This is a genomic window from Roseicella aerolata, assembly GCF_020523605.1.
In the GTDB taxonomy this organism is placed as follows: domain Bacteria; phylum Pseudomonadota; class Alphaproteobacteria; order Acetobacterales; family Acetobacteraceae; genus Paracraurococcus; species Paracraurococcus aerolatus.
Genome location: NZ_JAJAQI010000012.1, coordinates 1 through 114,279, shown reverse-complemented (window position 1 = coordinate 114,279; position 114,279 = coordinate 1). Strand labels below are relative to the sequence as shown.

Sequence of the window (114,279 nt, the reverse complement as noted above, 5' to 3'; positions counted from 1 at the left end):
CCACACTGCGGGCGCGGCGGCGGGAGAAATTCCTGGAGATGGGTCGCAACAGCGTGGTGTAGGCGGCGGGCGGCGCCCGCCCTGCCGCCCCGTTTCCCCGCTGCCCCGCCCGGGCCCGGCCGCCGCCCGGTGCCCCAGCCTTGGTCGGACGACTGGACAAAGCCATGCCGATGCCCTCCCGTGGGGCCAGCATGCCTGCTCCTTCCTCCCCGCCCGCCGCATGAGCCCGCGCGACGCCGGCGCCCCGCCGCCCGACCCCGCGCCGTCGATGACCCCCGCCGCGCTGCGCGCCGCCTTCTTCCGCAGCTTCCCCGGCGTGGCCCCCTCCATCATCATCGCCGCCATCGACCAGACCATCGTGGCGACGGCCCTGCCGGCCATCGCCGGCAGCCTCGGCGTGGTCGAGCGCATCTCCTGGGTGGTCGTCGCCTGGCTGATCGCGGCGACCATCGCGGCGCCGGTCTTCGGCCGCCTCGGCGATGCCTTCGGCCGGCGGCGGCTGCTGCTCGCGGCGCTCATCCTCCAGGCGCTGGGCGCCCTGATCTCGGCGACGGCAGCCGGCTTCCCCGCGCTGCTGGCAGGGCGGCTGCTGCAGGGCTTCGGGGGCGGCGGCCTCGCCACCCTCACCATGGCGCTGATCGCGGAAGCCGTCCCGCCGCGCGAGCGCGGCCGCTTCCAGGCCTGGATCGTCGCCTGCTTCACCACCGCCTCCTGCCTCGGCCCGCTGCTCGGCGGCTGGCTGACCGGTGCCTTCGGCTGGCGCGCGGTCTTCTGGGCCATGCTGCCGGCGAGCGCCCTCGCCTTCGGCCTGGCGCTGCGCATCCCGCCGCGGCCGGGCGGCGGCGGCGCCTTCCGCTTCGACCTGGCGGGCGTGCTGCTCTTCGCCGCCTTCGTCACCCCGGCGCTGCTGGCCTTGCAGGCGGCGCAGCGGCTCAACCTCGCGGCCGTGCCCGGGGCGATCGGCCTCGCCCTGCTGGCCGGCCTGGCCTTCCTCCTGCTGCTGCGGCAGGAGAAGCGGGCGCGCGACCCGCTGCTGCCGCTGCCCCTGCTGGCCGAGCCCTCCATCCTGCGCAGCAACCTGCTGACCGGCTGCGCCCATGGCGCGCTGGTGGCGCTGATCACCTTCCTGCCGATCTGGCTGCAGAGCGTGCGCGGCCTCTCCCCGGCGACGGCCGGGCTGATGCTGCTGCCGCTCTCGCTCGGCGGCGGCATCGGCGGGCTGACGGCGGGGCGGCTGATGACGCGGACCGGCATCGGCATGCCGATCGCGGGCATCGGCCTGGGCTTCGCCGCCGCCGGGCTGCTGGCGGTGGCCTGGCTGGCACCGGTGCTCTCGCCGGGCTGGCTGGCCCTGCTGTTCGGCCTGGTGGCGACGGGGATGGGAACCTCCTACCCCGTCTCGCAGATCACGGTGCAGGTGGCGGCGGGGCCGGCGCGGCTGGGGGCCGCGGCGGGGTCCGTGCAGTTCTCCCGGACGCTGGGGGCCGCCATGGCCACCACGCTGCTCGGTGCCCTGCTGTTCGGGACGCTGGCGGCGGGCGATGCCGGCACGGCCGATCTCTTCGCCCGGCTGGTGCGGGAAGGGCCGGCGCTGCTGCCGGGGCTGGCGGAGGCGGAGCGTTCGGCGCTGAAGGAAGGGCTGACGGGCGCCTTCCGTGCCGCCTATGGCGGCGCCGCCCTGCTGGCCGCGGCCGGAAGCTGGCTGGCCTGGCGGGTGCCGGTGCGGCGGATCTGATGCTGTCCCTGGGACTACAGCGGATTGCGTTCAGAACTGAACGCCAATCCACTGTAGATCATTAATTGTAGAGCAGATTCAGGCTCCCGGGCGTTCACGCCCCTCCGCGATCTGCTCTAGGCCGGCGCCGTGGCCACGCCCAGGCTCGGCGGCTCCGGCCTCGGCGCCGGCTCCGTCAGCACCTGCGGCGCCGCGCTGCCGGCCTGCTCGAGCGTCATGTCCAGCGCCTCGGCGAGGCTGCTCGCCAGCAGCAGCGGCGCCGCCTGGCCCTCCGCCTTCAGCGCCGTCGCCAGCGTCCCGGCCGAGTCCGGCGCCCAGGCGAGGGCAAGCGCGGGGGTGCCCGGCAGCCGTCGCCGCGCGCGGCGCAGCAGGTAGCGCGCCGTCGCCGCGCTGCTGCCGCCCTCGATCAGGCAGAGGCAGAGCAGCCTCGGCGGCGCCGCCGGGCCGGCCGCCATGCCGCCGATCTGCACGCCGAAGCCGCGCCGCCGCAGCGCCTGGCCCAGCATCACCGCGGCCAGCGCGTCGAAGGGCCCGCGGCCGGGCAGGCAGAGCACCGCCCCCGGCACCTGCCAGGGGCCGGGCACCGGGGCGGGTTCCTCGCCCGCCTCGGGCTTCGGGTCCTCCGCCTCCTCCAGGTCCTCGATCAGCATCTCGACGCTCCGCTGCAGCCCGTCCCGCCGCTCGGGCGAGAGGGCGCCGTGCACGGCGTCCGCCTGGGCGAGCCGCAGCGCCGGCAGCGCCACCGAATCCAGATACTCGGCCAGGGGCCTGTCCTTCAGGCAGCCCTCCGCCTGCTCTGCCAGCGCATCGGTGTCGCCGGCCAGCGCCCGCTGGTAGAAGGTCTCCTCCGGGTCAAGCGGCGGGCTGTCGCCCAGCATGACGTCGAGGAATTCCAGCCGGTCCACATGCCGCCCCAGCACCACCAGGCAGACCGTCAGCGGCACCGCCATCAGCAGCCCGATCGGGCCCCAGAGCCAGGTCCAGAAGGCCGCGGCGGCGATCACCGCGATGGGCGAGAGGCCCGTCGAGTGGCCGAAGACCAGCGGCTCGAAGACCTGGCCCATCGCCAGCTCGCCGATGACGAAAAGGATCAGTACCCAGACCAGCGTCGCCCAGCCCGGATCGACCGCCAGCGCCAGCAGCAGGGGGAAGCCGGCCGCGATGAAGCTGCCGATGAAGGGCACGAAGCGCATCAGCCCGGCGACGAAGCCCCAGAGCAGCGGGTTCGGGATGCCGATGAGCCAGAGCGCCGCCGCGATGAGCAGGCCATAGGCGGTGTTCATGGCGGTGAGCGCCAGGAAGTAGCGCGACAGGCGGTAGGCCGCGTCGTCCATCGCCGCCATGGTCCGGTGCAGGTCGCGCGCCCCGGCCAGGCGGATCAGCCGGTCCCGCAGGTCCTCCCGGTAGAGCAGGATGAAGATGACCAGGATGGCGACGATGCCGGTGATCGCCAGCGGGCCGATCAGCGGCTCCGCCACCCGCTGCATCATCTCGAAGGGGGTTGGGTCGGGGGCGCGGATCTCGACCGGCACCGCCTCGCTCGGCAGCCGGCTGGGGGCGGCGCGGGGCTGGGCGGGTGCCGCCGGCTCGTTCGCGCCGGCGGTCCGGCCGAGCTCCTGCATGGCGCTGGAGACGCGGTCCAGCAGCCCGCCCGAGGCCTGCAACCTCTCCAGCTTCTGCAGTACGGCGGTCCGGTAGCCCGGCAGGTTCTCGGCCAGGGAGGTCGCCTGCCGCCCGAGCAGCAGGCCGGTCGCGAGGATGACGGTGCCGGCGAGGGCGACGGCCACGAGCACGGCGGCGACGCGCGGCAGGTGGATGCGCCTGAGGCCGCGCACGACCGGCGCCAGCACGAAGGAGAGCAGCACCGCGAGCACCAGCGGCATCAGCAGCTCCCGCCCGAAATAGAGCACGGCGATGACCAGGAGCGCGCCCTGGAGGAGTTGCAGGCCGGAGCCGGGGACGCCGGCGGCGGCGATGCCGCGATTCTGGGTCGGTGGCGGCGAGTCGGGCATGCGGACCGAAGGGGCCTCCCGGCCGGGGATCGGCCGCGGCACCGGAACGCCCCGCCGGCCGGGCCGTTGCGCGGCAGGCCTGAGTTCGGCCTTCAGCGATAGCGGAGGGTGAGGGTGGTCTGCGCCTCGCCCCGCAGCGGGGTGTCGACCGAGGCCGCCTCGAAACCGGGCGGGCCCAGGCGGCCGATCGGCGCGTCATTGCCGAAGCCCACGCCCTCGGTCGGCCGGCCCAGCCAGTCCCGGCCGAGCTGGCCGTCGCCATCGGCATCGTGAAAGGCGGAAAGGCCCCAGCGCCCTTCCGGCAGGCCGGTGATCCGCAGCTGCACCGCGCCGGGCCGGGCCGGGGCGCGCGCGACATGGCGGCAGGCACCGCCCGGATAGGCCTCCGGCGGGCAGGCCGCGACCATCACCTGCCCCTCGGCCGAGGCGACGCCCCGCACCGTGACCAGCAGGTCACCCGCGGCGGCGGCCTGCGGGAGGAGGAGGGCAAGGAGGGCGAGCAGCCGGGAACGGGGCAAGGCGGTCTCCGGTCGGGCGGCGCCCGGCGCCGGGGACGGCGCAGGTCGCTGGCACGGATCCACGATCTACAGCAGATCGCGTGCCGGTCGTAGAGGCCGGCATGCCTGTGCGCCTGCGCCTGCGCCGGGCCGGCCGGGCATCAGCCGTCCCGCCGCTGCGGCCGCGATACCTGCGGCGGCAGCGGCGGCACCTCCGGGTCGCCCTCCCGCCGGTCGCGGTAGAGGGCGGCGCGGGCCAGCAGCATCAGCGTGACCGGCGTGGTGATCACCATGAGGACCGCGATCAGCACCTCATGCAGCACGGGGCGGCTCTGCAGCACGGAGAAGTGCAGCGCCGAGGCGAGCAGGATGAAGCCGATGCCGAGCGTCGTGGCGAGGGTGGGGGCGTGGATGCGCTCGTAGAAATTGCGCAGCCGCAGCAGCCCGACCGAGCCGATGAGCCCGAGCCCGGCGCCGGTCAGCAGCAGCAGCGCGACGGGCAGCGCGGCCCAGAGGGGGAGATTGGCCGCCTGCGTCATTCGATCACCTCGCCGCGCATCAGGAATTTCGACAGCGCCGCGGTCGCGACGAAGCCGAGCAGCGCGATGAGCAGCGCCGCCTCGAAGTAATGGGTGCTGCCGGTCCGGATGCCGAAGACCAGCAGCAGCATCGCGGCGTTGATGTAGAGCGTATCGAGCGCGAGGACGCGGTCCTGCGCCCGCGGCCCGCGCAGGACGCGGAAGGCCGCGCAGCCCATCGCGGCGGCGAGCAGGACCTGCGCGAGCAGGATGGACCAGCCGAGCAGCGCCACGCTCATTCGAAGATCTCCATCAGCCGCCGCTCCCACCGGTCCTTGATGATGCGGACCCAGGCTTCCTCATCGATCAGGTCGAGCACATGCAGCAGCATCGTCCCGTCGCTCGAATCGTATTCCACCCAGACCGTGCCCGGCGTGGCGGTGAGGATGCAGGCCAGCGCCGCCAGGCCATAGGGATTGCGCAGGTCGAGCGGGATGCGCACGAAGCCCGAGCGGGGGGGCCTCGCCCCGCCCGGCCGCAGGATGATCCGGGCGACGGCGTTGTTGGACCGCACGACCTCCACCAGGACCATGGCCAGCAGCCCCGGCACCGCGCCGAGCCGCCGCAGCCGCGCCTTCGGCGGCGCCAGCACCGCCAGTACCCAGGAGGCCAGGAGCGCGACCAGGGCGCCGAGCAGGAAGGCGCCGGGGGAGAGGCTTTCGGCCAGCAGCAGCCAGGCGGCGAGCAGCGCCAGCGTCAGCAGCGGGTAGGGCAGCCAGCGCGTCATCCGCCGCCCCCCGGCCGCGCGGCCGTCGCCGCGAGGACGCCCCGCAGGTAGTCCTGCGGCGCGTGCAGCGCCTGCGCCGCGGCCTGCATGTAGTCCATGGCCGGCCCCGCCCCGATGGTGAGCGCGCCGCAAAGGGCCAGCAGCAGCGCGACGGGCGCGATCTCGATGACCCCGACCCGCGGCACGCTGCCGGCCGGCGAGGCCCAGAAGGCGTCGATGCCGGCGCGCAGCATGGCGATGACCGTCGCCAGCCCGGACAGGATCAGGGCCGCCAGCAGCACCCAGGTGGTGACGGGCAGCCCGGCCTCGCCGGTGCCGAGCAGCGGGGCGAGGATGGCGAATTTCGCCAGGAAGCCGGAAAGCGGCGGCAGGCCCGCCAGCAGCAGCGCGCAGGCCATGAAGCTCATGCCGAGGATGGCGACGGTGCCCGGGATGGCGACGCCGACCGCCTCCTGCTCCTGCGTCTCCTCCTCCTCCTCGCCCGTGCCGAAGGCCTCGCGCGTCACCGCCAGCACGTCGGCGCCGACCTCGCGGCCGCGCTCCACCAGTTCGATCAGCAGGAAGAAGGCGCCGATCGCGAGCACCGAGCTGGCGAGGTAGAACAGCGCGCCGCCGGTCACCGCGACCTGGCCCGCGCCGATGGCGGCCAGCAGGGTGCCGGAGGAGACCAGCACGCTCGCCCCCGCGAGGCGCGACAGGTTCTGCGTGGCCAGCACGGCGATCGAGCCGAAGGCGATGGTCAGCACCCCGCCGGCCACCAGCCAGGGGCCGCCGAAGCCGGCGGACTCGCCGGCGGCCGCGCCGAACAGCAGCAGCCAGAGGCGCAGCACCGCATAGACCCCGACCTTGCTGAGGATGGAAAGGATCGCCGCCGCCGGCGCGCAGGCCGCGGCATAGGTGCCCGGCAGCCAGAAGCCCAGCGGCCACATCGCCGCCTTGACCAGGAAGGCGATGCCGAGCACCGCGAGGCCGGTCTCCAGCAAGGCCCGGTCCTCGGCCGCGACGTCGCGCATGCGCGCCGCGAGGTCGGCCATGTTGAGCGTGCCGCCGATGCCATAGACCACGCTGACCCCGATCAGGAACAGCAGCGAGGCCAGCAGGTTGATGGTGATGTAGTGCAGCCCCGCCCGGACCCGCGCCGTGCCGGAGCCGTGCAGCGCCATGCCGTAGGAGGCGGCGAGCATCACCTCGAAGAAGACGAAGAGGTTGAACAGGTCGCCGGTCAGGAAGGCGCCGTTCAGCCCCATGAGCTGGAATTGCAGGAGCGGGTGGAAATACGCCCCGGCGCGATGCCAGCGCGACAGCGAGAAGACGAAGACGGCGAGGCCGAGCGCCGCCGTCAGCACCAGCATCAGCGCCGAGAGTCGGTCCAGCACCAGCACGATGCCGAACAGCGAGGGCCAGTCGCCCAGCCGGTAGATGCGCACCACCGGCCCGTCCGCCAGCACGAGCAGCAGGGCGGAGAGCACCGCCAGCGCCAGGGTGGAGCCGAGGCCGAGCGATACCGTCGCCCCCCGCCAGCGATCGCCGGCGAGGATCATGACGATGCCGGCCAGCATCGGCACCAGGACCGGCGCGATCACCAGATGGTCCATCCAGCCGCTCACCGGTCGCGCTCCCGCCCGTCCACATGGTCGGTCCCGGTCAGGCCGCGCGCGGCCAGCAGCACCACCAGCAGCAGCGCCGTGGTCGCGAAGCTGATGACGATGGCGGTCAGCACCAGCGCCTGGGGCAGCGGGTCGGTGTACTGGGCGATGCTCCCCGCCTCGCCCGGCTCAAGGATGGCGGCCGCGCCGCTGCGCAGCCCCCCGGTCGAGAAGATGAACAGGTTCACGGCATAGGACAGCAGGGAGAGGCCGATGATGACCTGGAAGGTACGCGGCCGTAGCAGCAGCCAGACGCCCGAGCCGGCCAGCACGCCGATGCCGAGCGAGGCAACGAGTTCCATCAGTCCTCTCCCGCCGCGGTGACAGGGGTCCGCTCGCGCGCCACGGGCGCGGGCGGCGGCCGGGGCGTGGCGCGGTGGCCGCGCACGGACTGATGCGCCAGCGCGACCAGCATCAGCAGCGTGGCGCCGACCACCAGGATGAACACGCCGATGTCGAAGAGCAGCGCGCTGGCGGCCGGGACCTTCCCGATGAAGGGCAGGTCCAGATAGGCGAAGTAGGAGGTCAGGAAGGGGTGGCCGAAGGCCCAGGCGGCAAGCCCGGTGCCGGTGGCGAGCAGCAGCCCGGTGCCGATCCAGAGATGCGGCCGCAGCCGCAGCCGGTCCTCGGTCCAGTCCGTCCCGCCGATCATGTAGAGCATGATGATGGCGATCGCGACGACCATGCCCGCCGAGAAGCCGCCGCCGGGCAGGTCATGGCCGCGCAGCAGCAGGAAGACCGCCACCAGGAGCATGACCGGGAACACGAGCCGCGTCAGCACGAAGGGCACCATCAGCCAGTCGGCCACCCGGCCGCTCTCGCCCCGCTCCGGCTGCAGGGTGTCCGTCTCCTGCTGGTCGCGCTGCTGCTCCGGCAGTTCCACGCTGTCGGGCGCCGGGCGGAAGCGACGCAGCAGGGCATAGGTGGCCAGCGCCACCGCCGCCACCACGAAGATCTCGCCCAGCGTGTCGAAGCCGCGGAAATCCACCAGGATGACATTGACCACATTGGTGCCGCCGCCTTCGGTATAGGCACGCGCCAGGAAGTCGCGGGCCAGCAGGTCGGGCGGCGTGCGCGTCATCACGGCGTAGGACAGCGCTGCCAGGCCGCCGCCGGCGGCGACCGCCAGGGCCAGGTCGCGCAGCCGGCGCGTGCGCGTCAGCACCTCCGGCCCGCGCTCCCCGGGAGTCTGGAACCGCTTCGGCAGCCAGCGCAGGCCGAGCAGCAGGAGCACGGTGGTCACCACCTCCACCGTGAGCTGCGTCAGCGCCAGGTCGGGGGCGGAGAACCAGACGAAGGTGACGCAGACGATGAGCCCCACCCCGCCGACCAGGATGACCGCGGCGAGGCGATGGTACTTGGCCTGCCAGGCCGCGCCGATCGCACAGATGCCGCCCACCATCCACAGCAGCGCCAGGACGGGATCTACGGGTGAGGCCGGCAGGTTTCCCGGCCCGACACCGCGCAGCCAGGCCGCGCCGGCACCCGCCAAGATCGCGACGGCGACGATCAGGCGCAGCTGCGGCTGCAGCCGCCGCGTGCCGAGGAACCCTTCCAGCCGCCGGGCAAGCCGCCAGGAGAGGAAGACCATCGTCCGCTCGAAGATGCGCTGCCCCTGCAACCGCCGGAGCAGCGGCGGGCCCTCCGCCCCGCTGCGCAGCCGCCGCTGCAGCAGGCGGTAGAGGGCGACGCCGCCGGCCAGCGCGACCACGCTCATCAGCAGCGGCAGGTTGAAGCCGTGCCAGACGGTCAGGCTGTAATAGGGCACCTCCGGCCCCAGCACCGCGCGCACGGCCACGTCGAGGAAGGGCCCGACCGTCGCCGCCGGCAGCAGGCCCACCATGATGCAGGCCAGCACCAGGATCTCGACCGGGAAGCGCATCCAGGTGGCGGGCTCATGCGGCTGGCGTGGCAGGTCCACCGGGTCCGGCCCGAAGAAGGCGCCGTGGATGAAGCGAAGCGAGTAGGTGACGCTGAAGGCGCTGGCCAGCAGGGCGGCGAGCGGCAGCAGGTTCAGCAGCCCGGGCAACGGCGCCTCGGCCGACAGCGCCTCGGCGAAGAACATCTCCTTGGAGATGAAGCCGTTCAGCAGCGGCACGCCGGCCATGGCCGCGGCGGCGACCAGCGCCAGCCGCGCGGTGAAGGGCATGGGGCGGTTGAGGCCCGACAGGCGCCGGATGTCGCGCGTGCCCGTCTCATGGTCGATGATGCCGGCCGCCATGAAGAGGGAGGCCTTGAAGGCGGCGTGGTTCAGCACGTGGAAGACCGCCGCGACCAGCGCCAGCTTGCTGTTGAGGCCGAGCAGCAGGGTGATCAGCCCGAGATGGCTGATGGTGGAATAGGCCAGCAGCCCCTTCAGGTCGTGCTGGAAGATCGCGACATAGGCGCCGACCAGCAGCGTGACCAGCCCGGCCGTCCCGACGATCAGGAACCAGGCCTCGGTGCCCGCCATCGCCGGCCAGAGCCGCGCCATCAGGAAGATGCCGGCCTTCACCAGCGTGGCGGAATGGAGATAGGCCGAGACCGGGGTCGGCGCCGCCATGGCGTGCGGCAGCCAGAAATGGAAGGGGAACTGCGCGCTCTTGGTCAGGGCGCCGAGCAGGATGAGGACCAGGGCCGGCAGGTAGAGCGGGTGCGCCCGGATGCGGTCGCCGGCGGCGAGCACCACCTCGAGGTCGTAGCTGCCGGTGATGTGGCCGAGCACCAGCACGCCGGCGAAGAGGGCGAGCCCGCCCGAGGCCGTGATGGTCAGCGCCATGCGCGCGCCGTCGCGGGCGGCCGCGGTATGGTGCCAGTAGCCGATCAGCAGGAAGGAGAAGAGGCTCGTCAGCTCCCAGAAGAAGGCGAGCTGGAGCAGGTTGCCCGAGACCACCACCCCCATCATCGCGCCCATGAAGGCGAGCAGGAAGGCGAAGAAGCGCGGCACCGGGTCGTCGGAGGACATGTAGTAGCGCGCATAGAGCACCACGAGCGCGCCGATCCCCGTCACCACCCCGGCGAAGAGCCAGGCAAAGCCATCCAGCCGGAGCACGAAATGCAGCCCGAGCATCGGCATCCAGGCGAAATCGGCGCGGAGCACGCCGCCCGCCGAGACGATCGGGTAGGCGGCCCAGACCAGGCTGAGGCCGGCGAGCGCGACGGCGCCGGCCAGCGCGGAGGCGACGTTGCGCGCGCGCGTCGGCAGCAGGCCGGCCGCGATGGCGCCGGCGAAAGGCAGGCCGAGCAGGGCGAGCAGGAGCAGGGTGTCGTACATCGCGTCGCCTCAGCGCCCGGCAGGCGGCAGGGGCGGTGCCTCCGGCAGGGAAGGCCGCATCACCCCTCCCCCGGCACGTCGTCCGTCGCCCGGGCGTAGCGGTTCAGGATCGCGACGACCTCCTCGGCCGACCGCGCCGCCCGCAGCCGCCGCAGCGCCTGCGGCTCGCGCAACGCCCGGCAGGTCTCGGACAGGGCGGGCAGGAAGCCCTCCGGCGAGGCCGCGGGCCAGAGCACGAGGATGACGAGATCGACCGGCTCCTCGTCGCGCGCCTCGTAGTCGATGGGGTGATGGAGCCGCGCGAAGAGCATGACCGGCGGGTCGCCCCCGGCCAGGCGGGCATGGGGAAGCGCGACGCCCCGGCCGAGGGCCGTGGAGCCCAGCCCCTCACGGTCCTGCAGGGCGTCGAGGATCTCCTCCTCTGGCCGCCCGAGCCTCCGGGCGGCCTCGGCCGCGAGGGTCTGCAGCAGGTTGCGCTTGCTGCTGGCGCCCAGGTCGAGGACGACATCGGCGGCCGAGATTCGATCGGTGATCCCCATCCTTCTCTCCACGCTGGGCGGGCGGTTCGTTCGCCGGATATGGCGGGCTCAGCATCACGCTCCCAGCCTTCCGGCGATGTGCGACGAGAACTGCTCCCCTGCCCAGCGCAGGCCCTCGGCCTCGCATTCCGGAGCAGCCTGCGCCTACCAGATGGATTAAAAAAAAGCAATCTTCGGTGGCGCAGCCGGCGGGAAGCAATGCTGCTGCAGGCCCCCGGATGGAAAGCACCCTCGCGGCATTCTCGCGGTCTGGTGATCCAGCCCCCGGAACGTGCCGGCCGGGTCGCCGGCCAGCGCGGAGGCGACGTGGCGCGCGCGTGAACCGGCCCGCCCCTTCCGGTTCCGGCGCCGGCCGACCCCTTCAGGCCGGCGCAGCCGTGCCGAGAAGGTGCAGCACGAGTTCGCGCCGGTGCGGGCTGGTTCGGTGCTCGTAGAGATAGATGCCCTGCCAGGTCCCGAGCACGGGCCTGCCTTCGGCGACCGGGATGGAGAGCTGTGTCTGCGTCAGCGCCGCCCGGATATGGGCGGGCATGTCGTCCGGCCCCTCCTCCTCATGCCGGTACCGGCCATCGCCGCCATCCGGCACCAGGCGCGCGAGGAAGGCCTCCAGGTCGGTCCGGACATCCGGGGAGGCATTCTCCTGCACCAGCAGGGAGGCGGAGGTGTGCCGGCACCAGATGGTCAGCAGGCCGGTGGCGATCCCCTGGTCCCGGCACCAGCCGGTGACCTGGCCGGTGATGTCGATGAGGCCGCGCCGGCGCGTCGTGACCTCGATGCGATGCAGCCGCTGCTCCATGCCTCCTCCCCTCCCTGGCCTGATGCGGATCGCGGCAGGCCGCGAAGGACCGAAGGCGCGACTCCGCGCGGCAACAAGAGCCTGCAGGGGATTGGCGTTCCGGTGGGAACGCCACCCGCCACCCGCCATCGCGTCTCCCGGCCCAGCGGCCCCGGCCGGCGGGCCTGGCATGGGGCATGCAAGGATCGCATCCCGTCCGCGGCGCCATGCCTGCCCGCCATGGCGTCCCGACGGTGCAGCCCGCGCGGGAGAATGCCGCCATGCGACGCCCCGGAACGCCTTCCGGCGCGGCCCGGCATGGCGCCGGACCGCGATGCGGGCGCATCCGCCGCGTGGCGGGGGCTCGACCGGCGGCACAAGGCGGACATGATGCGGCGGCAGACAGGCGACGGAACCAGGTGATGTCCCAATCGGCAATCGTGCTCGGCGCAGGAATGGTCGGCGTATCGGTGGCGCTGCACCTGCGGCGCCGTGGCCACGACGTGGTGCTGGTGGATCGGCGAGGGCCCGGGGAGGGCGCGTCCTTCGGCAATGGCGGGCTCATCCAGCGGGAGGCGGTCTATCCGCATCCCTTCCCGCGCGCCCTGGCCGAGCTCCGGCGCATCGCGCGCAACCGCGCCGTCGATGTCGCCTACCACCCGCTCGCGCTGCCCGGCTTCGTCTCGCCGCTGCTGCGCTACTGGTGGCATTCCGAGCCCGGGCGGTACCTGCAGGCCGTGCAGGCCTATGCGCGGCTCATCACCACCTGCATCGACGAGCACCTCGCGCTCGCCGCCGGCACCGAGGCCATGGCGCTGCTGCGGCCGACCGGCTGGATGCGCCTCTATTCCCGGCCGCAGATGCTGGAGGACGCGCTGGCCCAGGCCGAGCAGGCGCGGCGGGACTACGGGGTCAATTTCGCGGCCCTGGACGGCAAGGCCCTGGCGGCGGCGGAGCCCCATTTGCTGGTGGAGCGGACCGGCGCCATCCACTGGACGGACCCGCTTGCGGTCAGCGATCCGCATGCCCTGACGCTCGCCTATGCCGGGCTGTTCACGCGGGACGGCGGGAGCATCGCGGTCGGCGACGCCATGACGCTCGAGCGCGCCGGCAAGGGCTGGCGGGTGCGGACCGCCGAGGGCGCGGTGGAGGCGGGGGAGGTTGTCATCGCCCTGGGCGCCGCCTCCGCGGAGGTGACGCGGCGCTTCGGCTACGCGCCGCCGCTCTTCGGCAAGCGCGGCTACCACATGCATTACCGGCTGCGCGGCAATGCCGTGCTGAACCACCCGGTGCTGGATACCGAGAGCGGCTTCCTGCTCGCCCCCATGCGGGCCGGAATCCGCCTGACGACCGGGGCCGAGTTCGCCCGCACCGGTGCGGCGCCCACCCCTGTCCAGCTCGAGCGGGCCGAGCCCGTCGCGCGCGGCCTGCTGCCGCTGGCGGACCGCGTGGACGCCGAACCCTGGATGGGCGTGCGCCCCTGCACGCCGGACATGCTGCCGATCATCGGCAGGCTGCCCGGCCAGCCGGGCGCCTGGTGCGCCTTCGGCCATGCGCATCAGGGCCTGACCCTGGGACCGACCACCGGACGGCTTCTCGCCGAGATGATGTCCGGGGCGGTGCCAGGCATCAGCCCCGAACCCTATCGCCCGGAGCGCTTCCAGGGCTGACGGAGAAGGAACCGGACCTCCCGGCGGCGTGGCGCCGGTCGGCCGGCCGTCACCCGGGGCGGATCGCGGATGGGCGTGAACGGGGCACCCCGCAGGCTTCGCGGTGCAATCCCAGCGGGGACCACCTTGCCCGCGCCCGTGAGGCGGCTCGACAGACAATGGCCTGCGGCTGACCGGTGTACGGTTCCGGACGCGGGCCGCTGTGGCGGTGAAGCTTCATCCGCCGCCGGCCGCGGCGCGGGTCGTCCCGGCCCGCTGCGGCGCCGGGTGCCGGACCTGCCCAGACGCCGGCCGGCACGGGCTTCGGCCAGCAACGGGGGGATGCGCCAGGCCGGCGCGGGCGGCACCATGCCGGCCCATCATCGCCGCAGTGGAGACCGCCGGATGCGACAGCCAGACTGGACCGCCGCCATGGCCGAGGCCGAGCCCACCACCGCCACGTGGCGTGCGACCGGCGAGCCGGGGCCGGGCGGCGCCATCCTCCTCCTCGACCGGGACGGCCTCCGCGGCGAGGCCTGCGCCGGCCTCGCCAGCCTTCCGCACCGCATTCCCTTCACCGTCGCGACGCCCAGCCGCTTCGCCTCCATCACCAAGCACCTGCTCTGCGCCTTCGCGCTGCATCATGGGCTGGAACTGGAGGCGCCGCTCGGCGCCCTCCTGCCGGGCCTGCCGGCGCCGATCGCGGCGGTGCCGGTCTTCCGTGCCCTCTCCATGACCGGCGGCATCCCGGACCTGCTGCCGAGCCATACCCTTTGTGGCGTGCCCCATACCGCCGCCATCGAACCTGCCGCGCTGGATGCCTTCACCGCCGCGCTGCCGGGCCTGGATTTTCCGCCGGGCAGCGAGATGTCCTACAGCAACACCGGCTACCGCCTGGTGGAGCAGGCGCTGGCGCGGCAGGGCCATGTCTTCGGCGCCTGGGTGGAGGGCGCGCTGAACGCCGCGCTCGGCACCGGCTTCCGCTTTCCCGCCGGCTGGGACCGGCCGCTCCCGGGCCTCGCCGACGGGTATTGGCGGGAGGGGCCGGGGAGCCCCTGGCGGATCGGCGCCTATGGCATGGCGCTCTCCGCCTCCGGCGGGATGGCCGGCAGCGCCCGCGACCTCGCCACCTGGCTGCGCGCCCTGCTGCGCGGCGACGGGCCGGCCGGCGATGTCCTGGCGCAGCTCGCCACCCCGGCCCGGCTGCAGGATGGGCGGGCCTCGCATTACGGCCTGGGCCTGGCGGTCACGGGGATCGGGGGCGAGCGCCTGGTCGGCCATGGCGGGCACCTGCCGGGCTTCAAGAACCATGTCCTGCTCGCCCCCGCGCGCGGCCTCGGCGTCGTCCTGCTCTCGAACCGGGAGGAGACGGAGCCCTACCTGCCCGCGCTCCGCATCATGGCGGCGCTGCTCGGCCTCGCGCCGCCGCGGCCGGCGGCGCCGCTGCTGCCGGAGGGGCTGTTCATCGAGGCGGACGGCCCGGCCTGGCTCGAGCACCGGGACGGGGCCGTGACCTTCCTCGGCGCGCGCGATCTGCTGATGGCGGGCGAGGCGCCGGGCGAGGTCGTCGCGCTCTCGCCCTACCTGCCGATGCGCCTCCGGCGGGAGGGCGCAGGCATTGCCGGCGAGATCGGCCATGCCGCCCGCCGCTTCCGCCCCGTCCCGCCCGATGCGCGGCTCTCCCCCGGCCTGGCCGGGTTCTGGCGCGCGCCGGCGCAGGGGGCTGAACTCGCCATCGAGATCGCGGCGGATGGCAGCGGCAGCGCCGCCTTCGGGGCCGGGCCGCTGCACCGCCGCGTGCCGCTGACGCCGCTGGGGGACGGGCGGGCGCTGCTGGCGGTCGGCGCGCCGCCCTGGACGAGCCGCGCCTGCGCCTGGCTGCGGGCGCCGGACCGGCTCCGCCTGCTCACCGCCCGCAGCCGCGTGCTGGAGTTCCAGCGCGCCTGACGGCGCCGGGGAGGCTGCCCCGCACCCGGCAGGCGGCTTCGGCGATGCGGCGTGCCTCGGCGATCTCCCCGGGCCCTGCCCAGCCCTTCGTCAACGGTCCCGCTGGCCGGGCAGGAAGGCGCCGCCATCCGTCGGGCGCAGGGCCTCGAACACCTCGGTGACGGTTGCGTAGTCCCGGTAGCCGCAACGGGCCAGGGGCTGCGCCGCCGCGGTATCGAAGCGGCCATCCCGGATGCAGGCATCGTCGATATGCACGCCGACAACCTGGCCGATGATGAGCCACCCCTCCAACTCCGCCCCATCCACGTCGTGCAGCCGCATCGAATGGACCACGCGGCATTCCAGCGCCGCCGGGGAGGCGGCGACACGCGGCACCTTCACGAGGCGGGACGGCGCCTTCGCCAGCCCCGCGGCCTCGAACTCGCTCTCGCCATCGGCCAGCGCGCCGGAGGAGATGTTCATCGCCTCGAACAGCGGGCGCGTGCAGAGGTTGAAGACGAACTCGCCGGTGGCGATCGCATTGGCCGCGCTGTGCTTCATGGTCTCGCTGGTGAAGGCGAGCATCGGCGGACGCGAGTGAACCGCGTTGAAGAAGCTGTAGGGGGCGAGGTTGGCGCGGCCCTCCGCGTCGAGCGTCGAGATCCAGCCGATGGGGCGCGGGGCGACGATCGCCTTGAAGGGATCATAGGGCAGGCCGTGGCCGAGCCGGGGTTCGTAGAACATGGGCGGTGTACGAGCCTTCCTGTCGGGGCCACCGCTCCGGCCTGGGCCTGGGTAGGGTGGGTGTCGCAGCGATGTGAGAGCCAAGCCTACAAGCATTGCTCCCATCCGGGATCAAGGTGGCGTCCCTGCATCCTCGCACCCGGGCGGACATGCCTGCCCGGAGACGCCCGGGCGCAACCGGCCTGCGCCCGGGGGTTCACGCCCTTTCGCCATGCGTCAGGCCACGCATCCGGTCCCGTTGCGATTGAACCCCTGCACCGTCCCGTCCCGCGTCTCGAACACCACGGAACAGGCCCGCGGCGGTGCCGCGCCGCCCAGGCCGAAGCCCAGCCCGGTGCCGACACCCACCCCGCTGCCGCCGCCCCGGCCGAAGCCGAAGCTGCCGAAGCCGAGCCCGAGGCTGGGATAGACCGCCGGCGCCGAGCTTTGCTGCACGAAATCCCATTGCAGCAGCCGGCGCCCATCGGCCTCGTAGGTCCGGCTCGGCACGCCGAGGCTGGCGACCAGCGCCGCCTCCGACTGGCCGACATAGCCCGCCATGCGCTGGTCGAAGGCCTCGGTGGTCTGGGGGGTGCCGCAGGCGCCGAGCAGCGCCAGCGCGCCCAGGACGGGGATGGAACGGAAGCGCAGCATGTCGCTCTCAATGCCGCGCCGGGCCGCGGGTTCCGCCCGGGCGGACGGCCGGGATGCGTGACCGCATCCGGGGCCATCCGACCCCTCCTTCAGCCCCGCGGCGGGGCCGCGTCGAAGCCGTTCTCCAGCACGCCGCGCGGCTGGACCATGGCATAGGGCCCGCGCGGCAGGAACCGCCCCGTCCCCGGCTCCGCCTGCACCACGCCGTCGCGCATCACCACCTCCCCGCGGCGGACCGTCGCCACCGGCCAGCCCGTGACCTCCAGCCCCTCATAGGGCGTGTAGTCGATGGCGTGCTGCATCAGCGCGTTGGTGATCGTCACCTTCTTCCGCGGGTCCCAGAGCACCAGGTCGGCATCCGCCCCGACCGCGATCATCCCCTTGCGCGGCGCCAGGCCCATCAGTCGCGCCGGGTTGGTCGCGGTCAGCCGCACGAAGTCGTCGAGGGTGATGCGCCCCTTCGACACGCCTTCCGAAAACAGGATCGGCAGCCGCGCGGCGAGGCCGGGGATGCCGTTCGGGATGGCATCGAAGCCCGCATCCCGGCCATTCACCGCCTTGCCCCGGTCGCCGCCCATCGAGAAGCCGCAATGGTCGGAGGAGACGACATCGAGCGTGCCGCGCCGGATCATCTCCCAGACCCGCCCCTGCTCCTCGGGGCTGCGGGGGCTGGGGCTGCACATGAAGGCGGCGCCGGCGAAGCCGGGCCGGTCCATGTCGCCCGCCGTCAGGGTCAGGTATTGCGGGCAGGTCTCGCCCCAGACCTTGAGGCCGCGCGCCTGGGCGCGGGCGATCTCCTCCGCCGCCTCGGCGCAACTCACATGGAAGACCTGGATCGGCTGGTCCACCAGCTCCGCCAGCGCGATGGCGCGGTGCGTCGCCTCCCGCTCGACCACCGGCGGGCGGGACCAGGCATGGTATTTCGGCGCGGTCAGGCCGGCGGCCAGCAGCGCCCCGGTCCGCCACTTGATGGCGGCGTAGTTCTCGCAGTGGACGGTGACCAGGCAGCCATTCCTCCGCGCCGTCACCAGGACCTTGATGTAGTCCTCGTCCGAGAGATGCAGCGGCTCGTAGGTCAGGAAGACCTTCAGGCTGCGGATGCCGCGGGCGACGATCTCGGGCACCTCCCGCTCCAGCACCGCTTCCGTCGGATCGGTGATGATCTGGTGGAAGCTGTAGTCCAGCATGCCCCTGGCGGCGCGCCGCTCGTAATCCGCAAGACGCGGCAGGATGCCCTCGCCCTTCCATTGCGGCACGAAGCAGACGACCGAGGTCGTGCCGCCCGCGAAGGCGGAGGTGCTGGCGGTGAGGAAGCTCTCCTCGCTGACCGTCACCGCCGGCTCGCCGGCGGTGCCGCCGCGCGCCGGCTCCTCGATATGGCAGTGGCTGTCCACGCCGCCCGGCAGCACCAGCAGCCCGCCGGCATCGAGCGCCGCGGCGGCGTCGGTGAGGCGCTCCGCGAGCGCCACGATGCGCCCGCGGCGGATGCCGATGTCGCAGCGCGCCGTGCCGAAGCCGGTCGCCACCTCGCCGCCGCGCACCACCAGGTCGTATTCCGCCACCGCAGGCTCTCCCTTGCCGTTCCGCTCGCAGGTTCGGACGTGCAAGAAGGATGCCGCGGGTCACGGCATGGCGCAAACCGGCACCGCTGATCCGAGCCGGGGGGATTCTGCCGGCCGGCCCGCGCTCAGGCGGTGCCGGCGATCGGCATCCGGTCCAGCGCCTCCGGCGCCAGGGCGCGCAGGAAATCCTGCCCCCAGCCCTCGGGCGAGGCGCCGGCGATCGCGGCCCAGGCGTCCTGCCAGCGTGCCTGGCGCTCGGCCAGCGGCATGTCGAGCGCGGCGCAGATCGCCTCCGCCATGCCTTCCGCGTCATGCGGGTTGACCAGCAGGGCGGAGGAGAGCTGGGCGGCGGCGCCGGCGAAGCGGGAGAGCACCAGCACGCCAGGGTCGGCCGGGTCCTGCGCGGCGATGTACTCCTTCGCCACCAAGTTCATGCCGTCCCTGATCGGCGTCACCAGCCCGACCCGGGCCAGCCGCATGAAGCCCGCCACCGTGTCGCGGTTCTGCGGCCGGGCCAGCAGGCGCAGCGGCAGCCAGTCGGGCTCCCCGAATTCGCTGTTGATGGCGCCGGCGGCCAAGTCGATCTCCTGCCGCAGGCGCTTGTAGGCCGCGACATCCTCGCGCGAGGGGGCGGCGATCTGCAGCATGGTCAGGCTGCGTGCCGGCCGGCGGGCGACGACGCGGCGGAAGGCCTCCAGCCGCTCCGGCAGGCCCTTGGTCGGGTCCAGCCGATCGATGCCGAGCAGCATCGCCTGGCCGCGGAGCGATTCGGCCAGCAGGCGGCTCGGCTCCGCCTCCATCTGCGCCGCGGCGGTCGCGGCGAATTCGGGGGCGGCGATCTCCGCCGGGAAGACGCCGAGCCGGACGGGCCGGCCGCCGAGTTCCAGCATGGCATCGCCGGTGCGCACCGCGCCGGCGAAGCCGACCGCGGTCGCGGCGAAATTGTCGCGGTCCGTCGCGGTCTGGAAGCCGAGCAGGTCGCAGGCCAGCACATCCTGCACCAGGCCGCGGATGCCGGGGGCGACAGCCGCCGCGTCCGGGGCCGGGAAGGGGACATGCAGGTAGAAGCCGGTCGGCCCGAAGACGCCGCGCTGGCGCAGCGCGCCGGGCAGCGACAGCAGGTGGTAGTCATGCACCCAGATGCGGTCGTCCCGCCGCAGCAGCGGCACCAGCGCATCGGCGAAGCGCCGGTTCACCTTGCGGTAGACGTCGAGGTCCTGGCGGCGGAAGCTCATCAGATGCGGCAGGCCGTGCAGCATGGGCCAGAGCACGCCGTTGCTGTAGCCGGTGTAGTAGCCGCGATGCTCCGCCTCGGTCAGGTCGATGGTGGCATAGCCGACCCCGCCGCGCTGGGTGAGGTTGGGCGGGGCATTGCCTTCGGCGACCGCGCCGCTCCAGCCGAACCAGAGACCACCGCGGCGCTGCATGAGGCCAAGGAGCGCGACCGCCAGCCCGCCGGCCTGCCCGGCATTGCCCTGCGGCACCGGCACGCGGTTGGAGACGACGACGATGCGGCTCATGACACGGCCCGATGCGATGGGCCGGGTCCTGCCGGCCTGCCGTCGCCGGGCGCCGGGCGCCGCCCTTCCAGGCCTGGCTCGCCACGCCGCGCCGCGCCGCGCGCCTTCCGGCGCGACCGGCGGGCTCCATCCGTGGCCTCGGCTCTTCTTGCGGGCCGCAGGTCACGCATTCTGGCCTTGCGCGTCATCCCACCTCCAGCAGCGCCACCGGAAGCCGGGCGAGCACCTGCCCGACGGGCAGGCGGTCGCCATGGGCGGCGTGACCCTCCCCGGTCAGCGCCTCCCGCCAGTGCCGTGCCTCCCATGAAGCCGGGAGGCGAAGATCGGTTCCGCCCCATTCCGCCGGCGACAGCAGCGGGAGCGGTGAATCGCCCAATGGCGCGGCCGGCAGGCGGGTGACGACGGTCAGCACGGCCTCTCCCCGCCGGGTGCGGAGGAAGGCGAGGACGTGCTGGGCCATCGGGCCTTCCACCGTCACCGGCTGGTAGTCGCCCTGGGCAAAGAGGGCAGGGCGCGCGGCGCGCAGGGCCAGGGCGCGGGCGATGATCGCCTGCTTCACCCGTCCGTCCTGCCAATGGGCGAGGAGCCCGGCCGGCGCGCCCGCGGCCTCCAGCGCCGTGCGGCGCGCATCCCAGTCCACCGGGCGCCGGTTGTCCGGGTCCACGAGGGAGAAGTCCCAGAACTCCGTGCCCTGGTAGAGATCCGGCACGCCCGGGGCGGTGCAGCGGAGCAGCGCCTGGGCGAGGCCGTTCACCGCCCCCGCCGGGGCGATGCGGGTGGCGAAGCCGGCGATCTCCTCCCGCAGATGGCTGGCGCGGTCCGGCGCCATGATGGCGAAGAGGAAGTCGCGGCAGGCCGCCTCGTACTCGGCATTGGGCACCGCCCATTCGGTGCGGCGCTTGGCCTCGCGCAGCGCCTTCTCCTGCCAGGCGGCGACCCGCTCGAGGAAGGCCGCGACGCCCGCCTCATCCCCCGGCGGGAGGCCGAGCGGCCAGGCGCCGACCAGGGTTTGGTAGAGCATGAGCTGCGCGCTCATCCCCGGCGCGGCGCCGTCCGGCAGGTCCTTCCTGAGCGGCGCGTTGAGGCGCGACCAGCGGCGGATGGCGGCGCCCCATTCCTCGTGCAGTTCGGACAGCACCGCGAGGCGGGCGCGCACATCCTCGCCGCGCTTGTGGTCATGCGTCGCGGTGGCCAGCAGGGCGCGGGGGAAGCTCTTCGCCCGGCCGCGCGCCGAGGCATGGAAGCCGGCCGGCGTGACGGCGAAGCGGGCGGGGTCGGAGCCGACCTCGTTGCGGGAGATCAGCCGTCCGTAGCGGTAGAAGGCGGTGTCCTCCACGCTCTTCGCCGCGACGGGGGCCGAGAGCTGCTGGAAGCGGACCGCGGCCGAGAGCCTTTCCCGCCGCTGCACGGGCGGCAGGCTGCGCGGCGGCTCCCCGCCCAGCCAGGAATCCAGCAGGTCGATCAGCGGGCGGTCGGTGGCGCGCACCGTCCGCCGCGCCCCGGCCAGCGCCCAGTCGAGGATGCGCTTGTCCTCCGCGTTGCGCCCGCCCTGGGTGATGTAGAGGCGGTAGACCGGGAAATGCACCAGCACCTCGGTCAGCGCCCGGCGCAGGCCGGTCAGGGTGAAGTCCCGCGTCACCAGGTCGCGCAGCGCCACGCGCTTCAGCGCCGCGGCGGTGCCGTTCAGCTCGGAGGCGAGGTTGTCCCGCAGGATCTGCCGCCGCGCCTGCCGCGCCTCCTCCTCGAAGGAAGGGCTGCGGTGGGTGTGCTCGGTCCAGAGCGTGGTCAGCGGCGCCTCGCCCGCCGGGTCGTGCAGGACGCCGCTGGCCTCGTCCATGAAGTCGTAGCCGGTGGTGCCGTCCACCATCCAGTCGGTCCGCAGCGTCTCGAAGGGGGCGAGGATCTTCTCGACCCAGATCATCGGCTGGCGGCCCGGCCGCACGGCCTGCATGCGGCGGTGGAGCTTGCGGCAATAGCCGCGCGGATCGGCCAGGCCGTCCACATGGTCGATGCGGACGCCGTCCACCGCGCCCTCGGCATAGAGGCGCAGGATCAGGTCATGCGTGGCGTCGAAGACCTCCGGCAGCTCGACCCTGAGGCCGGCCAGCGAGGTGATGTCGAAGAAGCGGCGCCAGTTGATCTCATCCGCCGCGGCGCGCCACCAGGCGAGGCGGTAGTGCTGCCGTTCCAGCAGCCGGTGCAGGGCCTGGCGCCCCTCCTCGGTTGTCGCGTCGAAGGCGGCGAGCGCGGCCTGGACCGCGGCGCCGCCCTCCGGCGTCTCCGCCTGCGCGCGCAGCGCGGCGCGCCAGCCCGCGGCCTGTTCCCGCGCCAGGGCGCGGTCGCGCTGGTGCAGGCCGACCCGGCCGAACTCCTGTGCCAGCCTCCCCAGGGCCGGGTCCTTCGCCGCCTGCAGGATGTGATGGTAGTGCTGCGGCGCGATGGGGAAGCGGTGTTCCCAGTACTGCGCGTGGAAGCGGCCATCCGCCGGATCGAAATGCAGCTTCAGGTCGCCGGAGGCCAGCACCTCCCCATAGGGCGCGCCCAGGAAGGGCGCGAGCAGGCGGTTGGAGAGCGAGCGGTCCGGCGGCTCCCAGTCGATGTCGAAATAGGGGGCGTAGGGGCTCTGCCGGCCCCATTCCAGCACGTCCAGCCACCAAGCGTTGTCGGAACCGCCGATACCCATATGGTTCGGCACGATATCGATGATGAGGCCGAGCCCGGCCTCCCGCAGCGCCGCCGACAGCCGGCGGAAGGCCGGCTCGCCGCCCAGCTCCGGGTTGATCTGGTTGTGGTCCACGATGTCGTAGCCATGCGTGGAGCCCGGCCGCGCCTTCAGGATGGGCGAGGCGTAGAGATGGCTGATGCCCAGTTGCGCGAGATAGGGCACCAGCGGCACCGCATCGTCCAGCGTGAAGCCGGCATGGAATTGCAGGCGCGCGGTGGCCCGCAGGCCCGCCGGGCCTGTCTCGCGCGGCGGGTTCGCCATGGGTCAGTCTCCATTGGCTGCAGGGCAGGTCGCCGGCGGGCGGGAATGCCCGGCGGCGCGAGGCTGCCCTGACAGGAAGCGAAAAAAGCGAATGCAGCCGGTGCGGTCAGGTTCCATCCGCCCGGGGCCGGGCGCGGGCGAAGAGGTCGAGCCGCCGCGCGACCGCCGGGTCGTCCAGCAGCGCGCCGGCCTCGCCGGGCAGGCGGCGGCGCCAGTTCGGGTGCTCCTCCACCGTGCCGGGCAGGTTGGGCTGCTCCGGCATGGCGAGCGCATCCTCCAGCGGCAGGATGGCAAGCGCGCAGGCCGCGCTGCCGACATGGGCGAGGGCGACATCCACCACCGCCGCGCCGTCCGCCGCCGGCGGCTGGTCGCCGGTGGCCGCGCCGCTTTCCAGGAAGGCGGTCCAGAGCGCGGCGCGGTCCGTCTCGCGCCGGTCCTCCTCCCGCCTCGCCGTCTCCGTATCGGGGAACAGGCCGAGCTGCTCGCGCCAGGCGATGTCGCGGCCCTGCCACCAGCCGACCACCGTCGGCAGGTCATGCGTGGTGGTCATCGCCGTCGCGTTGCGCGGCCAGTGGCGCGGGGCGCGGAAGCGGCCGTCCTGCTCCTGCTCGAACCACAGGACCTTCATCCCCAGGATGCCGGCCGTTTCCATGCGCGCATGGAAGCCCTCCGGCAGGGTGCCGAGATCCTCGCCGATGACGATGGCGCGGTGGCGGTGGGATTCGAGGGCCAGCAGGCGCACCAGGTCGTCGATGGGGTAGCGGAGATAGGCGCCCTCCGCCGGGCCGGCGCCGCGCGGCACCACCCAAAGGCGCTGCAGGCCCATCGCGTGGTCCACGCGCACGCCGCCCGAATGGCGGAAGGCGGCGCGGGCGAGTTCCAGGAAGGCGGCGAAGCCGCCGGCCTTCATCTCCAGCGGCGAGAAGGCGGTGAGGCCCCAGTCCTGGCCGAGCGGGGAGAAGACATCCGGCGGCGCGCCCACCGACAGGTTCGGCAGGATGGCGCGCTGGTGCGACCAGGCATGGCTGCCGCCACCATCCGTGCCCACGGCCAGGTCGGCGATCAGGCCGACCGGCATGCCCGCATCCCGCGCCGCCTGCTGCGCCGCGCCGCGGGAGGCGTCGGCCAGCCACTGGCAGAAGGCGTGGAAGGCGACCTCGGCCGGGTTGTCGCGGGCGAATTGCATGACGCCCGGGCTGTCGGGCGCCTGGAATTCGCGGGGCCAGTCCTGCCAGTGCCAGAGGCCGGGATCGCGCGCGAACAGATGGGCGTGCAGCGCCTCGAACCGCGCATGCGCCTCGAGCGCCGCGCCGGCCTCGTTGCGGTAATCGACGAAGCCGGGGTGGTCGGCCGCGGCCTCATACAGCCCGCGCAGGCGGTCGAGCTTGCGGCGCGCGGCCGCAGGCCAGTCGACGAGCTCGTCCTTCGGGCCGGGATCCTCCGGCACTTGGCCCAGCGCCGCGGCCGGATCGGCGTGCAGGACGTTCAGGAAGATGCGGGAGGAGGGCGAGTAGGGCCCGTACTTGTTCACATCCGCCGAGAAGAGCGCATGCGCCGGGCTGACCGCGATGGCGGCGCAGCCGCGCCGGCCGGCAGCCTGGGCCAGCGCCGCGACGCCGCCGAAATCGCCGATGCCCATGTCGCGCGGCGAGCGCAGGGCATAGATCTGTGCGGCCAGCGCCCAGGGCAGGCTGCCGCCATGCGCCTCCGCCCCCAGATCGGCCAGCGTCACGCAGCGCGGCGGCGCGGCGGCGACGATGCAATGCGCATCGTCCAGGTGCAGGCGATGGTAGCCGGGCGTCGAGATCGCCGGCAGCCGCGCCTCGCCGCCCCAGCCGTGCTCCAGATGCCCCTCGATCCGGTCGCCGCCTTCGATATCCAGCCGGAAACGCTGGCCGGCCACGGCGCCCGGGATGTGCACGCCATCCGGGCCGATGGTCATGGTGATGAGCGGCGGCAGCCGGTCCGCGAGGGCAGCGAGCATCGCCCGCGCCTCCCTGTTATCCGTGGGCAGCCCCTGCGCGGCCATCACGGCGCGCAGCGTGTCCGGCGCGACGCGCCGCTCCTCCCCATGCACGTCGCGCCAGGTGGTGGCGATCCCCGCCGCCTCCGCCATCGCCCGCAGGTCGTCGTCCGTGGTCATGCCGGCCCCTTCGTCATGCCCCATCATCCTGCCGCGGCGGGTCCATCAGGGCGACGGTGCAACGCGGCGGCAGCGTGCCGGTGCCGAGCGTGCCGGCGGCACCTGCCATGCTCTCGAACAGGGGGCTGCCGGGCGCATGGCAGGGCGCGGCCTCCCCGCCCAGATTGGTGGCGATCGTCAGCAGGCTGCCATCGCCGAGCCGCCAGCGGGCGAGCACCGCCTTTTCCCCGATTGCCTGGGCGCCGAGGGCCTTCGCGCCGGGCAGGCGGGGGATGATGTGCTCCCGCCGCAGGGCGAGCAGGCGCCTGTGCAGGGCCAGCACCGCGCCATGCGGCGGCCGCGTGGCTTCCGCCGGATCGGGGACCGAGGCGCGGAAGGTGCCCTCGGCATTCGGGTCCGGGATGCGCTCCCGCTTCGCCGGGTCCTGGAAGGCGGCGAATTTGGCGAACTCCTTGCGCCGGCCGGCGGTGACCAGCGGCGCCAGTTCCTCATTGTGGTCGGTGAAGAAGAGGAAGGGGGCGGTCGCGCCCCATTCCTCCCCCATGAACAGCATGGGGATCTGCGGCGAGAGCAGCAGCAGCGCCGCCGCCGCCGCCAGCGATGCGGGGTCGGCCAGCGCCGTCAGCCGCTCGCCGAAGGCGCGGTTGCCGACCTGGTCGTGATTCTGGAGGAACAGCACGAAGGCGGTCGGCGGCAGATGCGCGGAGGGCTCGCCACGCGCATGGCCGAGATGCCCGCTCTCCTGTCCCTGGAACAGGAAGCCCTCGGAGAGGACCTTCGCCAGCTTCTCCGCGCCGTTCTCGGAGAAGTCCTCGTAATAGCCCTCGCGCTCGCCGGCCAGCAGCGGGTGCAGGATGTTGTGGCCGTCATCGTTCCATTGCGCGTCGAAATCGCCGGCCGGCTTCAGGTGGCGGGCGCCGTTCCGCTCGTTCTCCAGCACCAGGTGGATGTGGCGATCGGGGATCTCCCGCCGGATGCGGGCGGCCATCACGTCCAGCCAGTCGGTCTCGGCGATGGCATGCACGGCATCGAAGCGCAGCCCGTCGAAACGGTACTCGTTCAGCCAGAAGAGGGCGTTCTCCTCGAAATAGTCCCGCACCGCGGGCTGGCGGAAATCGATGGCGGCGCCCCAGGGGGTGTGGATGCCCTCGTCGAAGAAGCGCTTCGCATAGGCATGCAGATAGGCGCCGTCCGGGCCGAAATGGTTGTAGACCACATCGAGGAAGACCATCAGGCCCAGGCCGTGCGCGGCATCGACCAGGGCCTTCAGCGCCTCCGGCGTGCCGAGCGCGGTATCCGGCGCATAGGGCAGCACGCCGTCATAGCCCCAGTTCCGCCGGCCGGGAAAATCGCCGATCGGCATCAGCTCGATGGCGGTGACGCCCAGCTCCTTCAAGCGCGGCAGGGCGGCCTGCACGCCGGCGAAGCCGCCCATGGCGCCGGCATGCAGCTCATAGAGCACCACCTCATGCCAGGGGCGGCCCTTCCAGTCCGCGTGCTGCCACCGGAAGGCACGGGGGTCCACCACCACCGAAGGGTCGTGCACATCGCCCGCCTGCAGGCGGGAGGCCGGATCGGGCACCGCCAGGTCCGGCGAGACGCGGAAGCGGTAGCATGCCCCGGCGCCGACCGGCGCCACCACCTCATGCCAGCCATCGCCGAGGGCGTTCATTTCCTGTGGCGCATGCCGCTCCACCTCCAGCATCACGCGCGGCGCATCCGGTGCCCAGAGGCGGAAATGCGTGCGGTCGGGCGCCAGCAGCGTCGCGCCCCAGCGGGTTTCCTGCGCGAAGCCGGTCATGGCAGCCGCGCCGCCAGCAGCACGGCGCTGCGCGGGCCGACCGGCACGGCCTCGTCCAGCACCGGTCGCTCCGCCGCCTCCGGGTGGTAGCTGTCCAGCACCAGGGTCCAGTCCAGCCGCGGCTTCGGCAGCGCGAAGGCGTGGCCGGCGCCATCGGCGTTCAGCAGCAGCAGCGTGATATCCACGCCGTCATCCTCGGCCGCGGTGGCCCGGCGCAATGCCAGGGTGCGTGCCTCCGCCTCGTTCCAGGCTTCCGGGGTCATCGGCTTTCCATGCTGGTCGAACCAGGCAATGTCGTTCAGGCCGGGCCGGAGTTCCGTCACGCCATGCAGGAATATGGCCGGGCGCAGCGGCGGCAGGCGCTGGCGCAGCGCGATCAGTCGGGCGGTGAAACGCTGCAGAGCCTGCGCCTCGGGCGCCGCCGCGCGCTCCCAGTCCACCCAGCTCGTATCGTTGTCCTGGTTGTAGGCGTTGTTGTTGCCGCCCTGGGTCCGCAGCATCTCATCGCCGGCCAGCAGCATCGGCGTGCCGGCCGAGGCGAAGACGGTCGTCAGCATGGCGCGCAGCACGGCCAGGCGGGTGGCGAGAATCTCGGGATCTTCCGTCTCCCCCTCCTCGCCCCAGTTGCTGCTGTAATTCTCGCCATGGCCGTCGCGGTTGTCCTCGCCATTCGCCTCGTTGTGCCGCTCCTCATAGGAAACGACGTCGTGCAGCGTGAAGCCGTCATGCGAGGCAACGAAATTCACGCCGGCCCAGGGACGGCGCCGGCGGCGGTCGAACAGCTCGGCCGAGCCGGTCAGGCGCGCGGCGAGCTCCGCCCGCATGCCGGCATCGCCGCGCCAGAAGCGGCGCACGCCATCGCGGAAACGGTCGTTCCATTCGGCGAAGCCGGGGGGGTGGTTGCCCACCTGGTAGCCGCCCGGGCCGATATCCCAGGGTTCCGAGATCAGCTTCACGCGCGACAGCACCGGGTCCTGCCGGATGGCATCGAAGAAGCCGCTGCCGGGATCGAAACCGTGTCCCTCCCGCCCCAGGATCGTGCCGAGGTCGAAGCGGAAGCCGTCGATCCGGTATTCGGTCACCCAGTAGCGCAGGCTGTCCATGACCATCTGCAGCACCCGCGGATGGCTCAGATTCACCGTGTTGCCGGTGCCGGTGTCGTTGATGTGGTGCCGCTCCTCGCCGGGGATGAGCCGGTAGTAGGAGGCGTTGTCGAGCCCGCGCCAGGAGAGGGTCGGGCCCAGCTCGCTGCCCTCGCAGGTGTGGTTGTAGACCACATCCATAATGACCTCGATGCCCGCACCGTGCAGGCGCCGGACCGCCACCTTCAGCTCGTTGCGCATCCACTGCTCGATCAGGTAGCGCGGCTCCGGCGCGAAGAAGGCGAGCGTGGAATAGCCCCAGTAGTTGCGGAGCCCCTTGGAGACGAGGAAGCGGTCCTGCAGGAAGGCCTGGATCGGCAGCAGCTCGATCGCGGTGACGCCGAGGCGATGCAGATGCTCGATGACGCGGGGATCGGCGAGGGCCCGGAAGGTGCCGCGCTCGCGCGGCTCGATATCCTCCCGCCGCATGGTCAGGCCGCGGACATGCGCCTCATAGATCACCGTGCGGTCCCAGGGCACGCAGGGGTTGCGGTCGTCGCCCCAGGCGAAGCTGTCATCCACCACCACGCCCTTCGGCATGGCGAGGGCGCTGTCGCGCCGGTCGAAGGAGAGATCGGCCCGGCCGGCCCCGAGGCGGTAGCCGAACAGCACGTCGGACCAGCGCACCTCCCCATGCAACTGCTTGGCGTAAGGGTCGAGCAGCAGCTTGTGCGGATTGAAGCGGTGGCCGCGCCGCGGCTCATAGGGCCCATAGGCACGATAGCCGTAGAGCTGGCCCGGCCGCGCCTCCGGCAGGTAGCCGTGCCAGACCTCGTCCGTGCATTCCGGCAGCGGCAGGCGCGCTATCTCCCGCCGTCCCGAGGGATCGAAGAGGCAGAGATCGATCCGCTCCGCATTCGCGGAGAAGACGGCGAAGTTGACCCCCAGCCCGTCCCAGCTTGCCCCCAGCGGATCAGGTCGGCCGGGCAGCAGGCGGGACGGGATTGGCGGCATGCTATCCTTCTGGGACGAGAATCAGCGCGGCAAGCGGCGGCAGGAAGAGGTTCAGGCTGTCGGCGAAGCCATGCGTCGATACCGGCTCCGCGGTGATCCAACCACCGTTGCCGCTGTTGGTCCCGCCATAGGCGCCGCCATCGGTGTTCAACACCTCGTGCCAGGTGCCGCCGCGCGGCACGCCGATGCGGTAGCCGTGCCGCGGCACGGGGGTGAGATTGCAGACGATCAGCGCGGGCGGATCTCCCCCCGTGCCGAGACGCAACCAGGCGAAGACGCTCTGGGCGCGGTCATCGCCGATCACCCAGCGGAAGCCTTCCGGCGAGTCGTCACGCCGGTGCAGCGCGGGGATGTTGCGATAGGCCGCGTTGAGGTCGTGCAGCAGGCGCTGGATGCCGCGATGGCGCGCATCGTCCAGCAGCGGCCAGTCCACGGTCGCGTCGTGGTTCCACTCCGATGGCTGGGCGATCTCGCCACCCATGAAGAGCAGCTTCTTGCCGGGATGCGTCCACATGAAGGCAAGATAGGCGCGCAGATTGGCGAATTTCTGCCAACTGTCGCCCGGCATCTTCCCGATCAGCGAGCCCTTGCCATAGACCACCTCGTCATGGCTGAGCGGCAGGATGAATTTCTCGCTCCAGGCATAGACCAGGCCGAAGGTCATGCTGTCATGGTGGTACTGGCGGTGGACTGGATCCTCCTCGATGTAATGGAGGGTGTCGTGCATCCAGCCCATGTTCCACTTGTAATTGAAGCCGAGGCCGTTCTCATGGGTCGGCTTCGTCACGCCGGGCCAGGCGGTGCTTTCCTCCGCGATCATCACCGCGCCCGGGCAGCGCTCGGCGACCACCGCGTTCAGCTCCTGCAGGAAGGCGACCGCTTCCAGGTTCTCCCGCCCGCCATGGCGGTTCGGGATCCATTCGCCCTGCGGCCTGGAGTAGTCGCGGTAGAGCATGGAGGCGACGGCATCCACCCGCAGCCCGTCCACATGGTAATGCTCCAGCCAGTGGAGCGCGCTGGCCAGCAGGAAGCCGCGCACCTCGTTGCGGCCGAAATTGTAGATCGCCGTGTTCCAGTCGCGGTGGAAGCCCTCGCGCGGATCGGCATGCTCGTACAGCGCGGTGCCGTCGAAGCGGTAGAGGCCATGCGCATCGGTCGGAAAATGCGCCGGCACCCAATCGAGGATCACGCCAATGCCGGCGGCATGCGCGCGGTCCACGAAATGCGCGAAGCCGGAGGGCGGGCCGAAGCGCGCGGAGGGCGCGAACATCGATAGCGGCTGATAGCCCCAGGAACCGCCGAAGGGATGCTCCATCACCGGCAGGAATTCGACATGGGTGAAGCCCATGCCCTGCACATAGGGAATGAGGCGGTCCGCCAGCCGGTCCCAGTCCGGTGACTGGCCTTCCGCGTCGCGCCACCAGGACCCCGGATGCACCTCATAGATCGAGATGGGCGCATCGGGCGCCTGCAGGGCGCCGCGGCGCGCCATCCAGTTGCCATCGGTCCAGGCGAAGGGCGCCGGGTCCATGACGCGGGAGGCGGTGGCGGGCGGATGCTCGGTCGCCGTCGCCAGCGGGTCCGCCTTCAGCGGCAGCAGCCTGCCATCCGCGCCGACCAGCTCGTATTTGTAGGTGGCGCCGGGTTGCAGGCGCGGGATGAACAGCTCCCAGACGCCGGCCTCGGCGCGCAACCGCATCGGGTGACGGCGGCCGTCCCAGCCATTGAAGTCGCCGACGACCGAGACGCGCCGCGCATTCGGCGCCCAGAGGGCGAAGCGCACGCCCGGCACGCCCTCCACCATCATCGCCTGCGCACCGAAGACCTTCGCCAGCTCGAAATGCCGGCCCTCGGCGAAGAGGTGCATGTCCCAGTCGCCGAGCAGCAGGCCGAAGCTGTAGGGGTCCTCCGTCTCCTGCGGCAGGCCGGGCCATTCCACCCGCAGCCGGTAGGGCACCTGGCGGGAGACGCGTCCCGCGAAGATGCCCGCGGGATGCACCCGCTCCAGCCGGCCCAGCTCCTCGCCGCCCTCGCGCGCCAGCACCACCACGCCGCGCGCGCCGGGCTGGAAGGTCCGCACCTCCTCGCCATGGGGCCCGAGCACCGCGAAGGGATCGCCGTGATGCCCGGTGGCCAGCGTCTCGTAAGCCTGCATCATGCCGTGATCCGCTCCGCCAGCGCCGCCAGGCCCCGGAGCGGGACTCCGATCCAGGCAGGTCGATTCGCCGCTTCATAGCGGATTTCGTAGGCCGCTTTCTCGATCAGGAAGAGATCGAGCAGCGCCGACGCCGCTTCCGCCGGCACCCAGGGATTCTCGGCCGAGGCCTCGACCTCCCGATAGGCGGCGAGGAAGGCCCGCTCCGCCTCCTGCTGCCAGCGGGCGATCAGCGCCGCGCGGCGTTCGGAGAGCGCCGCCGCGGCGGCGCCGGACGCCTCGGTCGCGGTCGCCACATGCGCCGCATAGTCGAAGCTGCGCAGCAGCCCCGCCACGTCGCGTAAGGGGCTGCCCTTGGCGCGCCGCTCCTCAAGCGGCCGGGCCGGCTCACCCTCGAAATCCACGATCACCGCATCGCCCTGCGCCACCAGCACCTGGCCCAGGTGGAAATCGCCATGTACCCGCGTCTTCAGCGCCCCGGCGGCGGATTGCGCCAGGCGCCAGGTCGCCTCCCGCAGCGCATCGGCCCTGGCGAGCAGCCGCTCCGCGAAGGGCGCCGCATCCGCCGGCAATGCCCGGCCCGACAGCAGGTCGAGCGCCGGGTCAAGCTGCGCGAGCGCGCCGGCGGCCCAAGCCGCGCGGTCATCCTCGCTCGCCATCTCCGGCGCGAAGTCCGGGTTCTCCGTCGGCCGCGCCAGCGCCGCATGCAACTCGCCCAGCCGCTGGCCGAGCGCGGTGGCGAAGGAGAGGTAGCCGGCGAAGGGGTCCTCCGGCGGCGTGTCGGTCAGCGCCGCCTCGTCCACCGCGCGGTGCAGCCAGTCCTGCGTCCAGCCCCAGCCATCGCCCTGGTTCCGGACGAAGCCCTGCGCCAGCATCAGCGTGTTGGGCGTGCCGTCCGGGGCGATGCGCACCACCTCGCCCAGCAGCGGCGCGGTGTTGGTGAAGCCCAGCTCGGTCAGGTAGCGCGTCACCTCGGCTTCCGGATGGATGCCCGGGGTGATGCGGCGGATGATCTTCAGCACCACCTGCTCGCCATAGATGAGCGAGGAGTTGGACTGCTCGGCCGAGAGCCGACGGATCTCGGCATCCGCCGGCAGGGTGACATCCGCGAGGCGCGAGGTGGCGCGGAACCGGATCTCACCCTCCTCCGTCGGCAGCACCGTGCCCTCGCGCAGCGCGGTCATCACCGCATGCGGCATGCGGTTGTCGGCGAAGGCATCGGTCAGGAAGCCGACGCGCCTGCCCTGCCGCAGGCGGGAGAGGGCGAGCTGCGCCGGCAGCGGGCCGACGCCTTCCAGTTCCTCCGTGCCGGCCAGCGGCAGGGCGTAGCGCTCCGTCCTGCCGGGAAGCTGCGCCTCCACCTCCGCCATGACCACCGCGCCCTTGGCCTCGGGCAGGGCAGCGATGGCGGTGATCCGCATGCGCTCCAGCCGCTCGCCCTTGGCGGCGAACCAGCGGCGTTTCGGCAGGTATTCCGGCAGGACGTTCTGTTCGAGATCGCCGCGCACGGCGGCGCCGAGGAGTTCCTTCACGTCAGCCCTCAGGACCAGGGTGCGGAGGTCCGGCAGCGGCTCGGGGCTCGGCGCGTGCCAGGGCGGCAGCGCCTTCTCCGTCGCCAGGACGAACCAGTAGAAGCCATAGGGCGGCAGGGTGAGCAGGTAGGGAAGCTGGCCGATCGGCGGGAAGGAGGTGCCGCCCAGCATCTCCACCGGCACGCGGCCGGAGCAGGAGGACAGGTCGAGTTCCACCGCCTGGGCCGAGCGGGAGAGGTTGAAGACGCAGAGGATCGTGTCCTCCTCATGCGCCCGGATATAGGCCAGCACCTTGCGGTTGGCCGGGTACAGCAGGCGCATGGAGCCGCGGCCGAAGGCCTTGGAGCGCTTGCGCACCGCCAGCATGCGGCGCATCCAGTTGAGCAGGGAATGCGGGTCGCGCGCCTGCGCCTCGACATTCACGGCCTGGTAGCCGTAGATCGGGTCCTGCAGCGGCGGCAGCACCAGCGCCGCCGGGTCGGCCTTGGAGAAGCCGCCATTGCGGTCCGGCGACCACTGCATCGGCGTGCGCACGCCGTCGCGGTCCTTGAGGAAGATGTTGTCCCCCATGCCGATCTCGTCGCCGTAGTAGATCACCGGCGTGCCGGGCATGGAGAGCAGCAGGCCGTTCATCAGCTCGATGCGGCGGCGGTCGCGCTCCAGCAGCGGCGCCAGGCGGCGGCGGATGCCGAGATTGATCCGCGCCCGCTTGTCGGCGGCATAGGTGGACCAGAGATAGTCCCGTTCTCGGTCGGTCACCATCTCGAGCGTCAGCTCGTCATGGTTGCGCAGGAAGACGGCCCATTGGCAGCCCTCCGGGATGTCCGGGGTCTGGCGCAGGATGTCGGTGATCGGGAAGCGGTCCTCCTGCGCGATGCCCATGTACATCCGGGGCATGAGCGGGAAGTGGAAGGCCATGTGGCATTCGTCGCCGCCGCCGAAATACTGCTGCGTGTCCTCCGGCCACTGGTTCGCCTCGGCCAGCAGCATGCGGCCCTGATAGCCCTGGTCGAGCTTGGCGCGGATGCGCTTCAGGACGTCGTGCGTCTCGGCCAGGTTCTCGTTGTTCGTCCCTTCGCGCTCGACCAGATAGGGCACGGCATCCAGGCGCAAGCCGTCGATGCCGATATCCAGCCAGAAGCGCATGACGTTCAGCACGTCCGACAGCACGCGCGGGTTGTCGAAATTGAGATCCGGCTGGTGGCTGTAGAAGCGGTGCCAGAAATAGGCCTTGGCCGTCTCGTCCCAGGTCCAGTTCGACTTCTCGGTATCCAGGAAGATGATGCGCGTGCCCTGATACTTCTGGTCGGTATCGGACCAGACATAGTAGTTGCGGGCGGCCGAGCCGGGCGGGGCGGTGCGCGCCTTCTGGAACCAGGGATGCTGGTCGCTGGTGTGGTTGATGACCAGCTCGGTGATCACCTTCAGGCCGCGCGCATGCGCCTCCCGCACGAAGCGGCGGGCGTCCTGCAGCGTGCCGTAGCTGGGATTGACGCCGCGGTAGTCCGCGATGTCATAGCCGTCGTCGCGCAGCGGGCTCGGGTAGAAGGGCAGCAGCCAGAGCGTGTCGACGCCGAGCTCGGCGATGTAGTCCAGCTTTTGCAGCAGGCCCGCGAAGTCGCCGATGCCGTCATCGTTGGAATCGAAGAAGCTCTTCACATGCAGCTGATAGATGACCGCGTCGCGGTACCAGAGCGGGTCGCGCTTCTCCTCCAGCGGCCGCGGCCGCGTCAGGGCGCGGCGCTGCGGGGCCACGGGGAAGGCGGCGCGCAGCTCCGCCGGGGTCGGGCTGATATCCTGGCCGTCATCGCTCCGGCGGGACATCACGCGCCCTCCGCCGGCCGCACGCGCCACAGGCCGAAGGGCAGCGCGCCCGGATCGAGCCGAAGCCGCTGCACCTTGCCGCGCCAGGTGAACCGTCGCCCGGTCATCAGATCCTCCGCTTCCAGCGCCGCGTGGTCGGGCAGCCCCCATTCCCACAATGGCAGCTCCACTGCCGTCTCCTGCACGTTATGCGGATCGAGCGACACGGCGCACAGCACCACGTTGCCGCGATCCGCGGTCGCCTTACGGTACCACAGCACGCGATCGTTGAAGGCATTGTGGAAGGCGACGCCCAGATGCGTCTGCAGGGCCGGATTGGCGCGGCGGATCATGTTCAGGCGGGTGATCTCCTCGACGATGTCGCCGGGCCGGCGGTCCGGCCAGGCGCGGATCTCGTACTTCTCCGAGTCCAGGTATTCCTCGCGGCCCGGCAGCGGGGTGGCCTCGCAGAGCTCGAACCCCTGGTACATGCCCCAGAGGCCCGACAGCGTGGTCGCCAGCGCGGCGCGAATCAGGTGCCCGGCGCGGCCGCCGGTCTGCAGGAAGGGCGGGTTGATGTCGGGCGTGTTGACAAAGAAATGCGGGCGGAAGAAGTCGCGCGGCGCCGTCGTCGTCAGCTCCTGCAGGTAGTCCGTCAGTTCCTGCTTCTCGTTCCGCCAGGTGAAGTAGGTGTAGGACTGGCTGAAGCCGATCTTCGCCAGGCGGTACATCACCTTCGGTCGGGTGAAGGCCTCGGCGAGGAAGACCGCGTCCGGATGCCGCGCGCGGATATCGGCGATCAGCCATTCCCAGAAGGGGAAGGGCTTGGTGTGCGGGTTGTCCACCCGGAACAGCCTCACGCCGTTCTCCACCCAGAAGCGCACCACGTCGCGCAGCGCGATCCAGAGCGAGGGCACCGCGCCCGGATTGTAGAAATCGACGTTGACGATGTCCTGGTACTTCTTCGGCGGGTTCTCCGCGTAGCGGAGCGAGCCGTCCGGCCGCCAGTCGAACCAGTCCTTGTGCTGCTTCAGCCAGGGATGGTCCGGGCTGCACTGGATGGCGAAGTCGAGCGCGAGCTCGAGCCCATGCTCCTTCGCCGCCGCGACCAGCCGGCGGAAATCCTCGAGCGTGCCGAGCTGCGGGTGCAGCGCGTCATGCCCGCCCTCCTCCGAGCCGATGGCGTAGGGGCTGCCGGGATCGTCCGGCCCCGGCGTCAGCGTGTTGTTGCGCCCCTTGCGGAAGGCGCGGCCGATCGGGTGGATCGGCGGGAAGTAGAGCACGTCGAAGCCCATCGCCCGGATATGCGGCAGGCGGCGGATGACGTCGTCGAAGGTGCCGTGCCGCGCCGGATCGCCGCTCTGGCTGCGCGGGAAGAGCTCGTACCAGCTGGCGAAGCCGGCGCCGGTGCGTTCGGCATCCAGCGGCATCTCGGCGCTGCGCACGCGGAAGGGGCGGTCGTCGGCGGCGGCCATCAGGCGCGCGGTGTCCGGCGCCATCAGGATGGTCAGGCGCTCCTGGTCGGGCGCCCCCTGCAGCCGTTCCGCCAGTTGGGAGAGCGCGCCGCCGACGCGCTTGCCGGCCTTCGTCACCAGGATGCGGCCTTCCTCCAGCTCCAGGCTGATCGGCACATTGGCCGCGTGCTTCTTCTCCAGCTCATCGCGGAAGGTGGCGAAGGCGTCGCGCCAAGCCTCCACCACGAAGACATGCCGCCCCATGCGCTCCAGCGGGAAGCGCGCCGCCCACCGGTCATTGCCGAGCGGGGTCAGGCGGCACTCGGTCCATTCGGCCTCGTCCGCCGCGCGCCACATCAGGGCGGCGCCCAGCTTCTCATGCCCGTCGCAGATCAGGTCGCAGGAGACCTCCACCACCTCGCCGACCGTGCGCTTCACGGGGAAGCGCCCCTCATCGACCGAGGGCGAAACATGTTCGATGCCGATGCGCAGATCTGGGGAGGCGGCGGCCAGGGCACCCGCCTCCGCAGCCTTGGCGCCGGCGGGGGCCGCGGTGGTCAGGATCGGCCGCGGCGCCTCCGCCTGGTAGAGCCGGACCTCCCCGGGGGCGAGCTGCACCGTCGCGGTCGGCGTCAGCGGCGCGCCCTCGGCGGGCGAGAGCGGGCGGAAGCGGGTGAAGATCCCGCCCGTGCCGGGCAGCAGGGCGGCCAGCGTCACGCTTGCCCCGGCGCGGAGGTCAGGGTTGACCAGGACCAGCGTCGCCTCCCGCGCCTCCCGGGCATCCGCCGCGGCGGCGCGCAGCAGCGCCGAGACCGGCGCGCCGAAGCCGGAGAGCGGGCGCAATTCTCCCTGCGCCAGCGGCCGGGCCGCCGCCACGGCATTGGCGGCGCGCAGCCCGGCCGAGAGGTCGAAGGGGGCATGCGCCTGCAGCCACTCCCAGTCGCCCGGCCGGTCGCGCGCCGGGTCCAGCGGCCGGCGGGCGCCGTACTCGAAGCCCATCGGCACCAGCAGCCCGGCGCCGATGCCGGCGCCGAGACGCAGGTGGCGGGCGGCCGCCCGCTCTGCCGTCCAGGCATCCGCGTCGCGCGCGGCGAGGCGCGGGCCGAAGGGGGCTTCCACCGTCGAGATGACCGGGGCGATGGCGGCAAGCCGCGCCGCTTCCTCCGCCAGCCAGGAGCCTTCCAGGTCCCACCAGCCCAGGCTGTCGAAGACCGCGGCGAAGCCGCAGCCGGCGAGCCGGGGCAGGTCGGGGGCCGGGATGCCGGCGGTCCAGGCGAGGAAGCGCGCCTGCGGCAGGGCAGAGGTGATGCGCCGCCAGACCGCGGGCGGCACGCGGTGCGGCGCGTCGCAGCGGAACCCGGCGATGCCGGCTTCGGCGAAGCGGCGCAGCCGCTCCTCCCACCAGGCGCCCAGGGCCTCGGCGACGGCCGGGTCCTCCCAGCGGGTGCGGGCGGTGCCGCGCTCGGGCAGTGGCAGGCGCGGATCGGGCGGGCCCTCCTGCCCATCCGTGCCGAACCAGTCGGGATGGCCGGCGCGCAGCGCGCCATCGGCCGCCACCCGGTCCAGCACGATGTCGAGGTAGAGGGCGAGGCCGGCCGCCCGCGCCTTCGCCGCCAGCGCCGCCAGGGCGGAACCGGCGTCGCCCGGCGCCTCCAGGATCGGGTGCGGCGCATCCGGATCGGCCAGGTGGAAGAGATTGCCGCTCGGCCCCGGCGCGAAGGGCGGGGCGATCAGGGCGGCATCGAAGCCCAGCCCAGCGATGCGCGCGAAGGCGGCATCCCAGGCGGGCAGCGGCCCGACCAGCAGGGGGTGCAGGAAATAGATCCGCGGGGCCGGGACCGCCGGCGCCGCCATCGGCGCCGCCCGCACCTCCTCCTGGGCGGACGGCTCGGTCACCGCGCGCGCCAGGGCCTTCGGCTTGCTGCCGCGTCGAGACGCCATCCGTACCCCCATATACATGCCCGGCGCGAAACGCCGGGGGGCGGGATCGGCGTCATCGCGTCCGATCACGCGTGCGAGAGATCGAGGGGCGCGGGCGCACGGCACGATTCCGGCATGGGAGGATGCGCCCCGCCGCAGGAGACCGCCATGCTCGACCCCGACCGCTTCGACCCCGCCGCCTATGTCGCGGCCACGGCCCCTGCCATGGGGCTGGCGCTGGATGCTGGGCGGCAGGCGCGGGTGGCAGCGGCGCTGGCGCTGGTGGCGCGGATCGCGACGCCGGCGCTCCGGCTGCCGCTGACGGAGACGGCCGAGCCGGCGCCGGTGTACCGGCCGTGAGCCTGGCCGAGGACCGCAGCGGCCCTGGCCAGGCAGGCCGCACGCCGCCAGGCCCCGATGCCGGGCCGGCGCTCGGCCTTGCCGCCCGCATCCGCGCCGGCGAGACCACGGCGCGGGCGGTGACGGAAGCGGCGCTGGCCCGCATCGCCGCGCGCAATGCCGAGGTGAACGCCTTCACCACCCTGCTTGCCGATCGGGCACTCGCCTCCGCCGCTGCCCTCGATGCGCGCATCGCGGCGGGGCAGCCGGTCGGGCCGCTCGCCGGCGTGCCCTTCGCGGCCAAGAACCTGTTTGATCTCGCCGGTATCCCGACCGTCGCCGGCAGCCGGATCCGGCGGGCCGCGCCGCCCGCCACGCGCGATGCCTGGGTGGTTCGGCGGCTGGAGGCCGCGGGGGCGATTTGCCTCGGCGCGCTCAACATGGACGAGTTCGCCTACGGCTTCACCACCGAGAACAGCCATGACGGGCCGGTGCGGAACCCGCACGACATGGACCATCCCGTGGGGCGCATCGCCGGCGGCTCCTCCGGCGGCTCGGCGGCGGCGGTCGCGGCCGGGCTGGTGCCGCTGAGCCTCGGGACCGACACCAATGGCTCCATCCGGGTGCCGGCCTCGCTCTGCGGCATCTGGGGGGTGAAGCCGAGTTATGGGCGGCTCTCCCGCCAGGGCACCTTCCCCTTCGTCCATGCCCTCGACCATGTCGGGCCCTTCGCCCGCAGCGTCGCCGACCTCGCCGCCGCCTATGACGCGCTGCTGGGGCCGGACCCCGAGGACCCGGCCCAGGCGCCGCAGCCGCCGGAAGCGGTGACGCCCGGCCTCGGCGCCGGGATCATGCCTGACAGCGCGATTCACGCCCTCGGTGCAGGAGCCTCGGGCGATCGCGCCGTCGGGCTGCGCGTCGCCGTGCTGGGCGGCTGGTTCGGCCGGCAGCAATCGGACGCCGCCCGCAACGCCGTTGCCGCGGTGGCGCGCGCGCTGGACGCCGTGGAAACGGTCGAGTGGGACATGGCGGAGGCCTGCCGCGCTAGCGCCTTCCTGATCACCAGCGCCGAGGGCGGGGCGCTGCACCTGCCGGACCTCCGCAGCCGGCTGGAGGAATTCGAGCCGCTGATCCAGGACCGGCTGCTGGCCGGCGCCCTGCTGCCGGCGGCCTGGATCAACCAGGCGCAGCGGGTGCGCGGCCTGGCGCGGGATTCCATGCGGGCGCTGATGGCGGAGTGGGACATCCTGCTGGCGCCCGCGACCCCGGTGCCGGCGACGCCGATCGGGCAGGAGGCGCTGGCGCTCGACGGCGTGGAGGTGCCGCTGCGGCCCTCCATGGGCCTCTTCACCCAGCCGATCAGCGGCATCGGCCTGCCGGTGGTGACCGCGCCGGTCCAGGCGGCGGAGGGCGCGCTCCCGATCGGCGTGCAACTGATCGGTAAGCCCTGGACCGAGGCGGTGCTGTTCCGCGCCGCGGCGGTGCTGGAGCGTGCCGGGGTCTGTGCCGCCCCGGTGGCGCCGGCCTTCGCCGAGGGGGCGTTCTGACCGCCCCGCGCTTCGGCCGGATCGGCGAGGGCCCACCTGCCCCCGCGGGCGGCGAGCGCTTCACCGAATTGCTCGCGGCCGGCGGCGCGCGGGTGGTGCGCATCGCCTCGCGCGGCCAGGCCGACCCGCCGGGGCAGTGGTACGACCAGGCGGAGGCGGAGTTCGTCCTGCTGCTGGCCGGCGCCGCCCGGCTCGGCTTCGTGGATGGGACGGAGCGTGACCTCGCCCCCGGCGACTGGGCCGTGATCCCCGCCCATTGCCGCCACCGCGTCGCCTGGACCGATCCGGCGCGGGAGACGCTGTGGCTGGCGGTGCACATGCCGCCCGCTTGATCCCGCGCAAGGCGCCCGGCGCCGCGACCGCCCAAGGATGCGGCATGAGCAGGCCCATCCCCATCGGCTACGCGCTGGCCAATCTTCCGCGCTACACCTCCTATCCCACCGCGCCGCATTTCGGCCCGCTGGGAGAGGCGGAGTATCGCGGCTGGCTGGCCGGCATCCGGCCGGAGGACCCTCTCAGCCTCTATCTCCACATCCCCTTCTGCCGCTCGCTCTGCTGGTATTGCGGCTGCCACACCGCCGTCACGCGCAGCGCGGAGCGGATCGCCCGCTATGGCGCCGCGCTGCGGAAGGAGGCCAGCCTGCTGGCCGAGGCGCTGCCGGAGCATGCCGGCATCGCTTCCGTGCATCTCGGTGGCGGCACGCCCAGCACCCTCGGCGCCGCCGGGCTCCGCGCCCTGTTCACCGAGCTGCGCGCCACCTTCGGCATCCGGCGCGATGCGGAACTCGCCATCGAGCTCGACCCGCGGGTGGTGGATGAGGAGATCGTGGCGGCGCTGGCCGATGCCGGCATCACCCGCGCCAGCTTCGGCGTGCAGGACATCGACCCCGCGGTGCAGCGCCGCATCGGCCGGGTCCAGCCGGAGGAGATGGTCGCGCGCGCGGCGGCCTGGCTGCGCGCCGCCGGCATCACCGCGATCAATTTCGACATGATGTACGGCCTGCCGGGCCAGAGCGCGGCGCAGGTCGCCGCCACCGCCCGCTTCGCGGTGGAGCAGGGGGCCGACCGCGTGGCGGTCTTCGGCTATGCCCATGTGCCCTGGATGAAGCCGCACCAGAACGCCATCCGCACGGAGGACCTGCCGGGCGCGCTGGAGCGGCTGCAGCAGGCCGAGACGGCGGAGCAGGTGCTGGTGGCGGCCGGCTATCAGGCGATCGGCCTCGACCATTTCGCGAAGCCCGGGGACCCGATGGCCATCGCCGCGCGCGACGGCACGCTCCGCCGCAATTTCCAGGGCTACACCACGGATGCCGCGCCGGTGCTGCTCGGCCTCGGCGCCTCCTCAATCGGCGGGATCGAGGCCGCCGGCTACGCCCAGAACGAGCCGAACGAGCGCCGCTGGGTGGCGGCGGTGGAGGCGGGCGAACTGCCGATCCGCCGCGGCCGCGCCGTGACGGCCGAGGACCGGCTGCGCCGGCACTGCATAGAGCGGGTGATGTGCGACTTCGCGCTCGACCTGGCGGCGCTGCCGCCGGCGCTGGTCGCCGGGGTGCGGCCGGCCCTCGCGCCGCTGGAGGCGGACGGCATCCTGGACCTGACGCCCGACCTCCTGCGGGTGACCGCGGCCGGGCGGCGGCATGTGCGGCATGTGGCGGCCTGCTTCGACGCCTATCTCGGCACCGGCGCGGGGCGGCACAGCGCGGCGGTCTAGAGCAGATCGCCGAAGGCCGTGAACGACCGGAGGCGTGAATCTGCTCGAAAAACAAAGGTCTACAGCGGATCGTGAAGGGGCGTGAACGCCCCGCGGCGTGACGCTGTTCTACAGACAACCGTCTACAGCGGATCGGCGTGCAGTTCTGGACGCGATCCGCTGCAGGGCAAACTCCGGCCGGGGAGACCCGCCTGGGCGGGACAATTCACCCGCTTGGCCAAAGGCCCGGGGGCTGCTGGCGTGATAAACCTCTGCGCTGATGGAATCTGCGGGCGCTTTCATCGCAACCTTAGGCGTGACGCCAGTCTGCCGCGCAACGAACACGGATTCCTGCCGGGAAAAGGTTTGCCAACCCGCATAAATGCTGACGCATATATGCGGCCTCAGTCGCCGGCGCCGCGCTGCGGCTTGGCTACGCGCTACCTGGCGCGGCGCCCCCGGTGCCCATGGAAGATGCCGGTGGCATCTTCCATGGGGGCCCGGCCGTTCGGGCGCTCAGCCGCCTGCGGCGGCTGCAGGTCAGGATTTATGCAGGCGGCTATGAGCGATTGCGGATGGAAGCCGCGCCGGGCGCACTGGCCGGTCGCCCCTTCCTGGCCGGGGAGCCTCACCCGGCGGGCGATCGCGGGCCCGCCCTTGCGGCAGCACTGCCGGCCTTGCTGCGAGGGAACAGCCCGGCTGTCCGCCGGCTGAACCAGGCATGATCGGCTTGCCCATATTTCTGACGGGTATGTGATCGCACGAGGAGGGGCCGGTGGTTACAAGCGGGCGGGTCATCCTACCAGCGCATGGTGCTGTCCCAGCCGCCCCTCAGGGTCATCCTGGCCGCCGTCTTCGGCGGTATCGCATTGCTCGCCGCCCTGGCCACCAGCTTGCTGGCCGGGAGCGATGCCGGCCGCCGGATCGCGGCCAACCAGCAGGCCCTGCTGGCCGGCACCGCCGCGCGCGTTGCCGACCGGCTGGACCGCGACATGGCGGCGCGCTGGCGCGACCTGCAGGTGGCCACCGGCCTGCCGCTGATGCGCGACCCCGGCACCGCGCCGGAGATGCGGCGCACCATCCTCCGGCAGCTTCATGACACCTATGCCGAATATGCGCTGCTCGCCTTCGTGGCGCCGGATGGGCGGGTGGTGGCGGACAGCCGGCAATTGCTGGAGGGCGCGGACGCTTCCGGCCGGCCCTTCGTGCAGGCGGCCATGCGCGGCCCGGTGGTCGAGGATGTGCACGACGCCATCATGATGGCGCGGGTGCTGGGGCAGGGGGGGACCTTGCGCCTCGTCGATCTCGCGGCACCGGTGCGGGCGGAGGACGGGCGGCTGGTCGGCGTCATCGCCGCCCATCTGGACTGGCGCTGGGCGACGGAGGTGGTTGGCCCGCCACGGCCGGGCGAGCCGGAGGTGCTGATCCTCTCCCGCGCCGGGGAGGTGCTGCTCGGCCCACCCGGCCTGCTGGGCCGGCGGCTGCCGGCGATCCTGCCCGGCCATGGCCGGGTGGAATTCCCGGACGGGGCGGGTTTCCTGGCGGCGATCCGGCCGACCCAGGGCTATCGCGACTATCCCGGCCTCGGCTGGCAGGTGGTGGCGCGCCGGCCGGCGGCGGAAGCCCTGGCGGGGGCCGCGGCGGTGCAGCGCGACATCATGCTCTACGGCCTCTGGGCCGCCGCGCTGGCCGCCCTGTTCGGTTGGTTCGCCGCCGCCTGGCTGGCCCGGCCGCTGCATCGCCTGGCGGAGGCCGCCGCCCGGCTGCAGCGGGAGGGCGGAAGGGATGCGCTGCCGGCCGGCACCGGCTATGCCGAGGCGGTGACCCTGGCCGCCGCCTTCGACGGGCTGCTCGGCGATTGCCGCCGCTCCGAAGCGGCGCTGCAGGAAAGCGAGCAGCGGCTGCGGCTTGCCCAGCGGGCGGGGCAGATCGGTGCCTATGACTGGGACATCGCAGCCGACCGCATCCGCGTCACCCGCGAATATGCGGTGCTGCACGGCCTGCCGGACCCGGCCGGCGACGCCGTCCGGGACGCCCCCTATCAGGACTGGCTGGCGCGGGTGCATCCGGAGGATCGGGCCCGCGTGGCGGAACGGGCGGCCCGCATCCTGGCCGAAGCCGGTCCCTACGCCTTCGAATACCGTCTGATGCTGCCCGATGGACGGACCCGCTGGATCGCCGACCGGGGCGAGGTGCTGGCCGGCCTGGACGGGCGCGCGGCGCGCGTGATCGGCGCCATCCGCGACGTGACCGGCCGCCGCGCCGCCGAAGATGCGCTGCGGGAGGGCGAGGCAAGGCTGCGGCTGGCGCAGGAGGCCGGCGGGATCGGCAGCTGGGACCTCGACCTGGCGACGGGCCGGCAGGTCTGGTCCGAGCGGCAATACGCGCTCTTCGGGCTAGACCCGGCCCTGCCGCCGCCGGACCTGGCCACCTGGCTCGGGATGGTGCATCCGGAGGACCGGCGGGCCCTGCTGGCCGACCGCGACGCCGCGCTGGCCTCCGAGGCCGGTGCCTTCTCCATCGAATTCCGCATCCGCCGCGCCCCCGACGGCGCCGAACGCTGGCTGGCCGCGACCGGGCGGGTGATGCGCGACGAGGCGGGCCGCCCGGCCCGCATGCTGGGCGTGAACCGCGATGTGACCGAGACGCGGGAGCGGGAGGAGCAACTGCGCGCGCGCGAGGCCGAGTTGCGCGCCATGCTCGAGGCAAACCCGATCGGCGTGCTGCGCGGGGACGTGCATGGCCGCATCCTGGACGCCAATGACGCGCTGCTGCGCCTGACAGGCCATGATCGGGCGGAGCTGGAAGCCGGCACCCTGCGCTGGGACGCGCTGACCCCGCCGGAATGGCTGCCGGCGGATGCCGCCGGCATCGCCGAGGCCCGCCAGCAGGGCGTCTGCACGCCCTATGAAAAGGAGTACTTGCGGCCGGATGGCAGCCGCGTGCCGATCCTGATCGGCTACGCCCTCGCCGGCGAGACGCTCGAGGAGACCATCGCCTTCATCCTCGACCTCACCGACCGCAAGCGGGCCGAAGCAGCGCTGCTGGCCGACAAGGCGGCGCTGGAGCAGGCGGTGGCCGAGCGCACCGCGGAACTGGCGGCGCGGGAGCGCGAGCTGCGGCGGATCTATGACCGCACCCCGGCCGCCTTCCATTCCGCCGATGCCGAGGGCCGCCTGATCCGGGTGAGCGACGAGTGGCTCGCCTGGCTCGGCTACCGGCGGGAGGATGTGCTGGGCCGTCGCACCGGCGAGTTCATGCTGCCCGAGAGCGCGGCGCGCTGGGAGGTGGCACGCACCGAGCTGCAGGCGAGCAGCGACGAGGTGCGGGAGATGGAATACCGCATGCTCCGCGCCGATGGCGAGGTGGTGGACGTGCTGCTGCGCGCCCGGGCGGAGCATGATCCGGACGGGCGCTTCGCCCACAGCTATGCCGTGCTGGTCGACGTGACCGAGCGGAACCGTGCCGAGGCGCGACTGCGCGAGGCGCAGAAGCTGGAGGCGCTGGGCCGAATCGCGGGCGGCGTGGCGCATGATTTCAACAACCTGTTGCAGGTGATGACCGGCGCGCTGCACATGCTCTCAGGCAGTGCCGGCGACCGGGCCCGCGTCGAGCGCTATGCCGGCGTCGCGCTGCAGGCGGCCGAGCGGGGCACCAGCCTGACCCGCCGCATGCTGGCCTTTGCCCGGCAGGACAGGCTGCAATCCGGCCCGGTGCACCTGCCAGAGGTGATGCAGGGCCTGGCGACGCTGCTGCACGGGCCGCTTGGCGCCGATATCCGGCTGGAGATCGCGGCCGCGCCCGACCTGCCGCCGGTGCAGGCGGACCGCATGCAACTCGAACTCGTGCTGTTCAACTTCGCGCTCAATGCCCGGGATGCCATGCCGCGCGGCGGCCGGCTGCGGCTGGAAGCGGCGGCCGAGGCGGTCGGGCTGGCCCATCCGCAGGGCCTGGCGCCAGGGCGCTATCTGCGCATCCGCGTCACCGATACGGGGGAGGGGATGGATGCGGCGACGCTGGCGCGCGCCATCGAGCCCTTCTTCACTACCAAGGAGGTCGGCAAGGGGACGGGCCTCGGCCTGGCCATGGCGCATGGCTTCGCGGTGCAGTCGGGTGGCGCCCTGCGGATCGAGAGCGAGCCGGGCAAGGGAACGGTGGTGACGCTGTGGCTGCCGGAGGCGGTGGCCATGCCGATACCGATGCCGATGGCCGCCGCTGCGGGCGGCTGAGATCGGCCAGGGCCGATGCCGGCGGCCTGATCTTCCGTTCTTGCGGAGTGCCCGGACGGGCGCCGCCGCGACGTCGGCCGAGCCAGGCTTTACGCAGCAAACCGCCCGGCGGTGGAGGGGGCGTTGATGAACCTATCAACGGCCCCGGTCATGGATCCCCGCAGCCTGGGCGCCAGCCTGCGCGGAAGCGCGTCTGCGGCCCGCCGCCAGTGCCGTGTTCTTGCCCGGATGCGGTCACGCATCCGGGCCGCTGCCGGATCACCATCAACGGCCATGAGGATGAGGAAACCCGCGATCCGCATCACCCGGTCGCGGACGGCCGCCCCATGCCATGCAGGCAGGACCTGCGCGGCAAGCCGCCAGGCGCCCGATACCGATCGCAGCCTGCTGCGATGAGGGCCGCGGGAGGGCGGGGTTGATGGGGCGCCACCAACCTCCGCGGGTCTCAGCCGCAGAGCCGGCCGAGCGCGGCGGTCAGGTCGTCCGGATCATAGGGCTTGGCAAGCACCGGCACATGGGAATGGGTCGGTGGCAACCCTTCCGCGCCATAGCCGGTGGCGACCACGAAGGGCACGCCACGCTGCGCCAGCACATCGGCGACCGGAGTCGACGTCTCCCCCGCCAGGTTCAGGTCCAGCACCGCGACATCCGGGGTTTCCTTGCCGAGCAGCGCCAATGCCTCGGACACGGTCGCCGCAGGCCCCACCACGGCCGCCCCGGCATCGAGGAGCGCGTCCTCGACCAGCATGGCGACCAGCGCCTCGTCCTCGACGACGAGCACCCGGCGTCCCGTGAGCCTAGTCATACCACCACTCCCCTGCTCGGCCACCGGGCCCCGATCGATGCCTGATGCGGCCAGGATACCATCTGAAGTTGTGACACCGGCTTCGATGGTCGCCCAACGGCCGGTCACGCCGCCATCCCTCGCCGCAACCGGCCAGCCCTGCAACCATGCTTCTAGGTCTGGAATAGTTGACACATCCGAATGGCAGCAGCGACTCACGCTTCAGCGAGATGTGGTGTCGGTGGCGGCCGGGGCCAAGGGCCAGCGGCCGCCACTGACATCAGGCGGCGGATTTTGCCTCCGCGATCGCGCGCCAGACGCGCTCCGGCGTCGCCGGCATATCGATATGGCCGATGCCGAATTCCGACAGCGCGTCCACCACCGCATTCATCACCGCGGGCAATGAGCCGGCGCAGCCTGCCTCCCCGCAGCCCTTGGCGCCCAGCGGATTGGTCTTGCAGGGCGCGGGGTGGCTGAGGAAGCCGAAGCTCGGTACGTCGGCGGCGCGCGGCAGGGCATAGTCCTGGTAGGAGCCGGAGAGGAGCTGGCCTTCCTCGGAATAGGCCACCTGTTCCATCAGCGCCTGGCCGATGCCCTGGACGATGCCGCCATGCGCCTGGCCCTCGACCAGCAGCGGGTTCACGATGACGCCGAAATCGTTCACCGAGACATAGCGGACGATCTCGGTGGTGCCGGTATCGGGGTCGATCTCCACCTCGCAGACATGGCAGCCATTGGGATAGGCCATCGGCGCCTCCCCGAAGACATGCCGGACATCCAGGCTCTCCGGCATGTCCGGGGCCGGGTTGTTGGCGGTCCGGATGCGCTCGGCCAGTTCCATGATGCCGATGCTGCGGTCCGTGCCGGCGATGGTGAAGCGGCCGAGGCCGTTCGCGTCGCGCTCGAACTCGATATCCGCCACCGCCGCTTCCAGCATGTGCGCCGCGGCCGTCCGGCCCTTCTCGATGACGAGCTGCGCGGCTTCCACAATGGCGGCGCCGGAGGCCATCAGCGACTTCGATCCGCCGGTGCCGCCGCCGGCGATCAGCAGGTCGGAATCGCCCTGGATCAGGCGGATGCTCTCGAAGGGCACGCCGAGCGTCTGGTGCAGCACCTGGGCGAAGGGCGTCCAGTGGCCCTGGCCATAATCCAGCGTGCCGGTGATGATGGTGACGGTGCCATCCGCCTCGAAGCGGATCTCGCCCTGCTCCTTCATCGGCGGGGCGGTGCATTCAAGGAAATTGCCGATCCCCCGGCCGCGCAGCCTGCCGCGGGCCTTGCTCTCGGCCTTCCGCGCCGCGAAGCCGTCCCAGTCCGCGGCCTCCAGCGCCTTCTCCAGGACCGCGGAGAACTCGCCGCTGTCATAGACCGCGCCGGAAGGGGCGCTGAAGGGGAAGGCCTCCGGCCGGATGTGGTTGATCCGGCGGAGCGCGATCGCGTCCTTGCCCGTCTCCTTCGCCGCCTGCTCCAGCAGCCGCTCGAAGAAGTAGTTGCCCTCCGGCCGTCCCGCACCGCGATAGGCGCTGACCGGCGTGGTGTTGGTGACGAGGCATTTCGTCGTCACCTCGATCAGCGGCGTCGCATAGTTGGACTGGATGTTCTTGACGAAATTGCCGGTGCCCATCAGCGGCGCGACGGTCTGCAGGAAGGCGCCCATATTGGCGTAGGAGGTCAGCCGGACCGCGAGCGCGCGGCCCTCGGCGTCCAGCGCCAGCTCCGCCTCCACCTCATGGTCGCGGCCATGGCTGTCCGAGAGGAAGGAGCCGGTGCGCTCATCCGTCCATTTCACCGGCTTGCCCAGCACCTTGGCCGCGTGCAGCAGGCAGAGATATTCCGGATAGGCGCTGGCCTTCATCCCGAATGACCCGCCGACATTGCCGGTCAGGATACGGACCTTGTCCACCGGCACCTTCAGGATGTCGTTCGCCATCTGGCCGCGCAGGCCGAAGACGCCCTGGCTGCCGACATGCAGGGTGTAGCGGCCGGTCTCCGGCTCGTACTCGCCGATGGCGCTGCGCGGCTCCATGGCGCAGACCACGACGCGGTTGTTGCGGATGGACAGCTTCGTCACATGCGCGGCCCTGGAGAAGGCATCGGCCACCTTCGCCGCGTCGCCGTAATGGAAGTCCAGCACGCGGTTGCCGGGCAGGTGGTCATAGAGCTGCGGCGCATCCGGCGCCGCGGCGGCCGAGGCCTCGGTCACCGCCGGCAGCACGTCGATATCGACGAAGACCGCCTCCGCCCCGTCCTTCGCCGCCGCCTTGCTCTCGGCCACCACGAAGGCGACGGGGTCGCCGACGAAGCGGACCTTGTCCATGGCGAGCGAGGGGCGGTCGATGTTGCGCAGCGGCGTGCCATCCGCGTTCTTCAGCGGCAGCGTGCAACGCATATGGCCGTAGCCATGGCCTTCCAGGTCGGCGCCGGTGAAGATGGCGACGACGCCGGGCACCTCCTTCGCCGCCGCGGTGTCGATCCCCCTGATGACGCCATGGGCATAGGGGCTGCGGACCATGACGGCATGGAGTTGGCCGGGCAGGCTGATGTCATCCGTGTAGCGGCCTCGGCCCTGCAGCAGGATCGGGTCCTCGTTGCGGGGGACCGGCTGGCCGACGCCGAATTTCAGGCGGGACAGGTCCGGCATGTTGCTGTCGGGCATCGCTCACTCTCGTGCGGATATTGCTGTTGATGTCGAGCCTAGGGCAGCTTTGTCCAGGGGGCGACCCCGCCGGCGTGAAGCGATCGGCCCGGCGCGGAGGCGGCTGGCAGGCCGTATCGGGGCCGGGTAGAGGAGGCGCATGCAGGCCTATTTCGCGGCGCTGATCGCGCTCTCCCTCGCCGGCGTCATCGAGGCGCGCAGCACCACGCCGGGGCTGCGGCCGGAGGCGCCGGCGGCCGACCGTGCCTTCCGCATCCTCGGCCGCACCGCCTTCGCCTTCTGGCTGGTGCTGCTGGCCTGGGGTTTCTGGGAACTGCACTGGACCCAGCCGGTCTCGGGGCTGATCCTGTCGCTGGGCGCCAATGCCCTGCTGGTCCAGGCGGGCGCCCGGCCCTCCTGGCCAGGCATCTCCATGGGCCTCTCGCTGCTCGGGCTGGTCCTGACCGTGGTGGTGCTGAGCTGGTAGGGGCCGGGCCGGCGGGGGCGGGGCCTGACCCTGCCCCCACCGGCCGGGCCGGAGCGTCACCCGAGCGGCGGCAGGTGCAGCGCCACGACATCGCCATTCTGCCCCGGCACCTGCGGGAAGCGCTCCCGCACCGCCGGGTCATGGCCCGGGATCACCCGCGTCTCGTCCCCGCCCGCGAGCTTCTTCGCGATCCGCCAGCCCTGGGTCATGGCGCCGAGGTCGAAGATGATCGGGAAGGGATTGCCCGTGCCGCTGTTGGCATAGAAATGCATGGCGTCGGAGGCAAGGACGACGGGGCCGCGCGCCGTCTCCACCCGCACCACCTGCAGCCCGTCCGAATGCCCGCCGACGCGGTGCACCGTGACGCCGGGTGCGACCTGCCCCTCGCCGTCATGGAACTGCACCTTGTCGGCAAACAGGGCGCGGACCATGGAGACGACATGATCCGCCTCGAAAGGCAGGCGGATGCAGGCGGTGCACATGTGCCGCCCCGTGGCGAAGGCCATCTCCCGGTCCTGGATATGGATCTTCGCGCCGGTGAAGATGTCGATGCTGCCGGCATGGTCGTAATGCAGATGCGTCACGATGACGTCCCGCACCTTCGCCGGGTCGCATTCCATGGCGCGCAGGCTGTCGGCGACGCTGCGGCTGATGGTGCGGCCGCGCTTCTCCGCGCAGGCATGGTCGAAGCCGGTATCGACCACGATCTCATGCCCCTGCCCGTCACGGACCAGCCAGACGAAGTAGTCGAGCGGCATGGCCTCATGCGGGTCCTGCACCGGCAGCAGGAAGTTGGATTGCGCCGGCCGGTCATGCCGGCCGTAGCGGATGGCGTAGACCTCCCAGTTCGTCATTCTATTTGTTTCCCCCGAGGATCTCGCCCGCCATCTTCTCCGAGAGCTGGGCGAGCGCGGTGTGGTTGTGCCCGGGGCCGAGCGAGGCCAGCGCCGCGGCCCACATCTCCTTGCAGAGGGCGGAGAAGGGCGTCGGCGTCTCCGTCTCCCGCCCCACCTCGAGCGCGATGCCGAGATCCTTGACCATCAGCTCCAGCGCGAAGCCGTCGTCGAAGCGGCGGTTCAGCACATACTGCTTGAACTTCCGCTGGCTGCTGTTGGACATGCCGGAGGAGGCGTTCAGCACATCGACCATGGTCGAGGGGTCGAGGCCGAAGCGCTGGCCGATCAGCAGCACCTCGATCCCCATCAGGAAGGTGCCGGCGGAGGAGAGGTTGTTCAGCGCCTTCATCGCCTGCCCGGCGCCGATGCTGCCGCAGCGATAGAGGCTGCTGCCCATCGCCTTCAGCACCGGCTCGGCGCGATCGAGCTCGGCCGTCTCCCCGCCCAGCATGATGGCGAGGTCGCCGGACTTCGCCCGCGGCACGCCGCCCGAGACCGGCGCGTCGATCATGGCGACGCCGCGCCCGGCGAGCTTCGCCGCGATCTCCCGCGTCTTCGCGGGCTGGCCGCTGGTCATGTCGATGACAAGGGCGCCCTTCGCCAGCGAAGGCGCCATCTGCTCGGCCACCTGCGCCACCTGCCTGCTGGTCGGCAGGATGGTGATCACGGCATCCGCGCCCTGGGCCGCCTCCGCGGCATCCGCCGCGGCGCGGCCGCCCACCTCCGAGGTGAACTGCGCGCTGCGGCCGGGCACCGCGTCGCAGGCCACGACCTCGAACCCCGCCTTCACCAGGTTGGCCGCCATGGGCCAGCCCATATTGCCGATGCCGACGAAGCCGATCGTCTTCAGCGCGGACATTACTTCTTCCCCGGCAGCGCGCCCTCGGCCACGAGCACCTCATGCGCCGCCTTGAAGGCATCGAGCCCGGCGGGGATGCCGCAATAGGCGGTGGCGTGCAGCAGCACCGCCTTGATCTCCTCGACCGTCAGGCCGTTGTTCAGCGCGCCCTTCACATGCAGCTTGATCTCGGGCGTCTTGCCGAGGGCGGTCAGCATGGCGAGGTTCAGCATGGAGCGCGTCTTCCGCTCCAGCGTCGGGTCGCCCCAGGCCCAGCCCCAGGCCCAGGCGGTGGTGGCGCGCTGGAAGGCCATCATGAAGTCGTCGGCCTTGGCCATGGAGCCGTCGACATACTCGGCGCCCAGCACCTCGCGCCGGATCGGCAGGCCCTTGTCGAACAGCGCGGAATCCTCGGACATGGCGTTCCTCCTCATGCACAGGGGCGGGAGGCTCGCGCGGGCGGGCCCGGCGGTCAACCGGGCCCGCCGCCCCTGCGCGCGCGCCGCGGCCGTCTCGTTCCGAATCCGGTCATTCCGAAGTGATCGTTGCTGGCGTGGATTCGCGCTGCGCCCCTCCGGCTTCCGTTCCACCATCCGAATGCAGCCGCGCCTCCGGACCGCGCGGGGCGGGGCTGGGGGAGCGCGGCGATGCCGGATGGGACGAGACCGGGTGCCGAGGGCCAGGCCGGCGCGGCGTCAGCCGCGCAGGCCTCGCCGCGCCTGCTCGACGGGCTGCGCGGACTGGCGGCGCTGGCCGTGGTCTTCACCCATATCCTCAGCATGGCCCCGCCGCTGCCCCCGGCGCTGCTCCCTATGCTGGAGGCGACGCCGCTCCGCCTCATCCATACCGGGCGGGCGCCGGTCATCTTCTTCTTCGTGCTCAGCGGCTATGTGCTGACCCTGTCCCTGCTAAAGGACCGGCGGCCGGGCCTCGCCACCTTCGCGCTGCGCCGGAGCTGCCGGCTGCTGCTGCCGGTCGCCGGCGCCGTGCTGGTCTCGGCGGCGCTCAGCCTTGCCCTGCGGCCGGGCCCGCTGCCGCAGGGCGGCTGGGACGCGCAGGTGCTGTGGTCGGAGCCGGTGGGGACGGGCATGGTCCTCCGCCAGGCGCTGCTGCTCGGCGCGGATGGCTGGTTCACCCTCGACATCCCGCTCTGGACCCTGGTGCATGAATGGCGGATCACGCTGCTCTTCCCGCTGGTCCTGCTCTTCCGCGGCCGCGTCGCCTGGCTGCTCGGCCTCGCCCTGCTGCTGCATGTCGCGGCGATCGCGCTCGGCGTGGCGCCGGACCGCCACCAGCTCGGCCCGCGGCTGCCGTCCACGCTGCTCTCGGATGCCTATTTCCTGCTGCCCTTCGCGGTGGGCGCGGCGCTCGCGCTCGAAGGGCAGGGCGGCCAGCTGCGCCCGGCCTGGGCGCGCCGCCTGGCCTGGGCGGGCATCCTGGTGGCCGTCAGCCTGCCGCATGACCTGATGGTCATCACCGCCTCGGCGGCGCTGATCCTCCTCGCGCGCGGGCCGGGGGCGCTGCCGCGGGTCCTGGCGCGGCCGGGCCTGCTCTGGCTCGGCCGCATCTCCTTCAGCCTCTACCTGATCCACATGCCGGTGCTCGGCGCCATGCTGCACGGGCTGGGCGGCGTGCTCCCGCCCTGGGGGGCGCTGCTGCTCGGCCTGCCGCTCGCCCTGCTGGCGGCGCAGGGCTTCCACGCCCTGGTCGATGCGCCGGCACAGCGGCTCAGCCGGCGGATCCGCCTCTCGGCCGCAGCGGCCATGCCGGCGCGGCAGGACAAGCCGCAGCCGGTATCGGCCTGACCACCGGCGGCGCTCAGCCCTCCGCCATCATCTCGCGCAGCCAGTCCTCGCCCTCGGGCGAGAGGGCATGCCAGGCGGTGTCGGGCGAGGTGCGGGTCACCAGCAGCCGGGTGCCGGCCCGCTGCGCCGGCGGCACCGCCTTCAGCAGGTGGTCGCGCAGATAGGCGGGGGAGACGCCGGTCTCCGCCAGGGTCGCCCCGGGCGCCACCTGCCAGTGCCCGGGCGCGATCTGGAAGATCGCCTCGAAGAAGCGCTTCTGGTCATCCGGCGTCAGGCCGGACAGGTCATGCAGGATGAGGCTGAGCGCCATGCAAGAGACCCTTCATCATCAGCCCGGCACGCTGCCGTCCGTATGCAGGTGGACAATGCCCGATCCGGTGGCGTCTGCAACAGCTTCTGCAACCAGGGTGCGGTGGCACTGCCGCGGATCGGCCTCGAGGCAGAGCAGACAGAGCCTTTCCTCGCGCGCCTGGCCGGCCAGGGTGGCGATGGCCGCCTGCGCCTCGGTGCCCGCCAGCCGGGCGCCGAAGATCCGCTTCATCTCCGCGCTGCGGCCGGCACGCGCCGCGGCGCGTCCTTCCGCCGGGGTACCGAGCGCCCGGAGATGGACGTAGCGGATGCCCGCCGCCTCCAGCGCCCCGGACAGGGCCCGCTTGGCGAAGCCGGGGCGGCGGCTGTTCGGCAATTCCCGCACATCCACCAGGGTGGTGACGCCGGCCGCCCGCAGCCTGGCGATCAGCGCCCCCGGCGTCGCCCCCTCATAGCCGATGGTGAAGAGGGGCGGCGCTGGCGGCCGGTCCGGGCCGTCCGGCCCGGCCGGGGCCTCGGCCGCCCCGGCGGCAATCCGGTCGCCGGCCCCGCTCACCGCGGGATGGCGGCATGCGCGGCGAGGCAGGCCATGTCCAGCAGCTGCGTCACGCTGGCATCGGTCGGCACGATCTGCACGGGGCGGGAGAGACCCATCAGCAGCGGCCCGATCGCCGTGCCGCTGGTCAGGCGCGGGACCGACTTGGTCAGGATATGCGCCGCGTGCAGCCCCGGCATCACCAGCACATTGGCCGCGCCGGTCAGCCGGCTGAAGGGGTAGAGATGGGCGCGCAGCGCCGGGTCCAGCGCCACATCGGCCGACATCTCGCCGTCATACTCGAAATCGACCCGGCGCTGGTCCAGCAGCTTCACCGCCTCCCGGATGCTGCCGGGGATGGAGCCCTTGGGGTCGCCGAAGGTGGAGAAGGAGAGGAAGGCGACCCGCGGCTCATGCCCCAGCCGCTGCGCCGCCCGGGCGGACTGGATCGCGATCTCGGCCAGGCATTGCGCGTCCGGCCGCTCATGGATCGCGGTGTCGGCGACGAAGACGGTGCCGGAGACGCGGGCGAGCAGCAGGGTCAGGCCGAACATCACCTCGCCCGGCGCCGGGTCGATGGCCGAGGTGATGCCCTCCAGCGCCACCGAGTAGCTGCGCGTCACGCCGGTGACGAGGGCATCGGCATCGCCCATCGCCACCATGCAGGCGGCGAAGACGTTGCGGTCCTGGTTGACCAGGCGCTGGCAGTCGCGGAACAGCATGCCCTGGCGCTGCTGCTTGGCATAGAGGAACTCGGCATAGCGCCGGTTGCTGTCGGAGAGGCGGGCGTTGCGGATGACGATGCCGGTGGGCAGCGGCACGCCGATCGCGCGCGCGGTGGCCTGGATCCGGTCCTCCCGCCCCACCAGCACCGGCGTGCCGTAGCCCGCCTGGTGGAAGGCGATGGCGGCGCGGATGACCTTCTCCTCCTCGCCCTCGGCGAAGACCACGCTGCGCGGATTGGCGCGCACGCGCTCGGTGATCAGTTCCAGCGCATTCGCCGTCGGGTCCAGCCGGCCCGCCAGGTTGCGGGCATAGCGTCCGAGATCGGTGATCGGCCGGCGGGCGACGCCGCTCTCGATCGCGGCCTTCGCCACCGCGACCGGGACGCGGGAGATCAGCCGCGGGTCGAAGGCGTTGGGGATGATGTATTCCGGCCCGAAGCGTAGCGACTTGCCGGCGCCGGCGGTGTTCACCTCCTCCGGCACGTCCTCCCGCGCCAGCAGCGCCAGCGACCGGGCGGCGGCGATCTTCATGGCGTCGTTGATGGTGCTGGCGCGCACGTCCAGCGCGCCGCGGAAGATGAAGGGGAAGCCGAGGACATTGTTGACCTGGTTCGGGTAGTCGGACCGGCCGGTCGCCACGATGCAGTCCGGCCGCGCCGCCTTGGCGTCCTCCGGCGTGATCTCGGGGTCCGGATTGGCCATGGCGAAGATGATCGGCTTGTCCGCCATGGCGCGGACCATGTCCTGCGTCACCGCGCCCTTCACGGACAGGCCGAAGAAGACATCGGCGCCCTCCAGCGCCTGGGACAGCGTCCTTGCCTTGGTCTCGACCGCATGGGCCGATTTCCACTGGTTCATGCCCTCGGTGCGGCCGCGGTAGAGCACGCCCTTGGTGTCGCACATGATGATGTTCTCGGGCCGCATGCCCATGGCCCTGAGCAGCTCGGCGCAGGCGATGGAGGCGGCACCGGCGCCGTTGATGACGAGCCGCGTCTGCGCCAGGTCCCGCCCGGTCAGGTGCGCGGCGTTGATGAGGCCGGCTGCGGCGACGATGGCGGTGCCGTGCTGGTCGTCGTGGAAGACCGGGATGTCCATCATCTCGCGCAGCCGCTGCTCGATGACGAAGCACTCCGGCGCCTTGATGTCCTCGAGGTTGATCCCGCCGAAGCTGGGGCCGAGGAAGCGGACGGCATTGACGAACTCGTCGGCATCCTCGGTATCGAGGCAGAGATCCATGCCGTCCACATCGGCGAAGCGCTTGAAGAGGGCGACCTTGCCCTCCATCACCGGCTTCGAGGCCAGCGCGCCGAGATTCCCGAGTCCGAGCACCGCCGTGCCGTTGGAGATGACGGCGACGAAATTGCCCTTAGCCGTGTAGTCATAGGCCAGCGTCGGGTCGCGGTGGATGTGGAGGCAGGGCTCGGCGACGCCGGGGCTGTAGGCCAGCGACAGGTCGCGCGCGGTGATCAGCGGCTTTGTCAGCCGGATCTCCAGCTTGCCCGGGCGGCCCTCGGCATGCAGCGCCAGCGCCTCCTCGGGCGTGACGCGGGCGGTGCGGCTGTCGGCGAGCGTGCCGGCAAGCCCGGCCTTCGGTACATCATCCATGCGACTTGGTCCTCTCGCTCGCCCTGGGGCCTGTGCCGGCCCCCGTTATTGCCGCCATTTAGGCAGTCGCCGGGCTTGCCGTGAAGGCCGGGGCTTCGCAGCCGCGAAGCCGGAAGCGCAGAAGGGCAGTGGTCGGACGATCGCCTGTCCCGGGCATCGGGCGATCCCGCAAGCGGCAGCGGCACGCCGGCCCGTGACGGGCGGGGGCGATGCGCGCGCTCGCGGCCCTGCCGGGACTGCGCCGGTCATCGGCCCGCATGGTGCAGCCTGGGCGCCAGCGCAGGCGGCTTGCGAAGGGCCGGATCGTGCGGCGCGGCACGGGGCTGCGCCGGGGACGCATTCCGGGTAGAGCGGAGGCCCGCAGGCGGAGGCGCCCGGAAGCGTGAAGCCACTCCGCCAGCCAGGGCAGGCGCGCTTTCGGGCTGCACAGCCCCCGTGGAAAGGCTCTAGGAACCGGCATGGACCAGGCCCTCGATTCCGCCGCCCGGCTGCCCAGCGCGGCGGGTGCCTCCCCCGCCATGGCGCAATGGTTCGCGCTGAAGGCCGCGCATCCCGACGCGCTGCTCTTCTTCCGCATGGGCGACTTCTACGAGCTGTTCTTCACCGATGCCGAAGCCGCTGCCGAGGCCCTGGACATCGCGCTGACCTATCGGGGCGAGCACCAGGGCACGAAGATCCCGATGTGCGGCGTGCCCGCGCACAGCCATGAGAGCTACCTGGCCCGGCTGATCCGCCGCGGCTTCCGGGTCGCCATCGCCGAGCAGATGGAGACCCCGGAGGAGGCGAAGCGCCGCAAGGCGAGCGCGGTGCGGCGCGAGGTGGTCCGCCTCGTCACCCCCGGCACGGTCACCGAGGAGACGCTGCTGGAGGCCTCGCGGCCGGCCTGGCTGCTGGCCCTCGTCCCGGAGGGCGAGCGGCTGGGCGCCGCCTGGCTGGACCTCTCGACCGGCGCCTTCGAGACCGAGGCACTGGCGGCCGGGGACCTGCCGGCGCTGCTGGCCCGGCTGGAGCCGGCCGAGGTGCTGGCCCCCCCCGGCCTCGCCTTGCCCGGCGCGGTGGAGGCGAGCCCGCCCCGCGACGGCGCCCGCCGCCTGGCGGAGGCCTATGGCGTCGCGACCCTGGAGGGCTTCGGCACCTTCTCGGCCGCCGAGGCGGCGGCGGCGGCCATGGCGCTCAACTATGTCCGCGCGACCCAGAAGGGCGAGGCCGGCCGGGCGCTGCCCCATCTCTCCCGGCCCGTGCCACGCGGCGGGCAGGGCGTGCTGCAGATGGATGCGGCGACGCGGCGGAGCCTCGAGATCCTGCGCGCCGAGCGGGGCGGGGCGCGGGACTGCCTGCTGGCCGCGGTGGACCGCACCGTGACCGCGGCCGGGGCGCGGCTGCTGGCCGACCGGCTCGGCTGCCCGCTGGCCGAGGCCGGGCCGATCGCCGCCCGCCATGATGCGGTCGCCGCGCTGCTGGCCGCGCCCGCGCTGCGCGCCAGGATCCGAGGCGCGCTGAAGGGGGCGCCGGACATGGCCCGCGCCCTCGGCCGCCTGGCCCTCGACCGCTTCGCGCCGCGCGACCTCGCCGCGATCCGGGACGGCCTCGCCCGCGCTCGCGTCATCGCCGCGGCGCTCGGGGGCGAGGCGGCCGCGCCGGGCGACCCCTCCGCCCTGCTCGGCGAGGCCGGCGGGGCCCTGCCGCCGCTGCTGGCCGAAGGCGCCCGCGCCCTCCGCCCGGCGCAGGACCCGGCGCCGGAACTGGCCCGCGCCCTGGCCGAGAGCCTGCCGGCGCGGCTGGATGACGCCGGTATCGTCGCGCCGGGCTATGACGGCCAGCTCGATGGCCTCCGGCGCCTCCGGGACGATGCGCGCGGCGCCATCGCCGCGCTGCAGCTCGACCTCGCCCAGGCCTGGGGCGTCGCGGCGCTGAAGGTCCGCCACCACCAGCAATTCGGCTATCTCGCCGAGCTGCCGGCGGCGGCCGGCGAGAAGCTGCTGCGCGACCCGCCGGCGCAGGCGGCCGGCGACTTCGCCCCCATCCACCGCCAGACCATGGCGAATGGTGTCCGCTTCACCTGCGCGGCGCTGGCCGGTCTCGACCGCCGCCTGTCCGAGGCGGCCGAGGAGGCGGCGCGGCGGGAGAAGGCGATCGCGCGGCACCTGCGCGAGCTGTGCCTCGCCGCCGCCCCCGGCATCGCGGCGGCGGCCGAGGCGCTGGCCGAGATCGACCTCCATGCCGCCGCCGCCGAGCTGGCGGCCGAAGGCGGCTGGTGCCGGCCGGAGATCACCGGGCGGCCGGATTTCCGCATCACCGCCGGCCGCCACCCGGTGGTCGCCGCCGCCCTCGCCCGCAACCGCGGCCCGGCCTTCGTGCCCAATGACTGCGACCTCTCGCCCGGCCAGCGCATCTGCCTCCTCACCGGGCCGAACATGGCGGGCAAGTCCACCTTCCTCCGGCAGAACGCGCTGATCGTCGTCCTCGCCCAGGCCGGGCTCTTCGTCCCGGCCGAGGCGGCGCGGCTCGGCCTGGTCGATCGCCTCTTCTCGCGCGTCGGCGCCTCGGACGACCTGGCGGGCGGGCGTTCGACCTTCATGGTGGAGATGGCCGAGACGGCGGCCATCCTGAACCTCGCCGGGCCGCGCAGCCTGGTGGTGCTGGACGAGGTCGGGCGCGGCACCGCCACCTGGGACGGGCTCGCCATCGCCTGGGCGGCGCTGGAGGCGCTGCACGACCGGACCCGCTGCCGCACCATCTTCGCCACCCATTTCCACGAGCTGACCGCGCTGACCGGCAAGCTGCCCGAGCTGATCCCGGCCACCATGCGCGTGCGGGAATGGAAGGGGGAGGTGGTCTTCCTCCATAGCGTCGCCCCCGGGACCGCCGAGCGGAGCTGGGGCCTGCATGTGGCCAAGCTTGCCGGCGTGCCGCGTGCCGTCCTCACCCGCGCCGCCCAGGTGCTGGCGGCGCTGGAAGCCCGGGCGAAGGGCCTCGACCCGCTCTCGGACGAGTTGCCGCTCTTCGCCAGGGCCCCGGCGGCGGCCAAGATTGCCCCCCCGCCCGGCGAACACCCGGCCCTCGCGGCGCTGGCGGCGCTTGATCCCGATGCCTTGTCGCCACGCGAGGCGCAGGAGGCGCTCTATCGGCTGAAAAGCCTGTTGGATGGTGCTGTCCCCGGCGGCTGAGTGCGGTTACTCTCAAGGGAATGACCGCAGCCTCCGCCCTTCCCGCCCGGGCCACCGCCCAGCGCCATCCGGTGCTGGCGGAGATGCCGACCGTGATTCCGGACCTGATCGCCGAACTGTGCGGGGAAGGCGGCCCGGTCCGGCGGGAGGAGGCACTGGACCTGCTGCGCCGGCATCTCGGCCGCATGCAGGGCACGGTGCAGGAGAGCTTCGAGGCGCATGAGCTGTCCGGCCTCGCCTCCGCCCGCTGGCTGGCGGCGCTGACCGATGGGCTGATGACCGCCATCCACCGCTACGCCCTGGCCATGGTCCCGGCCCGGGAGGCCGAGAAGGCGGAGCCGCCCTTCGCGCTGGTCGCGACCGGCGGCTATGGCCGCGGCGTGCTGGCCCCCTATTCGGATATCGACCTGCTCTTCCTGACCGACCAGCCGGCCGGGCCGCGGGCGCAGCGGGTGGTGGAGTTCGTCCTTTACCTGCTCTGGGACCTTGGCCTGAAGGTCGGACATGCCACGCGCTCCATCCGGGACTGCCTGGAGGAGTCCGGCAAGGATGCGACGGTGATGACCGCGCTGGTCGATGCCCGCTTCCTCGCCGGCGAGAAGCCGGTCTTCGACCGCTTCCTGGAGGCCTTCGGCCGCGCCAACCAGCAACGCGGCCTCGGCCCCTTCCTCGCCGCCAAGCGGGCGGAGCGCGCCGCCCGCCACGCCCGCTATGGCGACAGCCCCTATCTGGTCGAGCCCAACATCAAGGAGGGGCGCGGCGGCCTTCGGGATCTGCAGACCCTCTACTGGCTCTCCCGCTACGCCTTCGGCACCCAGCGCATGCCGGACCTGGTCGGGCCGGAGAGCCCGGGCGGCGGCCTGCTGACCGACCACGAGGCGAGGGCCATCCGCCGGGCCTGGGACTTCCTCTGGACCGTCCGCTTCCACCTCCACTACGTCGCCGGCCGGGCGGAGGAGCGCCTGACCTTCGACTTCCAGCCGGTGGTCGGCGCCCGCATGGGCTACACGCCGCGCGGCCGGCAGGACGGCGTCGAGCGCTTCATGAAGCACCTGTTCCTGACGGTGCGCGACGTGCTGCGGCTGACCCGGGTGCTGGAGCCGGCGATCGAGCGCGCGGCACTCGGCCCGCCCGCGACGCGGCGGCAGGGCGATGCGGCGCTGGCGGAAGCGGGCCTCGCCTTCGCCGACGGCAAGCTGGTGGCGGCGCCGCCGAACCGGGACTTCTCCCGCGAGCCGATCCTGATGCTGCGGATCCTGAAGGCCGCGCGGGACCGCAAGCTGGACATCCATCCCCTCGCCATCCGGGCGCTGATCCGCAACGCCCACCACGCCGTCCATCTCCGCGGCGATGCCGAGGCCAATACCCTCTTCCTCGATCTGCTGGCCGGCCGGGATGCCGCGACCTGGCTGCGGCTGATGAACGAGACGGGGTTCCTCCCCCGCTTCATCCCCGACTGGGCCCGCATCGTCGGGCTGATGCAGTTCGATACCTACCATGTCTATACGGTCGATGAGCACACCATCGAGGCGATCGGCGTGCTGCAGCAGATCGAGCGGGGCGAGCTGGCGGAGGCCGCGCCCGTTGCCTCCGAGCTGATCGGCCAGCTCCAGTCCCGCCGCGCCCTGTACATGGCGACGCTGCTGCATGACATCGCCAAGGGCCGCGGCGGCGACCATTCCGAGCTCGGCGCCCGGATCGCGACGGAGCTGGGGCCGAAGCTCGGCCTGACGCCGGAGGAGACCGAGACCGTCTCCTGGCTCGTCCTGCACCACCTGCTGATCAGCCAAACCGCCTTCAAGCGTGACATCGAGGACCCGAAGACCATCCTCGACATCGCCGACCTGGTGCAGTCGCCCGAGCGGCTGCGGCTGCTGCTGGTGCTGACGGTCTGCGACATGCGCGCGGTCGGGCCCAAGGTCTGGAACGGCTGGAAGGCGACCCTGCTGCGGGAGGTCTACTGGCGCGTGGCCGAGGTGCTGGCCGGCGGCCTTTCCGTGCCCGAGCGCGACGTGCGCGTGGCCCGCGCGCGGGAGGCCGCGGTGGCCATGCTGGCCGGCTGGCCGGCGGCGGATCGGGAGCGGTTCCTGGTCCTCGGCTATCCCGGCTACTGGCTCTCCTTCGATGCCGAGACGCATGCCCGCCATGCCGCCCTGATCCGGGAGGCGGAGGCGACCAAGGCGCCGCTCACGGTCCGGACGCGGGTGATGGAATCCCGCGCGGTGACCGAGATCACGGTCTATGCCGCCGACCACCCCGGCCTGTTCAGCCGCATCGCCGGCGCGCTGGCCGTGGCGGGTGCCAGCATCGTCGATGCGCGGATCCACACCCTGACCAACGGCATGGCACTGGATACCTTCTGGGTGCAGGACGCCGCCGGCGGCGCCTTCGACGCGCCGCACCGCCTGGCACGCCTTTCCGTGTTGATCGAGCAGGCGCTGTCGGGCCGCCTCCGCCTCAAGGACGAGATCTGCAAGGTCCGGCGGGAGCCGGCGCGGCTCAGGGCCGTGACCGTGCCGCCGCGGGTGGTCTTCGACAACCATGCCTCGAACACCCATACCGTGATCGAGGTGAACGGCCGCGACCGGCCCGGCCTGCTGCATGACGTGACGGCGGCGATCAGCGATCAGGGGCTGCAGATCGCCAGCGCGCATATCACCACCTATGGCGTGCGGGCGGTGGACGTCTTCTACGTGAAGGACGTGTTCGGCCTGAAGGTCGAGAACGACCGCAAGCTCGCCAGCCTGCGCATCGCCATGGAGGCGGCGCTGGCGCCGCCGGGCGAGGGCGGCGGGCCGGCGGCGGCGGCGGCGCGCGCGGTCGCGGACCGGGCCTGACCCGCCAGGGTACCGTCTCAGGGTCCCGTCTGCGGCCCGCCGCAAGTGCGGCCTTCTTGCCCGGATGCGGTCACGCCTGGGCCGTCGGTACCATGCAAGGCCGGACGGATGGATGCCTGCCGGGCGGCCGCGGCCTGCCGCGGAGCGCCCTATTCGACGGCACGCAGCAGGGGGGCGGCGAAGGCGGCCCGCCTCTCGGCCGCGCCGGGGGGCCGGTCGAGCGTGACCTCCTCGCCCGCGGCGCAGGCGCGCGCCACCTCCATGCCCTGGCTGGACGCCTCGTGATGGCTGCTCGCGAGGCCGGCCTCGGCCTTCGCTTCCCCGGGCGTCTCCGCCGCGGTGACGCGCAGCCCCGCGCGCCGGGCGGCCGCGGTCCAGGCTTCCCAGGTGGCGGCCGGGACCTTGCGGTCCCGCCGGTCGCCGAGCACGAAGATGGCGGCGCCGGACCGGATCGCCCGCAGGCTGCGCATGGGGTCCGCGAGCTCGCCGTGCTGCATCAGGTACTGGTCGGAGACCGTGCCGTCCTGCGTCCGGTAGAAGCCCGCGAGGTCGAGCGGCGCCGAGGCGAGCACCGCGCAGCGGATGTCGCCGCGCCGCGCCAGGAGGTTGGCGGCGACGACCCCGCCGGAGGAGAAGCCGGAGAGCACGAAGTCCCGGAAGCCGTGGCGTCGGCGCAGCTCGGTCAGCGCGGCATCGACCAGCTCGACCTCCGCCCGGCTGTGCCGGTCCTGCGCATGGTCGCCGGAGGAGCCATGCATGCCGGGGCGGCCGATCAGGACGACCGGCACCCCGCCCATGGCCCCGCTCAGCTTGCGGGCGGCCGCGCGGCGGGTCTCGGCCGAGGCCTCGTAGCGCTCGCTCGCGGCATCGATCTGCGGCCGGCCGCCGGCGAAGCGGTAGGCGACGCCGGTGGCATCGCCCGGGATGTAGACCAGCGCGGTGCGCCCCGCCGTCTGCTCCGCCCCCGCGGCATAGCGCAGGCATTCGTGGCGGCCATCGCGGGTGCCGACCCAGAGCCCGTCCGGCAGGGCGCGGCATCCCGCCTCGGTCGCGGTCGCGCCGCTGATGAGGCCGGCGCGGCTGAAGGTATCCGCGGTGAAGCCGGGCGGCGGCGCGCCGGTCCGGGCGGCCTGCGGCGCGTCACCGCCGCCGGTGCCGGCACAACCGGCAGCGGCGAGCAGGAGCATCATCGGGGCCAGCCGGCGGAGAGCGCGTCGGAGATGCGTCAATGATCACCTGCCTGGGACAGAGCGGGACGCCGGCCCGGCACCGCAGCCGGTGCCTCTCCGATGACTGAGTCATCGGGGTCGCTGATGGTTGCATTGTATGCAATTTTATGTGGGGTGGCTGCAAGCTTTGTGAGGGCGTCGCGGTGGACCCGCGCGTCCTGCCGGCGGGTGGCGTCGCGATGATCCTCGGGCCGCGCCGCGCGTTGCCCCTCGGATACCAGCGGGAAGAGATCGCCATGTCCGAGAGCAAAGACACCCATATCCGCCCCGAGGAGGACAGCGTCACCTCCCATGACGGCTGGGACGGGCCGCATGCGCCGCCGCGCGACAAGCGGCCGGAGGCCCAGTACCCGCGCGGCGACCTGGAGCAGGGCGTGAACCGCACCGATGCGGCCGCGCCTAAAGGGCCGGTGAATATCGGCGTGAAGGGCGGCGCCGAGGAGGCCGGGCCCGACCAGGCGGTGAAGGAGACGCCGAAGGCGACCGGCCGTGGCAGCCGGGACGCGCCCAGCCTGCCACAGGAGTGAGACCCGCCGCGGAACGTTCTGACTTTCCGCGACGCTTATCGCGCGCACGGTTGGTGTGGCGGCTGCGCGCTCAACTAGAAAGTCATACCGGCCGCACGACCGCCAACCATGGGTCAGGAATCCGTGCGGCCGGTTATTATCAGTCGTCCCGCATCGATGCTGACACAGTGATGCGGCCGCAGGCGCCGGCGCCGGAGTATGGGCCGCCGGCTGTATTCCAGGGTCCCAACGACCTTGCGCAGCAAGGCCGGTGGGAACCCGTTGCGGCCTCAGCCACCCATGGCGGCTGCAATCCAGCGCTTGCGCCGGCCGGTATGACATCTGCCGCATGGGATGTTGGCGCATGTCATCACGCGTCCGGTCGTGCACGGCCTTCCGCGATCTGCTCTACCTGCCGTGGAGGGCCATCAGCACCCGTTCCGGCGTCGCCGGCGCGTCCAGCCGGTCCGTGCCGATCGCGTCCTTCAGCGCGTTCCAGACCGCGGTCGCCAGCAGCAGCGGCGGCTCGCCCACCGCTTTCGAGCGGAAGATCGTCTCCGACCGCGCCGGCGCGCCTTCCAGCAGCCGCACCCGCAGCACCGGCGGCACGTCCCGGCTGCCGGGGATCTTGTAGGTGGAGGGGCCGAGGGTGCGTAGATGCCCCTCGGCGTCCCACCACAGCTCCTCGCAGGTGAGCCAGCCCATGCCCTGCACGAAGGCGCCCTCCACCTGGCCGAGATCCACCGCCGGGTTCAGGCTGCGGCCGCAATCCTGGACGAGATGCGCCGAGAGGCAGCGATGCTCGCCGGTGAGCGTATCGACCGCGACCTCCGCCACCGCGGCGCCGTAGGAGAAGTAGAAGAAGGGCTTCCCGCGCATGGTGGCGCGGTCCCAGTGGATGTCGGGCGTGCGGTAGAAGCCGGTGGCGGAGAGCGAAACGCGCTTCAGATAGGCGAGCCTCGCCAGTTCCCCGAATTCCATGGCGCGGTTGCCGCCGGCGGTGGCGAGGCCATCGGCGAACGCCACCTCGTCCGGTGCCACGCCCCATTCCTTCGCCGCCACCGCCGCCATGCGGCTGCGGATCGCGCTGGCCGCGGCATGCGCCGCCCAGCCATTCAGGTCGCTGCCCGTGCTGGCGGCGGTGGGGGAGGTGTTGGGGACCTCCGCCGTGCTGGTCGCGGTGATGCGGATGCGGTCGGTATCCACGCCGAAGACGCTGGCGACGACCTGGGCGACCTTGACGAAGAGCCCCTGGCCCATCTCCGTCCCGCCATGGTTCAGGCGGATCGAGCCATCGGTATAGACATGCACCAGCGCGCCGGCCTGGTTCATGTGCGTCTGGCCGAAGGAGATGCCGAAGGCCAGCACCATGCTGCCGAGGCCCCGGCGCAGGTATGGATGCTGCGCGTTGAAGGCGGCGATCTCCGCGCGCCGCGCATCCCAGCCGCTGTCGGTCTTCGCCTCCGCCCAGACGCGGCGGATCAGGTCGCCTTCCAGCGCCTGGCCATAGGGCGTCTCGGCCCCGTTCTCCCCGCCGGCGAAATTGCGCGCCCGCACCGCCTCCGGCGGCAGGCCGGCCGCCTTCGCCACGCGGTGCACCACATCCTCCATCAGCAGCGCGCCCTGCGGGCCGCCGAAGCCGCGGAAGGCGGTGTTGCTGACCGTGTTGGTCTTGCAGGCGAGCGCCCGGAGGGAGAGCGCCGGCACGTCGCAGCAGCCGAGCGCATGGGTGATGGCGCGGAAGACGACGCCACCCGTCATGTCCAGGCTATGGCCGGCATCGGCGGCGAGGGTGGCATCCAGCGCCAGGATGCGGCCGCCGGCATCGAAGCCCGCGGTCCAGCGATAGAGGAAGGGGTGGCGCTTGCCCGTCGCGGCGATATCCGCCTTGCGCGAGAGACGGAGCTTCACCGGCCGCCCGGTGCGGCGGGCCGCCAGCGCGGCGGCGGCGGCCACCCAACTTGCATTGCTCTCCTTGCCGCCGAAGCCACCGCCCATGCGGCGCACCGTCACCGTCACCTGGTTGTAGGCGCAGCCCAGCACCCGGGCGACGATGTGCTGCACCTCGGTCGGGTGCTGGGTCGAGGAATGGATGGCCACATCGCCATCCTCCCCCGGCACCGCCATGGCGATCTGGCCTTCCAGGTAGAAATGCTCCTGCCCGCCGGCCCGGAACTCCCCGAAGATCCGGCGCGGCGCGGCGGCCAGCGCCGCCGCCGCATCGCCGCGGCTGATGGCCTGGGGCGGCAGCACCCAGTTCTCGCGCGCGATCGCCTCCGCGATGGAGAGGACGGGCGGCAGCGGCGCGATCTCCGGCCGCAGCGCGGCGGCGCCGGCCAGCGCCGCGTCCCGCGTCTCCCCGACCACGACCGCGAGGGGCTGGCCGGCATACTCCACCAGGCCATCGGCCAGCATGACCTCCCCGCTGCCGGCCGGGGCGATGTCGTTCCGGCCTGGGATGTCGGCGGGGAGCAGCACCGCGACCACGCCGGGAAGCGCGCGCGCCGGCGCCGGGTCGATGGGGGAGAGCCGGCCATGCGCCACGGGGGACAGGGCGAGGGCCGCATGCAGCAGCCCTGGCGGCTCCGGCAGGTCATCGAGGAACCGCGCCTCGCCGGTCGTGTGCCGGAGGGCGCTGTCATGCCGCAGCGCGGCGCCCATGCCGCCCCGGGCGTTCGGCTGGAGCGGCCGGTCCGCGCCCTGAACCTCGGCGTCCTGCGCCTGCGGCGCTCCGCGATCGGGCGCGGCGGCGGGCGGCCGCTTCACACTCCGCGCCTCTGGCGCTCCGCGATCGGGCGTGGCCGTGGGCGACCGATTCACGCTCCGCGCCTCTGGCGCTCCGCGATCGGGCGCCGTCACAGCGCATGCACCTCCGCCGGAAGGTCGGGCCGCGCCACCCGCCAGTAGAGCCGCCGCAGCAGCCCCTGCGCCGCCGCCAGCCGGTAGGCGGCGCTGCCGCGCCAGTCCGAGAGCGGCGAGACGTCCTTCGCCAGCTCATCCGCCGCACCGGCGAAGCAGGCCGGCGCCAGCAGCGCGCCGGTCAGCATCGCCTCCGCGGCCGGGGCGCGCGCCGCCATCGGGCCCATGCCGCCGAAGGCGAGCCGCGCCCCGGCGATGCGCCCGCCTTCGATCCGCAGCAGGAAGCCGGCCGAGACCGCGGAGATGTCCTGGTCATGGCGCTTCGAGACCTTCTCGCAGGCCAACACCGCGCCCGCGGCCGGGCGGGGCAGGCGGATGGTGAGGATGACCTCATCCGGCGCCAGCGCGGTCCGGCGGTAGCCGAGCAGGAAATCCTCCAGGCGCTGCTCCCGCTCCCCCCGCACCGAGGCGATGCGCAGCACGGCGCCGAGGGCGAGCAGCGGCGGCAGCATGTCCCCGATGGGGGAGGCGGTGCCGAGATTGCCGCCGACCGTCCCCATGGCGCGGATCTGGCGGGAGCCGAGCCGCGCCAGCATGGCGCCGAGCGGGGCGAAGGGCCCCTCCAGCCGCGGCAGCAGCCGGGCATAGGGCAGGGCGGCACCGATGGTGAGGCCACCGGTATCGGCCGTGAGCGCCTGCAGCTCCGGCACGGCCGAGAGGTGGATGACCACGGGCGGGCGCTGCCGGTGCTCGCTGGCCAGCAGGCCGAGATCGGTGCCGCCGGCCAGCAGCCAGGCACCCCGGTGGGCGGCGCGCAGTTCCAGCAACTCGGCGAGGGTGGCCGGGCGGTGGAAGACCTGGCCCGGCGCCTCGAAGCGCGCGCCGCCGACCGCGGGCAGGGCGGGCGGCGCGGCGCCGTCATCCTCCAGCCGGGCGAAGGCGTCCACGATCGGGCGGTAGCCGGTGCAGCGGCAGAGATTGCCCGCCAGCGCCTCATGCACCGATCCGCCTTCCCGCGCATGGGCCCAGGCGGCCATGGCGATGCCCGGGGTGCAGAAGCCGCATTGCGTCGCGTCGCCTTCCGCCAGCAGGCGCTGCACCGGATGCGGTCCGCCTTCCGGCCCGCGCAGCCCTTCCACTGTCCGCACCGCGCAGCCATGCAACTGGCCGAGCAGGGCAAGGCAGGCATTCACCGGCGCGCGGGACCCGTCCGCCCCTTCCAGCACCACCGTGCAGGCGCCGCAATCGCCTTCCGCGCAGCCTTCCTTCGTGCCGGTCAGCCCGGCGGGGCCGCGCAGCCAGTCCAGCAGGGTCATGGTGGGGGAGGTGCCGGCGGGCAGCGCCACCGGCGAACCGTTGAGCACGAGCGTGATGCGATCGGCCATGGCCCGAGCCTAGAGCACATCGCGGGAGGGCGGGAACGACCGGACGCGTGAAGCAGCCCGGAAAACCAGGAGCCGCGGCGCACCGGCCTTCGGTCCCGAACGCAATCCGCCGTGACAGGCGGCACGCCAGGTGGCGCGCTTCGCCTGCCCCCCTTCCCGCCGCCCGGTCTCTGGCGGCCGGATGCCGGGATGCTTCCCTCCGGCCGGTTGCAGGCGCTACACCCGCCGCCCGGTGCCGCGGCGACCGCCGCCGGGACCGGGGCAGGCTTCAGGGAGGAATTCCGCGGTGCAGCTCGGCATGGTCGGCCTTGGCCGGATGGGCGGCAACATCGTGCGGCGGCTGCTGCGGGCGGGGCACCCCTGCATCGCCTTCGACCGCGACGCGGCGGCGCGGGAGGCGCTGGCGGCCGAGGGCGCGACCCCGGCCGCGGACCTGCCGGCCATGGTCGCGGCGCTGGCCGCCCCGCGCGCCATCTGGATCATGCTGCCCGCGGGCGCCGCAACCGAGGAGGCGCTGGCGACGCTCGCCGGCCTGCTCTCCCCCGGCGACGTGCTGATCGATGGCGGCAACAGCTTCTGGAAGGACAGCGTCCGGCGCGGCGCCATGCTGCGGGAGAAGGGGCTGCATTTCCTCGATATCGGCACCTCCGGCGGCGTCTGGGGCCTCGAGCGCGGCTACTGCCTGATGATCGGCGGGGAGGAGGCGGTGGTCCGCCGCCTGGACCCCATCTTCGCCGCGCTGGTCCCCGGGAAGGCGGCCGCGCCGCCGACGCCGGGCTTCGCCGGCGACCCGCGGGCGGAGCAGGGCTATGTCCATGCCGGGCCGAACGGCGCGGGCCACTTCACCAAGATGGTCCATAACGGCATCGAGTACGGGATGATGCAGGCCTTCGCCGAGGGCCTCGATATCCTGAAGCATGCCGATGCCGAGGCGCTGCCGCCGGAGCAGCGCCTGGCCCTGAACCTGCCCGACATCACCGAGGCCTGGCGGCGCGGCAGCGTCGTCGCCTCCTGGCTGCTGGACCTGACGGCGCAGGCGCTGCACCAGGACCCGGAGCTGGCGGGCTTTTCCGGCCATGTCTCGGACAGCGGGGAGGGGCGCTGGACGGTGCAGGCGGCGGTGGAGACGGCGGTATCCGCCCCCGTGCTGACCGCCGCGCTCTATGCCCGCTTCGCCAGCCGGGATGAGGCGCGGTTCGGGGCGAAGGTGCTGTCCGCCCAGCGCAAGGGCTTCGGCGGGCATCTGGAGCCGGCGAAGCCCGCGCCGGGCGGCGCCGTGGACGGCAAGCCGCATCCGGGCCGCCCGGCGTGAGCGGCACGCGGCCCCTGGTGCTGGTGATGGGTGTTTCCGGCGCCGGCAAGAGCACGGTGGGCAGCCTGCTGGCCCGGCGCCTGGCGGTGCCCTTCGCCGATGCGGATGCGTTCCACCCGCCGGCCAACATCGCCAAGATGAGCCGCGGCGAGCCGCTGACCGATGACGACCGCTGGCCCTGGCTGGATGCGATCGGCGCCTGGGTGGATGCGCGGGCGGCGGCGGGGGAGGGCGGCGTGGTCACCTGTTCCGCGCTGAAGCGGGTGTACCGGGACCGGCTGCGGCAGGGCCGGCCGGCGCTGCGGCTGCTGCACCTGGCGGGCGACCCGGCGCTGATCGGCGCGCGGCAGGCGGCGCGGCCGGGGCACTTCATGCCGGCGAGCCTGATGGAGAGCCAGTTCGCCACGCTGGAGGCGCCGGGGGCGGAGGAGGGGGCGATTGTGCTGTCGGTGGAGCCGCCGCCGGAGGTGGTGGTGGAGGAAGCGCTAAAGGCGATTAATATGCAGCATTGACAACCTGAAAGAGAGATATCTAAACTGATTGTGTGCTTGCGTATAGAAATCATTAATGACTGCGCTGTCGTTTGCAAAGACCAGTCCGCCCCCAAACTCAGACTTTGAGGGTGCGGGCCACAAGCCTACTGCATGGGTTCGATAAGTCGCTGTTGCTCTAGACAACAGCGTGAACGTCCTGGCAGTAATGCACGCTAAGAACGTTGAATCGGATCGGGCCTGACCAGGAGATGTCCATGCGCCCAGTAGATGTGGTTTTTACGTGGGTCGATGGTAGTACGGCCAAGTTTCGGGAGAACTTCACTAGGTTTGCTGTGGGGGCGCAAGATATGGCCCGACTGCCACAACGCTTTAGCGATAATGGCGAACTCCGCTACGCCGTGCGGTCCGTCAAGCGCAACATGCCTTGGGTCCGAGACGTCATCGTGGTTCACAACGGTGAGCCTCCCTCCTTGGGTGGTGTTCGTCTTGTTAGTCATTCAGATATTTTCCCTGATTCAGGCCATTTGCCGACGTTCTCTAGTACGGCCATCGAATGTCATCTTCACAGGATACCTAGTCTCAGTGAAGACTTCATCTATTTCAATGATGATTTCTTCGTTTGTCGGCCTGTATCCCCCGAAGATCTCCAAGGTCAGCATGGTCTTGGCCGAGTGATTTTAGACAATGGATTAATGAACTCACCACCGAATCGTGAGTGGGAACTTTTTCGCTGGCTTTTGTGGGTTACGAATGCGGCTCTGGATGCGCGCTTCGGGCCGGCCAAGCGGAACGCTCCGGCGCATACGCCGCAATGGTACAATCGAACACTCTGTTCCATTGTGGAAAACGAGTGGGAGCGACCATTGCGGCAGACCTCGGCGCACCGCTTCCGCACCCGGGGAGATCTTTGGTTCCGGGCGCTTTATTGCTACTACGTTGTGTATATGCGCCACGGGCTGATGGACTCTGATGCTTTATGTGAGAAGGCAGGTAATGACTTTCATAAAGCTAATGACAAAGACGCTGTGACTATTCTGTTTGGAGACAAAGACGCGAATTTCCGGGCGCAAGTTCGGCAGGTTCTTGAGGTGCCTCCAATGTTTTTATGTCTTAACGATCATATTTCGCATTCAGACCCAAATGAGGGTGCGAAGCTCCAGATGGAAATGGTCGATTTTTTGAATCGCATGTTTCCAAATTAATTAATTTATCGTTATGATATCTAGGTGGCAATAGTGGTGGGCAGCCTTATAATGTCAAAGTCTTTGCTGGTCGGGTTTGGGACAGGGGAAATGCAGCTCCAGCCCGGAGAAGTATCGTGACAAAGATCTTAGCCGAGCTGTTTCCGGACCATTCAGTATCTGAGAGGTTTTTTGGCGAAGAGACAAAGCGTGTCCCCCTTCATTGCGTGTCTTTTGCCGACCTGTCTGGCTGGGTCAGGTTTGAAGGTAGATTCGCAAATGATAACGTGTTCTGGTTGACAGACGAGATCCTTAGACAAGCGAAGTCCGGGACTGGGTTCGGGTTCGTCCTAAGTAATTGGTCCCCTGCCGGCGCGGTGAGTGGCACCGAAATCGTCCTGATGAGTCCGCGCCTCCGAGATTTAAAAATTAGGCTGGGTGGATCAAATTCCCGGCTATGTATTGGTTCCAATGTTTGGGGGTATTGGGAACTGCGAATGTACCGCAATCCCCTTGCTGTTATCGGAGATAGCACAACTGCCAACTCTTGTCGTATGTGGGTGAACAACACTGATGTGACCATTGGACGCGACTGCATGCTGTCCGAAGAAATCGTTCTTCAGGGAGCGGATATGCATGCTCTAGTTGATGTTCGAACCCGGGAAATTCTAGACGTTGGCCGAGGCGTCATTGATATCGGGCCGCATGTATGGCTGGGCCGGCGCTCCTCCATACTCGCGGGGGCGCAGATCGGTGCCGGAAGTATCGTCGGGCTTGGGTCGGTGGTGACGAAGGGCACAATTCCGCCGAACAGCCTTGCAGTCGGGGCGCCGGCTCGTGTCATTCGTGAGGGGATTACGTGGTCTCGCGCGGAAACGCATGTTGATGCCGACGCTACTCGGTATCTTGACGGCGGGTTGTGGTAAGCCAAGAAGGATTACTGCGAATTCCCAAAATCTTGCTACTTCGCACAGCGTGGAGCCTGCTCTTCAGCAGAGTTATTTTATCTTTCTTGCCAATCAGGGCGACGGTCCGTGGGCGTTCGTATCCACTGCGCAGCATCACACAGCAGAGGCAATCTTTTGAAGTGCCCCAAGACATACCCTAAGGTGGTTGAGGCAGCGACCACTACTAAGAGAAGAAACAAGGTCATGCGTCGCTCTATAGATGTATCGAAATACATTTCAGTGAAATGCGTGTGATATCTATGTGAAGTTCTCCCTGGTGCGACTCCCGGTTTGCTCTCCGGCCTCCGTTGGTAATCTTCGCAGCCAAAAAATTCTAGGCGCATCAGGGTCGCCTATCAGGCGCAGGTGCGAGACTGCTCTGCCAGCCGCCGCACATCAGTGTCTCAACCCGCCGAAAACGCCTCCGCCTAGCGGAAGATATATTAGCAGGCAATCAGTCCGCACCGTGGCGCCATTCGAACGGGCCAAATAGGAAAGTTCCTTTCTCATCGCTGGCCACGGCACAAGCTGCTTGGAAGTCGACCCAATAGTTTAAATTGTATCCTGCGGGGCATTATAGAGTGCAACCGTCGCACACGTGGGACACGGCACGCTACTGATCGCAGCTGGCAGATGGTCCACCTCTGTCCAAGGTTGCTCCGCCAGGATAAGCCGTTCGCCTCATATTTGCCGAGCCATTCGAAAGGAGCGTGGCATGCCCCTCGACCCCGCCGCCAAGGCAACGCTGGAGTCCATCTCCACCGCCACCATCACCACCCTCCTGCTGAAGAAGGGCCTGCGCAACATCTGGATGCGCGGCCCGCAGGCCTTCACCCCCGCCGCCAAGGGCAAGCGCCTGGTCGGCCCCGCCTTCACGCTCCGCTTCGTCCCGGCGCGAGAGGATCTGGCAACGCCGGAGTCCTGGTCCTCCCCCCGCTCCACCCGCGCCGCGATCGAGGACATGCCGGAAGGCGTCATCGCCGTCGCCGACGCCATGGGTGTCACCGATGCCGGCATCTTCGGCGATATCCTCTGCGCCCGGCTGATGAAGCGCGGCGTCACCGCCCTGGTGACGGATGGCTGCGTGCGGGACGTGGCGGGCGTGACCGGCACCAACATGCCGGTCTGGTGCCGCGGCGGCGCGGCCCCGCCCTCCGTCGCCGGCCTCACCTTCGTCGGCTGGCAGGAACCCATCGGCTGCGGCGGCGTCGCGGTCTTCCCGGGCGACATCATCGTGGTGGACGATGACGGCGCGGTCTGCATCCCCCAGGCCTTGCTGGAGGAGGTCGTGAAGGGCGGGCCGGAGCAGGAGCGGCTGGAAGCCTGGATCGTCTCCAAGGTGGAGCAGGGCGAGACGCTGCCCGGCCTGTATCCGCCGAATGCCGAGAACAAGGCGCGCTACGAGGCGGAGAAGCAGGGCTGACCGCCCGCGCTTGACGCCAGGCGGCGGCGACCGGACCCTGGGTTCCAACGATACAGGAGGACCCCCGAGGATGGCGCCACCGCCCCCCGCGCCCGCGCGCTTCCCCTTCTGGACGGAGGAGAAGCTGCGGGTCGCCGACACCGACCAGAACGGCCATGTCAACAACGGCGCCATCGGCGCTTTCTGCGAGGCCGGGCGGGCGGAGGTGATCCAGGCCGTTCTCGGCTCGCTCCGCGAAGGCCCGGTGGCGATGGTGGTCGCCCGGGTCGAAATCGACTACCTGCGGGAAGTCCACTACCCCGGCCGCGTGCGCATCGGCACCGCCGTCACCCGCATCGGCCGCAGCAGCGTGGCGCTGGACCAGGCGCTGTTCCTGGACGGGGCCTGCTTCGCCACCTCCGCCGCCGTGCTGGTCGCCATCGACCGGCAGTCCCGCCAGCCCGTTGCCCTCACGCCGGCGCTCCGCGCGGGCTTCGAGGCCCTGTCCCCGGCCGGGGAAATGGCCGCGTGATCCGCCGCCGCGCCCTCCTCGCCGCCCCGGCCCTGGCCGCGCTGGCCCGCCCCGCCGCCGCGCAGGATGCCTGGCCCGTCCGCCCCGTGCGCATCGTCGCGCCCTTCCCGCCGGGCGGCACGGTGGACATCCTCGCCCGCCTCACCGCCGCCTGGCTGCAGGAGGCGACGGGGCAGTCCTTCGTGGTGGAGAACCGCTCCGGCGCCGGCGGCAATATCGGCGCCGTGGCCGTCGCCCGTGCCCAGCCGGATGGCTACACGCTGCTGATGGGCTCGCCCGGCACCCAGGCGATCAACGCGCATCTCTATGCGAATCCCGGCTATGACGGCATCGCCGATTTCATGCCGATCTCCCTGGTGGCGGAGGTGCCGAACCTGCTGGCGGCGCATCCCTCGCTTGGCGTGAAGGACGTGCCGGGCCTGGTCGCGCTGGCGAGGCAGAAGCGCCTGGCCTATGGCGAGACCAGCATCGGCGGCAGCACGCATCTCTCGGCCGAGCTCTTCCGCATGCAGGCGGGGATCGAGGGCGAGCACGTGACCTATCGCGGCAGCGCGCCGATGCTGGCGGACCTGCTGGCGGGGCGCATCGCCTGGGGCGTGGACAACCTGCCCTCCATCCTGCCGCATATCCGCGCGGGGTCGCTGACCGCGCTCGGCGTCACCAGCCGGGGGCGCTGGTCCGGCGCGCCGGAGATCCCGGCGATTGCCGAGAGCCTGCCGGGCTATGAGGTGACGGCCTGGTTCGGCCTGCTGGCGCCGAAGGGCACGCCGGAGGCGGTGATCGCCACGGCCAATGCGGCGCTGGTGCGGATGCTGGGCACGGAGGCCGCGGCGCGGCGCCTGGCGGAACTGGGCGCGACGCCGCTGCCCGGCACGCCGCAGGCCTACCGCGCCCATATCCTGGCCGAGCACCGGAAATGGGGCGAGGTGATCCGCCAGGCGGGGATCAGGCTGGAATAGGGCAAGGGACGGCCGGGCGGGCCCGCCCATAACTGGCTCATGGCGTCCCGGCCCGCGGAGCGGGCCGGGCGAAGGCGCGCCGCGGCAGCTACCGCGAAGCCGAGGCCCGAAGGGGCGCCGGCCCTCAGGGCATGACATGCGCCGGCATGCCATGCCTCGATATCATTCTGTCCCGCATCAAGGCCGACAGCTTGATGCGGGCGCGCGATCCGCCCCGCTACTCGTTCAACCCCTTCCCGGGATAGGGATGCGTGGCGATCCAGTGCTTCGCGATATCGACACGCCGGGTGATCCACACATCCTTGCGCTGCATCATGTAATCGAGCAGCCGCTGCAGCCCGACCGCGCGCGCCGGGTGGCCGATCAGCCGCATATGCAGCCCGATGGACATCATTTTCGGCGCCTTCGCGCCCTCCGCATAGAGCATGTCGAAGGCGTCGCGGATGAAGCTGAACCACTGGTCGCTGGTGCCCATCCAGCCGGCATACTTCCCGTCATTGTTCACCAGCGAATAGGGCACGACGAGCTGCGCCTTGCCGTCCACCGTGACCCAGAAGGGCAGCTCCTCCCCGTAGTAGTCGCTGTCATAGAGGAAGCCGCCATGCTCCACGACCAGGCGGCGGGTGTTCACGCTGGGGCCGTAGCGGCAGTACCAGCCATCCGGCCGGTGGCCGACGGTCCTCTCCAGGCTCGTCACCGCGCGGGCGATGTGCTCGCGCTCCTCCGCCTCCGAGAGCTCGAAATGCTTCACCCAGCGCCAGCCGTGGGAGCAGACATCGTAGCCCGCGGCGCGGATGGCGGCGGCGGCCTCCGGATTCTGCTCCAGCGCCAGGGCGCAGCCGAAGACGGTCAGCGGCAGGCCGCGCTCCTGGAACAGCCGGTGCAGCCGCCAGAAGCCGACGCGGGAGCCGTATTCGAACATGCCCTCGGCGGCCAGGTCGCGGCCGGACTTCACCTGGTTCAGCCCATGCGCCTCGGTCAGCCCGTTCTCGGTGACGCCGTCGCCGAGCTGGTAGGAGGGCTCGGAGCCCTCCTCGTAGTTCATGACGAAATTGACGGCGAGCCGTGCGCCGCCCGGCCAGTGCGGGTCGGGCGGGTTGGCGCCGTAGCCGATGAAGTCGCGCTTTACCTCATATGCCATCCGCTACCTCCACGCTGAACTCGGGCACCTCGACGAATTCCTCGTCGCCCTTCGTGCCGTCGCGCCACATGACGATGACGAAACGTGCCTCCCGGTCCAGGACGGTGAAGGGGTGGTGCCAGACATTGGCGCCATAGGTGACGCCCTGGTCCGGCCGGGCGAGGAAGGCCCGCGCCCGCGCCATGTCCGGCCCGCCCCCCGCGGCATGCGGCGCGACGATCGCCAGCCAGCGACCGCCCTCCTGCGGAATGAAGCTCTGGGAGGAGAATTCATGCCGCTCCATGGTGGTGGAGCGGAGCGGCAGGGCCTCAAGCGGCTTCTTCACGGTGAGCGAGATGCTGGGCCGGGCCTTCGGGCGCAGATTGGCCAGCGCATCCTCGAAATAGGTGCGGCCCGGGATGGCCGGGCATTCGATGACCTCGCCATAGGGCAAGAAGGCGGCGGAGGTCAGGGGTTCGGCTTTCAGGTACATAGGATCAGCCCCGCATGCGGCGCGTGAGGCCGGTGAGCCGCTCCATCACCAGCATCAGGAGAAAGGCCGCCAGGATGAGCGTGCCGGAGACGGCGGCCACCCGGACATCGAGCGTGGATTCCATCATGCCCCACATCCGGATGGGCAACATGTCCGTCCGGGCCGAGGAAAGGAAGAGGGAGACCGGGACGTTATCGACCGAGGCCATGAAGGCGAGGAAGCCCCCGGCCGCGATCCCCGGGGCGATCAGCGGCAGGGTGACGCGGCGGAAGGTATGGACGGGGCCCGCGCCGAGGCTGCGCGAGGCATCGAGCAGCGAGGGGTCGAGCTGCGAGAGGGAGGCGCCGACCGTCCGCAGCACGAAGGGCGTCACCACCACCAGATGGCCGGCGATGATCAGCTCCAGCGAGGGGCGGAAGCCCAGCAGGGTGAAGTACATCAGCGCCGCGAGCCCGAAGGCGAGGCCGGGCAGGACCAGTGGCGACAGGAAGAAGGCATCCGCCAGCCGCCCGCCCCTGCCCGCGATCCGGGAGAGGCCGAGCGCCGCCGCCGTGCCGAGCAGCGTGGCGAGGCCGGCCGACATCACCGCGACATGCAGGGTGTTGCCGGCGGCCCGGTGGATCTGGCGGGATCGCACCTCATCCAGCAGCAGTTCATACCAGCGGAAGGAGAAACCCTGCGGCGGGAAGCGGATGGAGCGGCTGTCGGTGAAGGAGGTGGCGAGCACGATCAGGATCGGGCCCACCAGAATGATGAGGGCAAATACCGCCAGGGTGCCGATGACCAGCCCATAGGACAGTTCGCCGACCGTATGCCGCCTAGCCATGGACCCGGCCCCCCGCGACGCGCCCCGCATGGGCGATGACGGCCAGCACCGCCGAGACCGAGAGCAGCAGCGCGATGGCGATGGTGGCGGCGAAAGGCCAGTGCGCCGCCACCATGGCCTGCTGCCAGATCATGGCCGGCAGGTAGACCAGCCGCCCGCCGCCGATGACGGACTGGCTGATGAAGGCGGTGGTCGCCGAGGCGAAGACCAGCAGGCACCCCGCCGCCAGCCCGGGCGCGGCCAGCGGCAGGATCACCCGGAACAGCGTCCGCCAGGGGGAGGCGCCGAGCGAGGCGCTGGCATCCATCAGGTTCGGATCGATGCGCGACATGACGGAGAGCAGGGGCAGCAGCAGCAACGGCATCTCGATCTGCGTCAGGGAGATCACCAAGCCCAGTTCGGTCTGGAGAAGGCGCAGCGGCTCGGCGGCCAGGCCGAGGCCCAGCACGAGCTGGTTCACCACCCCCTCGCGGCCGAGGATGACGATCCAGGCGAAGGTGCGGACGACCACGCTGGTCAGCAGCGGCATGACCACGATGAAGAGCAGCACGCGCTGCCAGGCGGGCGAGGCGGCGCGGTAGACCAGGGCCAGCGGGAAGCCCAGCACCACCGTCGCCGCCACCGCCTTGAGGCCGAGCAGCAGCGTGTCGGCGATGACCTTCCAGTGGAAGGCGTCGAAGAGGAAGCGCTGCCACTGCTCCAGGCCGAAGCGCGTCATCCGCTCGTCGGCATAGAAGGAGACGGCGATCAGCATCAGCAGCGGCGCGACGAAGAAGGCCGCATAGGCGAGGCCGAGCGGGGCGGCCAGCGCCCAGGGGCTGCGGGGGGCGGACAGGCCCAGGGACGGGGCCGGTGCCGCGGCGATGGCCACCCCCACCCTAGCCCTCCCCCGCACCGCGGGGTGGATGCAGGCGCCCGGCCGGGGCGGGGGGACGGATCATTTCGCCATCTCGCGGTTGAAGCGCTCGATCCAGGCGCCGCGGAGCGGGTTGATCTTCGCCCAGTCATGCGTGACGAAGCGGGCCATCTCGTCCAGGCTCCTCATAGGCAGGCCGGCGCCGAGCGCGACCTCCTTGTTCACCGGCACGAAATTATAGGGCGGCTTCTGCAGCGCCTCCTGCACGCCCTTGCTCACCACCGTATCGATGTACTTGTAGGCGGCGTCGATGTTCTCGCTGCCCTTGGCGATGTGCAGCGTGGTGAAGAAGGCGGTCGCCCCCGTCTCCGGCACCGCGAATTCGATGTCCACGCCGCGGTCCCTCAGCGTCGTCACCGTCTGGGTGTTGGTGTACATCACGTCGCACTGGCCCTGCTGGAACAGGCCCGGCATGGCGGCCGGCGCGCCGACGGCGGCGATCCTCGGCAGCACCTTCTTCAGCTCGGCCAGCGCCGGTTCGATATTCGTCTCGCTGCCGCCGAAGACCTTGGCGATCTCGATCAGGCTGACCGTGCCGAAGGTGGTGCCGAAGCCGGTGATGCCGAGGCGGGAGACCCAGGGGTCCTTGAACAGGTCGGCATAGCCCGAGGGTTTCGGCACCTTCTTCGGGTTGTAGGCGATGCCGACCACCTGCGCGGCGCAGCCCACGCCCCATTCATCCGCCAGCAGGCCCGGCAGGGCGGTGCGGTTGGCGAGGCGGGTGGCGTCGAACCGCTCGTACATCCCCCGCTCGATGCCGGTGATGCGCGGGCCGGGGTCGAGGACGAAGCAGTCGAAGGGCGGGACGCCGCGGCTGGCAGCGAATTTGGCGATCTGGTCCACCGCGAAGAGCGGTTGCATCTCCAGCTCGACATTCTGCGCGCGCTTCAGCGCCGGCGCGACAGTCTCGCGGAAGGCTTCCTCCCAGGCGCCGGGATAGATGGCGGCGGTGACACTGGCGGCGCGGCCGCGCTGGGCGCGGGCGATGCCGGGCGCGGCCAGCGTCGCGGCGCCGGCCAGCAGGGCGCGGCGGGTGAGGGACAGGGACATGCTCAGTCCTCCTCGGACAGGGGGTTTGGGAAGAGCGCGGGGCGGGCGCCGGGGGCGAGCGCGCAGAAGGCCCGCGCGCCGAGGTCGCGGATGGGGCCGAGCCGAGGCTCGGTCAGGCGCAGCGTGGTGCCGTCGGGCAGCCGCGCCTCCCGGATCACCTGGCCGCCGAGGGGCAAAGCGAGGCCGAGTTCCACCGGGAAGGCGCCCGGCGCGCCCTCATCCCGCAGCACCAGCTGCTCCGGCCGCACCGTCAGCAGCGCCGGGCCGGGCGGGGGAGGGGCTTCCGCCGGCACGCGCAGCGCCGTGCCGTCCGGCAGGCGGATCGCGGCCATCCCCTCCGCTGCGCCCTCCATCAGGCAGGGCAGGCGGTTGGTGGTGCCGATGAAGCCGGCGACGAAGAGGGTCCGCGGCCGGTCATAGAGCTCGACCGGGGTGCCGAGCTGCTCGATCCGGCCGCGCCGCATGACGGCGATGCGGTCGGCGACGCTCATCGCCTCGTCCTGGTCGTGGGTGACCAGGATGGCGGTGAGTCCCAGTTGCCGCTGCAGCCGCTTGATCTCGATCTGCATGTCGAGGCGGAGCGAACGGTCGAGCGCCGCGAAGGGCTCGTCCAGCAGCAGGATGGAGGGCTCGATGGCCAGGGCGCGGGCCAATGCGACCCGCTGCTGCTGCCCGCCCGAGAGCTGCGCCGGCCGCCGGTCCCGCATGGGGCCGAGCTGCACCATCTCCAGCAACTCGGCGACGCGGGCGGCAATGCGGGGCTTCGCCTCGCCCCGCGCCTTCAGGCCATAGGCGACGTTCTCCGCCACCGACATATGGGGAAAGAGGGCGTAGTTCTGGAAGACGATGCCGACCCGGCGGCGGTTGGGCGGCAGGTCGTCGATGGCGGTGCCGTCGATCAGCACGCGCCCGGCATTCTGCCGCACGAAGCCGGCGACGGTGCGCAGCAGCGTCGTCTTGCCGCAGCCCGAGGGGCCGAGCAGGGCCAGCACCTCCCCCGCCCGGACCGAGAGGTCCACATCGTCCAGCGCGGTGAAGGCGCCGTAGCGCACGCCGAGGCCGAGCACGTCGAGCGTGTGGCCGCGCAGCGAGGCCTGCGCGGTTGGCGCTGGCGAGGTGGGGCGGAACAGCACTGGCATCTCCCGGCAATGCGCCGGCTGAGGCAACCGCCATGCCAGAGGAGGCGCGGACGGGCACGGGGACCGGCTTGCCGCGCTGGGCCCCGCAGCCTGTCCGATTCCGCGGCAACCTGCCCGATCCGGCGGCAGGCATGGGGGTGGTTCCGCCGCGGCGCGCCGCATGCCATGGTCCGGGCGATGCCGCGCGACACGCCGCCCCTGCCGAGCCGCCACCAGCGCGCCGACGGCGCCTTCGACCTCGTCTTCGGCACGGCCCCTCGGGGCACCGTGCTGCGGAACCTTTATCAGCAATCGCCGCTGCGCATCCTCTTCCCGACGCCGGAGCCGGGCGAGCCGCCGATGGCGGCGCTGCTGAACTGCGCCGGCGGCCTCGCGGGCGGCGACGTGCTGCGCCAGGCGGTGCGGCTGGAGGCCGGGGCGCGCGCCACGCTCAGCACCGCGGCGGCGGAGAAGCTCTACCGGAGCCTCGGGCCGGAGACGCGGATCGAGAGCCGCATCGTGCTGGAGGAGGGCGCGATGCTGGAATGGATCCCGCAGGAGACCATCCTGTTCGACGGCGCCCGGCTGGACCGCCGGATGCGGGCGGATCTCGCCCCCGGCGCGGTGCTGCTGGCGGCCGAGACGCTGGTCTTCGGCCGCGCCGCGCGCGGCGAGCGGATGACGCATGGGCTGGTGCGGGACCGCTGGCGGCTGCATGGGACAGCGGGGCTGCTCTGGGCCGATGCCCTGGCGCTGGAGGGCGACCTGGCGGCGGCGCTGGGGGCGCCCTTCGGCTTCGCCGGGGCCGAGGCGCTCGGCACCCTGCTGCTGGCGGGCGGCGAGGCGGAGGCGATGCGCGACCTGCTGCGCGCCCTGCCCGAGGCGGCGCCCGGTGCGACCACCATCCCCCGCCCCGGCCTGCTGCTGGCCCGCTGGCTTGGCCCCGCGACCGCGGTGCGGCAGGCGGTGGGAGAGGCGATCGTCGCGCTCCGCGCCGCCGCGCTTGGCCTGCCGGCGCGGCTGCCGCGGCTCTGGACGACCTGAGGCGGTCCACCCATGATCGCGCGACGGACCGGATCGCCGGAGTGCGGAATCGCCCGGAGGCGAGACTCCGATCCCATGACGTGTTCCCGAGGCCCCGCATGAACCTGACGCCCCGCGAGAAGGACAAGCTGCTGATCGCCATGGCCGCGCAGGTGGCGCGGCGAAGGCTGGAACGCGGCGTGAAGCTGAACCACCCGGAGGCGGTGGCCCTGATCACCGACTTCGTGGTGGAGGGCGCGCGGGACGGCCGCAGTGTCGCGGAGCTGATGCGCGACGGCGCCACGGTGCTGAGGCGGGACCAGGTGATGGAGGGCATCGCCGAGATGATTATCGAAGTTCAGGTGGAAGCGACCTTCCCTGATGGGACGAAGCTTGTGACCATCCACGAGCCGATCCGATGACATCCGATCGCGGAGCACCGCAGGGAACCGAGGAGCGCAGCGTGAAGCGGATGTCCAGTCCATGATCCCCGGCGAACTCCTCCCCGCCGCCGGCGAGATCGAGCTGAATGCCGGCCGCGACTCCGTTGAGCTCGAGGTGGCGAATACCGGCGACCGCCCGATCCAGGTCGGCAGCCACTACCATTTCGCCGAGACCAACCCGGCGCTCTCCTTCGACCGCGCGGTCGCGCGCGGAAGGCGCCTCGACATCGCCGCCGGCACCGCGGTGCGGTTCGAGCCGGGGCAGGTGCGCAAGGTGCGCCTCATCCCCTATGCCGGCAGCCGCATCGTGCACGGCTTCCGCGGCGAGACGGAAGGACAGGTCTGATGCCCAGCCGCATCTCCCGCGCCGCCTATGCCGGCATGTATGGCCCCACCGTGGGCGACCGCCTGCGCCTGGCCGATACCGACCTGATCATCGAGGTGGAGAAGGACTTCACCACCTATGGGGAGGAGGTGAAGTTCGGCGGCGGCAAGGTCATCCGCGACGGCATGGGCCAGTCCCAGGTGACGCGCGCCGAGGGCGCGATGGACACCGTCATCACCAATGCGCTTATCATCGACCACTGGGGCATCGTGAAGGCGGATGTCGGGCTGCGGGACGGCCGCATCGCCGCCATCGGCAAGGCCGGCAACCCGGACACCCAGCCGGGCGTCACCATCGTCATCGGCCCGGGCACCGAGATCATCGCCGGCGAGGGCCGCATCCTGACCGCGGGCGGCCTCGACGTGCATATCCACTTCATCTGCCCGCAGCAGGTGGAGGAGGCGCTGGCCTCCGGCATCACCACCATGTTCGGCGGCGGCACCGGCCCGGCGCATGGCACGCTGGCGACGACGGTCACGCCCGGGCCCTGGCACATGGCTCGGATGCTGCAGGCGGCCGAGGGCTTCCCGGTCAATCTCGGCTTCCTCGGCAAGGGCAATGTCGCGCTGCCCGCCGGCATCGAGGAGGTGATCCTGGCCGGCGCCTGCGGCCTGAAGCTGCATGAGGACTGGGGCACCACGCCGAAGGCGATCGACACCTGCCTGAGCGTGGCCGACGCGCTCGACGTGCAGGTGGCGATCCACACGGACACGCTGAACGAGTCCGGCTTCGTCGAGAGCACCATCGCCGCCATCGCCGGCCGCACCATCCAGGCCTTCCACACCGAAGGCGCCGGCGGCGGCCACGCGCCCGACATCATCCGCGTGGTGGGCGAGCCGAATTTCCTGCCGAGCAGCACCAACCCGACGATGCCCTACACGGTGAACACCGTGGACGAGCATCTCGACATGCTGATGGTCTGCCACCACCTCGACCCCCGCATCCCGGAGGACGTGGCCTTCGCCGAGAGCCGCATCCGCAAGGAGACGATCGCGGCCGAGGACATCCTGCATGATATCGGCGCCATCAGCATGATGTCCTCGGACAGCCAGGCCATGGGGCGGGTGGGGGAGGTCATCATCCGCACCTGGCAGACCGCGCACAAGATGAAGGTGCAGCGCGGCCGGCTGCCGGCCGAGGCGGGCGAGAACGACAACCTCCGTGTCCGCCGCTACATCGCCAAATACACCATCAATCCCGCGATCGCGCAGGGCATCAGCGCGCATGTCGGCAGCGTGGAGGTGGGCAAGCTCGCCGACCTCGTCCTCTGGTCCCCCGCCTTCTTCGGGGTGAAGCCGGACATGGTGCTGAAATGCGGCGCCATCGCCATGGCGCCGATGGGCGACCCCAACGCCTCCATCCCGACCCCGCAGCCGGTCCATTACCGGCCGATGTTCGCACAGTTCGGCCGGGCGATGCAGGCCAGCAGCGTCACCTTCGTCTCCAAGGCCGCGCTCGGCCATGGGATCGGGGAGCGGCTCGGCCTGCAGAAGCAGGTGCTGGCGGTGGAGAACACCCGCGGTGGCATCGGCAAGCGCGACATGGTGCTGAACGACGCCCTGCCGAAGATCGAGGTGGACCCCGAGACCTACGAGGTCCGCGCCGATGGCGAGTTGCTGGTCTGCGAGCCGGCGAAGGTGCTGCCCATGGCGCAGCGCTACTTCCTGTTCTGAGGATTCCGATGTCGGATGAACTCCCCCGCGCCACCCAGGTGCTGCCCAAGGGCGGCTGGGTGGAGCGTACCGCGAAGCACACCGTCACGCTCGACTTCGACGACCGCTTCCGCCGCCGCAAGCGCTATGTCGCGGAAAGCGGCTTCGCCTTCCTGCTGGACCTCGAGGAAGCGACGGCGCTGCGCGACGGCGACGGGCTGCTGCTGGAGCAGGGCGGCGTCATCCTGGTGCGCGCCGCGCCGGAGCCGCTGGTGGAGGTGAAGGCGGGAACGCCCGAGAAGCTGATGCGCCTCGCCTGGCATCTCGGCAACCGCCACCTGCCGACCGAGATCCAGGCCGACCGGCTGCTGATCCGCGACGACCATGTCATCGTCGCCATGCTGCAGGGACTCGGCGCCGAACTGTGCAAGGTCAACGCGCCCTTCAACCCGGAAGGCGGCGCCTATGGCGAGCACAACCGCCAGCCGGGGCACCATCATGGGCATGGTCACCACCATGACCACGACCATGCGCACGAGCACGGCTGCTGCGATGGCCACCACCATCACCACCACTGACGGGGCGGCGCTCTACCGGCTGCTGGCTTGGCTCTCCCCGGCCTATCCGGTCGGCGCCTATACCTACAGCCATGGGCTGGAGACGGCGGTCGAGGACGGCCGGGTGACGAACCGCGCCGCGCTGGTGGACTACATCGCGACCGTGCTGCGCGCCGGCGCCGGCCGGGTGGACGGCGCGCTGCTGGTCACCGCCTGGCGCGCTGCCGCGGGTGGGGACGACGCCACGCTGGACGAGGTGGCGGTGCTCGCCGCCGCCTGGCGCGGCACGGCGGAGACGGCGCTGGAGACCATGGCGCAGGGCACCGCCTTCACCAGCGTCACGCATGCCGCCTGGCCGGATGCGGCCTTCGCCGCCTTCGCCGCGCGGCACCCGCGGGCGCTCGCCCATCCCGTCGCCTTCGGCGCCGCGGCCGGCTTCCAGGGCGTGCCCCTGCGCCCGGCCACCGCCGGCTGGCTCGCCGCCTTCGCCGCCAACCTGGTCTCGGCCGGGGTGCGGCTGGTGCCGCTCGGCCAGACGGACGGCCAGATCGCGACCGCCGCGCTGCACCCGGTGGTGGAGGCGGCGGCCGATGCGGCGCTGGCCGCCGATCTCGACACCATCGGCACCGCCGCGCCGATGCTCGACCTGCTCTCGATGCGGCACGAGACGCAATACACGAGGCTCTTCAGATCATGAGCAATGGACCTTTCAGGGTGGGCATCGGCGGCCCCGTCGGCTCCGGCAAGACGGCGCTGACCGAGCGGCTCTGCCGCCACCTGCGCGACACGCACGACATCGCCGTCATCACCAACGACATCTACACCAAGGAGGACGCGGAATTCCTGACCCGCGCCGGCGCGCTCGACCCCTCCCGCATCGCCGGCGTGGAGACGGGCGGCTGCCCGCACACCGCGATCCGGGAGGACGCCTCCATCAACCTTGCCGCGGTGCATGACATGGTGCAGCGCTTCCCGAAGCTGGAAGTGCTGTTCATCGAGAGCGGCGGCGACAACCTGGCCGCCACCTTCAGCCCGGAACTCGCGGATCTCACGATCTACGTCATCGACGTCTCGGCCGGCGACAAGATCCCGCGCAAGGGCGGCCCCGGCATCACCCGCAGCGACCTGCTGGTGATCAACAAGATCGACCTGGCGCCGCTGGTCGGGGCCGACCTCTCGGTCATGGACCGCGACGCGCGCAAGATGCGCGGCGCGCGTCCCTTCCTCTTCACCAACCTGAAGGAGAACAAGGGCGTGGCCGAGATTGCCGACTTCATCCTGCAACAGGGCGGAATCGCCCCGAGGAGAGCTGCCTGATGACCCGCATCGCCCTGACCGCCGCCGCGCTGCTGCTGCCGGCCACCGCCTTCGCCCATCCGGGCCATGTGGAGACGGCGGGCTTCGCCGCCGGCTTCCTGCACCCCTTCAGCGGCGCCGACCACCTGCTGGCCATGGTGATGGTCGGGCTCTGGGCCGGGCTGCTCGGCGGCACGGCGCGGCTGGCCCTGCCCGGCGCCTTCCTCGGCGCCATGGCGCTCGGCGGCGCGCTGGGCATGGCGGGCCTCGCCCTGCCGGGGGTGGAGGCGGGCATCCTTGCCTCGGTCGTCGTGCTCGGCGCGCTCACCGGCCTGACGGTGCGGCTGCCGCTCCTGGCCGGCATGGGGCTGGCGGCGGTCTTCGGCCTGCTGCACGGCCATGCCCATGGCACGGAGATGCTGGCCGGCTCGGCGGCGGGCTATGCGGGCGGCTTCCTCGCCGGCACGGCGCTGCTGCATGGCGCCGGCCTCGCCCTGGCGCTGCCCTTCGCCCCCTGGGCGCGGCGCCTGGCCCGCGCCATGGGCGGCGCCACGACGGCGGCCGGGCTGGCGCTCGCGCTGGTCGGCTGACGCGAAGGGGGCTGCCGGCGGCCCGCGCAGCCGCCGCCCCCACCCGCCGCGCCCCGGGTCCGAGGATCCGCGCTCCCGGGCCGGCACCGGACCGGGCCGGCCGGGTCGGCCCGGCCAGCCCCGGAGCGGCAGGGCAGCCGCCATGACGGCGCCGCCGCCGCCTGCTACACACCACCCCGTGCCCGACCCGACCCGCCTCTTCCTCCTCCGCCACGCGCTCGTCGAGCCCTCGGCCCGCACCGTCTTCTACGGCAGCATGGATGTCGCCCTCTGCGGCCTCGCCCTGCAGGAGGAGGCGGCGCTCTATCGCTGGCTCGCCTTCCGCCTGCCGCGGCCGGCGCACTGGGTCATCACCAACCTGGCACGCACCCGCGCCACCGCCGCGGCGATCTTCGCCGCTGGCTACCCCGAACAACCCCTCAGCATCGAGCCGGATCTCGCGGAGCAGCATCTGGGCGAATGGCAGGGCATCGCGCATGAGGCGCTGGTCGAGCGCCTGCGCCACCCGCCCCATCCCTTCTGGCCGCATGCCGCCGAGGAGCAGCCGCCGGGCGGCGAGAGCTTCGCGCAGGTCCAGGCCCGCGTCGGCCCGGTGCTGGACCGCCTGGCCGAGGCCCATGCCGGCGGCGATGTGGTCATCGTCGCCCATGGCGGCTCCATCCGCGCCGCCCTGGCCCATGCCCTCGGCCTGACGGGCCACCAGGCGCTGGCCTTCTCCATCCGCAATCTCGGCCTGACCCGGCTGGAAAAGCACGGGGCCGACTGGCGCATTGCCGCGGTGAATGAGGAACCCTGGACCGCGCCGGACTGGGAGTGATGCCGCGGGATTGATCCCCGGCGCCCCCGCCCGGGGCGCGGCCCGCCAGGGTGGCGCCATCAGCGGCGCCACGCCGCCCTTGGATGGTCCCGGCAATGGCAGTAATCTCGCGCCAGTTCGGGGGTTTGGCAGGGGGCTTTCATGCTTCGTCTCATGAAGCGACGGCTGGCGGCGCTGGGCCTTGCCCTGGGTGTCCTGGCCGGCTGTGCCGGCGGCGCCCCCGGCACGGGGGAGGAACAGGCGCTGGTGGACCGCGCCACCCTCTCGGTGCAGGAGATCCTGGGCGAGGGCAATGACCGGGTGAATGCCCAGAGCCTGTTGCGCCGCGCCCGTGCCGCCATGGTCTGCCCGCGCATCTTCCGCGCCGGCTTCTTCTTCGGCGGGGAGGGCGGCGGCTGCGTGCTGCTCGGGCGCGATGCCGCCGGCTCCTGGTCCTCGCCCGCCTTCTACACCCTTGGCTCCGGCACCTTCGGGCTGCAGGCCGGCATCCAGGACATGCAGATCCTGATGCTCATCATGAACCAGAAGGCGCTGGACGCCGTGCTGGACAGCCAGGTGAAGCTGGGCGCCGATGCCTCGCTCGCGCTGGCGACCCTCGGCGGCTCGGTGGAGGGTGCGACCACCGCCGCGGTCGGCGGGGACATCGTCGCGGTCGCCCGGGCCCGCGGCCTCTATGCCGGGCTGACGCTGGAGGGCTCCCTGCTCACCGCCCGCAGCGAGTGGAACCGCAGCTATTACGGGCAGGATGTCGGGCCGCGGGAGATCGTGGTGGCGATGCGCGCGCACAATCCGGGCGCGGATCCGCTGCGCGCGGTGCTGATGCGCTTCGGCAGCGGCGGCGCGGCCGCTTCGGCACCGCCGGCCGACAATCCGTCCGGCTTCGTGCCGGGCCAGACGCTCGGCAGCGGCCCGGTGCAGCGCTCCACCCTGCCGCCGCTCCGCTGATGCGCGCGCTGCTCGCCGCCCTGCTGCTGCTGGCGGCCCTGCCGGCCCGGGCGGATGACCAGGGCGAGGCGCAGGGCCTGGTGGACCGCAGCACGCTCACGGTGCAGGAATTGCTGACCACCGGCGATGCCGGGGCCGTCGAGGATGCCCGCCGGTTCCTCCGCCGCGCCCGCGCCGCCCTGGTCTGCCCGCGAATCTTCCGCGCCGGCTTCATCCTGGGCGGCGAGGGGGGCGGCTGCGTGCTGGTGGCGCGCGACGCCGCCGGCTCCTGGTCCGCGCCGGCCTTCTACGGCATGGCCTCCGGCAGCCTCGGCCTGCAGATCGGCGTGCAGGACATGCAGGTGCTGATGCTGATCATGTCCGACCGTGCCCTCTCGGCGCTGATGGACAGCCAGTTCAAGCTCGGCGCCGATGCCTCGGTGGCCGTCGCCACCGTCGGTGCGGGGGTGGAGGGTGCGACCGCCGGCGCGGGCGCGGACATCATGGCCTTCGCCCGCTCCCGCGGCCTCTTCGCCGGCATCGCGCTGGAAGGCTCGCTGCTGACCGCGCGGAGCGAACTGAACCGGGCCTATTACGGCCAGGATATCGCGGCCCGGCAGATCGTGGTGGCGATGCAGGTGCACAATCCGGGCGCCGATCCGCTGCGGGCGGCGCTGATGCGGTATGGCGGGGCCGAGGCGGCGCCGGTGCCGCAGGCGGAACCCGCCGCGCCCGGCTATGCCCCGGACACCCGGGGGGCGCCCGCCGGCGGTCCGGTGCAGTCCACGCCGCTGCCGCCGATCGCCGGCCCGCGCCGATAGGGCGGATCGCGAGCCGGCCTGCCTGTCCGGAAGACATGCCCTGCCCGAAAGGAGGCCGACCCGCCTGTTCCAGCCGGGGCGCCCGCGGGCTAGGGTCCGCCCGTGTCCGACAAGCCGCCCTTCTGGAAGACCAAGCCGCTCGAGGCGATGAGCCGGGCGGAGTGGGAGAGTCTCTGCGACGGCTGCGGCCGCTGCTGCCTGCACAAGCTGCGCGATGACGAGACCGATGAACTCGCCTTCACCAATGTCGCCTGCCGGCTGCTGGACATCCCGAGCTGCCGCTGCGCCGATTACGAGAACCGGCGCAGATGGGTGCCGGACTGCGTCAAGCTGACGCCGAAGCGCCTGCGGAAGATCGACTGGCTGCCGCCGACCTGTGCCTATCGCCTGATCGAGGAGGGCAAGGACCTGGCCTGGTGGCACCCGCTGGTCTCGGGCGATCCGGAGACGGTGCACAAGGCCGGCATTTCCGTCCGCGGCAAGGCGGTGCGGGAGCGCGATGCGGGCCATTTCGAGGACCATATCGTCCGCTGGCCGGGGCAGGAGCCGCGCAGCAAGCGGTCCCGCCCGCCGGAGGAGGAGTGAGCCTCCGCCCATGACGTCCTGACCTGCGGCCGCGCCGTGCAGCCAAGGCCCGGAGGGCCGCCGGCGTTCGGGGCATGACATGCGTCGGCATGTCAGGGGCCGGCAGGACGGCGCCGCCCCCGGTTGACGCCGCCACACGGCCGCGCGACGAAGGCGCGGAGAGCGGATGCGAAGGAAACGATCATGCAGGGTGCCCTCTTCGGCGGCGTGAATGCGGCGGTGCTGACGGCCATGACGCCGGACCTCGCGCCCGATCCGGACCGGATGGCGGCGCATGCGAAGTGGCTGCTGGCCAATGGCTGCAACGGCCTCGGCGTGCTCGGCACCACCGGTGAGGCCAACAGCTTCGGCCTGCATGAGCGCAAGGCGATTCTGGAAGGGCTGATCGCCCGCGGCGTCCCGGCCGCCAGCATGATGCCCGGCACCGGCTGCGCCAGCCTGACGGATACGGTGGAACTGACCCTGCATGCCAAGGCCCAGGGCTGCCGCGGCGTCCTGGTCCTGCCGCCATTCTACTACAAGGCCCCCTCCGATGACGGGCTCTTCGCCTATTTCTCCGAGGTGGTGAACCGCACGGGCGGCGGCATCGCGCTCTATCTCTACCACTTCCCGCAGCAATCGGCGGTGCCCTTCAGCCTCTCCCTCATCGAGCGGCTGCTGAAGGCCTTCCCGGGCACCATCAAGGGCGTGAAGGACAGCAGCGGCGACTACGCCAACATGAAGGCGATGGTGGACGCCTTCGCCAGGGACGGGTTCGAGGTCTATTCCGGCTCGGACGAGTTCCTGCAGAAGATCCTGGCCGAGGGCGGCGCGGGCTGCATCACCGCGGCCTCCAACGGCAACAGCCATTGGGGCGGCATCGTCTATGCCAAGCGGACGGGGCCGGAGGCCGATGCGGCCCAGGCGACGCTCACCGCGACCCGCCGCGCCGCCACCTCCGTGCCGCTGATCCCGGGGCTGCGCGAGATCATCGCCCGCTCCACCGGCGATGATGGCTGGCGCACCATCCGCCCGCCGCATCTGAAGCTGACCCAGGCCCAGGCCGATGCCGTCTGGGCCGCCTGGCAGGCGGCCGGCGCGCTGCCGCTGCCGGGCCTGGCGCCGGCCAGGGCCGCGGAATGAGCACGACCTCCGGCCTGCCGCTGGATGGCGGCCCGCTTCGCTGCCGGGAGCCGGCCACGGCCACCGTCCAGGTGGACAACGAGCATGTCCGCGTCACGCGCTGGGACTTCAACCCCGGCGCCGAGACCGGCTGGCACCGCCATGGCTGGCTCTATGTGGTGGTGCCGGTGACGGACGGGACTCTGCTGCTCGAACTGCCGGGCGGTGAGACGATGACCGCCGATCTCAAGGCCGGCCTCGCCTATTCCCGCACGGCCGGGACGGAGCACAACGTGGTCAATGCCGGGACCGCGCCGCTCTCCTTCGTCGAGACCGAGGTGAAGGCCCTGCCGGGCTGAGCCTCGCCGCATCGCCGCGCGTAACCGATTCTTGGCGAAAGCCGCGCTAGCGGAAGCCGGAACGGAAACGGGGCGGTCGGCGTGGCAGGCAGGTGGTGCGGTTGGGTGGTGGGCGCGGCGATCGGCCTGCCCGGCATGCTGGCCGGGGCCTCGGCCGCGGGTCTGGATGGCTGCTATGTCGGCGCGCTGCCCTGCGGCAGCGAGGCCCGCATGGCCCATCTGGTGGCCCGGTGCCTGGCCGATCCGGCGGCCTGCGGCAGCCTGGGCGGCCAGCGCCCCGCCGTTGTTGAACCCGGCCGGCATTCCAGCCCGGCCCGGCCCCTGCCGGCGGATGCCGCCCCGCCCCGCCGCATGGCCGGGCAGGCCCGCCGCACCGGCGATTCCTTGCCGGCCGGCGATGCGGCGGAGGCGGCGCGGGCCGCGCGCACCATAGATCGGCTGGCGCGCGCCCTGCCGATCGAGCCCTGGCTCCATGATCTCGAGGACCGGCTGCCGCCCGACCCCCTGGCGGTCGAGCGGGCGCTCGGCCTGCGCCGGCCTGTGGGCGCGGCGACGGACCTCCGGGACGGCGTGCCGGATGTGGAGCGCCTCCTGCACGCGCTCGCCCCTGGCCGGGGGAACTGAGCCATGTGGCGCGCCACCTGCCTCCCCGTGATGCTCCTCCTCGCCGCTTGCGCGGCGCAGCCGCCGGCCACGACCATGCCCGTCGCTACCCTCATGCCCGCCCAGCCTGCCCCGGCGGAGCGGCGCGTCCTCCTCTCCCTTCCTTTCCGCCTCGACAGCTATGCCCTCGCGCCCTCGGCCGCGCCGCTGCTCGACAACCTGGCGGCTGCCTTGCGCGATGAACGGCTGCGCGGCGCACGGGTCGAGGTCAACGGCCATTCCGATGCCCGGGGCCGCTTCGCCTGGAACCTCGCGCTGTCCTTCCTGCGGGCGAGCGCGGTGGTGGAGGCGCTCGCCGCGCGCGGCGCCCCGACCGCGGGAATGCGGGCACAGGGATTCGGGCCGCTCCAGCCCCTCCGGCCGGAGGACCCCTTCAGCCCCGCGAACCGGCGCGTGGAGGTCGTGGTCACCGGTCCCTGACCGGCCCCGCTGCCGAGCCTACAGCGGATTGCGTTCATATCTGAACGCCTATCCGCTGTAGGTCTTTGTTCTTGGAGCAGATTCACGCTGCGGGGCGTTCACGCCCGTCTGCGATCTGCTCTAGCGGATCGCCACGGCAGCGACCGAGAGCGGCGCGGTGAGGGTGGCCGGTGCGATGCCGCTCATCGCCGGGGCCGCCGCGATGACAGGCGTGGAGGTGACCATGGGCGTCACGGCAATGGTGGCCGGCGTCACGCTGCTCATCATCGGGGCGGGCGCGGCGAGGACGGGCGTGGAGGCGACCACGGGCATGGCGGCCACCGCCGGCGCCGCCGCGACCAAGGGTGCGGCGGCAAAGGAGGTGAAGGCGACGGTGTTGACGACCGGGGTGGCAAGGATCGCGGCTTGGCTGGTGACACCGGCCTGCGGGGCGCAGGCGGAGGCGAGGCCGGCGGCCGCCAGCGCGAGCGCCGGCAGCAGGGAACGACGGAGAGGGCGGATGGCTGGCATCGAAAGCTCCCAGGTTTTGGACACGTCTCGTTTTACGAGATTGTGGTTGATGCCTGCCTAACATCCGGCAATCTCTGCCCATCCGGCGGCACATCCTGCCGGACCGGCGCGCCGTGCCTCTGCCGCCGCCGATCACGCCTGTGCTGACACGCCCCGGCCATTCCGCAACGAGACGTGTCAAGCCGTTGAACCGGACCCCCGGGCCGCCGCATGGTGGGGGCATGGACCAGACCGAAGCGGAGACCGTCGCCCTGCCCGGCAATTCGCCCGGCGGGGCGGCAGCCGAGACCATGGCCTGCCCGGTGCGCTGGCGCCGCTCCAGCCGGGCCCGCCGGGTCAGCCTGCGGATCGACCCCCGGGCCGGGGAGGTGGTGGTCACGCTGCCCCCGCGCGCCGGCCGCCGCGCCGGCATGGCGCTGCTGACCACCCATGCCGCCTGGGTGATGGAGCGGCTGGCCGCCCTCTCCCCCCATATCCCGCTCGCCCCGGGTTCCGAATTACCGCTGGGCGGCCTGCGCCATGTGGTCCGGCACGATCCCGCGGCGCCAGCGGGCGTGACGCTCGCCGCCGGCGCGATCCTGGTCGGCGGGCCGGAGGCAGCGCTGCCCGCCCGGCTGGCCGCCTTCCTGAAGGCCGAGGCGCAGCGCCGCATCCGGGTGCTGGCCGCCGGCCATGCCGCGCTGCTCGGCGTTTCGCCCCGCGCCATCCGGCTGAAGGACACCCGCAGCCGCTGGGGCTCCTGCGCGCCGGATGGCACCCTCGCCTTCTCCTGGCGCCTGGTGATGGCCCCGGACTGGGTGCTGGACTACGTGGTGGCGCATGAGGTGGCCCACCTGAAGGAGTTGAACCACAGCCCCCGCTTCTGGGCGCATGTCGAGCGCCTGACGCCGCACCGCGACGCCGCGGTGGAATGGCTGCGGGTGAACGGCCCGGCGCTGCTGCGGGTGGGCTGAAGGCCCGCCTTCGCAAGGGGCGGCGCGCCGCCAGGGGGCCAAGGGCCGGGGCCGCCGCATCCGTCGCGCCGACCGCCTCCCTTCCAGGCATCCCTGGCCTTTGCCATTGTGCGACGGCTCCGGCCGGGGCCGCTCTGCTGTGAATGCCCGCTGCCGCTGCCGCGGCCGCAGGCTTGCAGCATGGTGCCGGCCGGGCGCCCCGTGGAACGCGGCCGCTCCTGGCCGGTTGGGAGAGCAGGGTAGCGGAACCGGGAGGGCAGCTTGGCCACGGGCCTGATCGCATTGCTGGACGATGTCGCCGCCCTGGCGAAGGTCGCGGCCGCCTCGCTCGACGATGTCGCGGCCCAGGCGGGGCGGGCCGGGGTGAAGGCGGCGGGGGTGGTGGTGGACGATGCCGCCGTGACGCCGCGCTATGTCGTGGGCTTCGCCGCCGCCCGGGAATTGCCGATCATCTGGCGGATCGCCCTCGGTTCCCTGAAGAACAAGCTGCTCTTCCTGCTGCCGGCCGCCCTCCTCCTCAGCCTGCTGGCGCCCTGGGCGATCACCCCGCTGCTGATGCTGGGCGGCGCCTTCCTCTGCTACGAGGGGGCGGAGAAGCTTTACGAGGCGCTCTGGCCCCATGCCGCGCACGAGCATGAGGCGAAGACCGGCGCCGCCCCCGAGGACCCCGTGGCCTTCGAGGAGGCGCGGATCAGCTCGGCCATCAAGACCGATTTCATCCTCTCGGCCGAGATCATGGCGCTGACCCTGGCGACGGTGCCGGAGGCCTCGCTCTGGATGCAGGCGGCGGTGCTGGCGCTGGTGGGCTTGGGCATCACCATCGCGGTCTATGCCGCCGTCGCGCTGATCGTGAAGGCGGATGATGCCGGCGTGGCGCTGGTGGCGCGCGCCCGCACCGGGGCGGTACGCGGCCTCGGCCGGCTGCTGGTGGTGGGCATGCCGGTCTTCCTCAAGCTCCTCGGCATGGTCGGGACCGTCGCCATGCTCTGGGTCGGCGGCGGGATCCTGCTGCACGGGCTGGAGGAATACGGCATCACCGGCCCCGCCCACCTGCTGCATGACGCGGCCGAGGCGGCGGGCCATGCGGTGCCGACGCTGGGTGGCGTGGTCGCCTGGCTGGTCACCGCGGCGGGCTCGGCCGTCGTCGGGCTGGTGGTGGGCGCGGCGCTGATCCCGGTGGTGGAGCATGTCGTCGCGCCGCTGGCCCGGCGGCTCCGGCCGGGCGGCGGGGCGGCGCGGCACGCCTCCTGACGGCGCGCGCGCCGCCCTGTTTCAGCGCGGCAGGAAGCCGACGATGCGCTCGGCTTCCGTGACGATCGGCTCGGCGATCGCCGCCGCCCGCTGCGCGCCCTGGCGCAGCGCCGAATCCAGCGCCGCCTGGTCGGAGAGCAGCCGCTGCATCTCCCGCTGGATGGGCGAGAGGTGATCGACCAGCGCCTCCACCAGCACCTCCTTGAAGGCGCCGAAGCCCTTGCCGCCATGCTCGCGCAGCACGTTCTCCGGCAGGGTGCCGGTCACGGCCGCGAGGATGCCGACCAGGTTGCGCGCCTCCGGCCGGCCCTCCAGGCCCGAGACATGGTCGGGCAGCGGCTCCGGGTCCGTCTTGGCGCGGCGGATCTTGAGGGCGATGGCGTCGCGGTCGTCGGTCAGGTTGATGCGCGACTGGTCGGAGGGGTCCGACTTCGACATCTTCTTGGTGCCGTCGCGCAGGCTCATGACGCGGGCGGCGACGCCCTGGATCAGCGGCTCGATCCGCGGGAAGAAGCCCGCCACGCCGTAGTCGTGGTTGAACTTCTCGGCGATGTCATTGGCCAGTTCCAGGTGCTGCTTCTGGTCGTCCCCGACCGGCACCAGCACCGCCTTGTAGGCCAGGATGTCGGCGGCCATCAGGTTCGGATAGACATAGAGGCCGCTGGACGCCGCCTCCCGGTCCTTGCCGGCCTTGTCCTTGAACTGCGTCATCCGGTTCAGCCAGCCGAGCCGGGCGACGCAGTTGAAGATCCAGGCGAGCCGCGCATGGGCATGGACATGCGACTGGACGAAGAGGATGCACTTCGCGGGATCGAGGCCGCAGGCGATCAGCGCCGCCGCCATCTCCCGCGTCTGGGTCTGCAACTCCTTCGGGTCCTGCCAGACCGTGATGGCGTGCATGTCCACCACGCAATAGATCGCGTCATGCGTATTCTGCAGCGGCACCCAGTTGCGGATGGCGCCGAGATAGTTGCCGAGGGTCGGGATGCCGGAGGGCTGGATGCCCGAGAAGACGCGCTGCATGGGGGTGGAGACCATCGCCGTGTTGAGGAGGCGGCGTGATCCCCCGGGGAGGGCGGCAGGTCAAGCGGAAGGCGCGGCGGCGGGCTTCCGCCGCCGCCGCAGCAGGTTGCGCACCTCCCGCAGCTCGACCGCGCCCAGCAGCTGCGCCGCGGCGAAATAGACCACGCCGCCCGCCCCCACCAGCACGGCCAGCGCCGCGAAGCGCAGCGGCCCGGCCACCGGGAACAGCAGCCCCTCCAGCGTCCAGATCGCGGCCCCCATCAGCGCCGCGGCCAGCAGCAGGCGGGGGATGCGCCGGCGCAGCCGCCGGTCGAGGATCAGCTGCCCCCGCCGGTTCAGCAGCCAGCCCAGCATCAAGGCGTTGAACCAGGCCGAGAGCGCGGTCGCCAGCGCCACGCCGACATGCAGCAGCCAGTGCGTCAGCACCAGATTGAGCGCGAGGTTCAGCCCGACCGCGGCGAAGCCCACCTTCACCGGCGTCGCGGTGTCCCCGCGGGCGAAGAAGCCCGGGGCATAGATCTTCACCAGCACATAGGCCGGCAGGCCGATGGCATAGGCCGAGAGCGCCGCCGCGGTGGCGCTCGCCTCGGCCGCGCCGAAGGCGCCGCGCTGGAACAGCACGGAGACGATCGGCCAGGCCGCCGCCGCCTGCCCCGCCGCCGCCGGCAGGCAGAGCAGCAGGGACATCTCCATGGCGCGGTTCATGGTGCGGTGAGCGGACAGGTGCTCCCCCGCCCGCACCTGGCGCGAGAGCAGCGGCAGCATCGCCGTGCCGACCGCGGCGCCGATGACGCCGAGCGGAAGCTGCCCGACCCGGTCGGCATAGTAGAGGTAGGAGACGGCGCCGGCCGGCAGGAAGCTGGCGATGATGACGTCGATGGCGAGGTTGAGCTGGGTGACGCCGGCGCCGATGATGCCGGGCACCATGCGCCGCAGCACCTGCCGCACCTCCGGCGCCAGGGAAGGGGGCTTGAGGAATTGCAGCGCCATCCCCGCCCGCGCGCAGGCCCAGAGGACGAGGCCGAGCTGCACCGCGCCCGAGGCCGTCACGCCCCAGGCCAGGGCATGCGCCGGCGTCGCCACATAGGGCGTCAGCACCAGCAACGCCGCCATGGAGAGCAGGTTGAAGAAGACCGGCGCCGCCGCGGCAGCGGCAAATCTGTCGAGCCCGTTCAGCACGCCGGAGACGAGGGCGGTCAGGCAGATCAGCAGCAGGTAGGGGAAGGTGATGCGCGTCAGCTCGACGGCGAGGGCGAATTTGGCCGGATCATCCGTGAAGCCCGGCGCCAGCACCGTCATCAGATGCGGCATGGTGATGATGCCGATGACGACCAGCAGCGAAAGCCAGAGCGTCATGATCGAGGCCATGCGCTCGGCAAGCTGCTGCGCGACCTTCGGCCCCTGCACGGCCAGCGTCCCGGAGAAGGCCGGGACGAAGGCGGCGTTGAAGGCGCCCTCCCCGAACAGCCGCCGGAACAGGTTGGGCAGCTTGAGGGCGACGAAGAAGGCATCCGCCATCGGCCCCGCGCCGAGTTTGGCGGCGATCAGCATGTCGCGCGCGAAGCCGAGGACGCGGCTGGCCATGGTCCAGCCGCCGACGGTGAGGACACCCTTGAGCATGCGCGCCCTCTAGCCCGGAACCGGGGCGGGGGGCCATCATCGGTTTCGGAAAGGTTGAACTGGCGTGATGCAGGGCCGGAGGATGCGCCGCGCTTCGCCGCCGCGCGGAAGGAGGGGCCGCATGGCCGCAACGACCCGACCGCTGCCGCGTGACCTTGGCGCCCGGATGGCGGCGGAGTCGCGGCCATATCGGGAGGTGATGGAGGTCTGGCGCACCGACTGCCCGCGGCTGGCGATCCGGGAGGATGCGGTGGCGGGCGGCTTCGTCACCTTCGGGCCGGGGGCGGGCCGGGCGGGCTGCGGGTCGGCGCCACTCCGTGCGGCCGGGCCCTGTTGGCAGGGCGGTGCCGGGGCGTATGATGAATTATGAATTCTTATGAACGCATGAGGTCCTGAGATCGGGGAGCGGGGAGGCTGCCGGCATGGCCGGCCGTCGGACCGGGGTGCAATGGTGCGGGACCCGCCATGACGGGGTGGCGCTGACCGGCCTTCAGGCGATCGCACCGGGCGGCGTCCGCAATGCAGACGGCCATGGCGCCTGCCAGGGCGGCCAGGGATCCTGAGGCGGTCCGGGGGCGAGGGCTGACCAGGCCAGGGCGGGTGCCCATCTCCCGGCCGCAGGCGAGCGAAGGGGCTGATCCGCCCGCGCCGGCCGAGGGCCAGTGGCGAGGGCGGTGTCCCCGAGGGACCGGAGAGCGGAGGGCGGCGCATGACGGGGGCCCTTTCACGTCACCGGACGGCGGACGGCGCCGAGCGGCGTCTTCTCGCGCTGCGCGCGAGCGGGCTGCTCGGCGCGCCGGCCGAGGAGCGCTTTGATCGCCTGACCCGCCTTGCCTGCCACCTGCTGCGGGTGCCGGTGGCCCTCGTCTCGCTCCTGGATGCCGAGCGGCAGTTCTTCCTGAGCGCCCAGGGCCTGGCCGAGCCCTGGGCCGGCCGGCGCCAGACGCCGCTGGCCTATTCCTTCTGCCGCTGGGTCGTGGAGGCCGGTCTGCCGCTCGCCGTGGCCGATGTGCGCGAGGACCCGCGCCTGGGCGACAACCCCGCCATCGAGGAACTCGGCATCGCGGCCTATATCGCCATGCCGCTCGCGCTGCCGGATGGCTGCATCATCGGCGCGCTCTGCGGGATCGACCACCGGCCGCGCGCCTGGACGGCCGCGGAGCAGGCGGCGCTCCGGGATCTCGCGGGCGCCGTGGAGGCCGAGATGGCGGCGGGCCTGCGGCAGCACGAGGCGGAGACGGCCGGCGCGGCGCTGCGCGCGAGCGAGGCGCGCTACCGCGCGCTCTTCGAGGTCTCGCCGCAGATGGTCTGGTTCACCGATGCCCAGGGCCGCTGCAGCTATGTGAACCAGTACTACATCGACTTCACCGGGCTCCCGGCGGAACAGGCGATGGGCGAGGGCTGGCTCGCGGCGGTGCATGCGGCGGACCGCGCCTCCGTGCGCGCGGCCTGGGCCGGCGCGGTGGCGAGCGAGTCCGGCTATGAGATCGAGTACCGCATCCGCCGCGGCTCCGACGGTATCCACCGCTGGTTCTTCGTCCGGGGTACGCCGCAGCGCGACCCGGATGGCCGCGTCAGGCGCTGGATCGGGGTCGGGATCGACATCGATGACCGCAGGCGCGCCGAGGACAGGCTGCACCGGCACTCGCGCAGGCTCGAACTCCTGTCGGCGGCGGCGGCCGGCCTGCTCGCCGTCAGGGACCCGGACGAGGTGCTGCAGCCGCTCTTCCGGTCGCTGGCGGCGGAGTTCGGCATCGACGTCTCCTTCAGCTTCGTCCTCGACGAGACGGGCGAAGGGCTGCGGCTCGCCTCCTGCTTCGGGGTGCCCGAGGAGGCCAGGACCGGGCTCGCCCGGCTCGCCTTCGGCCAAGCCGTCTGCGGCACGGTCGCGCAGACGCGCCGGGCCATGTACCTCACCGATGTCCAGGCCTCCGGCGACCCGAAGCTACGGCTGATCAAAGGGCACGGCATCCGCGCCTATGCCTGCTTCCCCCTCCTCTCGGCCGGGGACCGGCTGCTCGGCACGCTCTCCTTCGGCACGCGCGGGCGCGACCGCCTGTCCGAGGGCGATCTCGCCTTCCTCGGCACCATCGCCAAATACGTGGCCGTGGTGCGGGAGCGCCAGAGCGCCGAGGCGGCGCTGCGCGTGAGCGAGTCCCGGCTGCACCTCGCCCTGGCGGCAGGCCGTCTCGCCTTCTGGGAAGTCGATCTCGACACCGGCGCGGTGCTGCGCGGGCCCTCCCACGACGCGATCTTCGGCTACAGGGCCACGCTGCCCGCCTGGAGCTACGGCGCCTTCCTGGCGCATGTGCTGCCGGAGGATCGCGGGGCCGTGGAGCGCGCCTACCGCGCCGCCCTCAACGGCGAGTCCGAGGCGACCGTGGAGTGCCGCATCCGCCGTGCCGGCGACGATGCCGTCCGCTGGCTCGAGGTGCATGGCCGGGCCCACCGGGACGCCGAGGGCCGGGCGGTTCGCCTGCACGGGGTCCTGCGCGACATCACCGAGCGCAAGGAGACCGAGGCGGCCCTGCGCGCGAGCGGGGCACGGCTGCGTGAGCTGCAGGCGGAGCTGCTGCATGTGTCGCGCCTCAGCGCGGCGGGGGAGATGGCCACGGCGCTGGCGCATGAGCTGCACCAGCCGCTCACTGCCGCCACCACTGCCCTCCAGGCGGCGCGGCGGATGCTGGCCGCCTCCGCGCCCCAGGGGCCCGGGGCGATGACGGAGGTGCGGGAGGCAATGGACCTCGCGGCGGGACAGGGGCTGCGGGCGGGGCAGATCGTCCGGAGGTTGCGTGACTTCGTCGCCCATGGCGAGACCGAGAAGAGGCCGGAGCATCTGCCCAGGCTTGTCGAGGAGGCGAGCGCGCTGGCGATGGTGGGCGCCAGGGAGCGCGGCATTGCCCTGGCGCTCCGCCTCGGCCCCCGGCTGCCGCCGGTGCAGGTCGACCGGGTGCAGATCCAGCAGGTGCTGTTCAACCTCATCCGCAACGCGTTCGAGGCGATGGTCAGCGAGGTCCCGGCGAGGGGCAGGCCGGCAACGCGGTACCGGGAGTTGGTGGTGAAGGCGGCACTGGCCGGCCCCGAGACGGTCGAGGTCGCGGTGGCGGACTCCGGCCCGGGCCTGGCGCCGGAGGTCGCCGGGCGGCTGTTCGAGCCCTTCGTCTCGACCAAGCCCGACGGCATGGGCGTGGGCCTGTCGATTAGCCGCACCATCATCGAGGCGCATGGGGGGCGGCTCTGGGTGGAGGCCAATCCCGGGGGCGGCGCCGTATTCCGCTTCACCCTGCCCGCGGCACCCCCGGATGCAGAGGCCCGATAGACCTTGCGAGAAGCCGGGCGTCCGTCGCCTTGGGATGGCGATCCCGGGCGAGGTGGGGGGCACGGCTGGACCGACGCTGGATGAGGCCCGGTCCGGGGCGGGCCGGCCACTGGCGGGGGCAGGGCGCCCCTGTTTCCTGTCCCGGGCTTTTCGGCATCGCGCTGGCCTGTGGCATGCTGCCCGGATGACCGAAGCCGAACCCTCCCGCTGCATCCGCGTCCGCGCCTACCGGGAGGGCGTCCGCGACGCGGGGCGAACCTTCCGCCTGCCCGCCGATGCGGATGTCCAGGCGGCACTGAAGCGCGCCGCGCTGGCGGCTGTGCCGAAGGCCGAGGGCTGGACGCTGCGCCTCTTCTCGGTCGAGCGGACGGAAGCCGGCGAGCGCGTCGCCGCGGTCCTGGATCGTCTTGCCCGGCGCGAGATGGGCGGCCCCGACTTCGCCGCCGCGCTGGCGGCGACCCTCGACGGAGCCAGGGCGGTCCTGGCGGTCGGGGCCAGGGACGCCAAGCGCGTCGAGCGGGTGCGCTCCGCGCTCGGCGGCGACAGGCGCTGAGCGCATGGCGTCTGCGCCGGGCTGACCGGTGCCGCGCCGCCTGGGCAGCCGATCCCGGAGAGGGCGCCAGGGCATGCGGCGCACCGCCTGCCGGTCGGGACGACCTCGTCCCTGGCTTCCCGAGGCAACACCCGATGGTCCGGGCGCGACCCGGTCATTGGCCCCTGCGGCGCGGGGGCCAGCCCGCGCCGCGGCCGATGCCGCGACGCCAAGGACCGGAGGGCCGCCGGCGTTTGAGGCAGGACATGCGTCGGCATGTCCTGAGCCAGGCATCATACCGCCCCGCATAAATGCTGACGCATTTATGCGGCCTCAGTCGCCGGCGCCGCTTCGCGGCTTGGCTACGCGCCACTTGGCGCGGCGCCCGTTAGGGCGCTCAGCCGCCTTCGGCGGCTGCAGGTCAGGACTTATGCAGGCCGGTATCAGTCGGCCACGGGCTTGCCGCGCATGCGCTTCACATCGCCCCGTTTCGCCTTGCCTTCCAGCCGCCGGACCTTGGAACCGAGCGTCGGCCTGGTTGGCCGCCGCGGCGGCGGGGGCGGGATCGCGGCCTCCCGGATCAGGGCGAGGAGCCGCTCCCGCGCATCCTCCCGGTTCCGCTCCTGCGTCCGGTGGCGCTGGGCGGTGATGACCAGCACACCCTCCTTCGTCACCCGCCGGCCGCCGAGGCGCAGCAGCCGCTCCCGCACCGGCTCGGGCAGGTTCGGGCTCTGCGCCACGTCGAAGCGGAGCTGCACGGCGGTCTCCACCTTCTGGATGTTCTGCCCGCCGGCACCGGAGGCGCGCAGGAATTCCTCCCGCAGCTCGCTCTCGTCCAGGCTGATCCGGCTGGTGACCTGGATCATGCCGGCGGCAACAGGAAGGCGGTGGGCTGCTCATCCTTCAGCGCCACGCCGGTCTCGCCCAGCTGCATCGCGGCATTGGTCAGCCAGGCCAGCTTCTCCGCCGCCTGCCCGGGGGAAAGCCCGCCCGGGCGGATGTTGGAGATGCAGTTGCGCTCGGCATCCGTCCGCCCGCGCCGCGGCGCATAGGTGAGATAGAGGCCGAGGCTGTCCAGCGCGGTCAGCCCCGGCCTTTCCCCGATCAGCATGGCGACGATGGCCGCGCCCATGGCGCCGCCGATATCGTCGCCGAGCGCCACCCGCGCCTGGTCGGCGATGATGATGGGCGCGACCTCCACACCGAGGCCGCGCAGCAGCGGCAGGGCGGCGGCGATCACCGCCGGTCCCTGTGCCTGCACGCCGGTGGCGCAGAGCCCGTCCGCGACGACGAAAAGGAAGGCGCCCGGCGCGGCCGGCAGGCGGGCGCGGTCCGCTTCCCGCAGCCTGCGGCCGAGATCAGGCCGCAGCAGATAGGCCCGGCGGTCCGGCGCCTGGCTGGCGACGCGCGCCAGCGGCAGGCCGAGCGGCGCCAAGTCCGCCTCCAGCGCCGCATGGTCCAGGCCGGAATGCACGGCGTCCCGCGCCCGCGCATGCGCTTCCTGGAAGTCGAGATGCGCCGCGGTCGGCAAGCCGTTGCCGACGCGCCCGAGCGCGACACGGGCGGCGGTGAAGCGTCGCAACTCGGTCCAGCGCGCCGGCGCGGCGGCAGGGGTGGGCGGCCCGGCCCCGTCTCCGCCCGGCGGCGCGGGTGGCACGGTCACGAGAGGCCCACCAGCGCCGGCGCCATCCGCCCCGGCAGCTCGCCCGCGCCGCTTGCCGCCTCGATGCCCATCCGCTCCATCCAGGCCTCGAATTCCGGCGCCGGCCGCTTGCCCAGCGCCGCCCGCAGATAGAGGCCATCATGGAAGCTGGTGGACTGGTAGGCCAGCATCACGTCATCCGCCCCCGGCACGCCCATGATGTAGGTGACGCCGGCGACGCCGAGCAGGGTCAGCAGCGCGTCCATGTCGTCCTGGTCGGCCTCGGCATGGTTGGTGTAGCAGACATCCACCCCCATCGGCAGGCCGAGCAGCTTGCCGCAGAAATGATCCTCGAGCCCCGCCCGGGTGATCTGCTTGCCGTCGAACAGGTATTCCGGCCCGATGAAGCCGACGACCGAATTCACCAGCAGGGGCTGGAATTCCCGCGCCACGGCATAGGCCCGCGCCTCGATGGTCTGCTGGTCGCAGCCGTGATGCGCCTCGGCCGAAAGGGCGCTGCCCTGGCCGGTCTCGAAATACATGACGTTGTCGCCGATGCTCCCGCGCCGGAGGGAGAGGGCGCCCTCCCGCGCCTCCCGCAACAGGGCGAGGCTGACGCCGAAGCTGCGGTTCACCCCCTCGGTCCCGCCGATCGACTGGAACACCAGATCGACCGGCGCGCCGCGCTCGATCGCCAGCAGGCTGGTGGTGACATGCGCCAGCACGCAGGACTGGGTCGGGATGGCGTAGCGGTCCCGCACGGCGTCCAGCAGCTCCAGCAGGCGGATGGTGTTGTCGATGTTGTCGGTCGCCGGGTTCACGCCGATCACGGCATCCCCCGCGCCCAGCAGCAGCCCGTCCAGGATCGCGGCGGCGACGCCGCGCGGGTCGTCCACCGGGTCGTTGGGCTGCAGCCGGATGGAGAGCCGCCCGGGCAGGCCGATGGTGTTGCGGAAGCGGGTGGTGACCCGGCACTTCGCGGCAATCGCCACCAGGTCCTGCAGCCGGCAGATCTTGCTGACCGCTGCCGCCATCTCCGGCGTCAGGCCGGGCGCCAGCGCCGCCAGCGCCTCGGAGGTCGCGGCGTCCCCTAGCAGCCAGTCGCGCAGGCCGCCCACGGTGAGGTGCGCGACAGGAGCGAAGGCGGCGGCATCATGCCGGTCCTGGATCAGCCGGGTGACCTCGTCCGCCTCATAGGGGACCACCGCTTCCGCCAGGAAATGCCGCAGCGGCAGCTCGGCCAGCGCCCGCTGCGCCGCCACCCGTTCCAGCGCCGTCTCCGCCGCCACCCCGGCCAGCACATCGCCCGAGCGCAAGGGCGTCGCCCGCGCCAGCAGGGTCCGGAGGTCCGGGAAGACGTAGCGCGTGCCGCCCACCGCCTGCACGAAGGCCATGGTCACAACCCCATATCCGGCGCGCCGGTGCGGCCGCCGCCCCGGGGCGGGGCGGCGGGATCGGGCCGCGCCCCTGGGGTCTAGCAAGCCCCGGGCCGGTCTTGCCAGCCGGCGCCTCCCGCGGGATGGTGCGGCCAGAGCGGATTGCGCCGGGGCGCCCAGGCCCCGGCAGAGTCCGCGCTGCGAAATGCCCGGCCGCGGCGCTGCCCTTCCTGCCTGGAGGACGGCGCCGCGCGCCGATGAGGGGAAACGCATGCAGAGCGCGACAGACGCGGCCACGGACTGGCCGGACCAGATCTATGCCCTGTTGAAGGAGCACGGCATCCGCCAGGTCGCCCTGGTGCCGGATGCCGGGCATTCCCGCCTGATCAAGCGGTGCCTGGCCGACAACGACATGAAGGTGGTGACGCTGACCACCGAGGAGGAGGGCATCGCCATGCTCTTCGGCGCCTGGCTGGGCGGCGAGAAGGGCGTGCTGCTGATGCAGTCCTCGGGCGTCGGCAACTGCATCAACATGCTCTCGGTGCCGATCGCGCATCGCACGCCCTGCCCGATGCTCGTGACCATGCGGGGCGACTATGGCGAGTTCAACCCCTTCCAGGTGCCGATGGGCAACGCCACCCAGGCGGTGCTGGAGGCGATGGGCACGCTGGTCAAGCGCGCCGACACGCCGGAGGACGTGGCCCCCACGGTCAACGCCACCCTGCGCCTCGCCTTCAACACCTACCGCCCGACCGCGACGCTGATCGGCCAGCGCGTGCTCGGCGCCAAGACGTTCGGAAAGTGAGGGGCGGGAAGTGATCGCCATGGCGAAGATCGAACGCGCCGCCAGCGGGCGGCTGGAGCGGCGGTCCGTGGTGCGGGCGCTGCTCGAGGACCGGGGCGAGATGCTGGTCATCGGCGGCCTCGGCGCCCCGGCCTGGGACATCACCGCGGCGGGGGACGACCCGCGCAACCTGCCGCTCTGGGGCGGCATGGGTGGCGCGGCCGTCATGGGCCTCGGCCTGGCGCTGGCGCAGCCTTCGCGCCCGGTGCTGGTCATCACCGGCGATGGCGAGATGCTGATGGGCATCGGCAGCTTGGCCACTATCGCCACCAAGCAGCCGCGCAACCTCTCCGTCGTCGTGCTGGACAACGAGCATTACGGCGAGACCGGCATGCAGGAGACGGCGACGCGCCACGGCGTGGACCTGGCCGGCATGGCCCGGGCCGCCGGCATCGCCGACAGCCGGCGGGTGGAGACCGAGGCGGAGGTGCTGGCGCTGCGCGAGGCCATCCGCGCCGGCCAGGGCCCGCTCTTCGCCCAGGTGAAGATCGACGCGGCGACCCTGCCGCTGGTGCTGCCGCCGCGCGAGGCCTCCATCCTGCAGGCCCGCATGCGCGAGGCCATCCTGGGCCCGGCGGCGCATCTGCAATAGGCCGCCCGCCTGGCCGGCGAACCCCCCGCGTCAGACAGGGGGGAGGGAAGGGAGGGGAAAGGATGCGGCGTCGCCTCGTGCTCGGCTCCATCGCAGGGCTCCTCCTGGCGCGCGCCGCCCGCGCCCAGGGCTGGGCGCCCGAACGGCCGCTCCGCCTTGTCGTCCCCTTCGCCGCCGGCGGCAGCACCGATGTCACGGCGCGGCTGGTGGCGCAGGCGCTGGGCGACCGGCTCGGCCAGCCGGTGGTGGTGGAGAACCGGCCGGGCGCCGGCGGCAATATCGGGGCCGAGGCGGTGGTGCGCGCCGCGCCGGACGGCCACACGCTGCTGATGGGCGTCAGCGGCATCCTCGCCGCCAACCGCGCGCTCTACCGCAGCCTGCCCTTCGACACGCTGCGCGACTTCGCGCCCATCTCCCAGGTCGCGGTCATCCCCAACCTGATCGTGGTGCACCCGGACCTGCCGGCGCGCGACATCGCGGGGCTGATCGACCATGCGAAGCGCAACCCGGGCAAGGTCTTCTACGGCAGCGCCGGCTCGGGCACCTCCCTGCACCTGGCCGCCGCGCTGTTCGCCGCGCGGGCGGGGGTGGAGATGGTGCATGTGCCCTACCGGGGCGGCGCGCCGGCGGCGACCGACCTGATCGCCGGCAAGATCCAGATGCTCGCCTCCCCCATGGTCGAGGTGATCGGCGCGGTGCGGGCCGGGCAGTTGCGGCCGCTGGCGGTGACGACCGCGAAGCGCTCCGCCCTGCTGCCGGAGGTGCCGACGGTCGGGGAGACGCTGCCGGGCTTCGAGATCCCGCTCTGGAACGGCATCCTCGCCCCGGCCGGCACGCCGCCGGAGGCCATCGCGCGGCTCTCCGCCGAGATCCGGGCGGCGCTGCAGAGCGAGGAATTGCGCCGGCGGCTGCTGGAGCAGGGGAGCGAGCCGCTGCCGAGCCGCCCCGAGGAATTCGCCGACTACCTCCGCGCCGAGATCCCGCGCTGGGCGGAGATCGTCCGCATCTCCGGCGCCACCGCCGACTAGCAAGGAACCAACCGAATGCCCCATGTCGTCTGCCTCCGCTCCGTCCATGAGGAGGCGCTGGAGAAGCTGCGGAGCGCGCCCGGCGTGACGGTGGAGGTGCTGGACCCGGTGAATGCCGAGACCATCGCCGCCGCCATGCCGAAGGCCGAGGCGGTGATCGTCCGCGCGACGCGGATCGACCGTGACTTCCTGAAGCATGCGCCGAACCTGCGCATCGTCGCCCGCCATGGCGTCGGCTACGACGCGGTGGACGTGCCGGCGCTGACCGAGCGCGGCATCCCGCTGACCGTGACGCCGGATGCGAACGCCGTCTCCGTCGCCGAGCATGCGATGATGCTGATGCTGAACATCGCCCGCGGAACGGCGCAGTACGACGCCAAGCTGCGCGCCCTGACCTGGATCACCCCGCCGGTGCCGCATACCTTCGACCTGGCGGGCAGCACCGTGATGGTGATGGGCTTCGGCCGCATTGGCGGGCGCGTCGCGCGGCTCTGCGCCGCCTTCGGGATGAACGTCCTGGTGCGCGACCCCTATGTGCCGCAGAACACCATCAAGGGCGCCGGCTTCACGCCCGTGAAGGACCTGCAGGCGGCGCTGGCCGAGGCCGATATCGTCACCATCCACCTGCCGAGCAGCGCCGAAACGCGCGGCATGATCAACGGAGAGTTCATCGCCGGCATGAAGCGTGGCGCGGTGCTGATCAACACCGCCCGCGGCACGCTGGTGGAGGAGAAGGCGCTGGCCGGCGCGCTGACCAGCGGACACCTGGCCGCGGCGGGCCTTGACGTGTTCTGGGAGGAGCCGGTGACGGCGGACAACCCGCTGCTCAGGCTGCCCAATGTGGTGCTGACGCCGCATTCCGCGGCCGCCACCGAGCAGTCCTTCCGGCGCATGGGCCTCTCCTGCGCCGACAGCATCCTGGCCTGTTTCGGGAACCGGCTGGACGAGGATGTGGTGATCAACAAGGAGGTGCTGCGCGGCAACGCGTAGCCCCATCCGGTCACGCAGGGGTTGGCGGCACTGCCGCCAACGGGCCCGGAGCGTGCACCGGATGGGCAGCAACAAGGGAGAGCCCGCATGGTGGACAACCCGCTTCCCACGCTTGCCGAGCATGCCGCCGCCTGGCGCTCGCGCCCGCTGCCGGCCGAGGTCGCCCACCATGCCCGGCGGGCGCTGATCGACTGGTTCGCGGCGCTGCTGCCCGGCCTCTCCAAGCCGCCCGCGACCCTGCTGGCCGCGGCCATGGCCGCCGAGCGGGGGCCGGGCCGGTCCATCTGCTACGTGGATGGCCAGCCGGGCCCGCTGCGGCATGCCGCGCTGCTGAACGCGACGGCCAGCCATACGGTGGAGTTCGACGACATCTTCCGCGATGCCGGCTACCACCCGGGCTGCCCGACCATCGCGCCGGCGCTGGCCGCCGTGCAGCAGCAGGGCGGGACGATGGAGGACCTGCTGCGCGCCATCACCGCGGGCTACGAGGTCTCCTGCCGCATCGGCATGGCGGTGCAGCCGAGCCACTACAGGAACTGGCACACCACCGGCACGGTCGGGACCTTCGGCGCCGCCGTCGCCACCGCGGTCGCGCTAGGCTGCGACGCGGAGAAGATCGGCCACGCCATCGCCACCGCCGCGACCTTCGCCGGCGGCTTGCAGCAGGCCTTCCTGTCGGATTCCATGTCGAAGCCCCTGCATCCCGGCCATGCCGCGGATGCCGGCGCACTGGCGGCGATCGGCGCCGCGGCCGGCGTCACCGGCGCGCTGGATGCGCTGCACGGGCCGAAGGGCTTCGCGGCGGCGACCAGCGAGGATACCGGCAAGTGGGACAAGGCGCTGGCCGATCTCGGCACGCGCGTCTGCATCACCGAGATGACCTTCAAGAACCACGGCTGCTGCGGCCATATCTTCGCTGCCCTCGATGCCGTGCGCGACCTGCAGCGGGAGCACGGCTTCACGGCCGAGGACGTGGCGAGGATCCATGTCGGCGGCTATGGCCCGACCAAGAGCATCTGCGACCGCCCCAGCATCACGACGGAGCAGGAGGCCCGCTTCTCCGTCCAGTTCACCATGGGCGCGCTGCTGGTCCTCGGCGGCGTGCGCATCGCCGCCTTCGCGCCGGAGAACCTGCAGAACCCCAACATCCGCGCCATCATGCCGAAGGTGACGGTGGAACTCGACCCGGAGCTGGCGGATGCCTATCCGGCGAAGCGCGCCGCCAAGGTCCGGGTGGCGCTGGCGGATGGGCGGGAGCTCTACCGCTTCCAGCCGACGCGCAAGGGCGACCCGGACGCGCCGCTCTCGGATGCCGAGCTGTCGGAGAAGTTCCGCGAGCTCTGCGCGCCCGTCATCGGCGCCGGCCCGGCGGAGGCGCTGCTGGAGAGCCTCTGGACCGGCGAGGCCGTGCCCGGCGCCCTGCCCGCTGCGGTGCGGCAGGCGGCGGAATAGGCGCCACGCCTCCGGGCCAGCCGCCCGGGGGCGCGATGCCGCCGGCTACCGCGCCAGCATCCCCCAGCCGGCCAGCAGATCCCGCAGCGCGGCGGCGGAGCCAGGCGGCAGCGGCCAGGCGGCCGGCGGGCGCGCCGCGCCGACATCCATGCCGGAGAGCGCCAGCGCCGCCTTCACCACGGCGACATTCGCGCCGTTCTGCTCCTCCGCCCGCAGCGCCTCGAAGGCGTGGATCGCGGCGATCCCGGCATTGGCCGCGGCGAAGTCGCCGGCCCGCAGCGCCCGCAGGATCGCCACCGACTTCTCCGGCACGACATTGATGACGCCGGAGGTGAAGCCCTGCGCGCCGAGCGCGGTCATCGGCGGCGCCCAGGGTTCGGCGAGGCCGCAGATGAAGGAGACGTCCGGCCCCGCGCGGCGGATCGCCTGGGCCAGCACCATGACGTTCGGCGTCGCCCATTTCACGCCGACCACACCGGGGATCCTCGTCAGCGCCTCGATCGCCGGCAGGCCGATGCCGTCATTGCGCAGGTACAGCACCACCGGCAGGCCCGCGGCCTCGGCGACCTTCGAGACATAGGCGACCACGCCGCGCGGCGCGACGAAGGGGTCGGGCGGCTGGTGCACCATGATGGCATCCGCCCCGTCCGCCCGGGCGCGGCGGGCCAGGGCGCAGGCCTCGGCCAGGCTGCGGCCGATGCCGGCCACCACCGCGGTGCGGCCGGCGATGAGCGCCGGCACCTCGGCCTGCATCCGCTCCGCCTCGGCGAAGGAGAGGCCATAGAACTCCCCGGTATTGCCGTTGACCGTCAGCGTATCCACCCCTGCCTCGGCGGCGCGGGCGATGATGGGCGAGAGCCGCTGCGGGACGATCCGGTCCTCGGCATCCATGGGCGTCACCAGGATGCCGGAAATGCCGGTCAGCGCCGCGCGCAGGCGGTCGGGGGGCAGGGTCATGGCGTGGGCGTCCTTTCCGGGGCAGGGGGAAGCAGGCCGCCGATCTCCAGCGAACGCAGCACATGCGCGCGCATCCGGGTCTCGGCCAGGTCGGGGTCGCGCGCCTCCAGGGCGGCGAGGATGCCGGCATGCTCCTCGAGCGCGCGCGGCAATTCCTGCGGCGTGCTGTTCAGGGCGCGGGCGCGCCCGAAATGGTCAAAGGCGCGCAGCGCGGCGAGGGAGCGGATCAGGAAGGCATTCTCCGTCGCCGCATGGATCAGGGCGTGGAAGCGCTCATTGGCCTCAGAGATCTGCTCGGGCCGGCCGGCCGCCGTGGCCTCCCGCATGGCCTGCAACTGGGCCGCCAGCGCCGCCAGCGCCTCCGCCGCGGCGCGCCGCGCCGCGATCCCGGCGGCGGCGCCTTCCAGCGCGGCGCGGATGCGGCCCATTTCGGCCTGCCGTTCCGGGCCGAATTCCGCCACCACCGTGCCGCGCCGCGGCAGGGTGATGACCATGCCGTCCTGCTCCAGCCGCCGCAGCGCCTCCCGCACCGGCTGGGCGGAGATGCCGAGGGAGGCAGCCAGGCTGCGTTCCGAGAGGCGGCTGCCGGCGGGCAGGACGCCCTGGACGATCGCATCGCGCAGCCGGCGGTAGGCCCGCTCGGCCAGCGACAGCATGTCCTCCTCGGCAAGCCTGGCGACCGGATGCAGTGCGGCGATGCTCATGAGGCTGCTATAGCAGATGGCAGAACGGATGAACACCGCGCTATCGGTGGAACAAGCCCGGCCGCCCCGCATTCGCCCGGTAGAACCACTGCGGGGGAACAGGCGCGATGAGCGACGAAGGGCCGGGCACGCCGCCCGAGACCGAGGAGGAGGAGGGCATCATGCTGCTGGAAGGCTGGATGTTCGGCGCGCTGATGTACCCGGCGGCGGTCGAGCGCATCCGGCAGTTCCCGCCCGCCAACGACGACGAGGCCGGCCAGTAATACCAGCGGCATGAATATCCCATTCATGCCGAGCGCCCGGACGGGCGCCGCCGCCTGCACGGCCTAGCCAAGGTTTGCGGAGCAAACCGCCCGGCGACGGGTTCCCATCGCAGCGTGCTGCGATGGGGCCCGGATGAGAGGCCGTTGATGGGTTACCATCAACGGCCGTCAGTATAAGCCGCAGGGCAGGGGCCAGGGCCTCCACCTGACCCGCCGGCGATCCCGCCCGCCATCCCTGCCAGGTCACGCCCGCCCGGACGACGGAGAGGCCGGCAGCTGCGGCACCCCCGACGAGAGGCCGGGCAGGCGGGTCTTCCGCGACGGCCCATGCGGGGCGGCAGCCGGGCGCCGCCCCTTGCCGAGGCCGCGCGTCCCGGCCAGCATCGGCGCATGCAGCACATTGCCGACGCCACCGCCGCCCTCGCCGCCGGCCGCATCTCCGCCGCCAGCCTGGTCGATGCCGCGCTGGACCGCATCGCCGATCCTGCCGGCGAGGGCGCCCGCGCCTTCATCGCGGTGCATGCCGAAGCCGCGCGCGCGCAAGCCCGCGCCATGGACGCGCTGCGCCATGCCGGCCGAGCCCCCAGCCCCTGGGCCGGCATCCCCGTCACGGTGAAGGACCTGTTCGACGAGCACGGCCATCCCACGCCGGCCGGCTCCGCCGTGCTGAAGGACTCCCCGCCGGCCAGGACCGACGCGCCGGTGGTGGCGCGGCTGAAGCGCATGGGCTTCGTCGTCATCGGCCGGACCAACATGACCGAATTCGCCTTCAGCGGCCTCGGCGTGAACCCGCATTACGGAACGCCGCGCAGCCCCTGGGACCGGAAGACCGGGCGGCTGCCGGGCGGCTCCTCCTCCGGCGCCGGGGTCGCGGCCGCCGACCATATGGGCTTCGGCGGCCTCGGGACGGATACCGGCGGCTCCTGCCGCGTGCCGGCGGCGCTGTGCGGCGTGGTCGGCTACAAGCCGACGGCGCGGCGCGTGCCCATCACCGGCGTGCTGCCGCTCGCCCCCTCGCTCGATTCGGTCGGCCCGCTGGCCCGCAGCACCGCCTGCTGCGCCCTGCTGGATGCGGTGATCAGCGGGGAGGAGGATCCGCAGCCCCTGCCGCAGCGCGGCGTCGCCGGCCTCCGCCTCGGCCTGCCGCGTGGCACCTTCCTGACGGACGACATGGACGCGACCGTCGCCAATGCCTTCCAGCGCGCCCTGGCGCGGCTTTCAGCGGCCGGCGCGCGGATCGAGCTCTTCGACATTCCGGAACTGGCCGAACTGCCGGCGGTGAACGCCATGGGCGGCTTCGCGGCCAGCGAGGCCTGGGCCTGGCACCGCGGCCTGATCGCGGAGAAAGCGGCGGGCTACGATCCGCGCATCCTGGCCCGCATCCGCCGCGGGGAGCGCATGTCGGCCGCCGACTATATCGACCTGGTCAATCACCGCGCCCGGCTGATCGCCGCCATCGCGCGGCGCACGGCGCCCTTCGACGCGGTGGTGACGCCGACCTGCCCCATCATCCCGCCGGCCCTGGCCGAGGTGGAGGAGGAGGCCGAGTACAACCGCATCAACCTGCTGCTTCTGCGCAACACCGCGGTCGGCAATTTCCTCGACCGCTGCAGCATCAGCCTGCCCATCCACCGCCCGGGCGAAGCGCCGGTCGGGATGATGCTGACCGGCGAGACCATGGCGGATGCCGCGCTGTTCTCCACGGCGGCGGCGGTGGAGGCGGCGCTCGCGGAGCGCTGAACCCGGGCCGGGTGCCTTCGCGGGGCGCCCCGGCCCCGATCCGGTCAGGGCCGGCGTCGTAACGGCCCTGCGGGCCCTGCCTGCGCCGCATGGGCCGTGGGCCGCCGCGCCCTCGGACGGCTGGCCCCGGCCGCAGGCCAGGGCTCAACAGCGGGGTATCACCCAGGGATCGGCCAGGCGGTGCCGCGGAAGCGGCGGCGGCTCAGCGCGGCACATCCCCCGCCAGCGTCACCCGGTGCATCACCCGGCGGTGGCCGTGATAGTCGTTCACCGGGTTGTGCAGCACGCAGCGATTATCCCAGAAGGCGAGCGCACCCGGCGTCCAGCTGAAGCGACAGGTGAATTCGGGCCGGACCTGGTGCTGGTACAGGTATTCCAGCAAGGGGGTGCTCTCCGCCACCGTCATCCCGGCGAAGCGCAGCGTGTGGCCGCCATTCACATAGAGCGCCTTGCGCCCGGTTTCCGGATGCGTCCGCACCACAGGGTGCTCGACCTCATAGACCTTCTTCGCGTCGTCGCGCGCATTGTCCTTCAGCCGGTCCTCGCGCGTCCTGGTCACGTCCGCCTTGGCGCTGCTGTTCACCGCCCGCAGCGGGTCCAGCAGGCGCTGCATGCCGGCCGACAAGGTCTCGTAAGCCATGGTGCCGCTGGCGAAGAGCGTGTCGCCGCCGAAGGGCGGCACCTCCCGCGCGATCAGCATGGTCGCCATGGGCGGGCGGTCCAGATAGGCGGTGTCACTGTGCCAGAGGCCGCCGAAATTCACGGTCTCATGCTCCAGCTTCACCACCGGGATCACCTCCGGCGCCTCCGGCAGGCCCTTCACGAAGGGGTACTCCACTACTTCCCCGAAGCGGCGGGCGAAGGCGGCCAGCGCCGGCGCGTCCAGGTGCTGCTGGTCGCGGAAGAAGACCACGCCATGCTCCAGCCAGATGGCGCGGAGCTGCGCGATCACCGCCTCCGGCAGATCGGGCGAGAGGGTGATGCCGCCGATCTCGGCGCCGATCGCGCCGGCCAGGCGCCTGACCGTCAGCGGCCGCGTGCTGCCGTCCATGTCCCGTTTCCTCCGGTATTCCATAGCCGTAATGAGAGCGGGCAGCGGCCGGAACCGGACGCCATCCCACCGCGGTTCTCCTGTGCGGAGCCGGATCACACTTCCGTGCGCCTGGCCCGGGGCTGCAACCCGCTCCAACGCCCGTCATCGGCGCAGATGCACGCCACTGGGCGTTTTCGCCCCACGACGATCTGCTCTAGCCGCCAGCTCCGTGGGCGACAACGGATGCCTGCGGGTCGCGTCCCTGGTGGTGGTGTAGGAGGGACAGAGCCCGGGGCGCGTAGCGAAGCCCCATGGCTGAGCGGAGCGGAGCGCCCCGGGCGGCCACCGCGGTGATCCTCGGTAGGGTTGGG

At 72.2% G+C, this 114,279-nt stretch carries 94 protein-coding genes (1 of these 94 only partly in view); 47 read left to right on the top strand and 47 right to left on the bottom strand.

Annotation, left to right across the window (positions count from 1 at the left end):
• Together LHA35_RS10175 and LHA35_RS10170 are read left to right on the top strand one after the other, a co-directional pair.
• Positions 1–62, top strand: the 3' portion of a protein-coding gene (locus tag LHA35_RS10175; RefSeq protein WP_226607863.1) for an acetyl-CoA carboxylase carboxyltransferase subunit alpha. It extends 895 nt beyond the left edge of the window; only the last 62 of its 957 coding nucleotides appear in the window; the start codon falls outside the window, past its left edge; its stop codon occupies positions 60–62.
• 158 nt (positions 63–220) lie between these two features.
• Entirely contained in the window at positions 221–1,735 is a 1,515-nt protein-coding gene (locus LHA35_RS10170) for an MFS transporter (RefSeq protein ID WP_226607860.1), read from the top strand.
• Between the two features lie 116 nt (positions 1,736–1,851).
• Here LHA35_RS10170 and LHA35_RS10165 read toward each other — a convergent pair whose 3' ends face one another.
• The 10 genes from LHA35_RS10165 to LHA35_RS10120 form a co-directional block, all read right to left on the bottom strand.
• The gene (locus LHA35_RS10165) at positions 1,852–3,747 is read right to left on the bottom strand and encodes an AI-2E family transporter (RefSeq protein WP_226607857.1); all 1,896 of its coding nucleotides are present in this window, start codon (positions 3,745–3,747) and stop codon (positions 1,852–1,854) included.
• 92 nt (positions 3,748–3,839) lie between these two features.
• Entirely contained in the window at positions 3,840–4,265 is a 426-nt protein-coding gene (locus LHA35_RS10160) for a DUF2141 domain-containing protein (protein WP_226607853.1), read from the bottom strand.
• Positions 4,266–4,405: 140 nt separating this feature from the next.
• Positions 4,406–4,783 (bottom strand): monovalent cation/H(+) antiporter subunit G, encoded by a 378-nt coding sequence (gene mnhG, locus LHA35_RS10155; RefSeq protein ID WP_226607849.1) that lies wholly within the window; start codon positions 4,781–4,783, stop codon positions 4,406–4,408.
• Positions 4,780–5,061: a K+/H+ antiporter subunit F gene (locus tag LHA35_RS10150; RefSeq protein ID WP_226607846.1), complete on the bottom strand. Its 282-nt coding sequence runs from the start codon at positions 5,059–5,061 to the stop codon at positions 4,780–4,782. Before LHA35_RS10150 ends, mnhG begins: the two co-directional genes overlap by 4 nt.
• Positions 5,058–5,549 carry a Na+/H+ antiporter subunit E gene (locus LHA35_RS10145; RefSeq protein WP_226607844.1) on the bottom strand — a complete coding sequence of 164 codons (492 nt, stop codon included), beginning with the start codon at positions 5,547–5,549 and terminating at the stop codon, positions 5,058–5,060. The genes LHA35_RS10150 and LHA35_RS10145 overlap by 4 nt, the downstream gene beginning before the upstream one ends.
• The gene (locus LHA35_RS10140) at positions 5,546–7,156 is read right to left on the bottom strand and encodes a monovalent cation/H+ antiporter subunit D (protein WP_226607842.1); all 1,611 of its coding nucleotides are present in this window, start codon (positions 7,154–7,156) and stop codon (positions 5,546–5,548) included. Before LHA35_RS10140 ends, LHA35_RS10145 begins: the two co-directional genes overlap by 4 nt.
• Positions 7,153–7,497, bottom strand: coding sequence for a Na+/H+ antiporter subunit C (locus LHA35_RS10135; protein ID WP_226607840.1), 345 nt, complete (start codon positions 7,495–7,497; stop codon positions 7,153–7,155). The genes LHA35_RS10140 and LHA35_RS10135 overlap by 4 nt, the downstream gene beginning before the upstream one ends.
• Complete coding sequence (locus LHA35_RS10130) at positions 7,497–10,448, bottom strand: monovalent cation/H+ antiporter subunit A (RefSeq protein WP_226607838.1); 2,952 nt, start codon at positions 10,446–10,448, stop codon at positions 7,497–7,499. Before LHA35_RS10130 ends, LHA35_RS10135 begins: the two co-directional genes overlap by 1 nt.
• Before the next feature lie 59 nt (positions 10,449–10,507).
• Positions 10,508–10,987 carry a PTS sugar transporter subunit IIA gene (locus LHA35_RS10125; protein ID WP_226607836.1) on the bottom strand — a complete coding sequence of 160 codons (480 nt, stop codon included), beginning with the start codon at positions 10,985–10,987 and terminating at the stop codon, positions 10,508–10,510.
• A 361-nt stretch (positions 10,988–11,348) separates the two neighbouring features.
• Positions 11,349–11,783, bottom strand: coding sequence for a secondary thiamine-phosphate synthase enzyme YjbQ (locus tag LHA35_RS10120; RefSeq protein WP_226607834.1), 435 nt, complete (start codon positions 11,781–11,783; stop codon positions 11,349–11,351).
• A 401-nt stretch (positions 11,784–12,184) separates the two neighbouring features.
• On the opposite strand from LHA35_RS10120, the gene LHA35_RS10115 reads away from it, so the two are divergent.
• Both LHA35_RS10115 and LHA35_RS10110 read left to right on the top strand, forming a co-directional pair.
• The gene (locus tag LHA35_RS10115; RefSeq protein WP_226607832.1) at positions 12,185–13,432 is read left to right on the top strand and encodes an NAD(P)/FAD-dependent oxidoreductase; all 1,248 of its coding nucleotides are present in this window, start codon (positions 12,185–12,187) and stop codon (positions 13,430–13,432) included.
• Between the two features lie 384 nt (positions 13,433–13,816).
• On the top strand, positions 13,817–15,358 hold the full coding sequence (locus tag LHA35_RS10110; RefSeq protein ID WP_226607830.1) for a serine hydrolase domain-containing protein: 1,542 nt from the start codon (positions 13,817–13,819) through the stop codon (positions 15,356–15,358).
• A 90-nt stretch (positions 15,359–15,448) separates the two neighbouring features.
• Here the strand turns inward: LHA35_RS10110 and LHA35_RS10105 are convergent, their stop codons facing one another.
• The 11 genes from LHA35_RS10105 to LHA35_RS10055 form a co-directional block, all read right to left on the bottom strand.
• Positions 15,449–16,081: a flavin reductase family protein gene (locus LHA35_RS10105; protein WP_226607827.1), complete on the bottom strand. Its 633-nt coding sequence runs from the start codon at positions 16,079–16,081 to the stop codon at positions 15,449–15,451.
• 216 nt (positions 16,082–16,297) lie between these two features.
• Positions 16,298–16,714 (bottom strand): hypothetical protein, encoded by a 417-nt coding sequence (locus tag LHA35_RS10100; protein WP_226607824.1) that lies wholly within the window; start codon positions 16,712–16,714, stop codon positions 16,298–16,300.
• A gap of 89 nt (positions 16,715–16,803) precedes the next feature.
• A complete protein-coding gene (gene hydA, locus LHA35_RS10095; protein WP_226607822.1) occupies positions 16,804–18,276 on the bottom strand; it encodes a dihydropyrimidinase in 1,473 nt (490 codons plus the stop codon).
• A gap of 125 nt (positions 18,277–18,401) precedes the next feature.
• Positions 18,402–19,796 carry an alpha,alpha-trehalose-phosphate synthase (UDP-forming) gene (locus LHA35_RS10090; RefSeq protein ID WP_226607818.1) on the bottom strand — a complete coding sequence of 465 codons (1,395 nt, stop codon included), beginning with the start codon at positions 19,794–19,796 and terminating at the stop codon, positions 18,402–18,404.
• A gap of 184 nt (positions 19,797–19,980) precedes the next feature.
• Complete coding sequence (treY, locus tag LHA35_RS10085; protein WP_226607815.1) at positions 19,981–22,782, bottom strand: malto-oligosyltrehalose synthase; 2,802 nt, start codon at positions 22,780–22,782, stop codon at positions 19,981–19,983.
• Positions 22,783–22,888: 106 nt separating this feature from the next.
• Positions 22,889–24,925: a 4-alpha-glucanotransferase gene (malQ, locus tag LHA35_RS10080; protein ID WP_226607812.1), complete on the bottom strand. Its 2,037-nt coding sequence runs from the start codon at positions 24,923–24,925 to the stop codon at positions 22,889–22,891.
• Between the two features lie 13 nt (positions 24,926–24,938).
• Positions 24,939–26,726 carry a malto-oligosyltrehalose trehalohydrolase gene (gene treZ, locus LHA35_RS10075; protein WP_226607811.1) on the bottom strand — a complete coding sequence of 596 codons (1,788 nt, stop codon included), beginning with the start codon at positions 26,724–26,726 and terminating at the stop codon, positions 24,939–24,941.
• A complete protein-coding gene (gene glgX / locus LHA35_RS10070; protein WP_226607809.1) occupies positions 26,723–28,822 on the bottom strand; it encodes a glycogen debranching protein GlgX in 2,100 nt (699 codons plus the stop codon). The genes treZ and glgX overlap by 4 nt, the downstream gene beginning before the upstream one ends.
• A 1-nt stretch (position 28,823) precedes the next feature.
• Positions 28,824–30,980 carry a 1,4-alpha-glucan branching protein GlgB gene (glgB, locus tag LHA35_RS10065; RefSeq protein ID WP_408902314.1) on the bottom strand — a complete coding sequence of 719 codons (2,157 nt, stop codon included), beginning with the start codon at positions 30,978–30,980 and terminating at the stop codon, positions 28,824–28,826.
• Positions 30,977–34,333 carry a maltose alpha-D-glucosyltransferase gene (gene treS, locus LHA35_RS10060; RefSeq protein WP_226607807.1) on the bottom strand — a complete coding sequence of 1,119 codons (3,357 nt, stop codon included), beginning with the start codon at positions 34,331–34,333 and terminating at the stop codon, positions 30,977–30,979. Before treS ends, glgB begins: the two co-directional genes overlap by 4 nt.
• Positions 34,333–37,707: an alpha-1,4-glucan--maltose-1-phosphate maltosyltransferase gene (locus LHA35_RS10055; protein WP_226607804.1), complete on the bottom strand. Its 3,375-nt coding sequence runs from the start codon at positions 37,705–37,707 to the stop codon at positions 34,333–34,335. The genes treS and LHA35_RS10055 overlap by 1 nt, the downstream gene beginning before the upstream one ends.
• A gap of 147 nt (positions 37,708–37,854) precedes the next feature.
• On the opposite strand from LHA35_RS10055, the gene LHA35_RS10050 reads away from it, so the two are divergent.
• The 5 genes from LHA35_RS10050 (at position 37,855) to LHA35_RS10030 (ending at position 45,491) form a co-directional block, all read left to right on the top strand.
• The gene (locus tag LHA35_RS10050) at positions 37,855–38,046 is read left to right on the top strand and encodes an AtzG-like protein (RefSeq protein ID WP_226607802.1); all 192 of its coding nucleotides are present in this window, start codon (positions 37,855–37,857) and stop codon (positions 38,044–38,046) included.
• Positions 38,043–39,572 (top strand): AtzE family amidohydrolase, encoded by a 1,530-nt coding sequence (locus tag LHA35_RS10045; RefSeq protein ID WP_338050855.1) that lies wholly within the window; start codon positions 38,043–38,045, stop codon positions 39,570–39,572. The genes LHA35_RS10050 and LHA35_RS10045 overlap by 4 nt, the downstream gene beginning before the upstream one ends.
• Positions 39,573–39,640: 68 nt before the next feature.
• On the top strand, positions 39,641–39,904 hold the full coding sequence (locus LHA35_RS10040) for a cupin domain-containing protein (RefSeq protein WP_226607799.1): 264 nt from the start codon (positions 39,641–39,643) through the stop codon (positions 39,902–39,904).
• A gap of 44 nt (positions 39,905–39,948) precedes the next feature.
• Complete coding sequence (hemN, locus tag LHA35_RS10035) at positions 39,949–41,283, top strand: oxygen-independent coproporphyrinogen III oxidase (RefSeq protein WP_226607796.1); 1,335 nt, start codon at positions 39,949–39,951, stop codon at positions 41,281–41,283.
• Positions 41,284–42,071: 788 nt separating this feature from the next.
• On the top strand, positions 42,072–45,491 hold the full coding sequence (locus LHA35_RS10030) for a PAS domain-containing protein (RefSeq protein ID WP_226607794.1): 3,420 nt from the start codon (positions 42,072–42,074) through the stop codon (positions 45,489–45,491).
• Between the two features lie 445 nt (positions 45,492–45,936).
• On the opposite strand, the gene LHA35_RS10025 is transcribed toward LHA35_RS10030, so the two are convergent.
• Positions 45,937–46,296, bottom strand: a complete 360-nt coding sequence (locus tag LHA35_RS10025) for a response regulator (RefSeq protein WP_226607791.1) — start codon at positions 46,294–46,296, stop codon at positions 45,937–45,939.
• A 259-nt stretch (positions 46,297–46,555) separates the two neighbouring features.
• Entirely contained in the window at positions 46,556–48,931 is a 2,376-nt protein-coding gene (locus LHA35_RS10020; protein ID WP_226607788.1) for a xanthine dehydrogenase family protein molybdopterin-binding subunit, read from the bottom strand.
• A 139-nt stretch (positions 48,932–49,070) separates the two neighbouring features.
• On the opposite strand from LHA35_RS10020, the gene LHA35_RS10015 reads away from it, so the two are divergent.
• The gene (locus tag LHA35_RS10015) at positions 49,071–49,397 is read left to right on the top strand and encodes a multidrug DMT transporter permease (protein WP_226607785.1); all 327 of its coding nucleotides are present in this window, start codon (positions 49,071–49,073) and stop codon (positions 49,395–49,397) included.
• Positions 49,398–49,453: 56 nt separating this feature from the next.
• Here the strand turns inward: LHA35_RS10015 and LHA35_RS10010 are convergent, their stop codons facing one another.
• From LHA35_RS10010 to LHA35_RS10000, 3 genes are read right to left on the bottom strand one after another with little or no spacing between them, the layout of a single operon-like run.
• A complete protein-coding gene (locus LHA35_RS10010) occupies positions 49,454–50,251 on the bottom strand; it encodes an N-acyl homoserine lactonase family protein (RefSeq protein ID WP_226607783.1) in 798 nt (265 codons plus the stop codon).
• Between the two features lies 1 nt (position 50,252).
• Positions 50,253–51,152, bottom strand: coding sequence for an NAD(P)-dependent oxidoreductase (locus tag LHA35_RS10005; protein WP_226607781.1), 900 nt, complete (start codon positions 51,150–51,152; stop codon positions 50,253–50,255).
• The gene (locus tag LHA35_RS10000; protein ID WP_226607779.1) at positions 51,152–51,550 is read right to left on the bottom strand and encodes a carboxymuconolactone decarboxylase family protein; all 399 of its coding nucleotides are present in this window, start codon (positions 51,548–51,550) and stop codon (positions 51,152–51,154) included. Before LHA35_RS10000 ends, LHA35_RS10005 begins: the two co-directional genes overlap by 1 nt.
• Before the next feature lie 228 nt (positions 51,551–51,778).
• Between LHA35_RS10000 and LHA35_RS09995 the strand changes: the two genes are divergently transcribed.
• Positions 51,779–52,936, top strand: a complete 1,158-nt coding sequence (locus tag LHA35_RS09995) for an acyltransferase family protein (RefSeq protein WP_226607776.1) — start codon at positions 51,779–51,781, stop codon at positions 52,934–52,936.
• Positions 52,937–52,949: 13 nt separating this feature from the next.
• Here the strand turns inward: LHA35_RS09995 and LHA35_RS09990 are convergent, their stop codons facing one another.
• Genes LHA35_RS09990 through LHA35_RS09980 form a run of 3 tightly spaced genes read right to left on the bottom strand, consistent with a single transcriptional unit; the run spans position 52,950 to position 56,110 of the window.
• A complete protein-coding gene (locus LHA35_RS09990; RefSeq protein ID WP_226607774.1) occupies positions 52,950–53,246 on the bottom strand; it encodes a hypothetical protein in 297 nt (98 codons plus the stop codon).
• A gap of 18 nt (positions 53,247–53,264) precedes the next feature.
• Positions 53,265–53,801: a DUF488 domain-containing protein gene (locus LHA35_RS09985; RefSeq protein WP_226607771.1), complete on the bottom strand. Its 537-nt coding sequence runs from the start codon at positions 53,799–53,801 to the stop codon at positions 53,265–53,267.
• Positions 53,798–56,110 carry an NADP-dependent malic enzyme gene (locus LHA35_RS09980; RefSeq protein ID WP_226607769.1) on the bottom strand — a complete coding sequence of 771 codons (2,313 nt, stop codon included), beginning with the start codon at positions 56,108–56,110 and terminating at the stop codon, positions 53,798–53,800. Before LHA35_RS09980 ends, LHA35_RS09985 begins: the two co-directional genes overlap by 4 nt.
• A gap of 458 nt (positions 56,111–56,568) precedes the next feature.
• Between LHA35_RS09980 and mutS the strand changes: the two genes are divergently transcribed.
• Together mutS and LHA35_RS09970 are read left to right on the top strand one after the other, a co-directional pair.
• A complete protein-coding gene (gene mutS, locus LHA35_RS09975) occupies positions 56,569–59,277 on the top strand; it encodes a DNA mismatch repair protein MutS (RefSeq protein ID WP_226607767.1) in 2,709 nt (902 codons plus the stop codon).
• Positions 59,278–59,360: 83 nt separating this feature from the next.
• Entirely contained in the window at positions 59,361–62,114 is a 2,754-nt protein-coding gene (locus LHA35_RS09970) for a [protein-PII] uridylyltransferase (protein WP_226607938.1), read from the top strand.
• A gap of 149 nt (positions 62,115–62,263) precedes the next feature.
• On the opposite strand, the gene LHA35_RS09965 is transcribed toward LHA35_RS09970, so the two are convergent.
• Entirely contained in the window at positions 62,264–63,301 is a 1,038-nt protein-coding gene (locus LHA35_RS09965; protein ID WP_226607764.1) for a hypothetical protein, read from the bottom strand.
• A 278-nt stretch (positions 63,302–63,579) separates the two neighbouring features.
• Between LHA35_RS09965 and LHA35_RS09960 the strand changes: the two genes are divergently transcribed.
• Positions 63,580–63,870 (top strand): hypothetical protein, encoded by a 291-nt coding sequence (locus tag LHA35_RS09960; RefSeq protein ID WP_226607762.1) that lies wholly within the window; start codon positions 63,580–63,582, stop codon positions 63,868–63,870.
• Between the two features lie 387 nt (positions 63,871–64,257).
• On the opposite strand, the gene xdhB is transcribed toward LHA35_RS09960, so the two are convergent.
• Both xdhB and LHA35_RS09950 read right to left on the bottom strand, forming a co-directional pair.
• Positions 64,258–66,615 (bottom strand): xanthine dehydrogenase molybdopterin binding subunit, encoded by a 2,358-nt coding sequence (gene xdhB, locus LHA35_RS09955; protein ID WP_226607759.1) that lies wholly within the window; start codon positions 66,613–66,615, stop codon positions 64,258–64,260.
• Positions 66,616–66,704: 89 nt separating this feature from the next.
• Complete coding sequence (locus tag LHA35_RS09950) at positions 66,705–68,093, bottom strand: xanthine dehydrogenase small subunit (protein ID WP_226607757.1); 1,389 nt, start codon at positions 68,091–68,093, stop codon at positions 66,705–66,707.
• 286 nt (positions 68,094–68,379) lie between these two features.
• Here LHA35_RS09950 and gnd point away from each other — a divergent pair, with 286 nt between their 5' ends.
• From gnd to LHA35_RS09915, 6 genes are all read left to right on the top strand, one after another.
• Positions 68,380–69,405 carry a phosphogluconate dehydrogenase (NAD(+)-dependent, decarboxylating) gene (gene gnd / locus LHA35_RS09945; RefSeq protein WP_226607754.1) on the top strand — a complete coding sequence of 342 codons (1,026 nt, stop codon included), beginning with the start codon at positions 68,380–68,382 and terminating at the stop codon, positions 69,403–69,405.
• Positions 69,402–69,917, top strand: coding sequence for a gluconokinase (locus tag LHA35_RS09940; protein WP_226607752.1), 516 nt, complete (start codon positions 69,402–69,404; stop codon positions 69,915–69,917). Before gnd ends, LHA35_RS09940 begins: the two co-directional genes overlap by 4 nt.
• Before the next feature lie 236 nt (positions 69,918–70,153).
• Entirely contained in the window at positions 70,154–71,101 is a 948-nt protein-coding gene (locus LHA35_RS09935) for a stealth conserved region 3 domain-containing protein (RefSeq protein WP_226607749.1), read from the top strand.
• 1,641 nt (positions 71,102–72,742) lie between these two features.
• Entirely contained in the window at positions 72,743–73,450 is a 708-nt protein-coding gene (locus tag LHA35_RS09925; RefSeq protein ID WP_226607746.1) for a ribonuclease activity regulator RraA, read from the top strand.
• A 70-nt stretch (positions 73,451–73,520) separates the two neighbouring features.
• Positions 73,521–73,961: an acyl-CoA thioesterase gene (locus LHA35_RS09920; protein WP_226607743.1), complete on the top strand. Its 441-nt coding sequence runs from the start codon at positions 73,521–73,523 to the stop codon at positions 73,959–73,961.
• Positions 73,958–74,920 carry a Bug family tripartite tricarboxylate transporter substrate binding protein gene (locus LHA35_RS09915; RefSeq protein ID WP_226607740.1) on the top strand — a complete coding sequence of 321 codons (963 nt, stop codon included), beginning with the start codon at positions 73,958–73,960 and terminating at the stop codon, positions 74,918–74,920. Before LHA35_RS09920 ends, LHA35_RS09915 begins: the two co-directional genes overlap by 4 nt.
• 217 nt (positions 74,921–75,137) lie before the next feature.
• Here LHA35_RS09915 and LHA35_RS09910 read toward each other — a convergent pair whose 3' ends face one another.
• From LHA35_RS09910 to LHA35_RS09885, 6 genes are all read right to left on the bottom strand, one after another.
• Positions 75,138–76,061 (bottom strand): allantoinase PuuE, encoded by a 924-nt coding sequence (locus LHA35_RS09910; RefSeq protein WP_226607738.1) that lies wholly within the window; start codon positions 76,059–76,061, stop codon positions 75,138–75,140.
• Positions 76,051–76,533 (bottom strand): ureidoglycolate lyase, encoded by a 483-nt coding sequence (locus LHA35_RS09905; protein ID WP_226607735.1) that lies wholly within the window; start codon positions 76,531–76,533, stop codon positions 76,051–76,053. The genes LHA35_RS09910 and LHA35_RS09905 overlap by 11 nt, the downstream gene beginning before the upstream one ends.
• 4 nt (positions 76,534–76,537) lie before the next feature.
• A complete protein-coding gene (locus tag LHA35_RS09900) occupies positions 76,538–77,359 on the bottom strand; it encodes an ABC transporter permease (protein ID WP_226607732.1) in 822 nt (273 codons plus the stop codon).
• Entirely contained in the window at positions 77,352–78,230 is an 879-nt protein-coding gene (locus tag LHA35_RS09895) for an ABC transporter permease (RefSeq protein WP_226607729.1), read from the bottom strand. Before LHA35_RS09895 ends, LHA35_RS09900 begins: the two co-directional genes overlap by 8 nt.
• Before the next feature lie 66 nt (positions 78,231–78,296).
• A complete protein-coding gene (locus LHA35_RS09890) occupies positions 78,297–79,325 on the bottom strand; it encodes an extracellular solute-binding protein (RefSeq protein WP_226607726.1) in 1,029 nt (342 codons plus the stop codon).
• A 2-nt stretch (positions 79,326–79,327) separates the two neighbouring features.
• Entirely contained in the window at positions 79,328–80,464 is a 1,137-nt protein-coding gene (locus tag LHA35_RS09885; RefSeq protein ID WP_226607724.1) for an ABC transporter ATP-binding protein, read from the bottom strand.
• 177 nt (positions 80,465–80,641) lie between these two features.
• Between LHA35_RS09885 and LHA35_RS09880 the strand changes: the two genes are divergently transcribed.
• The 16 genes from LHA35_RS09880 (at position 80,642) to LHA35_RS09805 (ending at position 92,079) form a co-directional block, all read left to right on the top strand.
• Positions 80,642–81,487 (top strand): urease accessory protein UreD, encoded by an 846-nt coding sequence (locus LHA35_RS09880; RefSeq protein ID WP_226607720.1) that lies wholly within the window; start codon positions 80,642–80,644, stop codon positions 81,485–81,487.
• Positions 81,488–81,585: 98 nt separating this feature from the next.
• The gene (locus tag LHA35_RS09875; protein WP_226607716.1) at positions 81,586–81,888 is read left to right on the top strand and encodes an urease subunit gamma; all 303 of its coding nucleotides are present in this window, start codon (positions 81,586–81,588) and stop codon (positions 81,886–81,888) included.
• A 61-nt stretch (positions 81,889–81,949) separates the two neighbouring features.
• The gene (locus tag LHA35_RS09870; RefSeq protein WP_226607712.1) at positions 81,950–82,255 is read left to right on the top strand and encodes an urease subunit beta; all 306 of its coding nucleotides are present in this window, start codon (positions 81,950–81,952) and stop codon (positions 82,253–82,255) included.
• Positions 82,255–83,967, top strand: a complete 1,713-nt coding sequence (ureC, locus tag LHA35_RS09865; RefSeq protein ID WP_226607709.1) for an urease subunit alpha — start codon at positions 82,255–82,257, stop codon at positions 83,965–83,967. Before LHA35_RS09870 ends, ureC begins: the two co-directional genes overlap by 1 nt.
• Positions 83,968–83,975: 8 nt before the next feature.
• On the top strand, positions 83,976–84,524 hold the full coding sequence (locus tag LHA35_RS09860) for an urease accessory protein UreE (protein ID WP_226607706.1): 549 nt from the start codon (positions 83,976–83,978) through the stop codon (positions 84,522–84,524).
• The gene (locus LHA35_RS09855) at positions 84,499–85,200 is read left to right on the top strand and encodes an urease accessory protein UreF (protein WP_226607704.1); all 702 of its coding nucleotides are present in this window, start codon (positions 84,499–84,501) and stop codon (positions 85,198–85,200) included. The genes LHA35_RS09860 and LHA35_RS09855 overlap by 26 nt, the downstream gene beginning before the upstream one ends.
• Positions 85,197–85,820: an urease accessory protein UreG gene (ureG, locus tag LHA35_RS09850; RefSeq protein WP_226607701.1), complete on the top strand. Its 624-nt coding sequence runs from the start codon at positions 85,197–85,199 to the stop codon at positions 85,818–85,820. Before LHA35_RS09855 ends, ureG begins: the two co-directional genes overlap by 4 nt.
• Positions 85,820–86,389 carry a HupE/UreJ family protein gene (locus LHA35_RS09845; protein WP_226607696.1) on the top strand — a complete coding sequence of 190 codons (570 nt, stop codon included), beginning with the start codon at positions 85,820–85,822 and terminating at the stop codon, positions 86,387–86,389. The genes ureG and LHA35_RS09845 overlap by 1 nt, the downstream gene beginning before the upstream one ends.
• Positions 86,390–86,567: 178 nt before the next feature.
• Positions 86,568–87,206, top strand: a complete 639-nt coding sequence (locus LHA35_RS09840; RefSeq protein WP_226607692.1) for a histidine phosphatase family protein — start codon at positions 86,568–86,570, stop codon at positions 87,204–87,206.
• A gap of 141 nt (positions 87,207–87,347) precedes the next feature.
• Positions 87,348–88,151 carry a lipid-binding SYLF domain-containing protein gene (locus LHA35_RS09835; RefSeq protein ID WP_226607689.1) on the top strand — a complete coding sequence of 268 codons (804 nt, stop codon included), beginning with the start codon at positions 87,348–87,350 and terminating at the stop codon, positions 88,149–88,151.
• Positions 88,151–88,951 (top strand): lipid-binding SYLF domain-containing protein, encoded by an 801-nt coding sequence (locus LHA35_RS09830; protein WP_226607686.1) that lies wholly within the window; start codon positions 88,151–88,153, stop codon positions 88,949–88,951. The genes LHA35_RS09835 and LHA35_RS09830 overlap by 1 nt, the downstream gene beginning before the upstream one ends.
• Before the next feature lie 102 nt (positions 88,952–89,053).
• Complete coding sequence (locus LHA35_RS09825) at positions 89,054–89,536, top strand: YcgN family cysteine cluster protein (protein WP_226607684.1); 483 nt, start codon at positions 89,054–89,056, stop codon at positions 89,534–89,536.
• Between the two features lie 183 nt (positions 89,537–89,719).
• Positions 89,720–90,658, top strand: a complete 939-nt coding sequence (locus tag LHA35_RS09820) for a dihydrodipicolinate synthase family protein (RefSeq protein WP_226607680.1) — start codon at positions 89,720–89,722, stop codon at positions 90,656–90,658.
• Positions 90,655–90,996 (top strand): cupin domain-containing protein, encoded by a 342-nt coding sequence (locus LHA35_RS09815; protein WP_226607678.1) that lies wholly within the window; start codon positions 90,655–90,657, stop codon positions 90,994–90,996. The genes LHA35_RS09820 and LHA35_RS09815 overlap by 4 nt, the downstream gene beginning before the upstream one ends.
• A gap of 81 nt (positions 90,997–91,077) precedes the next feature.
• On the top strand, positions 91,078–91,620 hold the full coding sequence (locus tag LHA35_RS09810) for a hypothetical protein (RefSeq protein WP_226607676.1): 543 nt from the start codon (positions 91,078–91,080) through the stop codon (positions 91,618–91,620).
• Positions 91,621–91,695: 75 nt separating this feature from the next.
• The gene (locus LHA35_RS09805; protein WP_226607674.1) at positions 91,696–92,079 is read left to right on the top strand and encodes an OmpA family protein; all 384 of its coding nucleotides are present in this window, start codon (positions 91,696–91,698) and stop codon (positions 92,077–92,079) included.
• A 120-nt stretch (positions 92,080–92,199) separates the two neighbouring features.
• On the opposite strand, the gene LHA35_RS09800 is transcribed toward LHA35_RS09805, so the two are convergent.
• Positions 92,200–92,589, bottom strand: coding sequence for a hypothetical protein (locus LHA35_RS09800; protein WP_226607672.1), 390 nt, complete (start codon positions 92,587–92,589; stop codon positions 92,200–92,202).
• Between the two features lie 221 nt (positions 92,590–92,810).
• On the opposite strand from LHA35_RS09800, the gene LHA35_RS09795 reads away from it, so the two are divergent.
• Positions 92,811–93,542 carry a M48 family metallopeptidase gene (locus LHA35_RS09795; protein WP_226607669.1) on the top strand — a complete coding sequence of 244 codons (732 nt, stop codon included), beginning with the start codon at positions 92,811–92,813 and terminating at the stop codon, positions 93,540–93,542.
• Between the two features lie 261 nt (positions 93,543–93,803).
• A complete protein-coding gene (locus LHA35_RS09790) occupies positions 93,804–94,793 on the top strand; it encodes a DUF808 domain-containing protein (protein WP_226607666.1) in 990 nt (329 codons plus the stop codon).
• Positions 94,794–94,814: 21 nt separating this feature from the next.
• Here the strand turns inward: LHA35_RS09790 and trpS are convergent, their stop codons facing one another.
• A complete protein-coding gene (trpS, locus tag LHA35_RS09785) occupies positions 94,815–95,816 on the bottom strand; it encodes a tryptophan--tRNA ligase (protein ID WP_226607934.1) in 1,002 nt (333 codons plus the stop codon).
• Positions 95,817–95,876: 60 nt separating this feature from the next.
• Entirely contained in the window at positions 95,877–97,436 is a 1,560-nt protein-coding gene (gene murJ / locus LHA35_RS09780; protein ID WP_226607662.1) for a murein biosynthesis integral membrane protein MurJ, read from the bottom strand.
• A 709-nt stretch (positions 97,437–98,145) separates the two neighbouring features.
• On the opposite strand from murJ, the gene LHA35_RS09775 reads away from it, so the two are divergent.
• Positions 98,146–100,755, top strand: coding sequence for a PAS domain S-box protein (locus LHA35_RS09775; protein ID WP_226607659.1), 2,610 nt, complete (start codon positions 98,146–98,148; stop codon positions 100,753–100,755).
• A 184-nt stretch (positions 100,756–100,939) separates the two neighbouring features.
• A complete protein-coding gene (locus LHA35_RS09770; RefSeq protein WP_226607656.1) occupies positions 100,940–101,308 on the top strand; it encodes a hypothetical protein in 369 nt (122 codons plus the stop codon).
• 422 nt (positions 101,309–101,730) lie between these two features.
• Here the strand turns inward: LHA35_RS09770 and arfB are convergent, their stop codons facing one another.
• The 3 genes from arfB to LHA35_RS09755 are packed head-to-tail and all read right to left on the bottom strand — an operon-like array spanning position 101,731 to position 104,323.
• Complete coding sequence (gene arfB / locus LHA35_RS09765) at positions 101,731–102,153, bottom strand: alternative ribosome rescue aminoacyl-tRNA hydrolase ArfB (protein ID WP_226607654.1); 423 nt, start codon at positions 102,151–102,153, stop codon at positions 101,731–101,733.
• Positions 102,150–102,950, bottom strand: a complete 801-nt coding sequence (eutC, locus tag LHA35_RS09760; RefSeq protein WP_226607651.1) for an ethanolamine ammonia-lyase subunit EutC — start codon at positions 102,948–102,950, stop codon at positions 102,150–102,152. Before eutC ends, arfB begins: the two co-directional genes overlap by 4 nt.
• A complete protein-coding gene (locus LHA35_RS09755; RefSeq protein ID WP_226607923.1) occupies positions 102,947–104,323 on the bottom strand; it encodes an ethanolamine ammonia-lyase subunit EutB in 1,377 nt (458 codons plus the stop codon). The genes eutC and LHA35_RS09755 overlap by 4 nt, the downstream gene beginning before the upstream one ends.
• Positions 104,324–104,576: 253 nt before the next feature.
• Between LHA35_RS09755 and LHA35_RS09750 the strand changes: the two genes are divergently transcribed.
• From LHA35_RS09750 to LHA35_RS09730, 5 genes are all read left to right on the top strand, one after another.
• Positions 104,577–105,110: a thiamine pyrophosphate-binding protein gene (locus tag LHA35_RS09750; protein ID WP_226607648.1), complete on the top strand. Its 534-nt coding sequence runs from the start codon at positions 104,577–104,579 to the stop codon at positions 105,108–105,110.
• A gap of 19 nt (positions 105,111–105,129) precedes the next feature.
• A complete protein-coding gene (locus LHA35_RS09745) occupies positions 105,130–105,741 on the top strand; it encodes a thiamine pyrophosphate-dependent enzyme (RefSeq protein WP_226607645.1) in 612 nt (203 codons plus the stop codon).
• A gap of 62 nt (positions 105,742–105,803) precedes the next feature.
• Positions 105,804–106,769 (top strand): Bug family tripartite tricarboxylate transporter substrate binding protein, encoded by a 966-nt coding sequence (locus LHA35_RS09740; RefSeq protein ID WP_226607642.1) that lies wholly within the window; start codon positions 105,804–105,806, stop codon positions 106,767–106,769.
• A gap of 15 nt (positions 106,770–106,784) precedes the next feature.
• Complete coding sequence (locus LHA35_RS09735; protein ID WP_226607639.1) at positions 106,785–107,759, top strand: hydroxyacid dehydrogenase; 975 nt, start codon at positions 106,785–106,787, stop codon at positions 107,757–107,759.
• Positions 107,760–107,846: 87 nt separating this feature from the next.
• A complete protein-coding gene (locus LHA35_RS09730; protein ID WP_226607636.1) occupies positions 107,847–109,211 on the top strand; it encodes an MmgE/PrpD family protein in 1,365 nt (454 codons plus the stop codon).
• Positions 109,212–109,256: 45 nt separating this feature from the next.
• Here LHA35_RS09730 and LHA35_RS09725 read toward each other — a convergent pair whose 3' ends face one another.
• Together LHA35_RS09725 and LHA35_RS09720 are read right to left on the bottom strand one after the other, a co-directional pair.
• The gene (locus LHA35_RS09725) at positions 109,257–110,168 is read right to left on the bottom strand and encodes a dihydrodipicolinate synthase family protein (RefSeq protein WP_226607633.1); all 912 of its coding nucleotides are present in this window, start codon (positions 110,166–110,168) and stop codon (positions 109,257–109,259) included.
• Positions 110,165–110,872, bottom strand: a complete 708-nt coding sequence (locus LHA35_RS09720) for a GntR family transcriptional regulator (RefSeq protein WP_226607631.1) — start codon at positions 110,870–110,872, stop codon at positions 110,165–110,167. Before LHA35_RS09720 ends, LHA35_RS09725 begins: the two co-directional genes overlap by 4 nt.
• A 107-nt stretch (positions 110,873–110,979) precedes the next feature.
• On the opposite strand from LHA35_RS09720, the gene LHA35_RS09715 reads away from it, so the two are divergent.
• The gene (locus LHA35_RS09715) at positions 110,980–111,135 is read left to right on the top strand and encodes a hypothetical protein (RefSeq protein ID WP_226607628.1); all 156 of its coding nucleotides are present in this window, start codon (positions 110,980–110,982) and stop codon (positions 111,133–111,135) included.
• 390 nt (positions 111,136–111,525) lie between these two features.
• Positions 111,526–112,875 carry an amidase gene (locus LHA35_RS09710; protein WP_264185453.1) on the top strand — a complete coding sequence of 450 codons (1,350 nt, stop codon included), beginning with the start codon at positions 111,526–111,528 and terminating at the stop codon, positions 112,873–112,875.
• A gap of 202 nt (positions 112,876–113,077) precedes the next feature.
• On the opposite strand, the gene LHA35_RS09705 is transcribed toward LHA35_RS09710, so the two are convergent.
• Complete coding sequence (locus tag LHA35_RS09705; protein ID WP_226607623.1) at positions 113,078–113,926, bottom strand: TauD/TfdA dioxygenase family protein; 849 nt, start codon at positions 113,924–113,926, stop codon at positions 113,078–113,080.
• Between the last annotated feature and the right edge of the window lie 353 nt (positions 113,927–114,279).

What these genes read in the sequence shown, in the direction of transcription:
- LHA35_RS09910 (WP_226607738.1), bottom strand. Translation starts at nt 76,061, where the DNA reads ATGGCATATGAGGTAAAGCGCGACTTCATCGGCTACGGCGCCAACCCG.
- ureC (WP_226607709.1), top strand. Translation starts at nt 82,255, where the DNA reads ATGCCCAGCCGCATCTCCCGCGCCGCCTATGCCGGCATGTATGGCCCC.
- LHA35_RS10165 (WP_226607857.1), bottom strand. Translation starts at nt 3,747, where the DNA reads ATGCCCGACTCGCCGCCACCGACCCAGAATCGCGGCATCGCCGCCGCC.
- LHA35_RS10105 (WP_226607827.1), bottom strand. Translation starts at nt 16,081, where the DNA reads ATGTTCTACGAACCCCGGCTCGGCCACGGCCTGCCCTATGATCCCTTC.
- LHA35_RS09750 (WP_226607648.1), top strand. Translation starts at nt 104,577, where the DNA reads ATGCAGAGCGCGACAGACGCGGCCACGGACTGGCCGGACCAGATCTAT.
- LHA35_RS09990 (WP_226607774.1), bottom strand. Translation starts at nt 53,246, where the DNA reads ATGGCGCTCAGCCTCATCCTGCATGACCTGTCCGGCCTGACGCCGGAT.
- LHA35_RS09845 (WP_226607696.1), top strand. Translation starts at nt 85,820, where the DNA reads ATGACCCGCATCGCCCTGACCGCCGCCGCGCTGCTGCTGCCGGCCACC.
- trpS (WP_226607934.1), bottom strand. Translation starts at nt 95,816, where the DNA reads ATGCAGCGCGTCTTCTCGGGCATCCAGCCCTCCGGCATCCCGACCCTC.
- LHA35_RS09965 (WP_226607764.1), bottom strand. Translation starts at nt 63,301, where the DNA reads ATGCTCCTGCTCGCCGCTGCCGGTTGTGCCGGCACCGGCGGCGGTGAC.
- LHA35_RS09935 (WP_226607749.1), top strand. Translation starts at nt 70,154, where the DNA reads ATGCGCCCAGTAGATGTGGTTTTTACGTGGGTCGATGGTAGTACGGCC.
- LHA35_RS09795 (WP_226607669.1), top strand. Translation starts at nt 92,811, where the DNA reads ATGGACCAGACCGAAGCGGAGACCGTCGCCCTGCCCGGCAATTCGCCC.
- LHA35_RS10015 (WP_226607785.1), top strand. Translation starts at nt 49,071, where the DNA reads ATGCAGGCCTATTTCGCGGCGCTGATCGCGCTCTCCCTCGCCGGCGTC.
- LHA35_RS10115 (WP_226607832.1), top strand. Translation starts at nt 12,185, where the DNA reads ATGTCCCAATCGGCAATCGTGCTCGGCGCAGGAATGGTCGGCGTATCG.
- mutS (WP_226607767.1), top strand. Translation starts at nt 56,569, where the DNA reads ATGGACCAGGCCCTCGATTCCGCCGCCCGGCTGCCCAGCGCGGCGGGT.
- glgX (WP_226607809.1), bottom strand. Translation starts at nt 28,822, where the DNA reads ATGCCGCCAATCCCGTCCCGCCTGCTGCCCGGCCGACCTGATCCGCTG.
- LHA35_RS09835 (WP_226607689.1), top strand. Translation starts at nt 87,348, where the DNA reads ATGCTTCGTCTCATGAAGCGACGGCTGGCGGCGCTGGGCCTTGCCCTG.
- LHA35_RS10170 (WP_226607860.1), top strand. Translation starts at nt 221, where the DNA reads ATGAGCCCGCGCGACGCCGGCGCCCCGCCGCCCGACCCCGCGCCGTCG.
- LHA35_RS10135 (WP_226607840.1), bottom strand. Translation starts at nt 7,497, where the DNA reads ATGGAACTCGTTGCCTCGCTCGGCATCGGCGTGCTGGCCGGCTCGGGC.
- LHA35_RS10055 (WP_226607804.1), bottom strand. Translation starts at nt 37,707, where the DNA reads ATGGCGTCTCGACGCGGCAGCAAGCCGAAGGCCCTGGCGCGCGCGGTG.
- LHA35_RS09890 (WP_226607726.1), bottom strand. Translation starts at nt 79,325, where the DNA reads ATGTCCCTGTCCCTCACCCGCCGCGCCCTGCTGGCCGGCGCCGCGACG.
- treZ (WP_226607811.1), bottom strand. Translation starts at nt 26,726, where the DNA reads ATGACCGGCTTCGCGCAGGAAACCCGCTGGGGCGCGACGCTGCTGGCG.
- LHA35_RS10110 (WP_226607830.1), top strand. Translation starts at nt 13,817, where the DNA reads ATGCGACAGCCAGACTGGACCGCCGCCATGGCCGAGGCCGAGCCCACC.
- LHA35_RS09705 (WP_226607623.1), bottom strand. Translation starts at nt 113,926, where the DNA reads ATGGACGGCAGCACGCGGCCGCTGACGGTCAGGCGCCTGGCCGGCGCG.
- LHA35_RS09855 (WP_226607704.1), top strand. Translation starts at nt 84,499, where the DNA reads ATGGCCACCACCATCACCACCACTGACGGGGCGGCGCTCTACCGGCTG.
- LHA35_RS09775 (WP_226607659.1), top strand. Translation starts at nt 98,146, where the DNA reads ATGACGGGGGCCCTTTCACGTCACCGGACGGCGGACGGCGCCGAGCGG.
- treY (WP_226607815.1), bottom strand. Translation starts at nt 22,782, where the DNA reads ATGGCGAACCCGCCGCGCGAGACAGGCCCGGCGGGCCTGCGGGCCACC.
- LHA35_RS09745 (WP_226607645.1), top strand. Translation starts at nt 105,130, where the DNA reads ATGGCGAAGATCGAACGCGCCGCCAGCGGGCGGCTGGAGCGGCGGTCC.
- LHA35_RS10010 (WP_226607783.1), bottom strand. Translation starts at nt 50,251, where the DNA reads ATGACGAACTGGGAGGTCTACGCCATCCGCTACGGCCGGCATGACCGG.
- LHA35_RS09875 (WP_226607716.1), top strand. Translation starts at nt 81,586, where the DNA reads ATGAACCTGACGCCCCGCGAGAAGGACAAGCTGCTGATCGCCATGGCC.
- LHA35_RS09800 (WP_226607672.1), bottom strand. Translation starts at nt 92,589, where the DNA reads ATGCCAGCCATCCGCCCTCTCCGTCGTTCCCTGCTGCCGGCGCTCGCG.
- LHA35_RS10090 (WP_226607818.1), bottom strand. Translation starts at nt 19,796, where the DNA reads ATGAGCCGCATCGTCGTCGTCTCCAACCGCGTGCCGGTGCCGCAGGGC.
- LHA35_RS09755 (WP_226607923.1), bottom strand. Translation starts at nt 104,323, where the DNA reads ATGGCCTTCGTGCAGGCGGTGGGCGGCACGCGCTACGTCTTCCCGGAC.
- LHA35_RS09735 (WP_226607639.1), top strand. Translation starts at nt 106,785, where the DNA reads ATGCCCCATGTCGTCTGCCTCCGCTCCGTCCATGAGGAGGCGCTGGAG.
- LHA35_RS10050 (WP_226607802.1), top strand. Translation starts at nt 37,855, where the DNA reads ATGCTCGACCCCGACCGCTTCGACCCCGCCGCCTATGTCGCGGCCACG.
- LHA35_RS09870 (WP_226607712.1), top strand. Translation starts at nt 81,950, where the DNA reads ATGATCCCCGGCGAACTCCTCCCCGCCGCCGGCGAGATCGAGCTGAAT.
- LHA35_RS09970 (WP_226607938.1), top strand. Translation starts at nt 59,361, where the DNA reads ATGCCGACCGTGATTCCGGACCTGATCGCCGAACTGTGCGGGGAAGGC.
- ureG (WP_226607701.1), top strand. Translation starts at nt 85,197, where the DNA reads ATGAGCAATGGACCTTTCAGGGTGGGCATCGGCGGCCCCGTCGGCTCC.
- LHA35_RS09980 (WP_226607769.1), bottom strand. Translation starts at nt 56,110, where the DNA reads ATGGATGATGTACCGAAGGCCGGGCTTGCCGGCACGCTCGCCGACAGC.
- LHA35_RS09815 (WP_226607678.1), top strand. Translation starts at nt 90,655, where the DNA reads ATGAGCACGACCTCCGGCCTGCCGCTGGATGGCGGCCCGCTTCGCTGC.
- LHA35_RS09740 (WP_226607642.1), top strand. Translation starts at nt 105,804, where the DNA reads ATGCGGCGTCGCCTCGTGCTCGGCTCCATCGCAGGGCTCCTCCTGGCG.
- LHA35_RS10125 (WP_226607836.1), bottom strand. Translation starts at nt 10,987, where the DNA reads ATGGGGATCACCGATCGAATCTCGGCCGCCGATGTCGTCCTCGACCTG.
- LHA35_RS09905 (WP_226607735.1), bottom strand. Translation starts at nt 76,533, where the DNA reads ATGTACCTGAAAGCCGAACCCCTGACCTCCGCCGCCTTCTTGCCCTAT.
- LHA35_RS09820 (WP_226607680.1), top strand. Translation starts at nt 89,720, where the DNA reads ATGCAGGGTGCCCTCTTCGGCGGCGTGAATGCGGCGGTGCTGACGGCC.
- LHA35_RS09860 (WP_226607706.1), top strand. Translation starts at nt 83,976, where the DNA reads ATGTCGGATGAACTCCCCCGCGCCACCCAGGTGCTGCCCAAGGGCGGC.
- LHA35_RS09720 (WP_226607631.1), bottom strand. Translation starts at nt 110,872, where the DNA reads ATGAGCATCGCCGCACTGCATCCGGTCGCCAGGCTTGCCGAGGAGGAC.
- LHA35_RS10025 (WP_226607791.1), bottom strand. Translation starts at nt 46,296, where the DNA reads ATGACTAGGCTCACGGGACGCCGGGTGCTCGTCGTCGAGGACGAGGCG.
- LHA35_RS10005 (WP_226607781.1), bottom strand. Translation starts at nt 51,152, where the DNA reads ATGTCCGCGCTGAAGACGATCGGCTTCGTCGGCATCGGCAATATGGGC.
- LHA35_RS10145 (WP_226607844.1), bottom strand. Translation starts at nt 5,549, where the DNA reads ATGACGCGCTGGCTGCCCTACCCGCTGCTGACGCTGGCGCTGCTCGCC.
- LHA35_RS10030 (WP_226607794.1), top strand. Translation starts at nt 42,072, where the DNA reads ATGGTGCTGTCCCAGCCGCCCCTCAGGGTCATCCTGGCCGCCGTCTTC.
- mnhG (WP_226607849.1), bottom strand. Translation starts at nt 4,783, where the DNA reads ATGACGCAGGCGGCCAATCTCCCCCTCTGGGCCGCGCTGCCCGTCGCG.
- LHA35_RS09715 (WP_226607628.1), top strand. Translation starts at nt 110,980, where the DNA reads ATGAGCGACGAAGGGCCGGGCACGCCGCCCGAGACCGAGGAGGAGGAG.
- LHA35_RS10020 (WP_226607788.1), bottom strand. Translation starts at nt 48,931, where the DNA reads ATGCCCGACAGCAACATGCCGGACCTGTCCCGCCTGAAATTCGGCGTC.
- glgB (WP_408902314.1), bottom strand. Translation starts at nt 30,980, where the DNA reads ATGATGCAGGCTTACGAGACGCTGGCCACCGGGCATCACGGCGATCCC.
- arfB (WP_226607654.1), bottom strand. Translation starts at nt 102,153, where the DNA reads ATGATCCAGGTCACCAGCCGGATCAGCCTGGACGAGAGCGAGCTGCGG.
- LHA35_RS10000 (WP_226607779.1), bottom strand. Translation starts at nt 51,550, where the DNA reads ATGTCCGAGGATTCCGCGCTGTTCGACAAGGGCCTGCCGATCCGGCGC.
- LHA35_RS09880 (WP_226607720.1), top strand. Translation starts at nt 80,642, where the DNA reads ATGCCGCGCGACACGCCGCCCCTGCCGAGCCGCCACCAGCGCGCCGAC.
- malQ (WP_226607812.1), bottom strand. Translation starts at nt 24,925, where the DNA reads ATGACCACGGACGACGACCTGCGGGCGATGGCGGAGGCGGCGGGGATC.
- LHA35_RS09960 (WP_226607762.1), top strand. Translation starts at nt 63,580, where the DNA reads ATGTCCGAGAGCAAAGACACCCATATCCGCCCCGAGGAGGACAGCGTC.
- LHA35_RS09920 (WP_226607743.1), top strand. Translation starts at nt 73,521, where the DNA reads ATGGCGCCACCGCCCCCCGCGCCCGCGCGCTTCCCCTTCTGGACGGAG.
- LHA35_RS09885 (WP_226607724.1), bottom strand. Translation starts at nt 80,464, where the DNA reads ATGCCAGTGCTGTTCCGCCCCACCTCGCCAGCGCCAACCGCGCAGGCC.
- LHA35_RS09900 (WP_226607732.1), bottom strand. Translation starts at nt 77,359, where the DNA reads ATGGCTAGGCGGCATACGGTCGGCGAACTGTCCTATGGGCTGGTCATC.
- LHA35_RS09725 (WP_226607633.1), bottom strand. Translation starts at nt 110,168, where the DNA reads ATGACCCTGCCCCCCGACCGCCTGCGCGCGGCGCTGACCGGCATTTCC.
- LHA35_RS09730 (WP_226607636.1), top strand. Translation starts at nt 107,847, where the DNA reads ATGGTGGACAACCCGCTTCCCACGCTTGCCGAGCATGCCGCCGCCTGG.
- murJ (WP_226607662.1), bottom strand. Translation starts at nt 97,436, where the DNA reads ATGCTCAAGGGTGTCCTCACCGTCGGCGGCTGGACCATGGCCAGCCGC.
- LHA35_RS10150 (WP_226607846.1), bottom strand. Translation starts at nt 5,061, where the DNA reads ATGAGCGTGGCGCTGCTCGGCTGGTCCATCCTGCTCGCGCAGGTCCTG.
- LHA35_RS10100 (WP_226607824.1), bottom strand. Translation starts at nt 16,714, where the DNA reads ATGCTGCGCTTCCGTTCCATCCCCGTCCTGGGCGCGCTGGCGCTGCTC.
- LHA35_RS09770 (WP_226607656.1), top strand. Translation starts at nt 100,940, where the DNA reads ATGACCGAAGCCGAACCCTCCCGCTGCATCCGCGTCCGCGCCTACCGG.
- LHA35_RS09925 (WP_226607746.1), top strand. Translation starts at nt 72,743, where the DNA reads ATGCCCCTCGACCCCGCCGCCAAGGCAACGCTGGAGTCCATCTCCACC.
- LHA35_RS09805 (WP_226607674.1), top strand. Translation starts at nt 91,696, where the DNA reads ATGCCCGTCGCTACCCTCATGCCCGCCCAGCCTGCCCCGGCGGAGCGG.
- LHA35_RS10120 (WP_226607834.1), bottom strand. Translation starts at nt 11,783, where the DNA reads ATGGAGCAGCGGCTGCATCGCATCGAGGTCACGACGCGCCGGCGCGGC.
- hemN (WP_226607796.1), top strand. Translation starts at nt 39,949, where the DNA reads ATGAGCAGGCCCATCCCCATCGGCTACGCGCTGGCCAATCTTCCGCGC.
- LHA35_RS09950 (WP_226607757.1), bottom strand. Translation starts at nt 68,093, where the DNA reads ATGGCCGATCGCATCACGCTCGTGCTCAACGGTTCGCCGGTGGCGCTG.
- LHA35_RS10130 (WP_226607838.1), bottom strand. Translation starts at nt 10,448, where the DNA reads ATGTACGACACCCTGCTCCTGCTCGCCCTGCTCGGCCTGCCTTTCGCC.
- LHA35_RS09830 (WP_226607686.1), top strand. Translation starts at nt 88,151, where the DNA reads ATGCGCGCGCTGCTCGCCGCCCTGCTGCTGCTGGCGGCCCTGCCGGCC.
- treS (WP_226607807.1), bottom strand. Translation starts at nt 34,333, where the DNA reads ATGTCCCGCCGGAGCGATGACGGCCAGGATATCAGCCCGACCCCGGCG.
- LHA35_RS09710 (WP_264185453.1), top strand. Translation starts at nt 111,526, where the DNA reads ATGCAGCACATTGCCGACGCCACCGCCGCCCTCGCCGCCGGCCGCATC.
- LHA35_RS09995 (WP_226607776.1), top strand. Translation starts at nt 51,779, where the DNA reads ATGCCGGATGGGACGAGACCGGGTGCCGAGGGCCAGGCCGGCGCGGCG.